Annotated in this window: 106 protein-coding genes, 1 tRNA gene, 3 pseudogenes, 1 riboswitch and 1 other annotated feature (2 of these 112 cut by a window edge); of the genes and pseudogenes, 53 read left to right on the top strand and 57 right to left on the bottom strand. The window is 71.5% G+C overall.

Translation table 11 applies throughout. The features are described 5' to 3' along the window. A protein-coding gene (locus tag BGP79_RS02805; protein ID WP_233121023.1) for an NAD-dependent epimerase/dehydratase family protein crosses the window boundary here: on the top strand, positions 1-5 show its end. The gene continues 850 nt to the left of window position 1, outside the view; 5 of the gene's 855 nt are visible here — the last part of the coding sequence; its start codon lies off the left edge, out of view; the stop codon is at positions 3-5. A 112-nt stretch (positions 6-117) separates the two neighbouring features. Here the strand turns inward: BGP79_RS02805 and BGP79_RS02800 are convergent, their stop codons facing one another. Continuing rightward, on the bottom strand, positions 118-768 hold the full coding sequence (locus tag BGP79_RS02800) for a bifunctional 2-polyprenyl-6-hydroxyphenol methylase/3-demethylubiquinol 3-O-methyltransferase UbiG (RefSeq protein ID WP_076693093.1): 651 nt from the start codon (positions 766-768) through the stop codon (positions 118-120). Positions 769-1,023: 255 nt separating this feature from the next. Here BGP79_RS02800 and BGP79_RS02795 point away from each other — a divergent pair, with 255 nt between their 5' ends. The 3 genes from BGP79_RS02795 (at position 1,024) to BGP79_RS02785 (ending at position 4,351) form a co-directional block, all read left to right on the top strand. Beyond that, positions 1,024-1,467, top strand: coding sequence for a helix-turn-helix transcriptional regulator (locus BGP79_RS02795; RefSeq protein ID WP_076693092.1), 444 nt, complete (start codon positions 1,024-1,026; stop codon positions 1,465-1,467). 9 nt (positions 1,468-1,476) lie between these two features. Further along, a complete protein-coding gene (locus tag BGP79_RS02790; RefSeq protein ID WP_076693091.1) occupies positions 1,477-1,887 on the top strand; it encodes a VOC family protein in 411 nt (136 codons plus the stop codon). A gap of 76 nt (positions 1,888-1,963) precedes the next feature. After that, entirely contained in the window at positions 1,964-4,351 is a 2,388-nt protein-coding gene (locus BGP79_RS02785; RefSeq protein WP_076693090.1) for an excinuclease ABC subunit UvrA, read from the top strand. Positions 4,352-4,647: 296 nt separating this feature from the next. Here BGP79_RS02785 and BGP79_RS02780 read toward each other — a convergent pair whose 3' ends face one another. The 5 genes from BGP79_RS02780 to BGP79_RS02760 all read right to left on the bottom strand — a co-directional run bounded on the left by BGP79_RS02780 (position 4,648) and on the right by BGP79_RS02760 (position 8,615). Continuing rightward, a complete protein-coding gene (locus BGP79_RS02780; RefSeq protein WP_076693089.1) occupies positions 4,648-5,571 on the bottom strand; it encodes an NAD(P)-dependent oxidoreductase in 924 nt (307 codons plus the stop codon). Between the two features lie 43 nt (positions 5,572-5,614). Beyond that, positions 5,615-6,079 carry a YchJ family protein gene (locus BGP79_RS16855; RefSeq protein ID WP_233121022.1) on the bottom strand — a complete coding sequence of 155 codons (465 nt, stop codon included), beginning with the start codon at positions 6,077-6,079 and terminating at the stop codon, positions 5,615-5,617. 13 nt (positions 6,080-6,092) lie between these two features. Beyond that, a complete protein-coding gene (locus tag BGP79_RS02770) occupies positions 6,093-6,752 on the bottom strand; it encodes a hypothetical protein (protein WP_076693088.1) in 660 nt (219 codons plus the stop codon). A 9-nt stretch (positions 6,753-6,761) separates the two neighbouring features. Then, a complete protein-coding gene (locus tag BGP79_RS02765; protein ID WP_076693087.1) occupies positions 6,762-7,811 on the bottom strand; it encodes an NADP-dependent oxidoreductase in 1,050 nt (349 codons plus the stop codon). A gap of 81 nt (positions 7,812-7,892) precedes the next feature. Next, on the bottom strand, positions 7,893-8,615 hold the full coding sequence (locus BGP79_RS02760) for a FadR/GntR family transcriptional regulator (protein ID WP_076693086.1): 723 nt from the start codon (positions 8,613-8,615) through the stop codon (positions 7,893-7,895). Between the two features lie 216 nt (positions 8,616-8,831). On the opposite strand from BGP79_RS02760, the gene BGP79_RS02755 reads away from it, so the two are divergent. The 6 genes from BGP79_RS02755 to BGP79_RS02730 all read left to right on the top strand — a co-directional run bounded on the left by BGP79_RS02755 (position 8,832) and on the right by BGP79_RS02730 (position 15,087). Then, positions 8,832-10,325: an MFS transporter gene (locus tag BGP79_RS02755; protein WP_076693085.1), complete on the top strand. Its 1,494-nt coding sequence runs from the start codon at positions 8,832-8,834 to the stop codon at positions 10,323-10,325. A 97-nt stretch (positions 10,326-10,422) separates the two neighbouring features. Then, positions 10,423-11,352, top strand: a complete 930-nt coding sequence (locus BGP79_RS02750; protein WP_076693084.1) for a dihydrodipicolinate synthase family protein — start codon at positions 10,423-10,425, stop codon at positions 11,350-11,352. Then, on the top strand, positions 11,349-12,371 hold the full coding sequence (locus tag BGP79_RS02745) for an ROK family protein (protein WP_076693083.1): 1,023 nt from the start codon (positions 11,349-11,351) through the stop codon (positions 12,369-12,371). Before BGP79_RS02750 ends, BGP79_RS02745 begins: the two co-directional genes overlap by 4 nt. Then, complete coding sequence (locus BGP79_RS02740) at positions 12,368-13,099, top strand: N-acetylmannosamine-6-phosphate 2-epimerase (protein ID WP_076693082.1); 732 nt, start codon at positions 12,368-12,370, stop codon at positions 13,097-13,099. The genes BGP79_RS02745 and BGP79_RS02740 overlap by 4 nt, the downstream gene beginning before the upstream one ends. A gap of 57 nt (positions 13,100-13,156) precedes the next feature. Beyond that, positions 13,157-13,939: a glucosamine-6-phosphate deaminase gene (gene nagB / locus BGP79_RS02735; protein ID WP_076693081.1), complete on the top strand. Its 783-nt coding sequence runs from the start codon at positions 13,157-13,159 to the stop codon at positions 13,937-13,939. Then, positions 13,936-15,087, top strand: a complete 1,152-nt coding sequence (locus BGP79_RS02730; RefSeq protein WP_143588270.1) for an N-acetylglucosamine-6-phosphate deacetylase — start codon at positions 13,936-13,938, stop codon at positions 15,085-15,087. The genes nagB and BGP79_RS02730 overlap by 4 nt, the downstream gene beginning before the upstream one ends. Before the next feature lie 10 nt (positions 15,088-15,097). Here BGP79_RS02730 and BGP79_RS02725 read toward each other — a convergent pair whose 3' ends face one another. Continuing rightward, a complete protein-coding gene (locus BGP79_RS02725; RefSeq protein ID WP_076693080.1) occupies positions 15,098-15,907 on the bottom strand; it encodes an SDR family NAD(P)-dependent oxidoreductase in 810 nt (269 codons plus the stop codon). Between the two features lie 137 nt (positions 15,908-16,044). On the opposite strand from BGP79_RS02725, the gene BGP79_RS02720 reads away from it, so the two are divergent. After that, complete coding sequence (locus tag BGP79_RS02720) at positions 16,045-16,530, top strand: GNAT family N-acetyltransferase (RefSeq protein ID WP_076693079.1); 486 nt, start codon at positions 16,045-16,047, stop codon at positions 16,528-16,530. Between the two features lie 23 nt (positions 16,531-16,553). On the opposite strand, the gene moeB is transcribed toward BGP79_RS02720, so the two are convergent. From moeB to thiO, 4 genes are all read right to left on the bottom strand, one after another. Beyond that, on the bottom strand, positions 16,554-17,738 hold the full coding sequence (moeB, locus tag BGP79_RS02715) for a molybdopterin-synthase adenylyltransferase MoeB (protein WP_076693078.1): 1,185 nt from the start codon (positions 17,736-17,738) through the stop codon (positions 16,554-16,556). Next, positions 17,735-18,589 carry a thiazole synthase gene (locus BGP79_RS02710; protein ID WP_076693077.1) on the bottom strand — a complete coding sequence of 285 codons (855 nt, stop codon included), beginning with the start codon at positions 18,587-18,589 and terminating at the stop codon, positions 17,735-17,737. Before BGP79_RS02710 ends, moeB begins: the two co-directional genes overlap by 4 nt. Position 18,590: 1 nt before the next feature. Then, positions 18,591-18,881, bottom strand: a complete 291-nt coding sequence (gene thiS / locus BGP79_RS02705) for a sulfur carrier protein ThiS (protein ID WP_083701490.1) — start codon at positions 18,879-18,881, stop codon at positions 18,591-18,593. 55 nt (positions 18,882-18,936) lie between these two features. Next, positions 18,937-20,130 (bottom strand): glycine oxidase ThiO, encoded by a 1,194-nt coding sequence (gene thiO / locus BGP79_RS02700; protein ID WP_076693312.1) that lies wholly within the window; start codon positions 20,128-20,130, stop codon positions 18,937-18,939. Beyond that, a riboswitch (TPP riboswitch) is annotated at positions 20,119-20,243 on the bottom strand. It overlaps the preceding gene by 12 nt. Positions 20,244-20,257: 14 nt before the next feature. On the opposite strand from thiO, the gene thiE reads away from it, so the two are divergent. Continuing rightward, positions 20,258-20,986, top strand: coding sequence for a thiamine phosphate synthase (gene thiE, locus BGP79_RS02695; RefSeq protein WP_076693076.1), 729 nt, complete (start codon positions 20,258-20,260; stop codon positions 20,984-20,986). 10 nt (positions 20,987-20,996) lie between these two features. Here the strand turns inward: thiE and BGP79_RS02690 are convergent, their stop codons facing one another. Both BGP79_RS02690 and BGP79_RS16680 read right to left on the bottom strand, forming a co-directional pair. Beyond that, entirely contained in the window at positions 20,997-21,401 is a 405-nt protein-coding gene (locus tag BGP79_RS02690; protein ID WP_076693075.1) for a ChaB family protein, read from the bottom strand. Between the two features lie 128 nt (positions 21,402-21,529). Next, positions 21,530-21,718 carry a hypothetical protein gene (locus BGP79_RS16680; RefSeq protein ID WP_198928416.1) on the bottom strand — a complete coding sequence of 63 codons (189 nt, stop codon included), beginning with the start codon at positions 21,716-21,718 and terminating at the stop codon, positions 21,530-21,532. Here BGP79_RS16680 and BGP79_RS02685 point away from each other — a divergent pair. The 7 genes from BGP79_RS02685 to BGP79_RS02655 all read left to right on the top strand — a co-directional run bounded on the left by BGP79_RS02685 (position 21,657) and on the right by BGP79_RS02655 (position 29,894). Further along, complete coding sequence (locus BGP79_RS02685; protein ID WP_369800154.1) at positions 21,657-22,769, top strand: fatty acid desaturase; 1,113 nt, start codon at positions 21,657-21,659, stop codon at positions 22,767-22,769. The genes BGP79_RS16680 and BGP79_RS02685 overlap by 62 nt on opposite strands. Before the next feature lie 91 nt (positions 22,770-22,860). Then, positions 22,861-23,064 carry a cold-shock protein gene (locus BGP79_RS02680; RefSeq protein ID WP_076693073.1) on the top strand — a complete coding sequence of 68 codons (204 nt, stop codon included), beginning with the start codon at positions 22,861-22,863 and terminating at the stop codon, positions 23,062-23,064. A 128-nt stretch (positions 23,065-23,192) separates the two neighbouring features. Further along, a complete protein-coding gene (locus BGP79_RS02675) occupies positions 23,193-25,541 on the top strand; it encodes a transglycosylase domain-containing protein (RefSeq protein WP_143588269.1) in 2,349 nt (782 codons plus the stop codon). Between the two features lie 4 nt (positions 25,542-25,545). Beyond that, positions 25,546-27,243, top strand: coding sequence for a hypothetical protein (locus BGP79_RS16675; RefSeq protein ID WP_076693072.1), 1,698 nt, complete (start codon positions 25,546-25,548; stop codon positions 27,241-27,243). A gap of 114 nt (positions 27,244-27,357) precedes the next feature. Then, a complete protein-coding gene (locus BGP79_RS02665; protein ID WP_076693071.1) occupies positions 27,358-28,974 on the top strand; it encodes a protease pro-enzyme activation domain-containing protein in 1,617 nt (538 codons plus the stop codon). 33 nt (positions 28,975-29,007) lie between these two features. Next, the gene (locus BGP79_RS02660) at positions 29,008-29,409 is read left to right on the top strand and encodes a helix-turn-helix transcriptional regulator (protein ID WP_076693070.1); all 402 of its coding nucleotides are present in this window, start codon (positions 29,008-29,010) and stop codon (positions 29,407-29,409) included. Further along, positions 29,406-29,894 (top strand): SRPBCC domain-containing protein, encoded by a 489-nt coding sequence (locus tag BGP79_RS02655; protein WP_076693069.1) that lies wholly within the window; start codon positions 29,406-29,408, stop codon positions 29,892-29,894. The genes BGP79_RS02660 and BGP79_RS02655 overlap by 4 nt, the downstream gene beginning before the upstream one ends. Positions 29,895-29,931: 37 nt before the next feature. On the opposite strand, the gene BGP79_RS02650 is transcribed toward BGP79_RS02655, so the two are convergent. Then, positions 29,932-30,324, bottom strand: coding sequence for a DUF1304 domain-containing protein (locus BGP79_RS02650; RefSeq protein WP_076693068.1), 393 nt, complete (start codon positions 30,322-30,324; stop codon positions 29,932-29,934). Positions 30,325-30,412: 88 nt separating this feature from the next. On the opposite strand from BGP79_RS02650, the gene BGP79_RS16850 reads away from it, so the two are divergent. Genes BGP79_RS16850 through BGP79_RS02640 form a run of 3 tightly spaced genes read left to right on the top strand, consistent with a single transcriptional unit; the run spans position 30,413 to position 32,384 of the window. After that, positions 30,413-31,039 carry a hypothetical protein gene (locus tag BGP79_RS16850; RefSeq protein ID WP_233121021.1) on the top strand — a complete coding sequence of 209 codons (627 nt, stop codon included), beginning with the start codon at positions 30,413-30,415 and terminating at the stop codon, positions 31,037-31,039. After that, positions 31,036-31,473 (top strand): hypothetical protein, encoded by a 438-nt coding sequence (locus BGP79_RS16845; protein WP_233121020.1) that lies wholly within the window; start codon positions 31,036-31,038, stop codon positions 31,471-31,473. Before BGP79_RS16850 ends, BGP79_RS16845 begins: the two co-directional genes overlap by 4 nt. A gap of 47 nt (positions 31,474-31,520) precedes the next feature. Further along, on the top strand, positions 31,521-32,384 hold the full coding sequence (locus tag BGP79_RS02640) for an aldo/keto reductase family oxidoreductase (protein ID WP_083701488.1): 864 nt from the start codon (positions 31,521-31,523) through the stop codon (positions 32,382-32,384). A 30-nt stretch (positions 32,385-32,414) separates the two neighbouring features. On the opposite strand, the gene BGP79_RS02635 is transcribed toward BGP79_RS02640, so the two are convergent. From BGP79_RS02635 to BGP79_RS02620, 4 genes are all read right to left on the bottom strand, one after another. Then, positions 32,415-33,746, bottom strand: a complete 1,332-nt coding sequence (locus BGP79_RS02635; RefSeq protein ID WP_076693066.1) for an LLM class flavin-dependent oxidoreductase — start codon at positions 33,744-33,746, stop codon at positions 32,415-32,417. A 2-nt stretch (positions 33,747-33,748) separates the two neighbouring features. After that, the gene (locus BGP79_RS02630; RefSeq protein WP_233121019.1) at positions 33,749-35,164 is read right to left on the bottom strand and encodes an O-acetylhomoserine aminocarboxypropyltransferase/cysteine synthase family protein; all 1,416 of its coding nucleotides are present in this window, start codon (positions 35,162-35,164) and stop codon (positions 33,749-33,751) included. Positions 35,165-35,580: 416 nt separating this feature from the next. Then, positions 35,581-37,413 (bottom strand): HNH endonuclease signature motif containing protein, encoded by a 1,833-nt coding sequence (locus BGP79_RS02625; RefSeq protein WP_083701487.1) that lies wholly within the window; start codon positions 37,411-37,413, stop codon positions 35,581-35,583. A 384-nt stretch (positions 37,414-37,797) separates the two neighbouring features. After that, entirely contained in the window at positions 37,798-39,240 is a 1,443-nt protein-coding gene (locus tag BGP79_RS02620) for an anthranilate synthase component I family protein (RefSeq protein WP_076693064.1), read from the bottom strand. Between the two features lie 145 nt (positions 39,241-39,385). Between BGP79_RS02620 and BGP79_RS02615 the strand changes: the two genes are divergently transcribed. Next, positions 39,386-40,342, top strand: a complete 957-nt coding sequence (locus BGP79_RS02615; RefSeq protein ID WP_076693063.1) for an SDR family NAD(P)-dependent oxidoreductase — start codon at positions 39,386-39,388, stop codon at positions 40,340-40,342. Here BGP79_RS02615 and BGP79_RS02610 read toward each other — a convergent pair. Beyond that, the gene (locus tag BGP79_RS02610) at positions 40,327-41,010 is read right to left on the bottom strand and encodes a hypothetical protein (protein WP_076693062.1); all 684 of its coding nucleotides are present in this window, start codon (positions 41,008-41,010) and stop codon (positions 40,327-40,329) included. The two genes, BGP79_RS02615 and BGP79_RS02610, sit on opposite strands and share 16 nt — an antisense overlap. Beyond that, on the bottom strand, positions 40,977-41,165 hold the full coding sequence (locus BGP79_RS16305; RefSeq protein WP_076693061.1) for a hypothetical protein: 189 nt from the start codon (positions 41,163-41,165) through the stop codon (positions 40,977-40,979). The genes BGP79_RS02610 and BGP79_RS16305 overlap by 34 nt, the downstream gene beginning before the upstream one ends. Positions 41,166-41,566: 401 nt before the next feature. Here BGP79_RS16305 and BGP79_RS02600 point away from each other — a divergent pair, with 401 nt between their 5' ends. From BGP79_RS02600 to BGP79_RS02590, 3 genes are all read left to right on the top strand, one after another. After that, positions 41,567-41,860 (top strand): hypothetical protein, encoded by a 294-nt coding sequence (locus BGP79_RS02600; protein ID WP_076693060.1) that lies wholly within the window; start codon positions 41,567-41,569, stop codon positions 41,858-41,860. Between the two features lie 145 nt (positions 41,861-42,005). Further along, on the top strand, positions 42,006-43,481 hold the full coding sequence (locus tag BGP79_RS02595) for an amino acid permease (protein ID WP_076693059.1): 1,476 nt from the start codon (positions 42,006-42,008) through the stop codon (positions 43,479-43,481). A 103-nt stretch (positions 43,482-43,584) separates the two neighbouring features. After that, entirely contained in the window at positions 43,585-44,808 is a 1,224-nt protein-coding gene (locus BGP79_RS02590) for an FAD-dependent oxidoreductase (RefSeq protein ID WP_076693309.1), read from the top strand. A gap of 58 nt (positions 44,809-44,866) precedes the next feature. Here BGP79_RS02590 and BGP79_RS02585 read toward each other — a convergent pair whose 3' ends face one another. The 4 genes from BGP79_RS02585 to BGP79_RS02570 form a co-directional block, all read right to left on the bottom strand. Further along, positions 44,867-45,319: a nucleoside deaminase gene (locus tag BGP79_RS02585; protein WP_076693058.1), complete on the bottom strand. Its 453-nt coding sequence runs from the start codon at positions 45,317-45,319 to the stop codon at positions 44,867-44,869. Between the two features lie 5 nt (positions 45,320-45,324). Then, positions 45,325-46,467 (bottom strand): epoxide hydrolase family protein, encoded by a 1,143-nt coding sequence (locus BGP79_RS02580; RefSeq protein ID WP_076693308.1) that lies wholly within the window; start codon positions 46,465-46,467, stop codon positions 45,325-45,327. A 109-nt stretch (positions 46,468-46,576) separates the two neighbouring features. Continuing rightward, a complete protein-coding gene (locus tag BGP79_RS02575; protein ID WP_076693057.1) occupies positions 46,577-47,518 on the bottom strand; it encodes an SDR family NAD(P)-dependent oxidoreductase in 942 nt (313 codons plus the stop codon). Between the two features lie 91 nt (positions 47,519-47,609). Beyond that, a complete protein-coding gene (locus BGP79_RS02570) occupies positions 47,610-49,424 on the bottom strand; it encodes a glycoside hydrolase family 2 (protein WP_076693056.1) in 1,815 nt (604 codons plus the stop codon). 35 nt (positions 49,425-49,459) lie between these two features. Between BGP79_RS02570 and BGP79_RS02565 the strand changes: the two genes are divergently transcribed. From BGP79_RS02565 to BGP79_RS02555, 3 genes are all read left to right on the top strand, one after another. Next, entirely contained in the window at positions 49,460-49,894 is a 435-nt protein-coding gene (locus BGP79_RS02565; RefSeq protein WP_076693055.1) for a nucleoside triphosphate pyrophosphohydrolase family protein, read from the top strand. Positions 49,895-50,077: 183 nt separating this feature from the next. After that, positions 50,078-50,587 carry a hypothetical protein gene (locus BGP79_RS02560; RefSeq protein ID WP_076693054.1) on the top strand — a complete coding sequence of 170 codons (510 nt, stop codon included), beginning with the start codon at positions 50,078-50,080 and terminating at the stop codon, positions 50,585-50,587. A gap of 164 nt (positions 50,588-50,751) precedes the next feature. Next, positions 50,752-51,291, top strand: a complete 540-nt coding sequence (locus BGP79_RS02555) for a methylated-DNA--[protein]-cysteine S-methyltransferase (protein WP_233121018.1) — start codon at positions 50,752-50,754, stop codon at positions 51,289-51,291. 150 nt (positions 51,292-51,441) lie between these two features. Here BGP79_RS02555 and BGP79_RS02550 read toward each other — a convergent pair whose 3' ends face one another. Then, on the bottom strand, positions 51,442-52,917 hold the full coding sequence (locus BGP79_RS02550) for an amino acid permease (protein ID WP_076693052.1): 1,476 nt from the start codon (positions 52,915-52,917) through the stop codon (positions 51,442-51,444). Positions 52,918-53,047: 130 nt separating this feature from the next. Here BGP79_RS02550 and BGP79_RS16545 point away from each other — a divergent pair, with 130 nt between their 5' ends. Then, positions 53,048-53,188: a hypothetical protein gene (locus BGP79_RS16545; RefSeq protein WP_158067107.1), complete on the top strand. Its 141-nt coding sequence runs from the start codon at positions 53,048-53,050 to the stop codon at positions 53,186-53,188. Between the two features lie 12 nt (positions 53,189-53,200). Here the strand turns inward: BGP79_RS16545 and BGP79_RS02545 are convergent, their stop codons facing one another. Further along, the gene (locus BGP79_RS02545; protein ID WP_083701483.1) at positions 53,201-53,464 is read right to left on the bottom strand and encodes a DUF1905 domain-containing protein; all 264 of its coding nucleotides are present in this window, start codon (positions 53,462-53,464) and stop codon (positions 53,201-53,203) included. 176 nt (positions 53,465-53,640) lie between these two features. Here BGP79_RS02545 and BGP79_RS02540 point away from each other — a divergent pair. Then, positions 53,641-54,398: pseudogene (locus BGP79_RS02540) on the top strand (SDR family NAD(P)-dependent oxidoreductase). Between the two features lie 17 nt (positions 54,399-54,415). Here BGP79_RS02540 and BGP79_RS02535 read toward each other — a convergent pair. Continuing rightward, entirely contained in the window at positions 54,416-56,158 is a 1,743-nt protein-coding gene (locus BGP79_RS02535) for a sodium:proton antiporter (protein WP_076693051.1), read from the bottom strand. Positions 56,159-56,239: 81 nt separating this feature from the next. After that, the gene (locus BGP79_RS02530) at positions 56,240-56,944 is read right to left on the bottom strand and encodes an SDR family NAD(P)-dependent oxidoreductase (protein ID WP_076693050.1); all 705 of its coding nucleotides are present in this window, start codon (positions 56,942-56,944) and stop codon (positions 56,240-56,242) included. Between the two features lie 139 nt (positions 56,945-57,083). Here BGP79_RS02530 and BGP79_RS02525 point away from each other — a divergent pair, with 139 nt between their 5' ends. The 4 genes from BGP79_RS02525 to BGP79_RS02510 all read left to right on the top strand — a co-directional run bounded on the left by BGP79_RS02525 (position 57,084) and on the right by BGP79_RS02510 (position 60,439). After that, a complete protein-coding gene (locus BGP79_RS02525; RefSeq protein ID WP_076693049.1) occupies positions 57,084-58,313 on the top strand; it encodes a multidrug effflux MFS transporter in 1,230 nt (409 codons plus the stop codon). 25 nt (positions 58,314-58,338) lie between these two features. Continuing rightward, entirely contained in the window at positions 58,339-58,737 is a 399-nt protein-coding gene (locus BGP79_RS02520; RefSeq protein ID WP_076693048.1) for a cupin domain-containing protein, read from the top strand. Positions 58,738-58,851: 114 nt separating this feature from the next. Then, a complete protein-coding gene (locus tag BGP79_RS02515) occupies positions 58,852-59,211 on the top strand; it encodes a YciI family protein (RefSeq protein ID WP_076693047.1) in 360 nt (119 codons plus the stop codon). Then, entirely contained in the window at positions 59,201-60,439 is a 1,239-nt protein-coding gene (locus BGP79_RS02510; RefSeq protein ID WP_076693046.1) for an RNA polymerase sigma factor, read from the top strand. The genes BGP79_RS02515 and BGP79_RS02510 overlap by 11 nt, the downstream gene beginning before the upstream one ends. On the opposite strand, the gene BGP79_RS02505 is transcribed toward BGP79_RS02510, so the two are convergent. Then, entirely contained in the window at positions 60,436-61,458 is a 1,023-nt protein-coding gene (locus BGP79_RS02505; protein WP_076693045.1) for a YafY family protein, read from the bottom strand. The two genes, BGP79_RS02510 and BGP79_RS02505, sit on opposite strands and share 4 nt — an antisense overlap. A 115-nt stretch (positions 61,459-61,573) precedes the next feature. Here BGP79_RS02505 and BGP79_RS02500 point away from each other — a divergent pair, with 115 nt between their 5' ends. Further along, positions 61,574-61,996, top strand: coding sequence for a VOC family protein (locus BGP79_RS02500; protein ID WP_076693044.1), 423 nt, complete (start codon positions 61,574-61,576; stop codon positions 61,994-61,996). Positions 61,997-62,117: 121 nt separating this feature from the next. Next, on the top strand, positions 62,118-62,693 hold the full coding sequence (locus tag BGP79_RS02495; protein WP_076693043.1) for a lytic transglycosylase domain-containing protein: 576 nt from the start codon (positions 62,118-62,120) through the stop codon (positions 62,691-62,693). A gap of 66 nt (positions 62,694-62,759) precedes the next feature. On the opposite strand, the gene BGP79_RS02490 is transcribed toward BGP79_RS02495, so the two are convergent. Then, positions 62,760-63,221, bottom strand: a complete 462-nt coding sequence (locus BGP79_RS02490; RefSeq protein ID WP_076693042.1) for an isoprenylcysteine carboxylmethyltransferase family protein — start codon at positions 63,219-63,221, stop codon at positions 62,760-62,762. 57 nt (positions 63,222-63,278) lie between these two features. Here BGP79_RS02490 and BGP79_RS02485 point away from each other — a divergent pair, with 57 nt between their 5' ends. Genes BGP79_RS02485 through BGP79_RS02475 form a run of 3 tightly spaced genes read left to right on the top strand, consistent with a single transcriptional unit; the run spans position 63,279 to position 65,270 of the window. Beyond that, positions 63,279-63,710 carry a VOC family protein gene (locus BGP79_RS02485; RefSeq protein ID WP_076693041.1) on the top strand — a complete coding sequence of 144 codons (432 nt, stop codon included), beginning with the start codon at positions 63,279-63,281 and terminating at the stop codon, positions 63,708-63,710. A 16-nt stretch (positions 63,711-63,726) separates the two neighbouring features. Beyond that, entirely contained in the window at positions 63,727-64,227 is a 501-nt protein-coding gene (locus tag BGP79_RS02480) for a glutathione peroxidase (protein ID WP_076693040.1), read from the top strand. Positions 64,228-64,280: 53 nt separating this feature from the next. Then, positions 64,281-65,270, top strand: a complete 990-nt coding sequence (locus BGP79_RS02475) for a RimK family alpha-L-glutamate ligase (protein WP_076693039.1) — start codon at positions 64,281-64,283, stop codon at positions 65,268-65,270. A gap of 33 nt (positions 65,271-65,303) precedes the next feature. Here the strand turns inward: BGP79_RS02475 and BGP79_RS02470 are convergent, their stop codons facing one another. The 4 genes from BGP79_RS02470 to BGP79_RS02455 all read right to left on the bottom strand — a co-directional run bounded on the left by BGP79_RS02470 (position 65,304) and on the right by BGP79_RS02455 (position 68,563). Continuing rightward, positions 65,304-66,161: a DUF1684 domain-containing protein gene (locus BGP79_RS02470; protein ID WP_076693038.1), complete on the bottom strand. Its 858-nt coding sequence runs from the start codon at positions 66,159-66,161 to the stop codon at positions 65,304-65,306. Between the two features lie 79 nt (positions 66,162-66,240). Beyond that, positions 66,241-66,582, bottom strand: coding sequence for a YciI family protein (locus BGP79_RS02465; RefSeq protein WP_076693037.1), 342 nt, complete (start codon positions 66,580-66,582; stop codon positions 66,241-66,243). An 86-nt stretch (positions 66,583-66,668) separates the two neighbouring features. Next, entirely contained in the window at positions 66,669-67,541 is an 873-nt protein-coding gene (locus BGP79_RS02460; protein ID WP_076693036.1) for an alpha/beta hydrolase, read from the bottom strand. A gap of 137 nt (positions 67,542-67,678) precedes the next feature. After that, complete coding sequence (locus tag BGP79_RS02455) at positions 67,679-68,563, bottom strand: LysR family transcriptional regulator (RefSeq protein WP_076693035.1); 885 nt, start codon at positions 68,561-68,563, stop codon at positions 67,679-67,681. Positions 68,564-68,688: 125 nt separating this feature from the next. Between BGP79_RS02455 and BGP79_RS02450 the strand changes: the two genes are divergently transcribed. From BGP79_RS02450 to BGP79_RS16085, 3 genes are all read left to right on the top strand, one after another. Further along, positions 68,689-69,549, top strand: a complete 861-nt coding sequence (locus tag BGP79_RS02450; RefSeq protein WP_076693034.1) for an aldo/keto reductase — start codon at positions 68,689-68,691, stop codon at positions 69,547-69,549. Positions 69,550-69,587: 38 nt separating this feature from the next. Continuing rightward, positions 69,588-70,523, top strand: a complete 936-nt coding sequence (locus BGP79_RS02445; protein ID WP_255363054.1) for an aldo/keto reductase family oxidoreductase — start codon at positions 69,588-69,590, stop codon at positions 70,521-70,523. Between the two features lie 513 nt (positions 70,524-71,036). Next, the gene (locus BGP79_RS16085; RefSeq protein WP_083701482.1) at positions 71,037-72,146 is read left to right on the top strand and encodes an ImmA/IrrE family metallo-endopeptidase; all 1,110 of its coding nucleotides are present in this window, start codon (positions 71,037-71,039) and stop codon (positions 72,144-72,146) included. Here the strand turns inward: BGP79_RS16085 and BGP79_RS16300 are convergent. From BGP79_RS16300 to BGP79_RS02415, 4 genes are all read right to left on the bottom strand, one after another. After that, entirely contained in the window at positions 72,130-73,068 is a 939-nt protein-coding gene (locus BGP79_RS16300) for a hypothetical protein (protein ID WP_076693032.1), read from the bottom strand. The two genes, BGP79_RS16085 and BGP79_RS16300, sit on opposite strands and share 17 nt — an antisense overlap. A 3-nt stretch (positions 73,069-73,071) precedes the next feature. Beyond that, the gene (locus tag BGP79_RS02430; RefSeq protein WP_076693031.1) at positions 73,072-74,013 is read right to left on the bottom strand and encodes a thymidylate synthase; all 942 of its coding nucleotides are present in this window, start codon (positions 74,011-74,013) and stop codon (positions 73,072-73,074) included. A gap of 462 nt (positions 74,014-74,475) precedes the next feature. Next, positions 74,476-75,731, bottom strand: a protein-coding gene (locus tag BGP79_RS02425; protein ID WP_369800147.1) for an IS3 family transposase whose coding sequence is annotated in 2 segments (ribosomal slippage) — positions 74,476-75,440 and positions 75,440-75,731 — 1,257 coding nt in all. Because the reading frame shifts where the segments join, the coding sequence is not laid out codon by codon here. Next, positions 75,319-75,447 (bottom strand) — a sequence feature (AL1L pseudoknot). Its footprint overlaps the gene before it by 129 nt. 409 nt (positions 75,732-76,140) lie before the next feature. Then, positions 76,141-76,214, bottom strand: a tRNA-Pro gene (locus tag BGP79_RS02415). A 226-nt stretch (positions 76,215-76,440) separates the two neighbouring features. Here BGP79_RS02415 and BGP79_RS02410 point away from each other — a divergent pair. Next, positions 76,441-77,574: a DUF475 domain-containing protein gene (locus tag BGP79_RS02410; protein WP_076693028.1), complete on the top strand. Its 1,134-nt coding sequence runs from the start codon at positions 76,441-76,443 to the stop codon at positions 77,572-77,574. A gap of 82 nt (positions 77,575-77,656) precedes the next feature. On the opposite strand, the gene der is transcribed toward BGP79_RS02410, so the two are convergent. Together der and BGP79_RS02400 are read right to left on the bottom strand one after the other, a co-directional pair. Continuing rightward, complete coding sequence (gene der / locus BGP79_RS02405) at positions 77,657-79,219, bottom strand: ribosome biogenesis GTPase Der (RefSeq protein ID WP_076693027.1); 1,563 nt, start codon at positions 79,217-79,219, stop codon at positions 77,657-77,659. Between the two features lie 190 nt (positions 79,220-79,409). Beyond that, positions 79,410-80,303: a LysR family transcriptional regulator gene (locus BGP79_RS02400; protein WP_076693026.1), complete on the bottom strand. Its 894-nt coding sequence runs from the start codon at positions 80,301-80,303 to the stop codon at positions 79,410-79,412. Positions 80,304-80,375: 72 nt separating this feature from the next. Here BGP79_RS02400 and BGP79_RS02395 point away from each other — a divergent pair, with 72 nt between their 5' ends. Further along, positions 80,376-81,302: an EamA family transporter gene (locus tag BGP79_RS02395; protein WP_076693025.1), complete on the top strand. Its 927-nt coding sequence runs from the start codon at positions 80,376-80,378 to the stop codon at positions 81,300-81,302. Between the two features lie 35 nt (positions 81,303-81,337). On the opposite strand, the gene BGP79_RS02390 is transcribed toward BGP79_RS02395, so the two are convergent. The 5 genes and pseudogenes from BGP79_RS02390 to BGP79_RS16840 form a co-directional block, all read right to left on the bottom strand. Beyond that, positions 81,338-82,549 (bottom strand): NAD(P)/FAD-dependent oxidoreductase, encoded by a 1,212-nt coding sequence (locus BGP79_RS02390; RefSeq protein ID WP_076693024.1) that lies wholly within the window; start codon positions 82,547-82,549, stop codon positions 81,338-81,340. Positions 82,550-83,442: 893 nt separating this feature from the next. After that, positions 83,443-84,075, bottom strand: coding sequence for a 1-acyl-sn-glycerol-3-phosphate acyltransferase (locus BGP79_RS02380; protein ID WP_083701543.1), 633 nt, complete (start codon positions 84,073-84,075; stop codon positions 83,443-83,445). A gap of 64 nt (positions 84,076-84,139) precedes the next feature. Beyond that, the gene (cmk, locus tag BGP79_RS02375; RefSeq protein ID WP_083701480.1) at positions 84,140-84,907 is read right to left on the bottom strand and encodes a (d)CMP kinase; all 768 of its coding nucleotides are present in this window, start codon (positions 84,905-84,907) and stop codon (positions 84,140-84,142) included. After that, entirely contained in the window at positions 84,889-86,016 is a 1,128-nt protein-coding gene (locus BGP79_RS02370) for a prephenate dehydrogenase (protein ID WP_076693021.1), read from the bottom strand. Before BGP79_RS02370 ends, cmk begins: the two co-directional genes overlap by 19 nt. Positions 86,017-86,025: 9 nt before the next feature. Continuing rightward, a pseudogene (locus BGP79_RS16840) lies at positions 86,026-87,231 on the bottom strand (pseudouridine synthase); the annotation flags it as partial. Between the two features lie 1,002 nt (positions 87,232-88,233). Between BGP79_RS16840 and BGP79_RS02360 the strand changes: the two are divergent. Continuing rightward, entirely contained in the window at positions 88,234-90,042 is a 1,809-nt protein-coding gene (locus BGP79_RS02360; RefSeq protein WP_076693020.1) for a thiamine pyrophosphate-requiring protein, read from the top strand. 66 nt (positions 90,043-90,108) lie between these two features. On the opposite strand, the gene BGP79_RS16835 is transcribed toward BGP79_RS02360, so the two are convergent. The 5 genes from BGP79_RS16835 to BGP79_RS02335 form a co-directional block, all read right to left on the bottom strand. Next, positions 90,109-91,269, bottom strand: a complete 1,161-nt coding sequence (locus BGP79_RS16835; RefSeq protein ID WP_233121017.1) for a squalene cyclase — start codon at positions 91,267-91,269, stop codon at positions 90,109-90,111. Positions 91,270-91,475: 206 nt separating this feature from the next. Further along, positions 91,476-92,156: an SMC-Scp complex subunit ScpB gene (locus BGP79_RS02350; protein WP_083701478.1), complete on the bottom strand. Its 681-nt coding sequence runs from the start codon at positions 92,154-92,156 to the stop codon at positions 91,476-91,478. After that, positions 92,149-93,216, bottom strand: coding sequence for a ScpA family protein (locus tag BGP79_RS02345; protein WP_083701477.1), 1,068 nt, complete (start codon positions 93,214-93,216; stop codon positions 92,149-92,151). The genes BGP79_RS02350 and BGP79_RS02345 overlap by 8 nt, the downstream gene beginning before the upstream one ends. Positions 93,217-93,240: 24 nt before the next feature. Beyond that, positions 93,241-94,101, bottom strand: a complete 861-nt coding sequence (locus BGP79_RS02340; RefSeq protein WP_076693018.1) for a ParA family protein — start codon at positions 94,099-94,101, stop codon at positions 93,241-93,243. Between the two features lie 293 nt (positions 94,102-94,394). After that, the gene (locus BGP79_RS02335) at positions 94,395-95,789 is read right to left on the bottom strand and encodes a cation:dicarboxylate symporter family transporter (RefSeq protein ID WP_076693017.1); all 1,395 of its coding nucleotides are present in this window, start codon (positions 95,787-95,789) and stop codon (positions 94,395-94,397) included. Positions 95,790-95,988: 199 nt separating this feature from the next. Here BGP79_RS02335 and BGP79_RS02330 point away from each other — a divergent pair, with 199 nt between their 5' ends. The 3 genes from BGP79_RS02330 to BGP79_RS02320 all read left to right on the top strand — a co-directional run bounded on the left by BGP79_RS02330 (position 95,989) and on the right by BGP79_RS02320 (position 99,099). Continuing rightward, positions 95,989-97,704, top strand: a complete 1,716-nt coding sequence (locus tag BGP79_RS02330) for an ATP-binding protein (protein WP_076693016.1) — start codon at positions 95,989-95,991, stop codon at positions 97,702-97,704. After that, the gene (locus BGP79_RS02325; protein WP_076693015.1) at positions 97,701-98,486 is read left to right on the top strand and encodes a response regulator; all 786 of its coding nucleotides are present in this window, start codon (positions 97,701-97,703) and stop codon (positions 98,484-98,486) included. The genes BGP79_RS02330 and BGP79_RS02325 overlap by 4 nt, the downstream gene beginning before the upstream one ends. A gap of 409 nt (positions 98,487-98,895) precedes the next feature. Then, the gene (locus BGP79_RS02320) at positions 98,896-99,099 is read left to right on the top strand and encodes a hypothetical protein (RefSeq protein WP_076693014.1); all 204 of its coding nucleotides are present in this window, start codon (positions 98,896-98,898) and stop codon (positions 99,097-99,099) included. 61 nt (positions 99,100-99,160) lie between these two features. Here the strand turns inward: BGP79_RS02320 and BGP79_RS02315 are convergent, their stop codons facing one another. Next, entirely contained in the window at positions 99,161-101,092 is a 1,932-nt protein-coding gene (locus BGP79_RS02315; RefSeq protein ID WP_076693013.1) for an acetate--CoA ligase, read from the bottom strand. 200 nt (positions 101,093-101,292) lie between these two features. Between BGP79_RS02315 and BGP79_RS02310 the strand changes: the two genes are divergently transcribed. From BGP79_RS02310 to BGP79_RS02295, 4 genes are read left to right on the top strand one after another with little or no spacing between them, the layout of a single operon-like run. Next, positions 101,293-102,102 carry a GntR family transcriptional regulator gene (locus BGP79_RS02310; protein ID WP_076693012.1) on the top strand — a complete coding sequence of 270 codons (810 nt, stop codon included), beginning with the start codon at positions 101,293-101,295 and terminating at the stop codon, positions 102,100-102,102. A gap of 55 nt (positions 102,103-102,157) precedes the next feature. Beyond that, entirely contained in the window at positions 102,158-103,687 is a 1,530-nt protein-coding gene (locus BGP79_RS02305; protein WP_076693011.1) for an MmgE/PrpD family protein, read from the top strand. 30 nt (positions 103,688-103,717) lie between these two features. Beyond that, positions 103,718-104,668, top strand: coding sequence for a methylisocitrate lyase (gene prpB, locus BGP79_RS02300; protein WP_076693010.1), 951 nt, complete (start codon positions 103,718-103,720; stop codon positions 104,666-104,668). Next, the gene (locus BGP79_RS02295) at positions 104,665-105,804 is read left to right on the top strand and encodes a bifunctional 2-methylcitrate synthase/citrate synthase (RefSeq protein ID WP_076693009.1); all 1,140 of its coding nucleotides are present in this window, start codon (positions 104,665-104,667) and stop codon (positions 105,802-105,804) included. Before prpB ends, BGP79_RS02295 begins: the two co-directional genes overlap by 4 nt. A 125-nt stretch (positions 105,805-105,929) precedes the next feature. Here the strand turns inward: BGP79_RS02295 and BGP79_RS02290 are convergent, their stop codons facing one another. From BGP79_RS02290 to recN, 6 genes and pseudogenes are all read right to left on the bottom strand, one after another. Further along, positions 105,930-106,601 (bottom strand): PadR family transcriptional regulator, encoded by a 672-nt coding sequence (locus tag BGP79_RS02290; RefSeq protein ID WP_076693008.1) that lies wholly within the window; start codon positions 106,599-106,601, stop codon positions 105,930-105,932. 121 nt (positions 106,602-106,722) lie between these two features. Beyond that, positions 106,723-107,253 (bottom strand): 8-oxo-dGTP diphosphatase, encoded by a 531-nt coding sequence (locus tag BGP79_RS02285; protein WP_233121016.1) that lies wholly within the window; start codon positions 107,251-107,253, stop codon positions 106,723-106,725. A gap of 243 nt (positions 107,254-107,496) precedes the next feature. After that, entirely contained in the window at positions 107,497-108,570 is a 1,074-nt protein-coding gene (gene xerD / locus BGP79_RS02280) for a site-specific tyrosine recombinase XerD (protein ID WP_076693007.1), read from the bottom strand. Positions 108,571-108,706: 136 nt separating this feature from the next. Next, a pseudogene (locus BGP79_RS02275) lies at positions 108,707-109,336 on the bottom strand (NUDIX domain-containing protein); the annotation flags it as partial. A 3-nt stretch (positions 109,337-109,339) separates the two neighbouring features. Then, positions 109,340-111,061 carry a CTP synthase gene (locus BGP79_RS02270; RefSeq protein WP_076693005.1) on the bottom strand — a complete coding sequence of 574 codons (1,722 nt, stop codon included), beginning with the start codon at positions 111,059-111,061 and terminating at the stop codon, positions 109,340-109,342. Positions 111,062-111,148: 87 nt separating this feature from the next. Further along, a protein-coding gene (gene recN / locus BGP79_RS02265; protein ID WP_076693004.1) for a DNA repair protein RecN crosses the window boundary here: on the bottom strand, positions 111,149-112,852 show its 3' portion. Its footprint extends 15 nt past the window's final position; only the last 1,704 of its 1,719 coding nucleotides appear in the window; its start codon lies off the right edge, out of view — the gene reads right to left on this strand; it ends in the stop codon at positions 111,149-111,151.

Here is a 112,852-nt window from a genome sequence, read left to right as displayed (position 1 = left end):
CGTGACAGCGTCGAGTTAGTGAGTTTCTCCCGAAACCGGGAGGAAGATTTCCCCTGCTTCGGGAGAAGCCGGCTAACTCGCGATCGGCACGTACCCGAGCAGGCGGTACCGACGGCGTCAGGCCGGGCGGAGGGCGATGACGACGGCCTGAGCGGTCCGCTCGTGGGAGGCGGCGGCGCGCTCCAGTAGGGCGACCTTCTCCATCCCCACGGTGCGCAACTCCGCGGCTACCCGGTCCGCGGAGCGGTTGTGCCGACGGAGCGTCACGTCATGCCCGCGGTCCCGGTAGGCCGGCGAGACGTCGGTGACACCCTTCCCGGACTGGAAGGCGAGAAGGATGTGGCCACCCGGACGCAGGACCCGACGTAGTTCCGTCAGCACGCCGGGCAGCTCGCCGTCGGGCGTGTGGATGGTCGAGTACCAGGACAGGACGCCGTCCGGAAGCGGAAGGTCGGTCAGGGCAGCGACCCGGGACGGGAACTGCCCGTGATCCCGCTGGGCTCGCTGGATCATGCCGGGCGAGAGGTCGACTCCCTGGACGCGACACCCGAGGCCGGCCAGCAGCGGCATCATCCGGCCGGCGCCGCAACCGGCGTCGAGCACGTCCCGCGGCTCGGCCAGCAGCGAGACGAAGTGCTCGATCATCGCCAGGTCGACGGGCAGCTCGGGCTCCGTCGAGGTGAAGGCGTCCGCGTAGGCATCCGCCACGGTGTCGTAAGCGCGGCGTACAGCGTCGTCGGCGGCGTCGTCATCGTCGGTCCGTTCCATCCGCCGATCGTCGCAGACGGGGGGCCGATTGCAGCCACCGTTGGCCGAGTCCGTCACCTCCGCCCTCGGGAGGGGGTCAAAGACCGGGGCCTCCGGGCGGACGTGACGGACTCACGCCGGCCGCCGGGTGGACGTGACGGACTCACGACACGCATCTGGACGGGACCGGTTGCCCTTCTCGCGCGCACGCCGAGGAACCCGCGGTCGACAGCGCCCTCCTTGAATGCCGCGACGCCGCGTGGCACGATGCCGCCGATGACCGCTCCCGCCACCACCGAGCAGCGCCGGGCCGACCTGGTGCGGCTGCGGCGTGTCCGGGACCGGATCGACCGCGAGTACGCCCGGCCCCTCGACGTCGAGGCCCTCGCCCGCGGGGTCAACCTCTCCGCCGGCCACCTGAGTCGCCAGTTCAAGCTCACCTTCGGGGAATCGCCCTACGCGTACCTGATGACGCGGCGCATCGAGCGGGCGATGGCGCTGCTGCGACGCGGGGATCTGAGCGTCACCGAGGTGTGCTTCACCGTCGGCTGCCAGTCGCTCGGCACCTTCAGCACCCGATTCGCCGAGCTCGTCGGCATGCCGCCCAGCGTCTACCGAGCGCAGCAGTCGCACCCGACCACGGGCCTGCCCGCATGCGTCGAGAAACAGGTGACACGACCGATCAGAATTCGAGAAGCGGAGCCCACCGCCCTCTCTTAGGTTGATGCCATGACTGTCACCATTCACTCCAGTTTCCTCCCGCACACCGACCCCGAGGCCTCGCTGGCCTTCTACCGGGACGTCCTGGGCTTCGAGGTCCGACTCGACGTCGGGCAGGGCGAGATGCGGTGGCTCACCGTCGGCCCCGCCGACCAGCCGGACACGGCTATCGTCCTCACACCCCCCACGGTGCAACCCGGCCTCACCGACGAGGAGAAGCAGACGATCCTCGACATGATCGCCAAGGGCACCTACGCCGGCATCAACCTCGCGGCCACCGACCTCGACGGAACCTTCGCGCGACTCGAGTCGTCGGGCGCCGACATCGTCCAGGAGCCCACCGACCAGCCGTGGGGCGTGCGCGACTGCGCGCTGCGGGACCCGGCCGGCAACATGATCCGCATCCAGCAGACCAGCTGACACTGCCACAGACGCCGCGATCCGGCGATACTGGTGCCGACCCGACACCCCGGCGTTTCCTGATCGAGGAGAGACGATGACCAGCGCCACGACGACGAGCACGGACGCCGGCGAGCACGCGGCCGACAGCCACGAGGTGATCCGCGTCCGCGGCGCACGCGAGAACAACCTCCAGGACGTCAGCCTCGACCTGCCCAAGCGCCGGCTCACCGTCTTCACCGGCGTCTCCGGCTCGGGGAAGAGCTCGCTGGTGTTCGCGACCATCGCCGCCGAGTCGCAACGCCTCATCAACGAGACCTACAGCGCGTTCGTGCAGGGCTTCATGCCCACGCTCGCCCGTCCCGAAGTGGATCAGCTGGACGGCCTGACCACGGCGATCATCGTCGACCAGGAGCGGATGGGCGCCAACCCGCGCTCGACGGTCGGCACCGCGACCGACGCCAACGCCCTGCTGCGGATCCTCTTCAGCCGACTCGGGACCCCGCACGTGGGCCCGCCCACCGCCTTCTCCTTCAACGTCCCGACCCGGCGCGCCGGCGGCGTGATGAGCACCGAGAAGGCGGGCCGGGTGGAGAAGAAGGTGGTCAAGGACGCCGTGTACCTCGGCGGTATGTGCCCGGCCTGCGAGGGCATGGGCCAGGTCTCCGCCTTCGACCTGACGGCGCTGTACGACCCGGAGAAGTCGCTCGCCGACGGTGCCCTGACCGTACCCGGCTACAGCATGGACGGCTGGTACGGACGGCTCTTCGAGGGCATGGGCCTGCCGATGGACAAGCCGGTCGGCTCCTTCACGAAGAAGCAGCTCGACACGATGCTCTACGCCGAGCCGACCAAGATCAAGGTCGAGGGCGTGAACCTGACCTTCGAGGGCGTCATCCCCCGGGTCCAGAAGTCGATGCTGTCCAAGGACGTCGAGGCGATGCAGCCGCACGTGCGCCGCTTCGTCGAGCGGGCCATCACCTTCGGCACCTGCACCAGCTGCGACGGCACCCGTCTCACGCCCGAGGCGCGCTCCTCGACGATCGCGGGCAAGAGCATCGCCGATGTGTGTTCCCTGCAGATCAGCGACCTCGCGGCCTGGGTGCGGTCGCTGGACGAGCCGTCCGTGGCGCCGCTGCTGGCGGGGTTGCAGCACCTGCTCGACAGCTTCGTCGAGATCGGCCTGGGCTATCTCAGCCTCGACCGGCCCGCGGGGACGCTGAGCGGCGGGGAGGCGCAGCGGACCAAGATGATCCGCCACCTCGGCAGTTCGCTCACCGACGTCACCTACGTCTTCGACGAGCCGACCATCGGGCTGCACCCGCACGACATCGAGCGGATGAACGCGCTGCTGCGTCAACTGCGCGACAAGGGCAACACCGTGCTCGTCGTCGAGCACAAGCCGGAGACGATCGCGATCGCCGACCACGTCGTCGACCTCGGCCCCGGCGCCGGGTCAGGCGGTGGCACGGTGTGCTTCGAGGGCGACGTCGAGGGGCTGCGGGCAAGTGACACGGTCACCGGCAGGCACCTGGACGACCGGGCGCGGCTCACGGAGAATCCCCGCTCGTCCACCGGCGCCATCGAGATCCGCGGGGCCGCCACCCACAACCTCAAGGACGTCGACGTCGACGTGCCGCTCGGCGTCCTGTGCGTGGTCACCGGCGTCGCCGGCTCGGGCAAGAGTTCGCTGATCCACGGGGCGCTGGCGGACCGGGACGACGTCGTGGTCGTCGATCAGGGCGCCATCAAGGGCTCGCGGCGGAGCAATCCCGCGACCTACACGGGGCTGCTCGAGCCGATTCGCAAGGCCTTCGCGAAGGCCAACGACGTCAAGCCGGCCCTGTTCAGCGCGAACTCCGAGGGCGCGTGCCCGTCCTGCAAGGGCGCGGGCGTGATCTTCACCGAGCTCGGCGTGATGGACACCGTCGAGACCCCGTGCGAGGAGTGCGAGGGCCGCCGCTTCCAGGAGGCCGTGCTGGAGTACACGCTCGGCGGGGCGAACATCGTCGAGGTTCTCGACATGGCGGTGGACGAGGCGCTGGCCTTCTTCAGCGAGGGGGATGCCAGGGTCCCGGCCGCCGAGAAGATCCTGGCCCGGCTCTCCGACGTCGGGCTCGGCTACGTCAAGCTCGGCCAGGCGCTGTCCACCCTCTCCGGTGGCGAACGGCAGCGCATCAAGCTGGCCGTCCAGATGGGCGAGAAGGGCGACGTCTACGTCCTCGACGAGCCGACGACCGGCCTGCACCTCGCCGACGTCGAGAACCTGCTCGCGCTGCTGGACCGGCTGGTGGACGCCGGCAAGTCCGTGATCGTGATCGAGCACCACCAGGCCGTCATGGCGCACGCCGACTGGATCATCGACCTCGGCCCGGGCGCCGGGCACGAGGGCGGCACGGTCGTCTTCGAGGGCACCCCGGCCGACCTGGTGGCGCAGAAGAAGACGCTGACCGGCAAGCACCTCGCGGCGTACGTCGGGTCATAGCCAATGCAGCGAGGCCGGTCGAGATCAGCGGCGGTCGATCAGGACGCCGAGCCGCACGCGCGCTCGGACGCAGCCGAGTTAGCGGTTCCCGCCCGAAAACGGGGCTCAAAGAGCACCACCTTCGGGCGGGAACCGCTGACTCACTGTGGAAGTCGGGCGGGAACCGCTGACTCACCGCGGGGGTCGGGCGGGAACCGCTGACTCACCGCGGAGGTCGGGTGGGAACCGCTGACTCACCGCAAGGGTCGAGCGGAAACCGCTGACTCACCGTGACCGAACGCGGGCTGAACCCGTCCTCAGTGCTCGTCGGCCGGCCCCGTCGAGCCCTCCGGAACGTCGAATGCGGTGCTGACGGCGTTGATGTCCTCGCCACCGCGGCCGGCCTCGGCGGCGTCGTCGAACGCGGCGAGGACCGCGGCCAGCAGGTCCCCGCGCACCGCGGACGCCTCCGTCTGGGCGAGCACGAGATCCTTGCGCAGGCCGTCCAGCGCGAACTGGGGGCTGCGCTCGTCGGCCAGCATCGCCGACCCCTTGACGTGGGCGTACGGGCTGTCCGTCGGGGTGCCGTCGATCGCCGTCAGGAACAGATCGGGATCCAGGTCGAACGCCTGGGTGATCGCGAGCGACTGCGCGGTCGCCGCGGTCAGCGTCCCCAGCCACACGTTGACGGCGAGCTTGAGGGCGCTGGCGTCCCCGTGCCGCTCCCCGACCGGGACGGTGCGGGAGCCGACGACGTCGAAGACGGGCGCGAGCCGGTCGATCGGCTCGCGGGCCCCGGCCGCCAGGACGGTGAGCTTGCCCTGCTCGGCGGGCCCGAGGGTGCCGAGCACCGGGGCGTCCACGAGGGCGACGCCGGCGTCCTGCGCGGCCCGCGCGATCCGGTGGGCGCCGTCGACGCCGGTGGTGCTGGACTGCATCCACACCGCCCCGTCCGGCAGCGCGGGCAGGAACGCCTCGGCGGTCTCGAGCACGGCGTCCGCGTCGAAGAGCATGGTCAGCACGACGTCGGCGTCACGGACGGCGTCCGCGGGATCGGTGGCGATCCGGGCGCCGTCGTCGGCGAGCGCCTCGGCCCGCTCGGCGGTCCGGTTCCACGCCGTGACGGCGAACCCGGCGCCGAGCAGGCGGCGGGCCATCGCGCTGCCCATCGTGCCGGTGCCGAGCACCGCGATCCGGCTGCGTCCCGGGGCGATCGTGGTGGTCTCGGTGTTCTGGCTCATGCGCGTCCTCCTGCAGTGATCGAAAAATGACCGGGGACGGCCCTCAGCTGAGGATTTCGCCGTCCACGTAGAACCAGTGGCCGTTCTCGCGTCGGAAGCGGGAGCGTTCGTGCAGCACGGCGGCGCCGTGCGGGCTGCGGTAGGCGGCGCGGTACTCGACGACACCGACGTCGTCCCCTGCCGCGCCCCGGTCCCGGTCGACGATCTGGAGGCGGCGCCAGGCGGTGCCGTCGTCCAGCTCGATGGCCAGGGGCCGGGTGCTGGGATGCCAGGACCGCCGCAGGTAGTCGTCCAGGCCGAGGGCGTAGGCGCTGTACCGGGATCGCATCAGGGCCTCCGCCGTGGGGGCGGTCGCCCCCTCGTGCAGCGGCCCGCAGCACTGCGGGTAACCGGCGCCGGAGCCGCACGGGCAGGCCCGGACGGGCGGTCCGGAATCGTCGGATTCCCCGTCGTCGGGTGCTGCCCCGGCGGGTACCGGACCGATCACGCCGTCCGGTCCCGCCGTCACGCCGGGTCCGCCCTCACGCGAGGGCGGCGAGCAGGACCGGCTCGTCGTGGCCCGGCCAGGAACCGAGCAGGCGGGCCTGCCCGGCGGTGACCTCGGCGTCGGCGATCTCGTCGAGCACGTGCTGGACCGTCACCGTCAGGATGCCGGCGTCGATCACTGTGGTCTCCCCGGCGATCTCGGCCGACTCCACGTCCAGCGTCTGGGCGGCGTCGTCGGTCTCCGCGACGGAGTGCCCGGGCAGGCTGCCCTCGCTGCGTACCGTCATGGACGGCTGCATCGGCGTGTCCTGGCCGTCCTTGACCTGGTCGGCCTGGCCGGTGCCGTGCAGGATGGCCGTGGCCAGGGCCCGCACGTAGACCACGTCGCCCGTGGCGTCGTAGACGTACCGGGTGCCGAGCACCGAGTGCTCCATCGTGGCGATCAGGCTGGCCGGTCCGCTCTCGTCGAGCGGCTCCGCCCGGTAGGTCAGGGGCACCTGCACGACGGAGCCGTCGGGCGTACGGACCAGCAGCGTCTCGATGCCGACCTCACCGTCCGGGTCGTCGAACCGGTAGGCGCCGACCTTGGTGAGCTCCGGCACCTCGTCCCCGTCGTACCAGGCCTGCAGTGGCAGCCACTGGGCCACCAGCTCGAGCTTGTCCGGCTTCAGTTCCGCGTCGTAGATCAGTGCCATAGGCCGATGCTAACGGGTGCGGATGACCATCTTGCCGACGTTCTCCCCGCGCATCATCGCGAGGAAGCCGTCGACGGCGTGGTCGATGCCGTCGATCACGGTCTCGTCGGTGACCACGACGCCGTCCTGCAGCCACGGGCCCATCGCCTCGCGGTACTCGGCCGCCTGGTCGACGTGGAAGCCGACCGTGAAGCCGCGCAGGGTCAGGCCCTGCTTGACCAGGTTGGCCATGTTGTCCGGGCCCGGCGTCGTCTCGGTGGCGTTGTACTGGGCGATCGCCCCGCACAGGGCGACGCGGCCGTCACGGTTCAGGACGTCGAGGGCCGCCTCGAGGTGATCGCCTCCGACATTGTCGAAGTAGACGTCGATGCCGTCCGGCGCATGGGTGGGCAGCTGCTCGCGGACGGGCGCGTCCTTGTAGTTGAAGGCGGCGTCGAAGCCGTACCGCTCGGTGAGGAGGCGGACCTTCTCCGCGGACCCGGCCGAGCCGATGACGCGCTTCGCTCCGAGCTGGCGGGCGATCTGCCCGACGGCGGAGCCGACGGCCCCGGCCGCGCCGGAGACGAGGACGGTGTCGCCGGGACGGATCCCCGCAATGGTGGTCAGGCCGACCCAGGCGGTCAGCCCGGTCATCCCGAGGATGCCGAGGAAGGTGGACTCGGAGACGCCGGGCACGGGGTCCACGGCGGTGAAACCGGCGGCGTCCCCCTGCGCCACGTCGCGCCAGCCCTGCTGGTGCAGCACCGTGGTTCCCACGGGCAGCGCGTCCGCGGTGGAGGCGACCACCTCGCCGACGGCACCGCCGGTCATGGCCTCGTCGACGGCGAACGGCGGCACGTAGCTCTTGACGTCGTTCATCCGGCCCCGCATGTAGGGGTCGACGGAGACGAAGGTGTTCGCGACGCGCACCTGTCCGGGTGCCAGGTCCGGCAGGTCCACGCGCACGGTGCGGAAGTTCTCCGCCGTGGGCCAGCCGGTGGGCCGGGAGGCGAGGTGGATCTGAGTGCTGACGGAGGGCACGGCGGGCGCGCCGGCGCCGGCCTCGGTGGGGATGCTCATGAGGGCGGCAACACACGACGCCGCACGCCTGTTCCGTGCGTCCGGTCACACGACGACGCGCGGGATCTCGGTCGGGCCCGGTCAGTCCGCGCCGGCGGACCGGCGCATCCGCTCCCGGATCGGCTCGTAGTGCCGGCGGATCGCTGCTTCGAGGGCTTCCGCGGAGCCGGACTCGATCGCGTCGATGATGGCGTGGTGGGCCTGCGCGGTCTCCTCCAGGTGGGTGGGCGGGCCGATGGTCTCGGCCACCAACGAGTGCACCTGCCAGAAGACGTCGAGCAGCTGCCCGACCAGCGCGTTGCCGCTCGTGGAGACCAGCAGCTGGTGGAATTGACGATCCTCGACGGGGAACTCGCGGCCCTGCGCGGCCAGGTCCACCATGGTGGTGGCGAGGGCGCGCATCGCGGCGAGCGCCTCCGTGTCCAGACGCTCGACGATGAGCGGCGCCCAGTCGATCTCGAGCAGCTCCCGCAGGTCGATGAGGTCTGCCAGGAAGTGCTTGTCCCGGTGGGAGGTGAGCATGCCACGGAAGGCCAGGGACTCGGCCAGCCCGGTCAGGGAGAGCGTGCCGACGAAGGTGCCGTACCCGTGCCGGACCTCGACGATGTCCAGGGCCGAGAGCGTCTTCATGGCCTCGCGGATGCGTGAGCGGCTGACGGCGAGCTGGTCGCTGAGCTCATGCTCGGTGGGCATCGGATCGCCCGGCGAGAGCCGGTTGAGCAGGATGTACTGCTTGATTCGATCCACCACGCTGAGCGGTTCGCGGCCGGTCCTGTCCTCGGCCGCCGGCCACTGCGTCGCCATCCGCGTCCCCCTCTTCTCCGGCCAGGTCTGTCGCTCCGGCCAACCCAGTTCCGCCATCATTGCCTTTCAGCCTATCGACGCGGGGCGCCACGGTTCGCCGGGCCTCGCCGCCTCGCGGTACCGCCGGACGGTGTTGCCACGGTCGGTCTGCTCGGCTAGTCTACCGGACATCGGATGTCTGACGTCCTATATCCCCCTTTTTCCTCAGGAGACCTCATGAGTTCAACGGCGACCTCCGGAGCCTGGTACCGCGCCATCTCCCCCCGTCAGTGGAAGGCGTTCGTCGCCGCTTGGCTGGGTTATCTGCTGGACGGATTCGATTTCGTCATCATCACCCTCGTCCTGACGGAGGTGATCAAGGAGTTCCAGCTCTCCACCGTTCAGGGCGCGACCCTGGTCTCCGCCGCCTTCATCTCGCGCTGGTTCGGCGGTCTCGCCCTCGGCGCCTTCGCAGACCGCTTCGGCCGCAAGAACGCCATGGTGTTCAGCATCGTGCTGTTCTCCATCGGCTCGGTGCTGTGTGCGATCGCCCCCGCCTACTGGGTGCTCTTCGGCGCCCGTCTGCTGATCGGCCTCGGGATGGCCGGCGAGTACAGCTCCAGCTCGACCTACGTGATCGAGTCCTGGCCCGAGCACCTGCGCAACAAGGCGTCCGGCTTCCTGATCAGCGGGTTCTCCGTCGGCACGGTGCTCTCCGCCCAGGTGTACCGGCTGGTGGTGCCGGAGTTCGGCTGGCGGGCCCTCTTCGCCGTCGGCCTGATCCCCATCGCCGTCGCGCTCTGGCTGCGCCGCTCGCTGCCCGAGTCCGAGGACTGGACCGCCGCCCAGCAGCGGGTCGAGGCCTCCGGTGCCCGGACGCCGAACATGTTCAGCACCCTCTACCGCGGCCCGCGCGCGGCGCTGAACATCATCCTGACCGTGGTCGCGTTCGCCGCCCTGCTGCTGATCTTCTCCATCACCGGCACGCCCACCCTCGTCGTCGTCCTCGGCGCCCTGGCCTGCGCCGCCGTCTTCGTGTGGTTCATGGTGCAGTTCGAGGGGCCGCGCTGGCCCACCGGCGTGACCCTGATGGTCGTGGTCTTCACCGCATTCCTCTACTCCTGGCCCATCCAGGCCCTGCTGCCCACCTACCTGAAGACGGACCTCGGGCTGGATCCGGGCCACGTGGCCGACATGCTGTTCTTCGCCGGCTTCGGTGCGGCCGTCGGCTGTATCGTCGCCGGATTCACGGGCGACCGATTCGGCACCCGCCGCGCCTACTGGACCAGCCTGATCGTCTCCCAGGTCCTCGTGTTCCCCGTCTTCCTCATCGGGGGCAGCCAGCTCTGGCTGCTCGGCGTCCTGCTCTTCGCCCAGCAGGTGTTCGGCCAGGGCATCGCGGGCCTGCTGCCCAAGTGGATCGGCGGGTACTTCTCCGTGGACAAGCGGGCGGCCGGCCTCGGCTTCACCTACAACGTCGGTGCGCTCGGCGGCGCCGTCGCCCCCGTCCTCGGCGCCGGGCTCGCCAGCACGATGCCGCTCGGCACCGCGCTCGCCGTCCTCTCGTTCGGCCTGACCGCCGTCGTCATCGTCCTGCTCGCCGTCAACGCGCCCCTGCGCGCCCAGCAGGCCATCCGGCCGGCGCACGTGTGGCCCTCGGACAGCCAGGACGTGGTGCCCAAGGTCGTCCAGACCACCGATGGCGGCACCCTGACCCGGGCCGACCAGTAGCGTCGGAGTCGGCGCCTCCCTCTCCCATCACCATCCGCACCACCATCCGCACCACCAGCCGCACCACCAGCCGCACCACCAGCAAGGAGCATGCCTCGTGTCCACCACCCCCTTCCGTCTCTCCGGCGTCGTCCCGCCCCTCGTCACCCCGCTGACCGAGGACCGCACCCTGGACGTGCCCTCGTTCGAGCGGCTGATCGAGCGGATGCTGGCGGCGGGAGTCGACGGGGTGTTCCCGCTGGGCTCCACGAGCGAGGTGGCGTTCTGCACGGACACGATGCGGGCGCAGATCCTCGCCGAGGCGGTGCGGATCGTCGACGGCCGGGTGCCCGTGATCGCCGGGGTGATCGACATGCAGACCCCGCGGGTCCTCGAACACGTCGCCGCCGCGGTCGACGCGGGCGCGGACGCCGTCGTGGCGACGGCCCCGTTCTACGCGGTCACCGCGCCCGCCCAGGTCCGGCGCCACTTCGAGATCCTCGGCGAGCGCAGCGAGGTGCCCGTGTTCGCGTACGACATCCCGGTGTGCGTGCACACGAAGCTGGACCCTCGGATGCTCGTCGAGCTTGGCACGTCCGGGGCGATCGCCGGGGTCAAGGACTCCTCCGGCGACGACGTCTCGTTCCGGCGCCTCACGCTGCTCAACCGTGACGCCGGGTCCCCGCTGGCGGTGTTCACCGGTCACGAGTTCGTCGTCGACGGCGCCTATCTCGCCGGCGCCGACGGGGTGGTGCCCGGGCTCGGCAACGTCGACCCGGCCGGTTACGTGCGGCTGCACCGGGCCGCGTCCACGGGCGACTGGGAGGCGGCCCGCACCGAGCAGGACCGCCTCGCCCGGCTGATGGAGATCTGCCTGGTGGCACAGGACACCGCCGGCTGGGGCGCGGGCGTGGGCGCGTTCAAGACGGCCCTCGCCCATCTCGGCGTGATCGGCACCCGTCAGCTGCCCGAGCCGTTCGACGCCTTCAGCGACGCCGACGCGGCCCGGGTCGGGGCGATCCTCGACGAGGTGGGCCCGCGGGCATGACGGCGCCGGACACGGACGGCCCTGCGCCCGTCGGGCCGGTCATCGGGCTCGACGTCGGCGGCACGAAGATCTCGGCCGGCCTGGTCACGGCCGACGGCGACGTCCGGCACGAGGCCTCCGTGACCACCCCGGCCACCGCCGGCCCCGACGCGATCCTGACCGCGATGGTCACGCTCGTCCGCCCGATCGCGGCCGCCGCCGAGGCCGAGGGCTGTCCCGCCCTCGGCCTCGGCGTCGGGGCGGCCGGGGTGATCGACCCCGCCACCGGCGCCGTGACCGCCGCGACCGACCACCTGCGGAGTTGGGCCGGCACCCCGGTGGCCGACCGACTGACCACCGCGACCGGCCTCCCGGTACGGGTTGTCAACGACGTCCACGCCCACGCCCTCGGGGAGGCTCGGCGGGGAGCGGGCACCGGGCAAGCCACCGTACTGCTGGTCGCCGCCGGCACCGGGCTCGGAGGCGCGATCGTCGTCGACGGCCGCGTCCTCACCGGGTCGCGTGGGATCGCGGGCCACCTCGGCCACGTGCCCTCGCCTGAGGCCGCCGGCCTGCCCTGCTCGTGCGGCCGCACCGGCCACCTCGAGGCCGTCGCCTCCGGTGCCGGGCTGCTGGAGCGCTACCGCTCCACGATGCCGGTCAGGCAGATGGACGACGGATCGGTAGGACCGAGTGCTGCGTCCGGCGCCGACGTCTCCCGTCTCGCCGCCGCCGGGGATCCCGCTGCGCTCTCGTGCGTCGACGGCTCCGCCGCTGCACTCGGCCGGGCGATCGGCGGCTGGATCAACACGCTCGACCCCGACGTCGTCATCGTCACCGGGGGCCTCGCGCAGGCCGGTCCCCGCTGGTGGACCCGGCTGCGCGCCGCCGCCGACACCGAGACCATTCCCGCGGCGACCGGCTGCCCCGTCGTCCCCGCCGCCCTGGGAGCCCGAGCCGCCCTGATCGGCGCCGCGAGCCTGCTGACCAGCGACCACGCCGACCACGCCGACCACTCGATCGTGAGGACCAGAGCATGACCACCCCGACCGCCGCCGTCGTCGACGCCCTCCGCGGGCGTCTGATCGTCTCCTGCCAGGCCTACCCGGGAGAGCCGATGCGTCACCCGGAGACGATGGCCCAGATCGCGCAGGCCGCTGTGGCCGGCGGCGCCGCCGGCATCCGTGCCCAGGGGCTCGCCGACATCGCCCTCATCGCCGACCGGCTCCCGGGCGTGCCCCTGATCGGCCTCCGGAAGGTCGGCGCCGAGGGCGTCTTCATCACCCCGACCCTGCGGCACGCCCGGGCCGTCCGCGACGCCGGCGCGGGCATCGTCGCGATCGACGGCACCCGGCGGCCCCGACCGGACGGGCTGAGCCTGGCCGCGACCGTCGACGCCCTGCACACGGACGACGAAGGAGCCCCCGGCACGGGCACGGACAGCGGTACCGGAACCACGCCGACGCTCGTGATGGCCGACTGCGGCAGCCTCGACGACGCGCTTGCGGCCCGCGACGCCGGAGCCGACCTGATCGGCACCACCCTTGCCGGGTACACCGGCGAGCGGCCGCGGACCGACGGGCCGGACCTGGACCTGATCGCCGCCATCGCCGACCGGATCGACGACGTCCCCCTCATCGCCGAGGGCCGCATCCACACGCCCGCCCACGCCGCGGCGGCCCGGGACGCGGGCGCCCTGGCGGTCGTCGTCGGCACCGCCATCACCCACCCGACCACCATCACCGGCTGGTTCGCGTCCGCGCTCTGACCCCATCCGCCGAGCGCGGACCACTACGATCAGTCACGACCCGACCCGAGGCAGGCCATGGACGTCATCATCACCAGCGAGCACGAGAACCCCGGCAGCATCGCCGCGGACGCGATCGCGCGTCTCGTCGACCGGCAGCCGGATGCCGTCCTCGGGCTGGCCACCGGGTCCAGCCCGCTGAGCATCTACGCGGACCTCGCCGACCGGGTCGCCGCCGGCACCCTCAGCCTGGCCCGCGTGCGGGGCTTCATGCTCGACGAGTACGTCGGCCTGCCCGCCGACCACCCCGAGCGATACCGCAACGTCATCGACCGCGACCTCGTCTCCCGCACCGATCTGGATCCTGCGCTCGTGCAGGGTCCGGACGGGCTGGCCGCGGACATTCCCGCCGCCTGCGCCGCCTACGAGGACGCCATCCACGACGCCGGCGGGGTCGACCTGCAGATCCTCGGCATCGGTGCCGACGGGCACATCGGCTTCAACGAACCCGGCTCCTCCCTCGGCTCGCGCACCCGGATCAAGACCCTGACCCGGCAGACCCGCGAGGACAACGCCCGGTTCTTCGACGGCGACATCGACGCCGTGCCCGCCCACTGCCTCACGCAGGGCATCGCCACCATCATGGAAGCGCGCCGGATCGTGCTCGTCGCCGTCGGGCAGGGCAAGGCCGAGGCGGTCCACCACCTCGTCGAGGGCTCGATCTCGGCCCTGTGGCCCGCGACCGTCCTGCAGATGCACCCGGCCGTGACCGTGATCCTCGATGCCGCCTCCGCCTCCCGCCTGCAACTGGCCGAGTACTACCGCCAGACCCGTGCCGGCCGTCCCGCCTGGCAGCAGTGACCGGTACCCCGCTCGTCCTCACCGCCGCCCGCGTCGTCACCGGCGCGGGCGTGCTCGCGCCCGGCTGGGTGCGGATCGAGGGTGCCGCCGGGCGCGGGTCCATCACCGGCGTGGGCGAGGGACCGGCACGGGGCGGCGCCCTCGAGCGCGTGCTCGCGCTCGGCGACGTGACGGTGGCCCCCGGCTTCGTCGACCTGCACCAGCACGGTGGCGGGGGCGCCGCCTACACCGACGGACCGGACGCGGCGCGCACGGTCGTTGCGGCCCACCGCCGGCACGGCACGACGTCGATGCTGGCGAGCCTGGTCACGGACGGGCCGGACCGGCTCGAGGCGCAGGTGCGGGCGCTGGCGCCGCTGGTCGAGTCCGGCGACCTGCTCGGGGTGCACCTGGAGGGCCCGTGGCTCTCCCCCGCGCACCGGGGCGCTCACGATCCAGGGCTGCTGACCGCCCCGAACGCCACGGACGTGCACCGGCTGGTCACCGCCGTTCCCGGCGCCGTGCGGATGGTCACCCTCGCGCCCGAGCTGGACGGCGGCGTCGAGGCTGTCGCGGCGCTGACCGCGGCGGGCGTCGTGGCCGCCGTCGGGCACACCGACGCCTCGCTGGACCGAGGCCACGCGGCGGTGGACGCCGGCGCCCGGGTCGGCACCCACCTGTTCAACGCCGAGCGGCCGCTGCACCACCGCGAGCCCGGCGTCATTCTGGCACTGCTGCAACGGCCCGAGGTGGTCGTGGAACTGATCGCCGACGGCGTGCACGTGCACCCCGCCATGATCGCCCATGCGGCGTCCTCCGCGGCGGGCGGCTTCGCCCTCGTGACCGACGCGATGGCCGCAGCGGGCGCACCGGACGGGCCGTACCGGCTGGGGCCGCTGGACGTCGAGGTGGCCGGCGGCGTCGCCCGGGTGGCCGGGACGGACACCATCGCGGGCAGCACGCTGACCCTGGACCGGGCCGTCGCCTTCGCCGTGCGGGAGGCCGGGATCGAGCTCGAGGTCGCCCTGCGCGCGGCGTCGACCGCCCCGGCGGATGTCCTCGGCCGCCCCGACCTCGGCCGTCTGGCACCCGGTGCCCGCGCCGATCTGGTGGTACTCGACGCCGACCTCGCCGTCACCCGCGTGCTGCGCGGCGGGGCGTGGGTCTGAGCAGCGCCCGTCAGGGCAGGATGGCGTCCACGTACCCGCCGTCCACCCGCACCGCGCCGCCGGTCGTCGCGGAGGCGTACGGGGACGCGAGGTAGACCACGAGGTTGGCGATCTCCTCAGGCTCGATCAGGCGCTGCAGCAACGACTGCGGCCGGTGCTCGCGCATGAAGGTCCGCTGCGCCTCGTCCCAGGGCGCCTCGTCGCCCACGAGGGACCGCACGAAGTCCTCGACGCCGCCCGTGTGCGTCGGGCCGGCGATCACGGAGTTGACCGTCACCCCGGTGCCGGCGGCCTCCTTGGCGAAGCCGCGGGAGACGGCCAGCAGCGCCGTCTTGGTCGTGCCGTAGTGGATCATCTCCGCGGGCGTGACGACGGCGGAGTCGCTGGCGATGTTCTGCACCCGGCCCCAGCCGCGCGCCGTCATACCCGGCAGGTAGGCCCGGATCAACCGGACCGCCGTGAGCACGTTGACCTCGAAGTAGCGCCGCCACTGATCATCGGTGATCTCCAGCGCCGGCTGAGCGCCGAAGATGCCCAGGTTGTTGATCAGGATGTCGACATCGGGCAGCTTGTCGATCAGCGCGGACGCCTGCTCCTCGTCGGCCAGGTCCGCGGCGATGCCGATCAGCTCGGGCGCGTCCGTGCCCTCCTGCTGCAGGTCCGTGGTCAACGCGGCGATCGCGCGGTCCACCGAGCCCTCGCTGCGGCCGTTGATCGCGACCGTGGCGCCCGCGGCGGCGAGGCCGCGGGCGATGGCGTAGCCGATGCCCTGGGTGGAGCCGGTGACGAGTGCCGTACGCCCGGTCAGGTCGATGTTCATGGAATGCCTCCTGCTGGTCGTCTCTTCGCGCGGCTTCTCGAGGCAACCGTCGCGCGCGCCGCGGTGTTCCCCGGCGCGCTTTCACCGGCCCGCTGTCACCGGCGCTCCTGCGAGCGTCATCGGGCAGGATGGCGATCATGAACACCCCGGTGATCCGCCGTGCCACCGCCGACGACGCCGACGGCATCGCCGTCGTGCACGTCCGGGCCTGGCAGCAGACCTACGCCCCGCTGGTGCCGCCGGGGGCGCTGGACGCCCTCGAGCCGGCGGACCGGGCGCCGCACTGGCACACGATCATCACCGGTGAGCAGTCCGACGTGCTGGTGGCGACCGTCGACGACGTCGTCATCGGCTGGGCCACCGCCAGCGCGGGCCGCGGCGAGCACCTGCCCCGGGACCGGGAGCTCGAGGGTCTCTACGTCCTGGCCGAGCACCACGGCACCGGTACCGGTCAGGCCCTGCTGGACGCGGCGATCGGTGACGCGCCGGCCTTCCTGTGGGTGGCCGACGGCAACCCGCGCGCGGAAACCTTCTACCGACGCAACGGATTCGTCCGGGACGGCCGCACCATGAAGCACCGCCTCGCGGGCCACCCCGTGCCCGCGGTCCGGATGGTCCGCTGAGGGTCGGGAACGCTCGAGCCGGCTCAGTACACCGGCTTCTCCGGTTCGACGTCCCGCACCCAGGCCAGGATGCCGCCGTCGAGGTGACGGACGTCGGCGTGACCGGCCGCGATCAGGTGGCGGGCGACGACGGCGGACCGGGTGCCGGCCTTGCAGTGCAGCACGACGGGCCGGCCCGGGTCCACGGTCTCCCGGCCGGAGAGCAGCTCGTCCATCGGTACGAGCCGGGCGCCCTCGATGGCGACGATCGCCGCTTCCGGCGCCTCCCGCACGTCGATGACGTCGACCTCGACCCGGCCGGCGTCCCGGTCCGCGAGCAGCGCGGCCAGGTCCGTGGCGGTGATCGTGGGCACGTCCGGGTCGGTCGCCAACGGCTCGGCGGCCGTGTCATCCGCGTCGGACTCCAGCCCGGTGACCGGCCGACGGCCCGGATCGGGCGCGACCCGCAGTTCCCGCCACGCGGCGGTCAGCGCGTCGAACACGAGGATCCGCCCCAGCAGGGTGACGCCGGTGCCGGTGATCAGCTTGATCGCCTCGGTCGCCATCATGGAACCGACCGCCGCGCACAGCGCCCCGAACACCCCGGCCGTCGCGCAGTCGGGCACCGAGCCCGGCGCGGGCGGCTCGGGGAACAGGTCGCGGTAGGTGGGCCCGTGCCGGCCCCAGAAGACGCTCACCTGGCCGTCGAACCGCAGGATCGATCCCCAGACGACGGGCCGGCCGGTCAGTTCCGCCGCGTCGCTGACCAGGTAGCGGGTGGCGAAGTTGTCGGTGCCGTCGATCACCAGGTCGTACCGTCCCAGCAGGTCGAGCGCGGTGGCGGCGGTGAGCCGCTCGGCGTGCCGGACCACGGTCACGAGCGGGTTGAGGGCGGTGACCGCGTCCGCCGCGGAGTCCACCTTGAGCCGGCCGACGTCCTCGACCCGGTGGATCACCTGCCGCTGCAGGTTGGAGGTGTCGACGACGTCGTCGTCGATCACGCCGATCGTGCCGACGCCGGCGGCGGCCAGGTACAGCAGCACGGGTGACCCGAGCCCGCCGGCACCGACGACGAGCACCCGGGCGTTCTTCAGCCGTCGCTGCCCGTCGAGCCCGACGTCGGGCAGGATCACCTGCCGCGAGTAGCGGGCGGTCTCCTCCCGGGTCAACAGCTCCGCGGGTTCGACGAGGGGCGGCAGCGGTGGGACAGCGGACGCAGCAGCACTCACAGGTCCGCCCGCCCGTCCATCGGTGAGGAGGCGACCGCACCGTGATGGCGCCGGGGGATCCGTCCGGCGCCGGCGGCGAGCCGCCCGGACTCGACCGCCAGGCGCATGGCGGCGGCCATCCGCACCGGGTCCTCCGCCCGGGTCACGGCGGTGGCGAGCAGCACCGCGTCGCAGCCGAGCTCCATCGCGAGCGCCGCGTCCGACGCCGTGCCGATCCCGGCGTCCAGGACGACCGGCACCCCGGCCCGGGACACGATCAGCTCGATGTTGTGCGGGTTCAGGACGCCGAGGCCCGTGCCGATCGGGGCGCCGAGCGGCATCACGGCCGCCGCACCCAGGTCCTCGAGCCGTCTCGCGGTGGCCGGATCGTCGTTGGTGTAGGCGAAAACCTGGAAGCCCGAGGCGACCAGTCGTTCGGTCGCCTCCAGGGTCTCGACCACGTCGGGCAGCAGCGTCGTCTCGTCGGCGATCACCTCGAGCTTGACCCACGAGGTCTCGAGCGCTTCCCGCGCGAGTTCGGCGGTCAGCACGGCCTCGGTCGCGGTCATGCAGCCGGCCGTGTTCGGCAGCACCCGCATGCCCATGCCGGCGAGCAGGTCGAACAACCCCGCACCCTGGCCGACCGTGTGGCGGCGCAGGGCCACGGTGGTCAGCTCGGTACCGGAGGCTCGCAGCGCGGCGTCCAGTCCGTGCAGGCTGGGCGCGCCGCCGGTCCCCATGATCAACCGGGACCCCAGCGTCACCCCGTCGATCACCAGGGGCGCGTCGGTGGTCGGCTGGGTGTCGTGCTCGGTGTTCTGCTCGGTGTCGTGCTCGGTGTTCTGCTCGGTGTCGTGCTCGGTGGCCGTCATCTCAACCACCCTGCACCGCCGTCAGGATCTCGACGCGCGAGCCGGCGGCGGGAACCACGGTCGCCCACGAACTGCGGGGAACCACGGCGCCGTCGACTGCGACGGCGACCCCCAGCGGGCGGCCGTCCTGCGCGGTGCCGGACGCGGACACGGCGCGGCCGGTGCGCTCGGCGACGAGGTCGCGGCAGGTCCTCGAGCGGTGCGGCGCCCGCTCCCCGTTCACGGTGATGGTGGGGTCGGCGCCGAGGACGGTGTCCGCAGCGGCCGGGACGCCCGGCAGGTCGGTGGTCATGGTGTCTCCTGGGGTGGGGCTCGGTCAGGACGGGGGTGAACATGAGGGCGTCGGGTCAGGGCGCCGTGGCTCGAGGGATCAGGGCGAATCGGTCGGGGTCGCAGGGCTCGGCCACCGGCAGCGGGTCGCCCACCAGCAGTCCCCGCACGGCGGCCCCGGCGAGCGGGGTGAGGAGCACGCCGTGCCGGAAGAAACCAGTGGCGAGGACGAGTCCGGCGACGGCGGCACCGTCGGCGTCGCGCATCCGGCCGAGCAGCGGCATGTTGTCCGGGGTGCCGGGGCGTGCCCGGGCCACGGCGTCGGTGATGGTGGCCTCGGCCAGCGCCGGCAGCAGGGTGATCCCGTCGCGCAGCAGGGTGTGGACCCCGCCGGCCTGCAGCCCGGACCCGCCGTCCTCACGGGCGGTGGCGCCGAGCACGAGTGTGCCGTCGAACCGGGGAACCACGTAGACGGGCACGCCCCGCACGATCGCGCGGACCGTGTGGGTCAGGGCGGGGAATCCGGCCGGCGGCCGCAGCCGCAGGACGTCCCCGTGCACCGGACGCAGCGGCAGCGGGGCCGGCAGTCCGGGCAGATCGGCAGCGACACCCGTCGCCACGATCGTCTCGTCGGCCTCGACGGTCGAGCCGTCCGCCAGGCGCGCCCCGGCCACGCGACCACCAGAGGACCCGGATGTCCCGGACCCCGCGGGCGTGCTCAGCAGGGCCTCGGCCCGCTGCGCGATCACCCGCACGCCGAGCGCCTCGAGGGCGGCCAACAGCGCCCGGCTGAGCACCCGCGGGTCGACCTGGTGATCGTGCGGCAGCAGGTACGCGGCCGTCAGGTGGGGGCCGAGCAGCGGCTCGCGCCGCCGGGCCTCACGCGTGGTCAGCTGCTCGACGTCCAGTCCCAGCCGGAGCTGAACCCTGTACAGGGCGGCCAGGGCGTCCCGGTCGGCGGCGTCGAACCCGCACACCAGGGTGGGCGTCGTCGCGTAGCCGGCGTCCCGGCCGCTGACCGCGGCGACGTCGTCGACGAAGCCGCGGTACCGGCGGGCGGAGTCCAGCGTCAGCGGCAGGAGCGCTTCCTCCTGGTGGGCCAGTTCGGCGACGGGGGCGATCATCCCGGCGGCCGCGTGGGTGGCGCCGGACGCGGGTGCGGGGTCGACCACCGTGACCGGGTGACCCGCGCGGGCCAGGGTGAAGGCGATCCCCAGGCCGACGACCCCGGCACCGAGGACGAGGACATCGCCCGACTGGTTGCCTGACAAGGCGCTCCCTTCGGCGGCATGATCCGCATCAGGTTCGGACGGTCGGTGTCGAACACCCTCTCAGCCACCCGTCAGACGAGCGTGCTCGCGTCGTGGCTCCCGTGATCTGGCCCCTACTGTAGTCACCATGTCCGTCCCCCCGACACCACCGGCCACGGCCGGAACCGACCCCGGCCGTGCGGCTCCTGCTCTGGCCACGGCCCGGCTCTACCTGTGCGTCGACGCCCGCCGCGAGCAGGGCGACCTGCGCGACCTCGTCCGCGCCGCCTACGCCGGAGGCGTCGACATCGTCCAGCTGCGGGACAAGGACATCGAGGGCGCGGACGAGCTCGGGGCCCTCGCCGTCCTCCGGGAGGAGGCGGAGCGCGCGGGCCGGGCGTTCGCCGTCAACGACCGCGCCGACATCGCCCGGCTGGCCTCGGCCGACGTCCTGCACCTCGGCCAGCGGGATCTGACCCCGGCCCAGGCGCGCACGCTGCTGCCGGCCGGATGCCGGATCGGGCTGTCCACGCACGACCCGGACCAGCTGGCCGCCGCCCGGCAGAACCCGGACGTCGACTACTACTGCGTCGGCCCGGTCTGGGCCACCCCCACGAAGCCCGGCCGCGCCGCGGTCGGCCTGGACCTGGTGCGGCTCGCAGCGGCGGCGGACGCCGCGAGCGGTACCGCGACGGGCACTGCCGACGGCGGCACGCCGTGGTTCGCGATCGGCGGCATCGACCACCACACGATCGGCGAGGTCGTGGCCGCGGGAGCCCGCCGGGTCGTCGTCGTGCGCGCGATCACCGAGGCCTCCGATCCGCAGGACGCCGCACGGCGTCTGGTCGAGGCGCTGCCACCCCTGCCCTCGACCTGAACCGGCCGGGTCAGGACTCCTTCTCCCGCGCCTTCGCGGTCGCGCGGTCGTTGGCCTTCTGGATGGCGGCGACCAGCTCGTCCTTCGTCATGGAGGAACGGCCGCGCACGTCCAACCGCCTCGCGACGTCCAACAGGTGCGTCTTCGTGGCGTTGGCGTCCACCCCGCCGGCGGTCTTCCCGGGCGAGCCGACCGTGCCCTCGGCCTTCTCGTCCGACGGCCCGGACTCCGCCTTCTCCTCCCAGCGGTCCCCGACCTTCTCGTACTGATGCTTGAGGGCCGCGAACGCCGTCCGGTGCGCCCGCTCGCCTTCGCCGTACGACTCGACCGCGGAGTCGTGCGCGGCGGACCACACCTCCTGCGCGTGCTTCGGCGACCGCGCAACGGTCGAGGGCATCTCCTCACGAGCGGGCACGGCAGCCTCCTGGGCGGACGGTCATGGTGCGCTCATCCTCGTGGGCGGCAGGACCGTGCGCAACCACGGGCGACGCCGACGGAAGAGGGAACGGAGGAGAACTGCAGGTCGGAAGTGTGAGGAATCCCTCAGCCTGCTGTTGTTTCCGGCCCCTGACGGGTACTGTTGAGGAGAAGCGACAAGCGATCTGCTTGTTGCTCCAGTGCAGTCACGGCGGTTCCATCCGTCAGCAGGCTGTTGACGAGCGGAACTTCCATCTCCTCAGTGACCTTCCCCGCCGAACGGCGGAAGGGTGCCACGTCCTCGACGACCGGCACCGCTGAACGTCCTTCACCTCTCCCGCAGCACTACACGACGGTGGCTGCCACCATTCGTGCCCAGGGTCTCCTGGAGCGTGCGCGCGGATTCTACCTCGCCGTCGGCATCGTCCTCGCGGTGGCGCTGGCCGGGGCCGTCACGGGCTCGATACTCCTGGGTGAGAGCTGGTTCCAGCTGCTCATCGCGGCGGCTCTCGGCGTCATCTTCACGCAGATCGCCTTCGTCGCTCACGAGGCGTCCCACCGCCAGATCCTCAGCTCCGGCCCAGCGAACGACCGTCTCGGTCGACTGCTGGCCACCGCGGGCGTCGGGATGAGCTACGCGTGGTGGATGAACAAGCACAACCGGCACCACGCCAATCCGAACAAGATCGGCAAGGACCCGGACATCGAGGTGGACACCATCTCGTTCATCCCCGAGGACGCGGCGAAGCGACGCGGGCTGCTGGCGCGGCTGACGCAGCGTCAGGGGTACTTCTTCTTCCCGCTGCTGACGCTGGAGGGTTTCAACCTCCACTACCGCTCCTTCGCCGCTCTCGCCTCGCGCGGCGAGGTGAAGGGCCGCTGGATCGAGATCGGGTCCATCGTCGCCCGGTTCGCGCTGTACCTCGGCGTGCTGTTCGCGTTCCTGCCGCTCGGGATGGCCTTCGCCTTCCTCGGTGTGCAGATGGCCGTGTTCGGCGTCTACATGGGGGCGTCGTTCGCCCCCAACCACAAGGGCATGCCGGTGGTGCCCCGCGACGTGAAGCTGGACTTCTTCAGCAAGCAGGTCCGCACCTCCCGCAACATCGAGGGCGGCTGGTGGGCGTCGACGCTGATGGGCGGGCTCAACCACCAGGTCGAGCACCACCTGTTCCCCAACATGCCGCGCCCCCACCTGGCACGAGCGCGACGCATCGTCCGCGAGTACTGCCAGACCCACCAGGTCCCCTACACGGAGACCTCCCTGTTCCGGTCCTACGGCATCGTCATTTCCTACCTGAACACGGTGGGACTGGCGGCCAGGGATCCGTTCGAGTGCCCGGTGATCGCCCAACTGCGGCGGTCCTGAGTTCCCGAATACCGAAAGATGTCCTTGCCTCCGGCGAGGGCAGGCCGCCCAACTCGGCGGCCAGCAACAAAGAAAAAAAGGAAAAAGCATCATGGCTACAGGCACCGTCAAGTGGTTCAACTCCGAAAAGGGCTTCGGCTTCATCGCTCCCGATGACGGCTCCGCCGACGTGTTCGCGCACTTCAGCGCGATCGCGGGCGACGGCTACCGCAACCTCGAGGAGAACCAGAAGGTCGAGTTCGAGACGACGCGCGGCGCGAAGGGCATGCAGGCCGAGAACATCCGCGCCCTCTGAGCCTCACTTCGCTCTGATCGAGCCGCCCCTGGATCATCCGGGGGCGGCTCGTTCTGTTCGTGGCCGCATGACGACGCCGGTCACGGTGTCGTCGGCTCCGCCGCCGCATGCGAAAATGGGGACGTCCTATGAAGCAGAAGCACTTCCGCGCCACTCGGCGCGACACGAATCCCGCGGGTCTGGACCTGAACGCCGTCGAGGCGTCGCTGGTCGAGGCCCCCGACGAGCGACGGCGCACGCGGCTGCGCGGCTATCTCGGGGCGGCCCTGGCGATCGGCCTCGGCGTCGGCGCCCTGACGGCACCGCTCGGCGTCGCCGCCGCGGTCACCGGGGACGACGTCGTCGGCTACTGGGACTCGCTGCCCTCGGAACTCCCCCTGGAGAAGTCGCTGCCGCAGCACACCGTCCTGCTGGACTCGGACGGCAAGGAGTTCGCGCGCCTCTACAGCGAGAACCGGATCGACGTGAAGCGCGAGGACATCTCCGCGACCTTCGTCGACGCGCTCGTGGCCACCGAGGACGCCCGCTTCTACGACCACCACGGCGCCGACCCGATGGGCATCGTCCGCGCCGCCCTGCACAACAGCGGCTCCACCTCCCGGCAGGGCGCCTCGACCATCACGCAGCAGCTGGTGCAGAACATCCTGATCAACTCGGCGCGGGACGAGACCGAGCAGCGGGTGGCCCAGGGCGACACGCCGAACGACAAGATCCGCGAGATCAAGTACGCGGTCAACCTCGAGAAGCAGCTCTCGAAGGACGAGATCCTCACCCGCTACGCCAACACCGTCTACTTCGGCAACGGCGCGTACGGCGTGGAGGCGGCCGCCCGCACCTACTTCAGCACCAGCGCGAAGAACCTGACCGTCCCACAGGCGGCGACCCTGGTGGGGCTGCTGCGCGGTCCCACGGTCTACGACCCCTTCACCCACCCGGACGCCTCCCAGGCGCGCCGCAACGTCGTGCTCGGTCGCATGCACGCCGTCAACCGGCTGGGCACCGATCAGCTCGCCACGGCCACCGCCGCGCCGCTGGCGATCCACCGCGGGTCGCTGACCAACGGCTGCGGCCGGTCGACGTTCCCGTTCTACTGCTCGCTGGTCCGGGACGAGATCCTCACGGACCCGGCCTTCGGCGCGACGGCGGAGGAACGCGAGGACCGGCTCTCCCGCGGCGGCATGACCATCACCACGGCGCTGGACCACAAGGCCATGACCTCGGCGAACACCGCCGTGCACCGCGCGATGAACGACACCAACCGCGGGGCGCTCGGACTCGCCGTCGTCACCCCCGGCACCGGGAAGGTCACCGCCGTCGCCCAGAACCGCGGCTGGGGCAGCGGACCGGGCAAGACGGAGATCACGTACGCCACCAGCACGTTCCAGCCGGGGTCGACGATGAAGCCGATCACCCTGGCCACCGCGCTGGAGCAGGGCATCCCGGCCACCACGAAATTCCACGCGTCGGCCTACTACACACCGGAGAGCCTCGCGGCACCCGAGGGCGGCTACTCGAACTACGGGTTGCAGGACTTCGGGGTGATCGACGCGCGCGGGGCCATCAAGGTCTCCTCGAACACCTACTTCATCCAGCTGATCGAGAAGACCGGGGTGCTCCCGGTCGCCGACATGGCGGCGCGACTCGGCATCACCTCGATCCCGCGCACGGGCCCGCGCGCCCTGACCGGCAACGAGGCGTACCTGACGCTCGGCGCGTACGAGATCTCCCCGCTGCAGATGGCGAACGCCTACGCGACCTTCGTCTCGGGCGGCACCGAGTGCCGCACCCACACCATCGTCTCGGCGGCGCGCTCGGACACCGGCACGAAGCTGGCCGTGCCCGACGCCGACTGCCACCAGGCCATCGCCCCCGCCGTCGCGAACACCGTCGGCGACGCCCTCAAGCAGACCTTCACGCCGGGCGGAACGATCGGCCCCACCGGCGGGCTGCCCGGACGCGAGGCCGGCGCCAAGACGGGCACGACGAACGACTACCAGGCGAACTGGGTCGTCGGCGTGACCCCTCAGGCCTCGACCGCCGTGTGGCTCGGTGACCCGCGCGGCGGTGCCGCCCATCCCCTGACCGAGCTGGACGCGTACGGCCGGAAGTTCTACGACCTCACGGGCGCCGAGGTCGCCGCGCCCGTGTGGAAGGAGACCATGACGGGGCTGCTCCAGGGCGTCAAGGGCGTGCCCATGCCGAAGGCGAACGACGCCGCCACGTCCTCCTCGACCTCCCGGTACGTGCCGGACGTGCGTGGCCTGTCGGTCGACGCGGCGATGACCCAGCTGCGCGCGAACGACCTGGAGCCGGTGCTCGAGAAGCGGACCGCACCGGCGCAGTCGCCCATCGGCCCCGGCGTCGTCATCGGCCAGACCCCCGTCGCGGGAGCCGTGACCGGCCACCGCCAGGAGGTCCGGCTGACCCTCTCGGCCGGCAGCGACACCAGCATCCGGCCCCCCGAGAAGGAGCAGTGACCTCGTGCTGATCTCCCAGCGGGTGCGCAACGACCCGCGCCGCACCGTCATCGTCGCCGTCGCCGTGCTCGTGGTGATCGGCGTGATCGGCTCCGCCCTGGTGGGGCTGGCCGGCTTCCTGGTCTCCCCTCCCGCCGCACCACCCGTCGCCGCCGCGGCACCGACGGCCACCCCGACGGTGCGGTCCGCCGCCTGGACGCCGACGCCGGCCGACGACGTGCTCACCGCGACCCTCTCCTCCCCGCCCACCGGCTGGAGCCGCAGCGGCGACGTCGGCCACGGCGCCGGCGCACCCGCGCCGTACTCGTGCCCCGCCGAGGGCACGTCCCCGGCCACCTCCGTCAGCGCCGCCTTCACGGTGGACAACGCCCCGGTGACCGTGACGGCGCAGGCCTTCACCGCCGGGCAGGGCGCCAAGGTCCAGGACACCCTCGCTGCCGCCGCCGGTAGCTGCGCAGGCGGCGCCGACCAGCAGGAACTGGGCGACGAGGGGCCCGGCGAGAGCCCCCGGCGGGCGACCGCCACCCGCGGCGGAGTGGACAGCGCCGTCGTCTCCTGGCGTCGCGGCGACGTGCTGATCTTCCTCTCCGGCACCCCCGGCCAGGACCTGAGCCGGTACGCCCGCGACCTCGACGGGGCGCTCGAGTCGCGCCTGGGCGCCGTGTGCGCGGCCCAGGACTCGACCGCCGCGGACGCGGTCCGGTCGCCGTACCGGTCCGGGTACCTCCCCTACACCGTCACCAGCACGGTCAGGATCCCGGCCCCCTCCACGCCCAGCCCGAGCACCGGGAACGCCACGCTGCCGGCGCCGAGCCTGATCGACCGCGTCGCGTCGCCCGCCGCCCCGCGCGACTACCCGGTGTGGCCGCCGATGCCCGCCCCCGTGAGCGAACCGGTGCTGCCCGAGGCGCCGTCCGCGTCCCCGCCGACCGCGAAGGACGTGCGGGTGCCCGCGGCCGACGAGACCGGGCCCGGCTGCGGCTGGTCCTTCACGGGGATGAAGGCCCCCGCCACGGACGCCGCCTCGATCGCGGCCGCCCGGACCCGCGCCGAGGACGCCGGGCGCGGCCAGCTGCAGAACGACGCCCGGACGTGGCAGACGGAGGTCAGCCGGTACTGGAAGGACTACGGGTCCTACGAGAAGGCCGTCCCGGCGTACCTGGCCTACCGGGACAAGGTGGACGCGGTCAACGCCGCGTGGTCCGTGATCGACGGGCAGTGGGCGCAGTACCGGTCCGATCTGGCCACCTACCAGGGCGCGATCGCCGCCCGTCAGGACTTCCTGGCCCGCCAGGCGCAGGCGCAGGACGACTACGACGCCGCCGTGCAACGGTGCGAGGCTCCCGAGCCCTCGCCGTCACCGTCCCCGTCGTCGAAGCCGTCGCCCTCGCCGTCGGCGAAGCCGTCCGAGAAGCCGTCGCCGTCGCCCTCCCCGTCGAAGGAGGCGCCGTCGCCGTCACCGTCCCCGTCGCCGACCAAGAAGGCCCCGCCGGCGAAGAAGTCCGACACGACGTCCGGCAGCACGAAGGGCGCCGTCCTCCTCGGCGGATCCCGGGTGCAGGTGATCACGACGGTCCTCACGGCGCCGACCGCCCGCGAGGGGTGCCCCGCGGACCGGCCGAGCATCCTCGATCAGGATCCGCCCTCGATCCCGGCGGCGCCGACGCCTCCGGCCGACCCCCGCCCCGCCTCTGCTCGCTGACCTACCGGCTCGCTGAGAAGCCGGCGCGGGACTGCTCCTCGTCGGACGTCCCCCACCGTTGCCACCCCCCGCCGGGGCGACGACGATGGGAGGACCCGATGATCGGAGCAGACCATGTCCCATGCCGACGACTCCCGGACCACTCCCGGCACGCCCGCCACGCCCACCGACCCGCCGCGCGGTGTCCCGCTCCCGGGCTCCGAGCGGCCCGCGGCGCCCGGTGTCACCGCCGGGCGGCCGGTCGATCCGCAGGAGCGGGCCGAGGTCACGGTCGTGCTGCGCCGCCGCGCTCCCCTGTCCGACGGTGACCTGGCCGACGGGCGTGTACTCACCCGCGACGAGCTGGCCGCCCGGCACGGCGCCGCCCCCGAGGACGTCGACCTGGCCACCCGGGTGCTGACGGAGGCCGGCCTGACCGTCGTCGGCACCGACGCGGCGTCCCGCCGGTTGCGTGTGGCCGGGACCGTCGGGGCGCTCAGCGCCGTCTTCGGCACCGCCCTCGAGGCGGTCAGCAGCACCGCCCCGGACGGCGGCGAGATCCAGCACCGGCACCGCACGGGCGGCCTGACCGTGCCGGCCGAGCTCGACGGCGTCGTCACCGCGGTGCTCGGGCTCGACGACCGGCCGCAGGCCAGGGCGCACTTCCAGGCGGTCGCGGCCGCCGCCGCCGCGGGGACCGCCTACACGCCCGTCGACCTCGGCCGCATCTACCGGTTCCCCGCGGGCGCCGACGGCACGGGCACGGACGTCGCCATCCTCGAACTCGGCGGCGGGTACCAGCAGGCCGACATCGACACCTACTTCCGTGGCCTCGGGTTGCCCACGCCGACCGTGCAGGCCGTCTCCGTCGACGGCGCGACCAACGCGCCGGAGGGCACGCCGAACGGTGCCGACGGCGAGGTGCTGCTGGACATCGAGGTGGTCGGCGGGCTCGCCCCCGGCGCCCGGATCCTCGTCCACTTCGCGCGCAACACCGACGCAGGGTTCCTCGACGCCCTCACCACCGCGGCCCACGCCGACCCCGCGCCGGCGGCCATCAGCATCAGCTGGGGACAGAACGAGGACGACTGGACCGCCCAGGCCCGCACCGCGTTCGACGACGCGCTGGCCGACGCCACCGCGCTCGGCGTCACCGTCACCGCGGCGGCCGGGGACAACGGCAGCGCCGACGCGGCCACCGACGGCCGGGACCACGCCGACTTCCCGGCCTCCAGCCCGCACGCCCTGGCGTGCGGGGGCACCCGGCTCGAGGCGGACCCGCAGACCGGGGCCATCACCACCGAGACGGTGTGGAACGAGGGCACCAACTCGGCCACCGGCGGCGGCTTCAGCGACGCCTTCCCGGTGCCGTCGTGGCAGCAGTCCGCGATCAGCGGGACGCAGCCGGCCACCGGGCGCGGCGTGCCGGACGTCAGCGCGGTGGCCGACCCGCAGACCGGGTACCGGGTGCGGGTGGACGGTCAGGATCTGGTGATCGGCGGGACCAGCGCGGTCGCGCCGCTGTGGGCGGCACTCGTCGCCCGGCTGCGCCAGCTCGGCGGCGCGCCGCTCGGGCTGCTGCAACCGCGCCTGTACGCGGCGACGGTGGCGGCCACCTTCCACGACATCACGAGCGGGAACAACGGCAGCTTCTCCGCCGGCCCGGGCTGGGACCCCTGCACGGGGCTCGGCACCCCCGACGGTCAGGCCCTCGCCGACGCCCTCGGTTCCGGGGCGCCGACCGACTCTTGACCGCGGCCGCACCCGCGCCTAACCTACAACCTGATGGTTGTATCAACGAGCACCGACGCCGACGTGGACGGGCTGTTCCACGCTCTGGCCGATGTCACCCGCCGCGACATCGTCCGCCGCTCCCACCGCGGCGAGTTGTCCGTGTCGCGGCTGGCGCAGCTGTACCCGATGAGTTTCGCCGCGGTGCAGAAACACGTGGCCGTGCTCGAACGGGCCGGCCTGGTCGTCAAGGAACGCCACGGACGGGAGCAGCTCGTGCGATCCGATCCCGACGCCGTCGCCCGGGCGCACCGGGCGCTCGACGACCTGGCCACGACCTGGCAGGACCGGATCGACCGCATGACCGACCTGCTCGCCGACACGGAGTCCCCGGACGCCACCTCACCCCGCACCGCCTCATCCCGCACCGCACGACCGGAAGGACAGGAACGATGAGCGTCACCAGCGTCGAGAAGGACCTCGACACCCTCACCCTCACCCTGATCGCCGACTTCGACGCCCCCGTGGAGCGGGTGTGGCAGCTGTGGGCGGACCCGCGTCAGCTCGAGCGCTGGTGGGGGCCGCCGGAGTACCCGGCCACGTTCGAGCAGCACGATCTCCGCTCGGGCGGCACCGTCACCTACTACATGACCGGGCCGGACGGGCAGCGGTTCCACGGCTATTGGGCGGTCACCTCCGTGACGGCGCCGACCTCGCTCACCTTCACGGACGGCTTCGCCGACGAGAACGGGCAGCCGAACGACGACCTGCCGACCTCCGAGAGCCACGTCGAGCTGACCGAGCGCGACGGCGGCACCCGGATGACCCTGACCTCGCGGTTCGCGGACCGCCAGCAGATGGACCAGCTGATCGAGATGGGCATGGACGAGGGCCTGCGCGGGGCCGTCGGCCAGATGGACGACCTGCTCGTCGCCGTCTGAGCTCGACGGCGCCTGAGCTGACCGCGGGTCCCGCCGGTCAGCCGGTCGCGAGACCGAGCACGACGGCGATCACGGCCAGCAGCGGCACAGTGCCCTGCTTGATGGCAGCCGCGCGATGCTGCGGCGAGGAGAGCAGTAGCACCAGCGCGGCCGCGGTCATCGACCCGACGCCCGTGAGCACCAGCGTGGTGCCCACGGGCGTCGATGCGACCGCGGTGACCAGGACGCCGAGCAGGGTCACGACGGCCAGGAACAGGTTGTAGAAGCCCTGGTTGAAGGCCAGTTGCCGCGTCGTGGCCGCCTCCTCGGCCGAGGTGATGCCGAAGGTGGCCCGGGCGCGCTCCCCCGTCCAGGCGAGCGACTCGAGCACGAAGATGTAGACGTGGAGCAGCGCCGCGATCGCCGCGAGCACCAGACCGATGACGAGCATGCCGACCTCCGGAGTCCTGGACCGTCGTTCGACGTCATTCTCCCCTCATCCCCTTGATCCCCCGGCGCGCCGGTGAGGAGACTGGCGCATGAGCGATTCCCAGCCCCGCGGCGCCCACCTGGTCGGCAGCATCACCCTGCCCGACGCGGAGTCGACGTTCCGGGCCGCCGTCGAGCACCTCGGGGACCGCCTGCGCCGCATCCCCGACGGCGAGGTCGGCGACCGCTTCCACTGGATCGCGTTCCAGCCGGACCGGCTCGGATCCGCCGCGGGCCTCGAACGGGTCGGTGACGCGCCGGTGCGCGTCAAGCACCTGGACGTCCGGCCGTTGCGCATCGCCCCCGGCGTCGACCCCGCCACCCTGCGACTGCCGCCGCTCGGCTACGCCGAGGCCGCGCTGGACTCGTGGGAGGTTTTCCACCGCCTGCAGGACGAGGACGTGATCCCCGCGGGCACCCGTTTCCAGGTGTCGCTGCCGACGCCGGCCGCCGTCGTCGGCGCCTTCGTCGTCCCCGAGGATCGCGCGGCGTTCGAGCCGGTCTACGAGTCCGCGCTGACCGCCGAGCTGGAGCAGATCCTTGCCGCCATCCCGCACGAGAGTCTCGCGATCCAGTGGGACACCGCGGTCGAGTTCGGGCTGATCGAGAGCGGCGGGTACGAGGACCGGTACGGGGGCGCTTTCCGCTCGTGGTTCGGAGACGTGTGGCCGGCGTGATCGAGCGGGCCGTCCGGCAGGCGTCCCTGGTGCCGGCCGACGTCGAGCTCGGCTACCACCTCTGCTACGGCGACGCCGGGGAGAAGCACTTCATCGAACCCACCGACACGGCCAACCTGGCCCGCTTCGCGACCGAGCTGCTGGCGCGGGCACCCCGGCCGATCACGTGGCTCCACCTGCCCGTGCCGATCGACCGCGACGACGCCGCTTACACCGCTCCCCTGCAGCAGCTGCACCTGCCGGAGAACACCGAGCTGTACCTGGGGCTGGTCCACCGCGAGGACGGGGTCGAGGGGGCGACCCGCCGGATCGAGGCCGCGCGCCGGTGCGTTCCCGTGTTCGGCGTCGCCACCGAGTGCGGCATGGGCCGCGCACCGGAGGACGCCGTCGGTCCCCTGCTGGCCACCCACCGCGACGTCACCGCCGCCTGGTGAGAGCCGACGACCCGATGACTGAGGATTCGACGACGACTGGAGCACCGATGACCGACACCCTTCCCGGCGGAGCGTTCACGCTCGGCGACCTGACCGTGTCCCGGATGGGGTACGGGGCGATGCAGCTGGCCGGGCCCGGCGTGTTCGGGCCGCCCGCGGACCGCGAGAGCGCCGTCGCCGTGCTGCGCACGGTGGTCGAGCTCGGCATCCGCCACATCGACACGAGTGACTACTACGGGCCGCACGTGACGAACGAGATCATCCGGGAGGCGCTGCACCCGTACCCCGCCGACCTGCACCTCGTCACCAAGGTCGGCGCGCGGCGGGACGCGAAGGGCGGCTGGCCGTCCGCGCTGGCGCCCGACGAGCTGCGACAGGCCGTGCACGAGAACCTCGACCGCCTCGGCCTGGAGGCGATGGACGTGGTGAACCTGCGGGTCGGTGGCGTGAGCGCGCCGAGCGAGGGTTCCCTGGCCGAATCGTTCACGGTGCTCGCGGAGCTGCAGCAGCAGGGACTGATCCGCCACCTCGGGGTCAGCAACGTCACCGCGGAACAGGTCGCGGAGGCGCGGGGCATCGCGCCGGTGGTCTGCGTGCAGAACTTCTACAATCTCGCCCACCGGGACGACGATGCCCTCATCGACCAGCTAGCCGGAGACGGCATCGCCTACACGCCGTTCTTCCCGCTCGGTGGGTTCTCGCCGCTACAGTCCGGCACGCTCGACGGCGTGGCCGAGCGGCTCGGGGCGCCGGCGATGTCCGTGGCGCTGGCCTGGCTGCTGCAGCGCTCGCCCAACGTGCTGCTGATCCCAGGGACATCCTCCGTCGAGCACCTGCGGGCCAACGTCGCCGCCGTCGACCTCCAGCTGTCCGAGGAGGATCTGATCGAGCTGGAGGGCATCGGCGGCTGACGGCGGCTCCTGCTCCTCCTCGGCGGTTCCTCAGAAGTCGCGCAGGTTGCCCGCCACCCCGCCGTCCCCGTACTCGCGGCGCAGGATGCCCCGGCGGCGCAGCACGGGCACCAGCTCGTCGAGCATGCGGTGCACGGTGACGGGGTGCAGGTCGCCGGAGAGGATCAGCCCGTCGTTGCCGGCGTCGTCGCCGAGTTCCTCGATCAGGTCGGCGACCTCCTCGGCGGTGCCGACGAACTCCGTCCCCCGGCGCCCGGTGCCGTCCGTGACCCGGCACAACCGGGCGTGCTGGGCGAGGATCCGGCGCAGCGGGGCGTCCGGCTCCTCGGCGTACCGGCCGCGCAGGCCCGCGACGGTGCCGCGGGAGACGTGCTCGCCGAAGACGACGTCGTCCAGGGGCCGGTCCAGGTCGAGCACCGTCAGGTCCGTCTCGGCGTCGGAGGACCAGCCGAGCGCGATGGCCTTCAGCTGCTCCTCCCCCGGGTGGGCCGAGGCCGCGACGACCCGGTCGGCCTCCTCGGCGCTGGCGACGATCCGCGGCTTCATGACGAACAGGGTCCGGAGGGCGTCCTCGCGTCCGTGGGCGGCGGACGCGGTCCGCACGCGCTCCCGGTAGGCCCGGATCGAGTCGACGTCGAGGCTGGTCAGGGCCAGCTGGACGTCGGAGTGCCGGCCGGCGAAGTCGAGGCCGCGCGGAGAGCCGCCGGGCGAGACGATCAGCGGGTCCGCACCGTCGAAGGGCACGGCGTTCAGCGGGCCGTCGAAGGAGAAATGACTCCCCCGGTGCCGGACCGCGTCGATCTGGGAGGCGTCGGCGTAGCGGCCGGTCGCGGGGTCGGCGACGAGGGCCCCGTCGCTCCAGCTGTGCCACAGCTCGCGGATGCCGGTCACCCAGTCGTCGGCCCGGTCGTACGCGGCGTCGTGGCTCAGGCGCTCCTGGCCGAGGTGGGTGGCGCTGCCGACGTCGGTGACGACGTTGATGCCGACGCGGTGGTCGCTGAGGTGGTGCAGGCTCGCGAACTGGCGGGCGGCGACGTAGGGCAAGTACGAGCCGACGTTGACGGTGGGCACGATGCCGAGGTGTCGGGTGGCGTCGAGCAGGTAGGGGGTCAGGACCACCGGGTCGTGTTTGGGGGCGCCGTAGGCGGTACGGACGCGCAGGTCGAGGGTCGCGGGATTTCCGGCAGAGAGGGCGTCCTCGATGATGAGCAGGTCCAGGCCGGCCTGCTCGAGCTGCCGGACCGACTGCTGGTACAGGTCGGGGCGTCGCCAGTCGTAGCCCCAGTCCCAGTCGGGGCGACCCCAGCCCTGAGGGCCGAAGCCGCGGGAGAGGAACCAGCCGAGGTGCTGCTGCTTCGCCACGGTCAGCTCGCCTCGGCGATCACAGGACGGCGGAGTGCGCCGCTCTGCCCCGCGCCGTGGCACACCGCCTCATCGCGGACCGCCACATCGAGCGCAGCGCCGTCGCGCACCGCCGCGAGGCCTCGCGCCAGGTCCTCGATCAGGTCGTCGAGGTGCTCGATGCCGATGGAGACGCGCAGCAGTCCAGGCCAGATGCCGCTCTCGGCGAGCTCGTCGGCGGTCCGCAGGACGTGGGTGGTGGTCGCGGGGTGCAGGATCAGGGAGCGGACGTCGCCGAGGTGGGTCATCCGGGTGAAGACCGCGACGGCGTCGTGGAACCGGCGGGCGGCCGCCTCTCCCCCGGCGAGGGTGAAGGCGAAGACGGAGCCGTAGCCGTGCTCGAGGTAGCGCCGGGCAGTGACGTGGTGGGGGCTGTCCGGCAGGCCGGCGTAGTCGACCTGGAGGACCTCGGGCCGGGCGCGGAGCCAGCGGGCGATGGCGAGGGCGTTCTCGGACTGGCGCTGCACGCGCAGCGAGAGGGTCTCGAGGCCCTGCTCGATCAGGAAGGCGTGCAGCGGGGAGGGCACGGAGCCGAAACGGGGAATGACGAGGTCGCGCAGGTAGCCGATCAGGGCGCGGTAGGGGCCGTGCCGCTCGACCTGGGTGCGCCCGTCGGCTCCGCGGACCGTGCTCAGGTGCGGGAAGGCGCCGTTCCCCCAGTCGAAGGCGTCGCCGGCGACGATGAAGCCGCCGAGGACGGCGCCGTGCCCGGCGAGGAATTTGCTGGCGGAGTGCACGACAATATCGGCGCCATGCTCGAGTGGCCGGACCAGGTACGGGGTGGCGAGGGTGTTGTCGACGATGAGGGGGGCGCCGTGGGCGTGGGCGACGGCGGCGACCGCGGCGATGTCGAGGACGTCGTTCTTGGGGTTGGGAATGCTCTCGGCGAAGAAGGCCCGGGTGGCCGGGGTGACGGCGGCGGCCCAGGAGGCGGGGTCGGCGGGCTCGGCCACGAAGGTGACGCCGACACCGAAGCGGGCGAGCTGTTCGACCAGGAGGCCGCGGGTGCCCTCGTAGATGCTGGAGGAGCAGACGAGGTGGTCGCCGGCGGTGAGGATGCCGAGCAGGGTGCTGGCGACGGCGGCCTGACCGCTGGCGACGAGGATGGCCTCGGTGCCGCTCTCGAGGGCGGCGAGGCGGCGTTCGACGGCGGAGCAGGTGGGGTTGCCGTGCCGGGTGTAGGTGAAGCCGTCGTCCTCGCCGGCGAAGCGGGCGTGGGCGTGGTCGAAGTCGTCGAACACGAAGCCTGCGGTGAGGTAGATCGGGGTGGCGCGGGCGGCGTGGAGGTCGGCGGCTTCCTGGCCGGCGTGCAGTTGCCGGGTGCTGAACCCGGGACGAGGGGCGGGATGCGGGGGTTCGCCGATGGTGGGGACGGACACGAGACTCTCCTGGAACCGGTGCGGGACGGACGGCCCCGGCTGGGCGGCTTTCCGGGGACACTACGGCCCCGGTGCCGCCCCCGTCGCGGGTCGACGACGTGACACGTCACGTCGGGTCACGCCGTGTCACGTCCGGTCATGTGCCGTCACACGGGGCTCTTCGGGCGGCGTGGGCGCGGCGGTCGGGCGGTCGCGCGATCACGTGGTCGGGAAGGCCACGTCGGGCCCGTCTGGGGCCGGTGAGGTGAGGCAGGCCAGTCGAAGGCGGTGGGGTGAGGCGTATGGAGTGGGGCCGGGGGCGAGAGGCGGAACTGGACAGGTCGCCGACCGGTCCGTCGGTAGCAAGCAAACGCGCGGTGCCGGCGTGTTCTGCTCGCACCTGGCCGCGCGGCACGAAAGCCCGGCCGGCCAGCGGCTCAGAACGGCGGAGGCTCGGGGTCGGTGACGTAGACCCGGCCGGCGGGGGACGTCCACGCCAGCCGACTCGCTGACGGTCCCCCGCTCCCCGCCGGGTCGAAGCTCCCGATCCCCGCCAGTTCGATCAATCCGGTTTCCGTCGGGTTGACCGTCTCGCTCGCGTCGCAGTCGCCGTCGCCGGCGCCACCTGCCCCGGTCGACCCTCCCCTGCCGTCCGCGCGCACCGATTCCCGTACGACCGACCAGCCCGAGTGGTGCTTGAGCACGTGGTGCTTGCGGCACAGGTGAGCGAGATTCTCGGCCACGGTCGTGCCACCGTCCGCCCACGCCGTCACGTGGTCGACGTCGCAGGCCACCGCCGATCGACGGCACCCCGGGAACCGGCAGGTTCCGTCGCGGACGGTAAGGGCTCGCCGCAGCGCCGTCGGCACCCGGTACTGCACCCCGGTGGTGAGCATGACCGGTACGACGCGCGCCGGTTCGAGTCCGTCAGGTGGCGAATCATCCAGGTCGACGCGCCGCACGCCTTCAGCAGCGGGCGGACCGTCGGTGTCGTCGGACAGCGCCATGGACCATCCGCTGGGATCGGCGATCACCCCGAGCATGCAGGACGGGCTTCGCCGAGCGAGGTCCCGGGCATCGCCCGCCGGTACCGGGCCGAAGGAATCGAGCCATCCCGGCTCATCGCCACCCAGCAGCGTGGAGGCCGGCACGGTCAACAGGACACGCGGGGCCGGGACCTCGAGCTGTCGTTGAATGCCGCCCCGACCCCCGTCAGCTACCGACAGGCCGGCCAACAGGTCCGCCAGCACATCGGTTCGCATCTGGGTGACGGTTCGTCGGTCATCATCACCGTCTCGGGTCACAACCGCCCCGTCGCTCACGGCCGAGGCGTCGCCCGTTCCAGGCCGCAGCAAAGGATCGACGGCGTTCTGCTGAGCGGCCAGCTGCCTGGCCAGGGCTGAGAGTCGGGCGTCGATCTTCCAGGCGAGCACCGCCGGCAGCAGGGCGGTCAACCGCGCCATCCCGTCGCCGTCCGGCGTGACCCGCACATAGCGGTCGGCGAGGGCGGCCGCGTGACGCTGGGCGAAGGTCTGCGGGTGACACCGCTCCCGCACGCGGCGGGCTCGCGCCCGCAGCTGGCGGACGGTCTGGCCATCTCGCGCTGCCTCGAGCAGGGTCGTTTCGGTGACCTCGATGGCGTGGGCGAGCCGGTCCTGCGTCTCGGGGTCCGAGCAATCCGGCAACGCATCCGCGTACTCGGCGGTCTCGTCGGCGATCGTCGCGGCCGCCCGCGCGGTGATGCTCCCGGCCTCCAGGGCGGCCAACGTCGTCGGCAGCAGCGCGGTGAGGCGTTCGGCGCAGCGGAGCTGGGCGTGCGCCGCGTCCTCACTGATCCGCAGAGCACAGGCGATCTCGGCGACGCCCGACCTCTCTCCGACAGCCAGGCGCTCCCGTCTCGTCAGACCACCGCCACTCGCGGGATCCTCGAGCGTCGACGGGTGCGTCTCGATCCACCGTTCGTGATTCTCCTCAGCCACCCGCCGGGCCAGAAGGACGGCCCGATGGCGTGCCGCGGACAACCAGCCCTCGAGCCGACGGACGTCCTCCAGCCCGCTGACGGCCATATCGAGGGTCGTCTTCGCTGTGCCGTGCTCTACAAGGACGGTCACCAGACGATCGAGGAGATCCATCGGAGCGACGACATCAGACGCAACGGGTATGGCGGAATCGCCGGGAACTCGACCAGACCGCAGCACCGACGGCACGACGCCCTCAAGCCCCGGTAGCGTTGCCGGGACCGACCGCTCGCGAGTCGAGGTGTCCTCCATGACCTCACTCAACCAGCCACCACCGACAGAACCCGCACTGGCACGGACCCGGGGTCCCGCGCATCCGGGTCGTCACGGAGACCGTCCGAAGCTCCGCCGAGCCGCGGTGAAGCGATCGGCACGACGCCCTCCAGCCCCGGCATCGTTGCCGGGACCGACCGCTCGCGAGTCGAGGTGTCCTCCATGACCTCACTCAACCAGCCACCACCGACAGAACCCGGGCCGGCACCGACCCCGCGCTCCTGCACCTGCGTGCCGTCACGGAGACCGCCCGCGACGAGCCGACCGACGGCGAAGCGATCGACGCAACGCCCTCCAGCCCCGGCAGCGCTGCCGGGAATGACCGCACCGCCCGAGCCGCATACGGCACGACGCGAAGAATCGTCAGCCCTCGGCGACTCGCAGTCCTCGCTCGTCACTACCGGTGTCAGAGCCCTCGCCGACAGCGCAGCCGTCGGGCACGCTCCTACCGCCGCCCGACAAGTTCCCGGCCACCGACGACACCCCCAGCGCCGCCAGCAGCGCTCGCGCCTTCAGCTCCATCTCCGCCAGCTCCCGCGCCGGGTCCGAGAGGGCCGTGATGCCTCCGCCGACCCCGATCGTCGCCGTCTCCCCCTCGATCACCATGCTCCGGATGGTCATGGCGAGGTCCGCCCGCCCGTCGGCGCCGAGGTGACCGAACGCCCCGGCGTACCGACCCCGCGGGCGCTGCTCCAGGGATGACAACAGTTCCATCGCCGCCTGCTTCGGCGCCCCCGTCATCGAACCCGCCGGGAAGCAGGACCGGATGGCGTCCACGGCCGCAAGACCCGGCAGCAGCCGGCCCTGCACCGTCGAGACCAGCTGATGGACCTGCGCGTAGCTCTCCACCGCCCACAGCGACGGCACCGCGACCGAGCCGACCGCGCAGACCCGTTGCAGATCGTTGCGCATGAGGTCGACGATCATGACGTTCTCGGCCCGCTCCTTCTCGTCCGCCGCGAGCTCGGCCGCCAGCCGCCGGTCCTCCTCGGGGTCGGACCCGCGCGGCCGCGTGCCCTTGATCGGCCGGGTCGTGATCAGCCCGGCCGGGGTGACCTCGAGGAACCGCTCCGGCGACGCGCTGACCAGGCTGATCCCGCCGATCCGCAGGAACCCGCCGTGGTGGGTGGGGCTGCGGCGGCGCAGCGCCAGGTACGCCCCGACCGGGTCGAGCGCCCCCCGCACCCGGTACTCGGTCGTCAGGCACAGCACGTAGGCCAGCCCGTCGGCGATCGCCTCCTGCGCGGCGCGGATGTTCGCGAGATACGTCTCGTCGTTGTCCGCACGGCTGACGTCGACGACGGCGGGCGCGGGCGGAGCGGCGACGTCACGGCCCAGCCGGTCGAGCACCAGACGGGCGAACGGCTCGGGATCGACGTCGTCGCCGGTGAGCAGTTCGAGCCGGCCGTCAGGATGGACGGCGACCGCGCGGTCGGTGCGCAGGAAGGACGCCGACGCGGGCCGGGAGGTCGGTGCGGGCGCAGACGACGGCGTCGAGCGGGCGCCCGGGTGGGGCCGCACCGTCTCGTGCCGCAGCTCGTAGTCGAGCCAGCCGACGAGCCCGAGCCGGAAGGAACTCTCGTCGGAGCCGAACGAGTCGGGCGAGGAGCCAGCCGAGGAACGGAGCGCCGCGTCGAGGTCCTCCAGCACGTGGCCGGCGCGGAGCGGGACGGGCGTGCCGGAGCCGAGATAACTCGGGGTGTCGGTGCCGCCGTCGAGCCAGTAGACGTCCTCGTGATGGCCGGCGAACACCCGGGTGAACACGGTCTCCGCATCGGCAGAGCCCAGCAGGCGCGTGGTGCGCACGGGCGTCCTCCGCCGTCGAGCGAGCAAGTTGTCGGTCGCGAGTCTACCGAGCCGGCCGATCCCGCCGGCGGCACTGTCGGTGGCCGGACGTACGCTACGAGCAGCAGCGGATCGCGCAGAACGGATGCGCGGAGAGGAGCACACCATGCCGAGGATCACCACACCGTTCGGCTTCGACTCGACCGCCGACGACGTCGTCGCCGGACGTGACCTGACCGGCCTGCGCGCCGTCGTCACCGGAGGCGCCTCCGGCATCGGACGGGAGACCGCCCGCAGTCTCGCCCGCGCCGGCGCGGACGTCACCATCGCCGTCCGGGACGTCGACGCCGGGCAGGAGGCCGCCGACGAGATCGAGGCGGACACCGGCAGGGCCGTCCGGGTCGCGCCGCTCGACCTCACCGATCTGAGCAGCATCGCCGGCTTCGTCGACGCCTGGGACGGGCCGCTGAACCTGCTGATCAACAACGCCGGCGTCATGGCCGTGCCGGAGCTGCGGCGGACGGCGTACGGCTGGGAGCTGCAGTTCGCCACCAACCACCTGGGGCACTTCGCCCTCGCCCTCCGGCTGCACGACGCGCTCGCGGCCGCGGGCGGTGGCGCGCGGATCGTCTCCGTCTCCTCGAGCGGTCACCGGGGCTCCCCCGTGGTGTTCGAGGACGTGGACTACGAGCACCGGCCCTACGACCCCTGGAGCGCCTACGGCCAGGCCAAGACCGCCAACGTGCTGTTCGCGGTGGAGGCCACGCGGCGCTGGAGCGAGGACGGCATCGTCGCCAACGCACTGATGCCGGGCGGCATCATGACCAACCTGCAGCGGTTCGTGCCGGAGGAGATCAAGGAAGGCTGGAAGGACAGCCCGGCCATGAAGACCCCGCAGCAGGGCGCGGCCACGACGATGGTCGCGGCGATCGCGCCCGAGTTCGCCGGCGTGGGCGGGAAGTACCTGGAGAACGGCAGCGAGGCTCCCGTCGTCGCGGACGACGCCGACGTCGCGGCGGAGACGGCCGGCGTGCGGCAGTGGGCGCTCGACCCGGCCGCCGCGGAACGGCTCTGGGAGCTGTCGCTGCGGAAGCTGCGCGACGCCGGCTACGAGGTGGACTGACCCGCGGGCGCGCGCAGCCGCCACCAGCCGCGGGAGTGCCGCGGGCAGCGGTCGGGTTCGTGCGCATGGACGGCGGAGCGCCCCCGCGTCACGATGCGCGTGGCCCAGCGCAGCCGCCGCCAGCCGAGCACGAGGAGCACGAGCGCGAGACCGCCGACGACGTCGCCCTGCGGATGCGGGTAGTCGTCCGGCGGTTCGACGTACCCGCCGGCGTCCAGACCCGCCGCCCGCTCGAAGTGGTTGCGGCCGAGGGGGAAGAAGGCGTCGTCGACCGTGTAGAGGATCGGCATCAGGGCCGGCCCGCCGAGGGAGGTCAGGACCGCCGCCTGCGAGACGTGCATGGACTCGTGCCCGGCCAGCGCCTCCAGCTCCGCCCGGTCCCGGGCGATGTTGGGGCCGAACCGGAGGTAGACGTCCTCCTGGCTGATGCCGAATCCGTTCCGCTCGGACGCCCGGCCGCCGTCCTGCACCACGTCCCAGGCGACGAAGGTCTCTCCGACGACGGAACCGCCCGCGCTGGTGACGGGTGGACGCCAGAACAGGATCGGCTGGGTGGACTGGCACTCGTCCATGCCCGCCACCCGGCCACCGGCCAGGGCGAGACCGCTCGGGCCCGCCAGCACCACCCGCCGGGTCACGTCCCAGGTCGGGTCGATGTCCAGGCGCACCGGGGTTCGGGCACGGCCGCGCCGTTGGCGTAGATGTGCGCGTCGCACGGCACCAGCGGGAACACGATGACCTGGACCCGCACGAGGGCACCGACCAGCAGCAGCAGGGCGACACCTGGGATCGCGACGGCGGCGAGCCGCCCGTTCCGGCACACCGCCGGCATCCGGCGGCACGCCGAGCGCGACGACGTCGCACACCGGGCAGGAGCCAGATGACGCCGAGCAGCCCGAGGGCGAGGAGCAGGAACAGCCCCCGGGCCCCTCGCGGATCCGTCCCGACGCCGGACGCGGCACGCGGTCACGCCCGTTCGTGGGGCGGACGAGGTCGGGCGCACCCGGCGGACGCGATCGGAACGGCCAGCATGAGCACAGGGTAGACCGGAGGTCTGCGCGCACCTCCGGCGTGCGCGGCGGACCCCGCCTCGGGCCCACGGCGGGATGACCGCACGACCGCACCCGGAGATCGCCGGACGTTCATCTGCGCGTCACCCGTCCTGTCGGAGGGCTCCCGTAGCGTGACGCTTCACCACCCGATGACCGACCGCGAGGAGCACCGATGGAAGCACTGGACCCGAGCGCGCCCTGCGCGATCTGCGGCGTTCCGACGGAGCGCGCCGTCGTCGTCTCCGCCCTGCTCGACCCCGACGACGGCAGCGGCCTGCAGGAGGCGAGCACGCAGGTCTTCGACGTCTGCGCCGCCCACTGGGCCGAACAGGTCGTCGCCCACCGGCAGGCACTGGATCTGCTCGGCACCGTGGACCGCTTCGCCGAGTCCGGCCCCGTGCCGCGGGCGGTGGCCGCGGCGCTGGCGGCGTCGATCAGCCTGCACGCGGAGCCGGGCGCCGCCTGATCCCTGGCCCTGCCGGAACGGACCTCGATTTGGCCGCTCCCGGCGCCCCTCGATAGCGTGTGGGCCGCCTCACCGCCCCGGTGATGCCCCGTCTTCTGCGCGTCGTCGTACCGCGGAACGACGTCGAACATCAGAGAGAAGACCCTTGGTCGACACCACCGACGCCGCTCGATCCGCCCGCACCGACCGGGGCCACGAGCCCCACCTGGCCCGCCAGCTGTCCAACCGGCACATCCAGCTCATCGCGATCGGCGGCGCCATCGGCACCGGCCTGTTCATGGGCTCGGGCAAGACCATCTCCGTCGCCGGGCCGAGCGTCATCTTCGTCTACATGATCATCGGCTTCATGCTGTTCTTCGTCATGAGGGCGATGGGCGAGCTGCTGCTCTCGAACACGCGGTACAAGTCGTTCAGCGATTTCGCGGGCGACCTGCTCGGGCCGTGGGCCGGCTTCTTCACCGGCTGGACCTACTGGTTCTGCTGGGTGGTCACTGGCATCGCGGACGTCATCGCGATCGCCGGTTACGCCCGCGAACTGATCCCCGGTATCCCGCTGTGGATCCCCGGCGTGGCCACCATCGCCATCCTGCTGCTGCTGAACCTGCCGACCGTCAAGGCCTTCGGCGAGACCGAGTTCTGGTTCGCGCTGATCAAGATCGTCGCCATCGTCGCGCTGATCGTCACCGGGCTGGTGCTCATCTTCACGGGCTTCCAGTCCGACGCCGGCCCCGCCTCGTTCACGAACCTGTGGAGCCACGGCGGCTTCTTCCCGCACGAGTTCATGGGCTTCGTGGCCGGCTTCCAGATCGCCGTGTTCGCGTTCGTCGGGATCGAGCTGGTCGGCACGACGGCGGCCGAGGCCAAGGACCCCGAGAAGACGCTTCCCCGGGCCATCAACGCCATCCCGATCCGAGTCCTGCTGTTCTACGTCGGCGCCCTGGTGATCCTCATGTCGGTGACCCCGTGGACCGAGTTCCGCGCCGGCCACAGCCCCTTCATCGCCACCTTCGCGCTGGCCGGCCTCGGCATCGCCGCGACCGTGGTCAACCTCGTGGTGCTGACCTCGGCCATGTCCTCGGCCAACTCCGGCATCTACTCGACGTCGCGCATGGTGTTCGGGCTCGCGCAGGAGGGCGACGCCCCCGCGGCGTTCGGCACGCTCTCCCGCCGCCAGGTGCCCCGCAACGCCCTGTTCCTGACGAGCGTGCTGCTGCTCAGCGGCATCGTGCTGCTCTACGCCGGCAAGGACATCGGCGCCGCGTTCGATCTGGTCACCACCGTCTCGGCGGTGTGCTTCATGTTCGTCTGGTCGGTCATCCTGGCGTCCTACCTCGTGTTCCGTCGCCGTCGAGCCCAGCTGCACGAGCAGTCCGCGTTCCGGATGCCGGGCGGCCGCGTGATGGTCTGGGTGGTGTTCGCGTTCTTCGCCTTCGTGCTGTGGGCCCTGACGACGCAGCCGGACACCCTGACGGCGCTGGCGATCACGCCGCTCTGGTTCGTCGTGCTTGCCGTTGCGTGGCTGCTGCTGCGCCGCCGCCCGACGCACCAGGCGCGTTTCGCGCAGTACCGGGCGGACCGGGACGCGGACGAGGCCCGCGAGCATGAGCCGGTTCGCCGGTAGAACGCGCGTCACCGCGAGCGGCCGCCGGAATATCCGACGGCCGCTCGCTGCTTCCTCGAGCGTGACCCACCTCGACCCCGCGACTGCCGAATCCGACGACCGGATGCTCGACGTCGTCGTCATCGGTGCCGGGCAGGCCGGGTTGAGCGCGGCGCACCACCTGCTCCGCAGCGGGCTGCGGGCGTGGGACGACGTCGTCGTCCTCGATGCCAACGAAGGGCCCGGTGGCGCCTGGCGTCACCGCTGGGACTCGCTCACCCTCGGCGACGTCCACGGCATCCACGACCTGCCCGGGCTCCCGCTCGGCACCCCGGATCCCGCGGAGCCGGCCAGCCGGGTGGTCGCCCGGTACTACGGCGCCTACGAGAGCACCTTCGACCTGCCGGTCCTGCGCCCGGTGGCCGTCGCCTCCGTCGAGCAGCGCTTCGAGGAGCACGACGGTTTCGTCGTCACCGCCCGTGACGGCCGCAGCTGGCGCACCCGTGCGGTCGTCAACGCCACCGGCACCTGGGACAGCCCCTGGGTACCCCACTACCCCGGCATCGAGACCTTCCGCGGCCGGCAGCTGCACACCCACGACTTCACCGCCGCCACCGACTTCCGCGGCCGCCGCGTGCTCGTCGTCGGCGGCGGCACCTCCGCCGCGCAGTTCGTGCTGGACCTGGACCGCGCCGGCGTCGAGACGGTGTGGACCGCCCGGACCGCGCCGCGCTGGACCAGCCGTTCCTTCGACCAGGAGTGGGGCCGGGCCGTCGAGGCCTCCGTCTCCGCCCGCACCACCCGCGGCTTGTCGCCGCACTCCGTCGTCGCCGCGACGGGGCTCCCGTTGACGGGGATGTATGCGCGAGCCATCCGGTCCGGCCTTCTGGTCAGCCGCGGTCCCCTGCTGCGGCTCACCCCGGCCGGTGCGGTGCTGGCCGGCCCCGGACCGGACGGGCGCGGCGTGCCCGCGCAGGGCGAGGCGGATCGGTTGCTCGACGACGCGGCGCATGCCCGGGTGCGGGTGCTGCCCGGGCACGCGGCGGAGAACGGCGACGCGGACGCGTGGGAGGTGCCGGTCGACGTCGTGCTGTGGGCCACCGGCTTCCGCGCCTCGCTCGGCCACCTGAGCCGGCTGCACCTGCGCGAACCCGGCGGCGGCATCATGATGGGCACCGACGCCGTCACCGTGGCAAAGCAGCCCGGCCTGTTCCTGGTCGGCTACGGCGCCTCCGCATCGACGCTGGGCGCCACCCGCGCGGGACGCCGGGCCGCCCAGGCCGCGGTGCGATACGCGAACGCGGCGAAGACGGAGACCGAGGATTCAGTGGAGCCCGCGTCAGCCTGAGCTGTTCTCGACCGGGGCTCGAGGGTGGAACCGACGTACTCGGACGAACCCAGTCGGGTCAGACGACCTCGCCGATGTCCTCCGCCCACACCGCGGGGTACTCGGTCGCGAACCGCCGCATCAGCTCCTGGCACTGCGGGTCGTCGAGCACGACGACGTCGACGCCGCGCGAGCGCATCCAGTCCAGTTCGCCCGGGAACGTCGTCGCCTCCCCCACCACGACGCGGCGGATGCCGAACTGGACGATCGCGCCCGAGCACATGGCGCACGGAGCCAGCGTCGTGTGGAGCACGGCGTCCGCGTAGGAGCGGATCCGACCGGCGGCACGCAGGCAGTCGATCTCGCCGTGGGCGGTCGGGTCGCCCTGCTGCACCCGCTGGTTGTGGCCGGTGGCCACCAGCTCGCCGCCGAGCACGAGCGCGCCGCCGATGGGAACACCGCCCTCGGCCAGCGAGGCGGCGGCCGCTTCACGGGCGCGGGCGAAGTGGTCGAGGGAATAGTCGAAGGCCATGGTCGCTACGGTAACCCGGCGGCAGGCAGCGTCCGGAGGAACGCCGTGATGTCCTCGGCGAGCAGGTCCGGTTCCTCGTGCGGGGCGAAGTGGCCGCCGCGGGGCATCACGGTGTATCGCGAGAGGGCGTAGAGGCGTTCGACCCACTCCCGGGGCGGGTGGCCGAGGTCGTGCGGGAAGAGGGCGACCGCCGTCGGCACCTCGACCCGCCGCACGCGGGTGGTGAAGCCGTGGTTGAACTCCCAATACGGCCGGAACGACGGGGCGATGCTGTTGGTGAACCAGTAGAGCGAGGCGACGGTGAGCATCTCGTCGTCGGTGAACCGGGTCGCGACGTCGCCGTCGCTCCACGCCCGGTACTTCTCGAGCAGCCAGGCGAGCAGCCCGGCCGGCGAGTCGGACAGGCCGGCGGCAAGGGTGAGCGGGCGCGACTCCTGCTCGTGCTGGTAGCCGCCCTCGTCGTCGTTCCAGGTCGCGACCTCGTCGAGGTACGCTCGCTCGGCGTTCGTCAGGGTGGACGGGTCCAGGTCGACGGGACCGGCGACGGCGAGCAGGTGCAGCCCGGCGACGGCCTCCGGGTACGCCTCCGCGAGGCGGGAGGCGATGCCGGCGCCGAGGTCTCCCCCGTGGGCGGCGTACCGGGCCGCACCGACGTGTTCGGTCATCAGCCGGTGCACCAGGTCGTGGGTCTGTTCGGCGTGGCGGGGTCGTTGCGGGGAGAACGGGAAGCCCGGCAGGGCGGGGACGACGACGGTGCGGGCGTCCGCGGGATCGCCGCCATGCGCCGACGGTGTTGCGAGCCGCTGCGCGACGTCGACCATCTCCAGAGCGGTGCTCGGCCAGCCGTTGAGCAGCACGATGGGCAACGGGTCCGCGTCGGTGGATGGCTCGGCGTCGAAACGCAGCCAGGCCAGCGGGGTGCCGTCCAGGTCCGCCTCGTGCCAGGGCAGGGCGGCGATCCGCCGCTGCTGCGCCTCCCAGTCGAAGCCGTCGGCCCAGTGGGCGACGAGGCGGCGCAGTTCCTGCTGGTTCACGCCTGCGTCCCAGGCTTGGCCCGCCTCCGGCTCGGGCCAGGCGGCCGACCACCGGGTCGCGCGGAGCCGGCTCCGCAGGTCGGCCAGGTCGTCGGCAAAGACGTCGATCGTCATGGACGGCCACTCTGCCACGCCGGCGTGTGAGTCCACTGCCCGCCAGGACGCATCCCACGGCTCGCCGGTCATGCGCTCGTGGCCGGTCGGCGCGCGATCGCCGACCGAGTCACGCCCGGTCGAGCAGCTCGCGCGTCGCCTCCCACAGGTGAGCTTCCCGTGCGCGGTCGACGGCGAACGACTTGACCTCCCGTTCCTCGTCCTTGACCACGAAGGCGCCGCCGCGCAGATGGGCCCACCGCGCGTCGAGCGCGAGGGATGCCAGGCCGGGACCGGAGACCTTCGGCGTGGAGACGCCCGGCACGCGCGCGAGGGCGCGGCCGATCCGCTGCACCGCCGGGGGCTGCTCGCGGGACAGGGTGGTACCCGGCATGAAGCCCGGCTCGTAGACCACGACGCCGATGCCCTGCGGCGCCCGTCGCTGCAGCTCGTGCGCGTAGTAGAGGATCGCCAGCTTCGCGTTGGAGTAGGCGACGCCCGACGTCTGCGCCGACGGCTTCTGGTCGGCGGGGGCCGGCATCGCCAGCTCGATCGGGTCACGCCACCGGGCCGGCGGCACGCCGAGCAGTTTGCGCGGCAGGTTCTGGTGGTACGTGTTGGAGCCGAGCAGGACGATGCGTCCCGGCGTGGCCATCGACCCGATCAGGTCGCCGATCAGCTGGGCGTGGGCGAGGTGGTTGACGGCGAAGGTCAGCTCGTAACCGTCGGCGGAGGCGGCCCGGGTGTCGGCGGCCGTCATGCCGGCGTTGGCGATGATCGCCCGCAGGGGCCGGACCGCGCCCTCGTCGACGAGGCGCTTCGCCTCGTCCGACGCGGCGCGGACGTCCGCGAGCCGGGACAGGTCGGTGTCGATGACGTGCACGGTGGCACCGGTCGCGCGGGCCTGCGCCGCGACCCGGGACATCCTTTCCCCCAGCCGGCCGACGAGGATCAGGTCGGGCCGCGTATCCGCGGGGCGCTCCGCCATCGCGAGCGTGGTGGCGGCGCCGAGGCTGCCGCTGGGCCCGGTGATCAGCACGGTGCCCGGGTCGGTGTTCGTCGAGGTGGTCATGGCTCCCATCCTCGGCCGCCGCGCCGGGCACAGGAAGGCGTCCGGTTGTCCTGGGACCGGCAGGGCCAGGACGGTGATCCGGGTCGAGGAATCAGCGGTCCTCCCCGGCGATGATCGCCCGGATCAGCCCGATGTCCGCCTTCGGCCGGCGGTGCTCGTCGAGCAGACCGTTGGTCTCCTGCAGGGTGTCCGTCAGCTGGGTCCAGCAGAAGCCGGCGAGGCCGGTCGAGTCGTGCACGGCGCCCACCAGCTCGCGCAACCGGGCAAGGAACGCTTCCTCGTCGGTCACCGCGCCGTAGCCCTCCCAGTCACCGGCCGAGGTGTGGAAGCCGATGCCGCCGAACTCCGAGAGCACGACGGGCAGGCCCTCGGCGGCCGTCGGGTCCAGCACCAGCCGTCGACCGCCCGGACGCGCGTGGGCGACCGTGTCGGTGACCGCGTCACGGCTCCCGTATCGGGCACGCAGCACGGCGCCGTCGTGCGTGTAGTCGTGGACGCCGACGACGTCGCCCGCCACCCACTCCCAGCCGTCATTGCCGATCACCGGCCGGGACGGGTCGAGCGCCTTGAGCAGCCCGGTGATTCCCCGCACGGCGTGCTGCTGGGCCACGTCGACGGCCACGTCCGGCACGCCCCAGCTCTCGTTGAAGGCGACCCACGCGATGATCGACGGGTGCCCGGCGTCGCGGGCGACGGCCTGCAGCCACTCGTGCGTCGTCCGCTCCAGCGCCCGCGGCGAGAACCGGTAGGCGGCCGGAGCGTCGGCCCACACGAGCAGGCCCAGTCGGTCGCACCAGTGCAGGAAGCGGGGATCGGCGACCGTCTGGTGCATCCGGATGCCGGTGAATCCGAGCGCCTTGACCAGCTCCACCTCCCGCCGCAGCGCGTCGTCGTCCGGGGCGGCCAGGTGGGACTGCGGCCAGAACGCCTGCTCGAGCACCAGCCGCAGCGGCGCCGGATGCCCGTTGAGCATGAACCGGCCGTCCTCGACCGCCACCGTGCGCAGGCCGACGGAGGAGCGGGCCCGGTCGATCTCCTGCTCGCCGTGCCAGAGGGTCAGCTCGACGTCGATCAGCGTCGGACGGTCCGGGCTCCACAGCAGCCGGTCCGGCTCGGTGTCCAGCCGGGCGTCGCGCAGCACGAACGGCAGGTGCAGCGTCTCGTCGGTGACGGCGTGCCGGGCGCGGGCCAGGACGGTGCCGTCGAGCGTGAAGACGGTCTCGAGCTCGAGGTCGTCCCGCGAGCGTGCCCCGGTGACCGTGACGTCGAGGGTCACCTCGCCGGGCCGCGCGCCCGGCGTCCAGCGCAGCGCGTCGAGGTGGCGGGCGGCCACGGTCTCGGCCCACACCTGGCGCCAGATGCCCGTGGTGCGGCGATACCAGATGACGTGCGGGCTCGGCTCCCAGTCCTGCTTGCCGCGCGGCTGGTCGAGGGCGTGCGGGTCGTCGACCGCGCGGACGACGAGCAGCTGCGTGTCGCCGGGCACGAGCGCGTGCGTGATGTCGAGGGCGAAGCCGACGTGACCGCCGTCGTGCGCGCCCACGTGCACCCCGTTCACCCACACGTCGGCGTGGTGGTCGACGGCCCCGAGGTGCAGGATCACCCGGTGCCCGGCCGGCGGCGCCGAGATCGCGGCGGCGCGGCGATACCAGACGACCGCGTGCCCGTCCTCGCCGATGCCGGAGAGCTCGGACTCGGGCGGGTACGGCACGCGGATGGTGCGGTCGAAGCGGACGTCGTGCACGGCCGAGAACCGCCACCAGCCGGCGTCCAGGCCCGCGTCCTCGTCGTCGGCGCGGAACCCCCAGTCGCCGTCCAGGTCCAGCCATGCATCGCGGGTGAGCAGGGGGCGAGGGTGCAGCCGGCCGGACACCGCCGGACCGAGGGGCGACTCGGTGTTACTCATGGCCCGATCCTCGCAGGTCCCACTAGCGTGGCGACATGACCGCCTCCCCCACGCCGTCGACCACGCCGATCGGCACACCGTCGATCGGCACCCTCGTCGGTGAGTTCCATGACGCCTTCGGCCTGTCCCGCCGGGCGACACCGGACGCGGACGTCCCCACCGACCTCGCGACCCTGCGGATGGCGCTGCTCGACGAGGAGTGCGAGGAACTGCGGGCCGCGGTGGCGGCGAACGACATCATCGGGATCGCCGACGCCCTCGCCGACATCACCTATGTCGTCCACGGCACCGCGCACACCTACGGCATCGACCTCGACGCCGTCCTGCGCGAGGTCCACCTGTCGAACATGAGCAAGCTCGACGCGGACGGCACGCCGCTGCTGCGGGAGGACGGCAAGGTGCTCAAATCGGCCGCCTACACCCGGCCCGACGTCGCCAGAGTGCTCGCCAACCAGCTGCCACTGTTCTGAGGGCGGCTCAACCCCGGCTCGTCCTCCCGCGGATCAAGCAGCGCCTCGTGCCGACGCAGCAGGTGGCCGCTCCACCCACCGCCCACGATGCGACGGGACCCCTCGCCATGGCGGCCGTCGGCCGCTAGGCTGCGCTCACCGGCGAGCTCGGCATGGGGCGACCGGACGTCGAAGGGGGACGCGATGGCGACCGCACCGACCACCAGCGACACCCGGCCGCACGCCACCGGGCGTACCGGATCGCGCGCCGCCGGCTTCGCGATCGGCATCGTCTGGGCCTGGGCGTTCGGCGCACTGGTGACCCTGCCGCTGGCCCTCCCTCCGGGGGGCGCCTCGCCCTTCGACACCAGTCCTGATTCCGGCGCGTTCGGCGAGTGGCTGCTGCGCACCGGTCAGGGCCGGAGCGACACCCAGCTCTGGGTGTTCGCCCTCGCCGCGGTGCTGGCCGTGGCGATGGCCGCGCTGATCCGGTACCGGCCGGCTGTCCTTCCCGGGGTGGCCATCGGTCTGGTCGTCTTCCTCGCCGTCGGCTGGTTGATCGGGCCCTGGTTCGGAACAGGACTGAGCCACGCTCTCGTCAACCCCGTCGGCTACGCGAGCACGATCGTCCGTGACCCCGCCGTCGTCGGCGTCTTCGCCCTGCTCATCGGCCTCGCGGTGATGCGGCGCCGGCCCGGACGCGATCGCCGCTGAGTCCGGCCCCTCGGTCCAACCGCTCGGTCCAACCGCTCGGTCCAGCCGCTCAGCTCTGCCGGAGCCTGAAGAACCGCGCGATCTCGTCGCGAGTACACGGGCACCTCACGAACCGCTCACCCCGCGCGTCTACCGGGAGAATGAGAACGGAGAGGAGCCCGACCGTGAGCACCACGAGCACCGTGCGCGAGACCACCCGCCGTCACGCCTTCGTGCCGACCAGCCTGGGCGATCTGCTGGTCGTCGCCGAGGACGACGCCGTCGTCGGCGACTTCTTCCCGGGCCACTGGTACCCGCCCGCCGCCGCGGACACCGGGGAGCGCGTCGAGGAGGACGACGACGAGCTGATCAGCGCGACGGCCGCCCAGGTGCGCGAGTACCTCGCCGGGCAGCGGGTCACCTTCGATGTGCCGCTGCGGACGAGCGGTGACGCCTTCTCCGAGCAGGTCTGGGCGCGGCTGCGGCAGATCCCCTACGGCACCACCACCACCTACGGGGCGATCGCGACCGAGCTCGGCAACCGGGCGCTCGCGCAGCGGGTCGGCCAGGCCGTGGGGCACAACCCGCTGAGCATCGTCGTCCCCTGTCACCGGGTGGTCGGGTCCGACGGCTCGCTCACCGGGTTCGCCGGCGGGCTGGAGCGCAAGCGCGCACTCCTGGCGCTGGAGGAACCCGCCGACGTCCAGGCGTCCCGGCTGTTCTGATGCAGCCGCCGAGCGTTCGTCCGCCGCGCAGCGGAGCGTTGGCTACACCGAGTGGGACGGATGTGACAGGAGTGGCCATCTCGACGTCACGACCGCCACTCCCGTCACACTCGCCGTAGCGGACGCACCGGCGGAGCAGTAAGAAGCCGGTCAGGGAAGGACGCCGGCCTCCGCCTCGGGGGCGTCCTCGAGCCCAGCAGCCGAGCGCCGCTCGAGCTTGCGCGCGACCAGCGGCCAGAACACCGCCAGCGCGGCGACCGCCACCAGGCTGGTCCACACCTGCGTCTGCCCGGACTCCCCCGAGATCAGCATGACGACGACGATGCCGACGACGGCGACGATCACCAGGATGCCGAGCCACGGGTGCAGCCACATCTTCAGCTTCAGGTCGGCCTGCTGCTGCGTCGTCATCCGGGACCGCAGCCGCATCTGCGTGATGGCGATGAACACGTACACGAACAGGGCCACCAGGCCGGCCGAGTTCATGATGAAGTCGAAGATGCCGGACTCGGGCGCCACGAAGTTGACCAGCACCGCCGCGTAACCGCCGAGCGTCGAGACGAGCACGGCCACGGTGGGCACGCCGGTGCGGGACCTGCGGGCCACGACGGCCGGGGCGAGGCCCTTCTCCGCCAGCGCCGAGAACATGCGGGCGGCGGAGTACAGGCCCGAGTTGAGCACCGAGCACACCGCGGTGAGGATGACGGCGCTCATCACCAGGTCGGCACCGGGCAGGCCGAAGGCGCCGAAGACGAAGGCGAAGGGGGCCTTGGTCTTGGGGTCGGGCAGCTGGTTCCACGGGACGACCATGACGATGACCAGCACCGCGCCGACGAAGAAGAACAGGATGCGCCAGATGACGGTGACGGTCGCCTGGCGGATGCCCTTCGCCGGGTCCTCGGACTCGGCCGCGGCCATCACGGCGATCTCGGTGCCGAAGTAGGAGAAGATGACGATCGCCACGCCGCCGAAGACGGCCCACCAGCCGTTCGGCGCGAAGCCGCCGGCGTTCCACAGGTGGGGCACCGAGAAGGACGCGTTGGGCCAGAGGCCGAGGACGAAGAGGGCACCGACGGCGAGGAACACGAGGATGGCGGCGACCTTGATGCTGGCCAGCCAGAACTCGACCTCCCCGAAGGAGCGGACGGAGACGAGGTTGGTGGCGGTGAAGACGAGCAGGAGGATCACCGAGAACACCCAGTCCGGCACCGACGGGAACCAGCCGGCCAGGATGGAGCCGCCGACGACGGCCTCGAAGGCGATGACGCCCACCCAGAAGTACCAGTAGAGCCAGCCGACGAAGTAGCCGGCCCAGTCGCCGAGGCCCTCGCGGGCGTACTCCATGAACGAGCCGACCGTCGGGCGCGCGGCGGCCATCTCCCCGAGCATGCGCATCGCGAGGAAGACGAGCAGGCCACCGATCAGGTACGAGAGCACCGCGGCCGGCCCGACGGACCGGATGACGTTGCCCGATCCCACGAACAGGCTGGAGCCGATGATCCCGCCCAGGGTGATCATCATGACGTGACGGGGACGCAGCTTCTTCGGCGCTCGGACCACGGGCACACCGGCCGAGGTGGCGGGCGACACGGGGTCCCCGTCGTGGGCGTGACGGTCGACGGACATGCCGGACTCATTTCGACGGGGGCTCACGGGCCACCGCCCTGTTCGCCATACGTACACAGACAGCGAGTCAGTCTAGGAGGCCGCTGTTCACACGAACGAAACGGCTGGTGAGCGCGCCGTCACAGGCGGTGTGCGAGCCCGGTGGGGCGGGGCGGCCCTGTGCGGGATCGCCGCCGTGCTCTCGCTGCTGGTGACCGCTCGGCGTCGCGCCGGCGCGGACCCGGCGCCCCCGACCACCGTCGAGCCCGGTGTCGTGGACGTCTGCCGCTGACGGACGAGCGCCTCAGCGATCGGGATCGACCACCAGGTCGACCCCCACCTCGTCGCCCGCCCCGCGATCCGTCCGCTTCCGGGTCTCGGCGTTCAAGGAGACGAGATATCGGCCGCCCATCACGCCGATCGTGGTCGCGTACCGGTAGTCGCCGTCGATCGTCACGATCACGGGCACCCGCTTGCCGCGCTCGAAGCCGAGCACGATCTCCTCGGGCACCACGATGCCCACGTTGTTGCCGCCGGTCGATTCGAGGACGGTGCGGAAGACGGTCATCGGTGCTCCTGGGTCGTGGGCGACGGGTGGGGGGTCGTCCGGCTGACGGGTCGTCGCCGAGACCAACCGGCGGGCCGAGCCGGGGGAAGGCAGGCCACGGGGACGCCGGGAGCCCGGGTATAGCCTGCCGATGAGGGCCGGGACCACGGCCGTTTCCCGCGATGGAGGTCAGAGACATGAGCACGTTCGACGGACGCGTGGCCCTGGTGACGGGCGCCGGATCGGGCATCGGCGCCGCGATCGCCGCCGACCTGGCGGCGAAGGGGGCGAAGGTCGTGGTGACGGACATCGACCCGGGGGCGGCCCAGCGCATGGTCGACGGCATCACGGGTGCCGGCGGGGAGGCGGCGGCGTTCCAGCAGGACGCGTCGAGGCCCGAGGAGTCCGAGGCGGCCGTGCGGTTCGCCGTCGACACGTTTGGCGCGCTGCACCACGCGGTCAACAACGCCGGCATCGGCCCAAAGCAGGCCCCGGTCGGCGAGATCGATCTGGCGGACTGGGAGCGGGTGATCGGGCTGAACCTGAGCGGCGTGCTTACGGGATGCGCTACGAGATCGCCCAGTTCCTCGCCCAGGACGACCCGGCGATCACCTCGATCGTGAACATGTCCTCGATCCACGGCGACACGGCGGCGCCCGGGTCGGCCGCCTACACCGCCGCCAAGCACGGCGTCGTCGGGCTGACCAAGAACGCGGCGGTCGAGTACGGACGCGCGGGGATCCGCGTCAACGCGGCCGCCCCGGGCTACATCGACACGCCGCTGCTGAAGAACATCGACGACGCGCAGCGGCAGGGCCTGATCGCGCGGCATCCGATGGGCCGGCTCGGCCGACCCGAGGAGGTCGCCAAGCTGGTCAGCTTCCTGCTCAGCGACGACGCGTCGTTCGTGACGGGCGGCTACTACCTGGTCGACGGCGGCTACAACGCCCCCTGAGCGGGACGCCCTGCGCCTCAGCCGTCCGAGGGGCCACCGGCCCGCAGCTCGGTGCTGATCTGGTCCGCGTCCAGCTGGTCGAGCGCGGCGCTGAGCGTGGCTGAACTGACCGTGCCCGCCGCGCGGGCGTCGAGCAGCACCGCCCGCTGCGCCTCGATGATGCGCAGCCGCAGTTCCGTCGTCTGCCGGGCCGCCGGGCGTCCACCGGGACCCGCCTCCTCCTCGTCCTCGTCGACGGCGCGCTGCTTCTCGGCGGCGACCTTGCGCATCAGCGCCCGGGCGCGTTCGACGACCTTCTCGTCGTAGACCGAGCCGTCGGGGCGCCGTAGCCCGGGATCCTCGAGCACCTGGACGGCGGCCCGACCCATCGCGGTCGCCACCGTGCGCTGCTCGTCGGGATCGACGCCGCCGTCGCCCTCCAGCCCGATCGCACGCACGACGATGCCAAGTGTCCCTCCCTGCACGAGCAGGGAGCCCGCGGCGGCGACGAACGCGATGAGTACGAGCAGCGACCGCTGTGGCGTGTCCTCCGGCAGGGTCTGGGCCGCGGCCAGCGTGATCGCGCCGCGCATGCCCGCCCACACGAGCAGGGCTCCCTCACGCCGACCGAGCGGGGTGCGCGCCAGGTAGTCGATGTCGGCGAGCCGGTGCCCCATCCGCTGCGTCCACGTCGCCACCCGCCGCTGCACGCGGGGGTCCTCCCGGTCGAAGCCCGAGGCGTCGAATCGCTGCTGGGCTCGGGCCAGCCGCTCCCGCGTCTCCACCGGGTCCGCGGCCTGCTTGCGCACGAGCCAGAGCAGCGGTACCACGTAGAGGCTGCGGATCACCAGCGCCAGGGCGACGGCCAGCGCACCCGTGCCGAGCGCGAGCCAGAGGGACTCGTCCTCGGCGATCACCTCCTCGACCAGGCCGAACAGCTCCAGGCCCATGCCGAGGAAGATGCCGCCCTCGAGCACCAGGTCGACGGTCGCCCAGTTGGAACGCTCGGCGATCCGGTCGGCGGCCTTGAGGTAGCGGGCCGACCCCTGGCCGGTGATCAGGCCGGCCGTGACGGCGGCCACCAGTCCCGAGGCCCCGAGGTGCTCCGCGGGGACGGAGGCGACGAAGGGGGCGATGAACGAGATGGCGGTGCTGGCCGCCGCGTCGCGGGTGGCCGCCCGGACGCGCAGGTTGAGCAGCCCCACGACGACGCCGATGGCGACCGCCACGAGCACCGCGTACACGAAGTCCCCAGCGACGCCCCAGAGGGACACCGCGCCGCCCGTCGCCGCGATCGCCGAGCGCAGCAGCACGAGGGCGGACGCGTCGTTGAGCAGGCTCTCCCCCTCGAGCACCGTGACCACCCGCCGCGGGGCGTTCAGGCGTTTGACGATCCCGGTGGCGACGGCGTCCGTGGGGCTGACGACGGCCCCGAGCGCGATGCCGAACGCGAGGTCGACGCCGAGCAGCGCGTGGAACACGAAGCCCAGGGCCACCGAGGTCACCACGACCAGGAGCACGGAGAGGCTGCTGATCGAGCCGAAGTCGCGGCGGAAGTCCATCGTCGGCATCGAGACCGCGGACGAGTAGAGCAGCGGGGGCAGCACGCCGGCGAGGATCCACTCGGGCTCGATGACGATGGCCGGGACGAACGGCAGGAAGCTGACCGCGACGCCGATGGCCACGAGCAGCAGTGGAGCGGCGACCCCGGTGCGCCGCGCCCAGCCCTGCACCGCGACGATCACCACCACCGCGGCGGCCAGCAGGAGCGCGGCGGTCATGGTGGTCTCCCCTCGTCGGCGGGTCGGTGCTGGTCACAGCCTACGGAGGAGCACCGACGGATCCGAGCCGACCGGTGGCGGTCAGGACTCGAGGGCGACCCCGGTGATGCGTTCGAGGGTCTCGAGCAGCCGTGCCCGGAACCGCTCGTCACCGACGGCCCGGTGCGGTTGCTGGGTGCGGCGGTGGTGCCAGTAGCCGCCGGTAGCAGGGTCGACGTCGGACGCGGTCGCGAGCCAGGTCTGCGTCAGGTGCCCCTCGGTGAGGTCGTCCGGCGCGCCCGCCCCGCCCATCCGGGTGGGCACCCAGCCGGGGTCGACCGCGTGCGTCGCCGTCTCCGGCCATCGGTCTGCGAGCGCCGCGCTCAGGGCGGTGACCCAGAGCTTGCTGTCCGAGTACGAGCCGTCACCGGACTCGAGGCCGGCCAGGTCCGTCGACCCACTGCGGTGCATGCCGCTGCTGAGGTGGATCAGCCGGCCGGGCCGGTCCATCAGGGCGGTGAGCAGGTACGGTGCGATGACGTTGACCGGCACGGCGGACGGGCGCTGCATCACGCCGGCGTTGTGAATGACGGCGTCGAACCGGCCGAACTCGTTCGCCGCCCGCGCGGCCGCGTTCGTCTGCTCCCGGTCGGCCAGGTCGCCGGTCACGGTGCCGGCCCAGTCGCCCGGAGGCAGGCGGTCCGCGTCGCGGGCGTGCACGACGACATCGTGCCCGTGGTCGGCGAGGTCGGTGGCGGTGTCCAGGCCGAGGCCGGTGGCCGCCCCGGTGACGAATATCCGGGCCATGAGGTGTTCCTTCCGTGATGTCTCCTGCGCTCCACTGTGGCGCAGATCCGCGGCCGGAGCACCGGTTCAGGCATGCCCTGTCAGTACACCGCTGATCAGAGACTCCCACGCGTGCCCGGGAACGCGGAGACTGGAGGGCATGCCCGAGACCCCCGGCCACGACCCCTCCCGCCGCCTGCTGCCCGCGCTGCTGCTCCTGCTCACGGTGTTCGGTCCCATCTCCATGGACCTCTACCTGCCGGCGCTGCCCGCGCTGACCGCCGACCTCGAGGCCGCCACCTCGGTCGCCCAGGTGACCATCACCGCGTGCCTGCTCGGCCTCGCCGGTGGCCAGCTGATCGCCGGGCCGGCGTCGGACCGGTTCGGCCGCCGTGGCATCCTGCTCACCGGGATCGTCGCCTACATCGTGACGTCGGCCCTGTGTGCGGTCAGCCCCACGGTCGAGGTGCTGATCGTCGCCCGGTTCGTCCAGGGCCTCGCCGGCGGGGCCGGTCTCGTGATCGCGCAGGCGGCCGGCCGCGACGTCTACGCCGGCACCGCGCTGATCCGGTTCTATGGCCGGCTCACCGTCGCCGGTGGGCTCGCGGCGATCATCGGGCCGCTGCTGGGCGGTGTGCTCACCACCGTCGCCGACTGGCGCGGACTGTTCGTCTTCCTCGCGGTGATCGGGGTGGGCATCCTGGTCATCGCCCTGCTGGTGTTCCGTGAGACCCTCCCGACCGAGCACCGCCTCGCGGGCGGCCTCCGCCACACCCTGGCCGGCTTCCGGACCCTGCTCGCCGATCGGGTGTTCGTCGGCGCGGTACTCAGCCTCGGCTTCCTCAACGCCGCGGTGTTCGCCTACCTGGCCGGGGCGACGTTCGTGCTGCAGCACATCTACGGGCTCTCCCCGCAGGCCTATGCGGCCGCGTTCGGGCTCAACTCCGCGGGCTTCATGACGTTCGGGTTCCTGTCCGGGCGCACGTCCGAACGGTGGGGGCCGATGCGCACGCTCACCGTCGGCATCGGAATCACCGCACTCGGCGCCGCCGGCCTGCTGACCGCGGGTCTGACTCCGGTACCGCTCGTCGTCGTCATCGTCTCCCTGTTCGCCCTGGCCAGCGGGGTCGCAGGCAGCACCCCGCCGGCGACGACGCTGGCCCTGGCCGCCTACCCGCGCATGGCCGGGACGGCCTCCTCTCTGCTCGGCGTCGTCCGCTTCGGCTTCGGCGCGGTCGCCGCGCCCTTCGTGGGCATCGCCGGGTCCACCAGCATCCTGCCGCTCGGCGTCGTCACGGTCCTCGCCGTGATCCTGGCCGCCGTCTCGTGTTCGCTGCTCGCCTGGCACCGGCGTCCCGGTACGGCCGCGGCGCCGGCCACCGCATCCTGACCCCCACCCCCCCGAGGAGAACGCCATGAACATCGAACCGACCACCCCCACCGTGAAGAACCCGCCCGAGCAGTTCGCCGGCGACGTGTGGCTCGACGTGGTCGCCGCCCCGCACGAGGACGATCAGCGGATGACGGTGGCGCTCGTCCGCTTCGCCCCGGGTGCCCGCACCGCGTGGCACTCCCACGCCCGCGGGCAGTACCTGCGCGTCACGCAGGGCGTCGCGCGCTTCGGCGACCGGGACGGCAACGTCATCGAGGTCCACGCCGGCCAGACGCTCTACATCCCGCCCGGGCAGGACCACTGGCACGCCGCCGGCGGGGACGGCTTCATGGAGCACCTCGCGATGCTCGAGTCCGGCGACGATCCCGCCACCACCACGGTGTGGAAGGAGCACGTGAGCGACGAGGACCTGGAGGGTTAGGAATGACCCGCTGAGAATTCGTTCCCGCGCGCTGTCCGATCCGGGCAGAGTGGTTCGTCGTAGGGGTAGAGGGGCGCCCACCGGGGCGTCCTCACCACCGGGAAGGATCGTGCCATGCAGTATCTGATCTCCGTGATCGACGACGGGCAGGCTGCGGACGCCGGCCGCACCGACTCCGCCACCGCGGCCGAGATGAAGGCCGTGGACGCCTTCAACGAGCGGCTGCAGGCCGAGGGCCACTTCGTGTTCGCCGGAGGCCTCGCCGCGCCCGACACGGCGACCGTGATCGACAACCGCGGGGACACGCCGGTGATCACCGACGGCCCGTTCGCCGAGTCCAAGGAGTACCTGGCCGGGTTCTGGGTGTGGGAGGCCGCGGACCTCGACGTGGCGCTGACGCTGGCCACCGACGCGTCCGCGGCGTGCAATCGGAAGATCGAGGTCCGCGCGCTGGCCGAACCCGGTGACGACTGACGTCGGCGAGGCGATCAGCCGGGCCCACCACGAGGAGTGGGCGCGGGTGGTCGCGTCCCTGACCCGCCGGTTCGGTGACCTCGGGATCGCCGAGGACGCCACCGCCGACGCGTTCGTCGCCGCCCTGGAGCGGTGGCCGTCCGACGGCGTCCCGGCCAGTCCGGGCGCCTGGTTGACGCTCACGGCCAGTCGGAAGGCGATCGACCGGATCCGGCGCGAGAAGAAGCGCGACGAGAAACACCGGGAGGCCCGGATGCTGGACGAAGGGCCGTCGGCACCGCTCGGCGCCGTCGACGACGACCGGTTGCGCCTGCTCTTCACGTGCGCCCACCCGGCCCTGTCGGTGGAGGCGCGGGTGGCGCTGACGCTGCGGATGGTCGCCGGGCTGACCGTCCCCGAGATCGCTCACGCCTTCCTGGTGCAGGAGTCGGCCATGGGCCGGCGGATCACCCGGGCGAAGGCCAAGATCGCGGCGGCCCGCATCCCCTGGCGCGTGCCCGCGGCCGAGGACCTGCCCGACCGGGTCGCCGGGGTCCTCGCGGTGCTGTACCTCGTGTTCAACGAGGGCTATCTGGCCTCCGGCCCGGACACGCTGCCCGTGCGCCGCGAGCTGACCGCCGAGGCGATCCGGCTCACCCGCCTGGTGCGCGCGCTGCTGCCCGACGACGCCGAGACGGCCGGCCTGCTCGCGCTGATGCTGCTCACCGAAGCACGGCGGGACGCGCGCGTCACCGACGACGGCGAGCTGGTCACCCTGCCGGAGCAGGACCGCGCGCGGTGGGACGCGCGGCTGATCGAGGAGGGTCACCGGCTGGTGCGCACGTGCCTGGCGTCGGCCGCCGCGACCGGCACGGCCCCGGGCCGTTACCAGCTGCTCGCGGCCGTCAACGCCGTCCACATGTCGGCGGCCACCTTCGATGCCACGGACTGGGGGCAGATCGTCGCTCTCTACGACCAGCTGATCCGCCTCGACCCCTCGCCCGTCGTCGCGCTCAACCGGGCCGTCGCCGTCGCCGAGCTGGACGGCCCGGAGGTCGGCCTGGCGCTCGCGGACCGGCTCGGGGCCGCTCTGGCCGGCTACCACCCGTTCCACGCGACGCGCGCCGACCTGCTCCGCCGGCTCGGTCGCCACGCGGAGGCGGGAGCGGCCTACAGCCACGCGATCGCATTGACCGGCAACCCGGCGGAGAAGGCGGTCCTCGAGCGCCGCCGCGCCGCACTGGGCTAGGCCCGGCCGGCGGTTGCCGCCCGGCGGGCGAGGTCGCGGAACGCCTCGACCAGGTCGGGCGGTTCGACGACCTCGACGTCGGCGTCCAGCTGGGCGAACGACGCCGCCAGCCCCGGCCAGGACCATGCGCCCATCCGCACCCGGCAGGTCTGCGCGTCGAGCGCCTCGACCGCGCCGTCGGGCAGGTACGGGGCCGCCTCGGTGGCCGGCAGCCGGGCGATCACGGTGCCCCGGCACGGCCACGCCGACCCGGCCGCGGGATCGGCCTGCCCCCGGAAGCGCGCCTCGACGAACGCCACCACGTCGCCCCCGGGCACCTCGCGGGGCCTGAACCGCGGGCCGGTGGGGGTGCGCAGGCCGGTCATCCGGTCGACGCGGAAGGTGCGCCAGTCCCCCCGGTCGACGTCCCACGCCAGGAGGTACCACCGGCCGCCGCGGTGCAGGACGTGGTGCGGCTCGACCCGGCGCGGGGGCCGCGTCGCGGGGACAGCAGATTCGTCACCGGTCTCGCCGGAGGCAGTCCCGTCGTCGACAGTGCGGTAGTCGAAGCGCAGCTGCTCGTGGGCGTGCGCCGCATCGGTCACCGCGAGCAGGACGGACGTGTCGGTGTGCTGACCGGGTCGGGCGTCCGCGTGCGGCATACCGAGCACCTGGACCGCGTCGATGCGCCGGCGCAGCCGCGCGGGCATCACCTGCCGCACGGTGGTCAGCGCCCGCCAGGCGGCGTCGGCGTCAGCGGCTCCGCTGGTCGCCGCGATGTGCAGGGCCAGGGCGATGGCGACGGCCTGGTCGTCGTCGAACAACAGGGGCGGCAGCTCGGCCCCGGCCTCCAGCCGGTACCCGCCGTCGGGTCCCATCGTCGCGCGCACCGGGTAGCCGAGATCCCGCAACCGGTCGACGTCGCGGCGCACGGTCCGCTCGCTGACCTCCAGCCGCTCGGCCAGCAGCCGGCCCGGCCAGTCCCGGCGAGCCTGCAGCAGGGAGAGCAACGACAGCAGCCGTCCGGAAGTTCCGCTCATTCCTCGATTCTCGTCCCAGTCCCGGCCAGAATCTGACCGCCACTGCGAGGATCGTGGATCTCGACGCGGCGGCCGACCCGGACGCCACCGTGCAGGACCGACGAAGGAGACCGCCATGACCGTCACCACCACCACCCACCTGAACTTCCGCGGCCAGGCCCGCGAGGCGCTCGAGACCTACGCCTCGATCTTCGGGGGCCAGGTCCAGGCCTTCACCTACGGCGACGCCCACAACGACGCCGACGGCGCGGTCGCGGACCAGCTGATGTGGGGCGGCTTCGACTCCCCCAACGGGCTGCGCCTGATGGCGTTCGACGTGCCGCCGGGCCGCCCGTTCGAGCGGGGCACCGACGCCGTCTTCGTCTCGGTGCGCGGGGACGACCCGGAGGAGATCACCCGCTGCTTCGAGGTGCTCGCCGACGGCGGTCACGTCCGCACCCCGCTCGGCCCGGCGCCGTGGGGCTCACCGCTGTACGGGATGCTCGACGACCGGTTCGGCATCACCTGGGTGATGGACGTCCAGGCGGCCCAGGGCTGACGCGGGCGGTTCGGGGCGGTTCCGGGGGCGGCGGGAACACTGCCACCCCCCGAACCGTTCGTCAGGTGAGAGCCGTTCGCATGTCCGGCCGCCGGAGCCCGCCCACGCCGAGAGGAGCACCATGAGCGAGTCGCCGACCCGCACCCGGGTCGCGTCGCCGCGCGTCATCGTGCTCGTCGTGCTCGCGGTCTCGGCGCTGGTGATCGGGTTGACGGTGGCGCTCGGTTCGGACCGGCGCTCGTCGTTCGCCGACGGCGTCGGCCGACTCGACGCCGCCGCCATCCCGAACGGCTGGGCGCCGCTGATCGAGGCCGCGGCCGCCGACACGGGCATCCCGGCGCCGGTGCTCGCGGCGCAGATCGAGGTCGAGTCGAACTGGCGCCCGGACGCCCGATCCCCGGTGGGCGCGCAGGGCCTGGCCCAGTTCATGCCCGAGACCTGGGCGACCTGGGGCCGCGGCGGCGACCCGTTCGATCCGCGGCACGCCATCGACGCGCAGGGCCGTTTCCTGGCCGACCTGCACCAGCGCGCCAGGGCCTCGGACATCGACGGCGACCCGCTGGAACTGGCGCTCGCCGGCTACAACGCCGGGTTCGGAGCGGTCCAGCGGTACGACGGCATCCCGCCCTTCCCTGAGACGCAACGCTACGTCGCGGCGATCCGGAGCCGGGTCGCCAATTACGAGCTCCCGGCGTGACCGGCCGAGCGTGACCGGCTGAGCGTGACCGGCTGAGCGTGACCGGCCGGGCTGACCGGTGGAGCCCTACAGCCAGCGCCGCACTCGGGCCCGGTAGGCGTCGTACTCGGCGCCGAACTTCGCGCTGAGATAGCGCTCCTCGGGGGCGATCGCGCCCCACCACAGCGCGGCGATCCCCACCGGCGTGGCCACCAGGCCCCAGAACGAGGGCCCGAGCAGCGCCAGCGCCGCGACGAGGGCGATCAGGCCGAGGTAGAGGGGGTTCCGACTGACCCGGAACGGGCCCCGGCCGAGGATCGTGCGGGTCGCACCGCCGGGCAGCAGTGCGGTCTCGAAGCGAGCCATCAGCCACAGCGCCCACCCGTTCCACAGCGCGAAGACGACGATCAGGACGCCGGCCACCGCACGGGACAGAGCGGCGGGCAGCGTGACGGGGTCGCCGACCGTGGCGGAGAGGACCAGTCCCGCCGCCAGCGGCACCCCGAGCGCCACCGGGGGCCAGATCCGATACGCCGGCGCATCGACCATGGTTCATGCTAGGACCGGCCGGACCGGTCTGGCGTGTCCCGGGCTAGGGTGGGGCTCATGGCCCTCATCGACAGCAGCGGTTTCGCCCACGTCCGCCTCACCGTCACGGACATCGCGCGCTCCAAGAAGTTCTACGACCTCGTGTTCGGCTGGCCGATCGCCGTCGACAAGTCCGACGACGTCAACAAGCCCGGCGTGATCGACTCGGCCGAGGACTACTTCGGCGGCACGGTCTACCAGACGCCGGAGGGCACTTTGTTCGGCCTGCGACCGGTCGGCCGCGACGACTTCGACCCGAACCGCACGGGACTGGACCACGTCAGCTTCGCCGTGAAGAACCGGGAGGACCTCGACGCCGCCGTCCGCGCCCTCGACGGCGCCGGGGTCCAGCACGGCGAGGTGATCGAACTGGCCGACGCCGGCATCGCGATCCTCTCGTTCCAGGACCCCGACGACGTCAACGTCGAACTCACCGCGCCACTCTCCTGATCGGCGCCGAGACCCCATGGATCTGACCTCGATCGACATCACGACGCTGCGGGGCCGGCCCAGTACGTACGGCGACCTCACCGGCGGGAAGGTCACGCTCGTCGTGAACGTCGCCTCGTACTGCGGGTTCACCCCGCAGTACGAGCAGCTGGAGGAACTGCAGCAGCGCTACGGCGACGCCGGGTTCACCGTGCTCGGCTTCCCGAGCAACCAGTTCCTCCAGGAGATGGGCAGTGCGGACTCGATCGCCGAGTACTGCTCCACCACCTGGGGCGTCACGTTCCCGATGACGGAGAAGGTCAGGGTCAACGGCGAGCACGCCCATCCCCTCTACAAGGAGATCACCCGGGCGCCCGACGAGAACGGCAAGGCCGGCCGCGTGAGCTGGAACTTCGAGAAGTTCCTCATTCACCCGGACGGGCGGATCAAGCGGTTCCGGTCCAGCACCCTGCCCGACGCCCCGGAGATCGTGGCCACCATCGAGGAGTGGACCGCCGGGCACACGCCGTCGGAGTGACGCCCGGCGTCGTCCCCGGTGGCGCGCCGGGCCGACCGGCCTAGGCTCGAGACATGACGACACCGATCGTGAACGTGATCCACGAGAACGACGCGTGGATGCCGCCGTTCCGCGCCGCCTTCGAGGCCGAGGGCGTGCCGCTGGAGGAGATCGACCTCGGCGGTGGGTCCTTCAGCGCCATCGACCTCGACGCCGAGCCGGCGCCGGGCATCTACTGGTCCCGGATGAGTGCCTCGGCCCACACGCGCGGTCACGTCCACGCCAAGGAGCACACGCGAGCGCTGTTGCGCTGGCTGGAGTCCTGGGGTCGGCGTGTCGTCAACGGCAGCGACGTCCTTGAACTCGAGGTCAGCAAGGTGGCGCAGCACGGGCTGCTCCGCAGCCACGGTTTCGACGTCCCGCGCACGACGGCGGTGTTCGGCCGGGGCGGTCTGGTCGAGGCGGCCCGCGCGTTCGAGCCGCCGTTCATCACCAAGCACAACCAGGGCGGCAAGGGCCTGGGCGTGCGCCGGTTCGACTCTCATGCCGACTTCGACGCCTACGTCGCGGGCGAGGACTTCGAGGAGCCGGTCGACGGGATCACCCTGGTGCAGGAGTATCTGACCGCCCGGGAGCCGTTCATCACGCGCGCCGAGTTCGTCGGCGGCCGGTTCGTCTACGCCGTCCGGGTGGACACCTCGGCGGGCAGCTTCGAGCTGTGCCCGGCGGACGCCTGCGCGGTGCCGGGTGCTGAGATCGAACCATTCGCCCTGCGTCCCGAGATCGACGCCGAGCACCCGCTGGTCCGGCGCTACGAGGCGCTGCTGGCCGAGGCCGGGATCGAGATCGCCGGCATCGAGTTCATCGAGACCGTCGACGGCCGCACCGTCACCTACGACGTCAACACGAACACCAACTACAACCCGGACGTCGAGGCGGTCTCGCCCGTGTCCGGGCCGCGCAGCATCGCCCGCTTCCTGGGCGGGCTGGCCGCGGAGGAAGCGGGCGACGCGGGCAACACGGGCGACACCGCCGCGACCGCCGGCGCGTTCTCGCGCGCCTGACGGTCGCCGGCGCTCAGCGCCCGGCCGTGGCGATCAGGGCTTCTTCTCCCCCGCCTCGACGGCCACCGGCAGCCGGTTCTCCGCGGGCGGCAGCGGGCAGGTCGCGAACGTCGTGTAGGCGCAGGGCAGGTTCGTGGCGCGGTTGAAGTCGAGCACCACGGCGCCGTCGGCGTCCGGCGCGGCGATCGCGAGGCTGCGGTTGGCGGCGTAGGTCGTGACGCCGCTGGTGGCGTCCGTGAAGAGGGCGAACAGGCTGCCGGGCTCGTGCCCGTCGAACACCGTGAGCGTGTGCTGCCCGCCGTCGACGTCGAACACCACCTCGCCGGGCGCGTCGTACACGTGCTCCAGGCCCTCGACCACGGCGCCGACCGTGGTCGGGCGCGGGCTGGCGAAGGCCCGGTAGGTCCCGGTGACGGCCCACCGGGGATCCGGCGCGAAGGTCGGGGTGCCGCGGTACTCGACCCGCGTCGCGTGGGCCGGGTCGCGGGGGCGGACGATGTCGTTGCCGCCGCGCCGGGCCACCTCGATGGCGACGTCCCCGGCGTGCAGGGTGACACCGCCGCGCTCGGGGATGACGCCGAGGGCCACCGTGCCGGTCAGGTCCTCGGCGTCGTCGCCGTCCGCTTCATCGAGGCCGACACGGCGCAGGCTCTCGCCCTCGGCGAGGTCGACGACGGGCCCGTTCTCCCCCGTCGACCAGCGGCCGGGAATGCCGGGGACCTCCGTGGGCGTCTTGTCCAGCCAGTAGAGGCCGGTGATGGCGAGGAAGCCGTGCCCGTCGGCGCGTCGTGCCTCGTGTCCCTCGTGCCAGCGCTGCCAGTCGGCCGCGAAGCCGTCCTGGGTGGTCGCGTCAGCCGTCGCAGTAGCGCGTGCCGCAGATGAGGTCGTCATGCTGCGACGCTACGGACGGTCGCGGGGGCCCGTCCACCGTCCCAGCCACGCGGCGTCATCTGCGCGGTGTTCTGGACGGTCAGCTCTCCGGGTCGATTATGAACGCGCGGACCTCCTGCGCGCACCGGCAGGCGGTGGCGATCTTCGCCGCCCACGCGAGCGCCTCCTCGCGGGTCGGCACGTCGAGCACCGTGTAGCCGCCCTCGATCCGAGCCGTCTCCGGGTAGGTGCCCTCGGTGACCGTGCCGTCCCCGTCGACCTTCACGGGCGGGACGCTCTCGTCGATGCCCCCGCCGAACACCCACACGCCGGCGGCCCTGGCCTCGCGCACCACCGCGTGCGACGCGTCCGCCACCGCCGGCAGCTCCTCCTCGGGAAAGGTCATGGCTCCGCTGGGGAACGAGATCAAATACTTGGTCATCGCGTCGGCTCCTTCTGCGCGCCTGTTGGACAGGAGCCATCCTCGTGGACGCCGGTCTACGCGTACAGGGCGGCCGATGTCGCGACTTAGACGTGGCGGTCGAGCCACCCGATGACGTCGGCGGTGATCTCGTCGCGGTTGGTCTCGTTGAAGATCTCGTGCCGCGCGCCCGGGTAGACGGTGACGCTGACGTCCTGCACGCCCGCGTCGCGGTACCGCTGCGCGGCCAGCTCGATCAGTGCGCCGTCGCCGGAGAGCGGGTCCTTCTGCCCCGAGGCGAACAGCACGGGCAGGTCCGCCCGGAGCTTCGCGAGTTCCTGCGGGTCGGCGAGCCGGGCGCCGCGGGCGAGGATCTGCGGCATGGCGTCCTCGCTCATGGCGAAGCCGCACAGCGGGTCGGCGACGTAGGCGTCCACCTCGGCCTCGTCGCGGGAGAGCCACTCGAAACCGGTGCGCGGCTCGAAGCCGGCGTTGAACGCCTCCAGCCCCGCCGGAGCGCCGGGCGGCGCGGACGCGATGGACTGCCCGAGCACGTCGACGGCCGTGGTGCCGGAGAGGACGACGCCGTCGTACAGGTCCGGGTGGTCCAGGAGCACGTCCTGGGCCGCCATCGACCCCATCGAGTGGGCGACGAGGAACAGCGGCAGGTCCGGGTTCTCGGCGCGCAGCTGCTCGCCGAAGGCGGCGATGTCGGCCGCGAGGCCGCGGAAGCCCGCCTCCCCGAAGTCACCCCGGTTCTCGGGGGCAGCCGAGTTGCCGTGACCGCGGTGATCGCTGGCGGCGACCTGGTACCCGGCGTCGGTCAGCGCCCGGGCGAGGCGGTCGTAGCGCGGGCCGTGCTCGGCCATCCCGTGGGCGATCTGCACGACGCCGCGCGTCTGGACGGGTGCCGGCCACCGGTAGGTGGCGAGGATCGTGCCGTCGCTCGGCGAGACGAGGGAGGACTGGGTGGGCGTCATGGAGTCCCTTCGTTGGCGCCGCGGGCGCGGCGGGTGCAGCGGTGTGGTGGTATGCGGGTCGTGGAGCGTGAGTGCAGTGTGGCACGACGCCTCTGGCGAGAGCGTCGGGCTCGGGCAGCGACTCAGACCCCGACGTTTCAGGCGGCCGCGAGCGACTCGCTGCGCAGCAGGTCCAGCAGCCGCCGCGTCGAGGCGTCACTGTCGCTGCGGGTGATCGCCGTGACCGTCCAGCGGGGTGCGTCCGCCGGCATCGCCCGCGAGATCAGCCCGGCGGCCTGCGGCTTGCCGGCCACGTGCTGCGGCACGATCGCGACGCCGAGCCGGCGGTGCACGAGGTCCAGCAGCGTGTGCACGTCGTTGACCGTGCAGCGGATGCGGCGCCGGACGCCGTGGGCGCCACAGGCGTCGTCGTTCAGGGAGCGGATCGCCCAGGAGTCGTGGAAGTCGATGTAGTCCTGGTCGGTCAGCTCGGACCACGTGACCGCGTCGCCGCCGGCGAGGTCGTGGCCCGGATGGACGAGCAGCACGAGGGGCTGCTGGCCGAGCTCGGTGCGGTCGAGGGTGCCGAGGTGCTCCCCCGTGGCGACGAAGGCGATGTCGAGGGAGTCGTCCCGCACCCGTGCCGTCAGCTCGTGGGAGCCGGCCTGCACATAGTGCAGCTCGACCAGCGGGTGGCGGTGGTGGATGCGTTCGAGCATCGCGTTGATGTCCACGACGCCGAGGCACTGCTCGGTGCCGATGCGCAGGGTGCCGGTGGGCTGGTCCGAGGTGCGTTCGACGGCGTCGCGCGCGGCGGCCGTCTGGGCGAGGATCGTGCGGGCGTGCGCCAGCAGGGCGTGGCCGGCGTCGGTCGGCTCGACACGACGGGTGGTGCGGTGGAAAAGGCTGACGCCGAGTTCCTCCTCGAGGCTGCGGATCGACGCCGAGAGGCCGGACTGGGAGACGCCGCAGATCGCGGCGGCGCGCGTGAACTGCTGCTCGTCGGCGAGGGTGACGAGGTACTCCATCTGTCGCAGTTCCATGGACCGCTCCCTGATTCATGACTCGAACTGATGCACAGCATGATGATGAGTTGTTGGACTTCTAGCCTCGCGGTTCGTAGCGTAGGAGGCAAATGCACCAGCTCTCTCAACCTGGAGGTTTTCCTGTGCAGCAGCGTCAGATCGGAACCCACACCGTCTCGGCCATCGGCCTGGGCGGCATGCCCATGTCCATCGAGGGCCGCCCCGAGCAGGAGCGCTCCGTCACGACCATCCACGCCGCGCTCGACGCCGGCGTCACCCTCATCGACACCGCGGACGCCTACCACCGTGACGGCAACGAGGTCGGCCACAACGAGCAGCTGATCGCCGACGCGCTGCGCAGCTACAGCGGCAGCACCGACGACGTGCTGGTTGCCACCAAGGGCGGCCACCTGCGCCCCGGTGACGGCTCGTGGACCCAGAACGGCCGGCCCGAGTACCTCAAGGAGGCGGCGAAGGCCTCGGCCAAGCGGCTCGGCGTCGACGCCATCGGGCTGTATCAGTTCCACCGCCCGGACCCGGACGTCGCCTACGCCGACTCGATCGGTGCGCTCGTCGAGCTGCTCGACGAGGGCGTCATCCAGATGGCCGGCATCTCCAACGCCACGGTCGCCCAGATCGACGAGGCGAACAAGGTGCTCGGCGGCCGGCTGGTCTCCGTGCAGAACCAGTTCTCCCCCGCGTTCCGCACCAGCCTCGAGGAGCTGCAGCACTGCGCCTCGATCGGTGTCGCGTTCCTGCCGTGGTCGCCGCTCGGCGGGATCGGCAAGGCCGGGGACCTCGGCAGCAAGCACGACGCCTTCGGCCAGGTGGCCGAGGCACACGGCGTCAGCCCGCAGCAGGTCGCCCTGGCATGGGAGCTCGCGCTCGCGCCGATCGTTGTCCCGATCCCGGGTGCGTCGCGGCCCGAGAGCATCACCGACTCCGTCAAGGCGGCCGACCTCACGCTCACGGCCGAGGAGCTGGACGCGCTCAACGCCGCGTGACCCCTCCCTCCCCTACTGCTTCCTGACAGGAGTCAACCGTGAAGAGTGTTCCCCTGGGCCCCGGCGGCCAGACCGCCCCGAACGTGGTGCTCGGCCTGATGCGCATCTCGGAGAAGAGCGACGACGAGATCCGCACGCTGGTGAAGACCGCGCGTGACGCCGGCATCGACTTCTTCGACCACGCCGACGTCTATGGCGCCCACGTGCACGACTGCGAGGAGCGGTTCGCCAAGGCGATGCAGCTGACGCCGTCGCAGCGCGCGGACATCACCCTGCAGACCAAGGTCGGCATCGTGCCGGAGGGGCCGTACTTCGACTTCTCCCACGACCACATCATCGAGGGCGTCGAGGGCTCGCTGAAGGCTCTGAACACCGACTACATCGACATCCTGCTGCTGCACCGGCCGGACGCGCTCGTGGAGCCGGAGGAAGTGGCGCAGGCATTCGACGAGCTGGAGGCCGCGGGCAAGGTGCGCTCGTTCGGCGTCTCCAACCACACGCCGCGGCAGATCGACCTGCTCAAGACGGCGGTGAAGCAGGAGCTGGTGGCCAACCAGCTGCAGCTGTCTATCACGCACGCGCCGATCATCGCCCAGGGCGTGGCGGCGAACATGGTGGGTGAGGACCAGTCGCTGACCCTGGACGCGGGCGGCATCCTCGACTACTGCCGGATCCACAAGATCACCGTGCAGGCATGGTCGCCGTTCCAGGCTGGCTTCTTCAACGGACCGTTCCTCGGCAACAGCGAGTACGCCGAGCTGAACACGGTGATCGACAAGCTGGCGGCGAAGTACGACGTGCCGACGACGGGCATCGCGACGGCGTGGATCACGCGCCACCCGGCGCAGATGCAGGTGGTCCTGGGCACGACGACGCCGGAGCGGGTGTCGGGCGCCGCACAGGGGTCGGCCGTGCCGCTGACCAAGGCGGAGTGGTACGACCTGTTCCGCGCGGCGGGCTACCGGGTTCCGTAGCTCCCTGCTTCAACGGCGAGAGCCCGGATCCACGTTGCGTGGGTCCGGGCTCTTGGTATGTGACAGGCTACGACACGTGGATCCCACGACGATAGACTGAACCGACCTGGAAAAGGCTTGCACTACCATGGGGTCGTCGGGATGAAAGTCTCGGGCGCACCGTTCCGGTCGGGCGGCGAGAGCGCGAACCCCAAAAGGTATCAGAAAACAGATGCAGATCAGCTTCGAGAACCAAGCGTTGCGTCAGTCAATCTTAGAGCCAGATCCGTTCGAGTGGCCCTCCGTACGAACGCTCGAGGACATTCAATCGCTGATAGCTGACTTGAGGACCGCCGCTTCACTTCTTGAGGTTCCACTAGGAGTACCAGATATGAACAAGATCAATCCCGCTTCGTTCGGTCTGGCGGCCGGCAGCACGGCCATACTCGATTGCCGTGTCGATCATGTCCCTCTGCGCACGGCAATCGATGGATCCATCGCGTGGACCAGAGTGGACCGAATTAAGGTCATGGGATGGAGGCAAGTAAATTGATGACTACTCCAAACAGAATTGACGACGATCCACGCTGGGCATCGGCCCCAGGAGACACCATTCGTCGGATCCTAGACTCGCGCGGGCAGCGCTCAGAGCAACTAGCGGATGGACTCGGCATACGCCTAGTGGAAGCTCAGCAACTGATCGACGGACAAACTGAAATCACGGGCGATCTTGCAGTCGCATTGGCAAGGTTCGTGGGGTCCACGCCAAACTTTTGGCTTGTTCGCGATTCCTCGTACCGTGAATCACTTGCTTGGCTTGATGCAGATTCACTTGTCCAACGATCGCCAATTGCCGATATGGTCGGTAAAGGTTGGCTCGAAGCAACCAGCGGGTGGAAAAGCCAAGCGCGTGCACTATTGAGTTTTTACGACGTCAGGGACGCGGCCGAATGGACTGCTAAGTGGGCGCCACGCCTATCAGAGACACACTTTCGCTCATCGAAGGCATTCAAGTCGGAAGACTTGTCAGTCGCCGCTTGGTTGAGGCAAGTCGAACGCGGAGCCTCGCAAATATCCGTCAGCCGGTGGGACCCTAGCCGTCTCCGCAGCCTACTGCCGGAATTGCGCCACTTGAGCAAACTTAGTGATATTTCGAAGTCTCTGTCTGTCGCCCAGTCCTTAATCGCATCTTCCGGCGTGGCCCTCCAGCTATTTCCGGCCCCAGCAGGAAACAGACTCAGTGGTGCAGCTTTCGTTTTAGAGAGCGGACAGAGGGTCATAGGTCTGACTGGTAGACACCTTGCGGAAGATCATTTGTGGTTTACTTTATTCCACGAGATAGCACACCTGCTGTTGCACAGCAACGAGGACTCGTTCTTGGACATCTTGGATCCAGGAGAGGGCGAGTCGAATGTCGAAGATGAGGCGAACACGTTTGCCCGTAATGCACTGATTCCGACCGGCCTGACAAGATTCCGCGAAACAAGACCGACGATGCGGCGAGTTTTAGCTTTTGCCGCAGCAGAGGGCGTCGCCCCAGGCGTGGTCGTTGGTCAACTTCACCATGAAGGAATATTGCAATATAATCAATTGCGACGGCTAATTAGGAGATACCATTGGGACGATTCTACGCTGAAAACCTGATGTAGTTTTCGGGGTCTTTCTGCCAGTTACAAATTGCGTCTTCCATAACATCAGGAGCTACGTTAATGGCTGTGCATATTCTGCTGAGTTCCGCTTGGAGTTCGGTCGGAGTTCCAGCGTCAGGGTTCCCGCGAAGTAGCAAGGCAGCTCCTGACCGCGGACCGGTCGCTCCCGTCAAGTATGTGTGTGGCGGCTTGACATCCACCAATTTGAGTCTTCCAATCATTGTAGTGTAATCGAATTTCGCAATACGGCCGAAGCGCACTACTGAGCGAAGCGAGCGGTATATTGCTTGGAAGGTCTCCTCGGGGCTCTGCTCTTTTAAGACGGCAAACCTCTCATTGTGACCGTCTGCCGCCGAAAGGACCCACTCAACGTAACTGGTTACAGCCGCTCCGGTCCCTCGGTCGCCCATGGCGTCCAGGCTCTCGTATTTTCGATGATTGCCAAATCCGTGCTGCCCCGGGGCGCGTCCAAACTCATTTTTATTTTTGTCGAGCCAAAGTCTAAATGCAAACGGCTCTTCAGATATACGGTCCCACGTCCACCAATCGGAACGATCAGATCCTAGAGCTCCATATGTATCTCGGACATACCGCCATCCAGCGCGCCGGTGTCGACCGAAATGAACATACAGGTATACCAACCAAACAGCTTCGTCGTAATTTCCGGAACGCCGATGAAGGATCGATGCTTTCAGCGGGTGAAATCCGTCGGAGGTCGGATCAACTGCACTAGGATCAAGCTGCATATTGTCAAGTCGATCAGTGTATTTCACCCGCTGCTCGCTGTCGATTATCTGCTCTATGAGAGTCTCTCGAGCGCCGGAGGACGAGATCCCAGGCAAAGTTTTGTTCTTCGATTCGTAAGCTGCGATACTCGACCCAATTCGCTGCGCATCAGCAATGTAGTTCTTCCTCATCTGTCAACTTTCCAATCGAAACTGCTTGTCGGACAAGTAGATCTCATAGATTGAACCGGCTAGGCGAGTTCGAATACGTTCGAGACTTGCGCGGTCATTTTCCTTAAAAGCTCTCCAACCAGTCAGTACGTCGGCGAGTTGCATCCAGTACGACGCCAGTTCACTGTGATACTCAATTGGCTCGGCCAATCGGAGTGCTTGCTCAATCTTGACTAGACGCGCAACCGAGATCATCGGATCGCCGAATGGCATGGGAGGCATCGCTTTATTGTCCATCACCCCCTCTTCAAGGAATGCTGACGCTTGCTGTTGGTTCGAGTCGTAAATGTGCAAGCTACCGACCAGATGCGTGTATGTACCGATTTCACAGTTCACGGCGCGTGCAACGATTTCCTGCAAGAAGGTGAAAACAAATATATCGTGAGGCATTCCATATATCACGTCATTTGATCTCATATGGACTATCAAATCCACGCGTTCGTTTCGAACAAAGAATTGTAGCGAGCATGTGCAGGGAACGTCTCTAGGATCGCCATCTAAGTCGTTTCGATCGAACAATTGCACAACTGCCTGACGAGTTGTCGGCTTGCGTTTGAGCTGCCGGATGACCCGTGGAACTTGATCGCCAGCGCCGAAAAGTCGCGGGCCGTAACCACCGCTATAGTTTCCGACTTTGCTTCCATAATCCGCGATGTAATAAAGTATGTGCTTCGGATCGCTTGTTCCAGCTAGATACCACGTCAGTTCACCGAGTGCACTGAACAGCCGGCCACGATTGGAACTGAGGCTGAGCCGTGCACGAGGATTCGTGAGCTCCAGGGAGGCGCCGCGAATCTCAGTGCTAGAGCCACGGGTCGACGTCAGCTGGTCCCCTTCTCGCTGTAACAGAGTGAGGCACTCCCGAAGCAAGTCATCCAGACTCGCGGCTTTGAGCGCGTGTGGCATGGTTCCCCCTTTTAGACTTCTCCCGCTAAAGTCCGAGCGTGATGCAACCGACGAGAAGACTTCACCTGCAGACCACAGAGCTCCGAGTGGACTTCAAGTCCGTAGCCCTAAGCATGTGACGCTCGCGCTCGATGCAGCCACGCCCAGAGTGCTCCTATGGCACGTCAGAGGCGCTCGAAACCCACGATCAAGTCTGCCACAGGGCTAGGGTGTCGCCGGGCCTCTCACCCAGCGCGCCGCCAGCCGACTGTGCCAGCCCGTCAGCGATTGATCACGGGCTCAGACGCGCCACGCTGTTTGCCGAATAGTGTACCGACGAATGGTACGGAAGAACGTCTAAACGCCTGTCCTACCCACAAGCGACAATTTACACTCTGGTAGCGTCTGCAGGTCTGGTCAATGATGACGACGCCCAACTCGTTGTGTCCCAGCCGCGGACGACCACTCTGAATCGCCCCGGGTTCAGTGGAGGGCGGGTTCCCCCAGCGCCGGGTGGTGCTGGGGGTTGTTCTGACGGTAGTAGTCGTTCTCCGCCTCGATGGGCGTGCGGTACCCGATCGAGGAGTGCAGCCGGTTCTCGTTGAACCAGTGCACCCAGGACAGCGTGGCGAACTCCAGCTGGTCGGCGGTGCGGAACGGGCCGTCGATTCTCACGCACTCGGTCTTGTAGAGCCCGATCGTCGATTCGGCCAGGGCGTTGTCGTACGAGTCGCCGACGGTCCCGATCGAGGCGACCTCGGCGAGCCGCTCGGCGTAGCGCAGCGGAGTGTACTGGGACCCGGCATCGGAGTGTTGAATCAGCCCGGTGACGTCCTGACCGGCCCGGTCCCGCACCCAGAGCGCCATCTCCAGGGCGTCCAGGGGCAGGTCGGTGGGCATCCGGTCCATGGTGCGCCAGCCCACGATCCGGCGGGAGTGCACGTCGGTGACGAACGCGGTGAACGCCATTCCCGACCACGTCGCCACGTAGGTGAAGTCCACCACCCACAGCCGGTTCGGCCGGTCCGCGGTGAACACGCGTTGCACATGATCCTCAGGCCGTGGCGATGATGTGTCCGGGCGGGTGGTGATGAACTGCTTTCCCCGGCGGGCACCGCGCAGCCCGTGCTGGCGCATCAGCCGTTCAACGGTGCAGCGGGCCACGGTGATCCCCTCCCGGGCCAGTAGCCGCCAGATCTTCCGGGCGCCGCTGACCCCACGCCCCAGGCTGCGGTCCCAGAAGACTCGTTCGATCTGCACGACCAGCTCCGCGTCGGCGATCGCTCGTGCGGAAGTGGGACGGGTCTTGAAGGCGTAGTACCCGGACGGGGCGATCGGCACGCCGTGCTCGGTGAGCACCCGGCAGATCGGCTCGACCCCGAACCGGGCCCGGTGCTCGTCGATGAACTGGACTACCACGGCAGTCGCGGGTCGAGCTCCCGCGCGAAGAACGAGGAGGCCGCCAACAAGATCTCGTTCGCCCGTTTGAGCTCACGCACCTCGGCCTCCAGCGACTTGATCCGGGCCGCGTCGTTCGTGCTGGTGCCCGGGCGTTCGCCCGCGTCGATCGCGGCCTGCTTGGACCAGCCCCGCAGCGTGTCCGGGTTCACCCCGGTACGCTGCCCGACCCGGATCACCGCGGCGTTCAGCGACAGCTCCGGGTCCTCCCTACGAGCCTCAACCACGAGCCGCATGGCCCGTTCCCGCAACTCCTGCGGATACTTCCTCGGTGCCGGCATGATCATCATCCTCTCGGGGAATCAGACCCTCCACCAGACCCGGGGCGATTCATTACGCGATAAAACCACACCATCCGGTTAAACGCTTCCTGCCACACCGGCCCCATGTCTGACGCCGACACCCCGACCGAGTCCGCGAGGACGTTACTGGCGCCACCGGCACCGTCACCGTGCGCGTCGCCGGCAAGCTCCTCCACATCGGCATCGACCGAACCCAAGTCCTGCTATTCGTTCAGGACCTGCACGTCCGCGTCGTCAACGCCGCCACCGGCGAACTCCTCCGCGAGCTGACCGTCGACCCCACCCGGGGCCACCAACCCACCGGCAACCGCCCGGACCCGGAAATGACAAAGGCCCGCACCCACAAACGTGGGTCCGGGCCTTGCCGATGTCCTCCGACATCACAACGTCGGGATGACAGGATTCGAACCTGCGACCCCTTGACCCCCAGTCAAGTGCGCTACCAAGCTGCGCCACATCCCGTAGCTCCAACGAGTCACCAGTACCCGCCGAAGCAACCGCTCCAGACTACCCCACCCGCAGCACCGCGCCGAACCGGTCGGGCCGTGTCGGGGCGCGCTGTGACGCCGTAGAACACCGTGTCGAGACCCTTCTCACAAGCGGTTCCGTCCCGCCCCTCGCGCCTGTTCGAATGGGTGGGAGCCCCAGCTCGCCGACGCCCCTCCGACGCCGACGAAAGGACGCCGCCGTGCCCTTCCCGCACAGCACCGTCACCCCCGCTCACGCGCCCACGCCGGGCTCCGACTCGAGCCCGAGCGCCCACCGACCTGCCACGAGCCCCCGCCGACTCAACCTGCCCTTCCTGCTGATCGTCATCGGCTTCGCCGCCGCCTGGCTGGCCATCTCCCCCACCGCCGCCTTCGCGTTCCTGGCGCTGGCCACCATGGAGATCGCCATGGTCGCCGACTCCTCGGTCCCCATGGCCGGCATCGCCTCCCGCTTGCGCTCCCCCGCCCGCAAACTCTTCCTCTCGGTCGGGCTGATCGCCGTCGTGCTCGGCATGCGCCTGCTGCTGCCACCCACCGCGGTCGCCGTCAGCGAACACGAGAGCCTGGCCACGAGCGCCCGGGAGGTGGTCACCCAGCCGGACCTGTTCACCGCCCACCTCGCCGCCGCCCGACCCGGACTGGCCGCGTTCGGCGCCGCCTTCATCTGGCTGGTGTTCGCCGAGTACCTCTTCAACGTGGACCGCGTCAAGCGCCGCCCCTGGCTGTCCTGGCCCGAGGCCGTCCTCGCCCGCATCCGCCACTCCCGCGTCGCCTCCTACCTGACGGCGCTGCTGCTGACCGGCGGCATGGTGCTCCTCGCGCCAGCGGGGCTTACCACCTCGGCCGCGCTCGGCGGTCTGATCGGCATTTTCGTCTACGGGCTGAGCAATGCGGTCTCCGCCTCCGCCCAGCGCAACCCGCACGGCCCCGTCAGCCTGCACGTGCACGCCCTCACCGTCGTCTTCGAGCGGGCCATCACCGTGTTCATGCTGTTCGAGATCGTCGACGGCACCTACACGCTGACCCCGTCCGGCCGGAGCTACCTGCTCGAACAGGTGGCGGTGGCCGGTGGCGCCGTCCTGGTCGGCGCCGTCTTCCTCTCCCGGCTGACCGCGCACGTGGACGCCACCAACGGGCTGAAACGGCTGCGCCACCTCAAGGCCGGCGCCGCCTACCTGCTCGGCGCCCTCTCCCTCATGCTCGCCCTCAGCCTGGCCGTCCCGATCCCGGGCATGCTGGCCGGCTGGGTGGGCACCGGCATCATCGGGGCGGCATTCCTGACGTCGCTCCCATGGAAGCGGGTACCCCGGGCGATCCGGGCACGGATCGGTTGAAGCCACCGCATGAGCACGGACGCAGACGCAGAACGCCGCCGTCGGGAATCATTCCCGGCGGCGGCGTTCGCAAGCGATCAGGTCAGCGCTTCCCGCCGCGCGCCCGCTTCTCCCGGACCCGCATGGTGACCTCGATGGGCGTGCCCTCGAAGCCGAACGTCTCGCGCAGGCGGCGGGTGATGAACCGGCGGTATCCGGGGTCGAGGAAGCCGGTGGTGAAGAGCACGAACCTCGGCGGCCGGGACGAGGCCTGCGTGCCGAACAGGATGCGGGGCTGCTTGCCGCCGCGGATCGGGTGCGGGTGCGCCGCGACAAGCTCGCCGAGGAAGGCGTTGAGCTTGCCGGTGGGGATGCGCTTGTCCCAGGACTCGAGGGCGACGTCGAGCGCCGGCACCAGGCGGTCCTTGTGCCAGCCGGTCTTCGCCGACAGGTTGACGCGCGGCGCCCAGTCCACGTGCGCGAGGTCCTGCTCGATCTCCCGCTCCAGGTAGCGGCGCCGCTCGTCCTCGAGCAGATCCCACTTGTTGAAGGCCAGCACCAGCGCCCGGCCGGACTCGATCACCAGCTGCAGGATGCGTACGTCCTGCTCGGAGACCACCTCGTCGACGGCGATCAGCACGACGGCCACCTCCGCCTTCTCCAGCGCGGACTGCGTGCGCAGGGACGCATAGAAGTCCGCGCCACGCTGCATGTGCACGCGGCGGCGGATGCCCGCGGTGTCCACGAAGCGCCAGATCCGCCCGCCGAGCTCGATGAACTCGTCCACCGGATCGCGGGTGGTGCCGGCCATCGGGTCGACGACGACGCGCTCGGACCCGGCCAGCTTGTTCAGCATCGATGACTTGCCGACGTTCGGACGGCCCAGCAGCGCCACGCGGCGGGGACCGCCGGTGCGGGCGATGCCGGCGACGCCGGAGAACTCGGGGAGGATCTTCAGGGCCTCGTCCAGCATGTCGGCGACGCCGCGGCCATGCATGGCCGAGACCGGGTGCGGCTCCCCCATGCCGAGGGACCACAGGCTCGCCGCCTCCGCCTCCTGGGCGAAGTCGTCGATCTTGTTGGCGGCCAGCAGCACGGGCTTGCCCTTGCGGCGCAGCATCTTGACGATCGCCTCGTCGGTGGCGGTCGCGCCCACCATCGCGTCGACGACCAGGACGACGGCGTCGGCCGAATCCACCGCCACCTCGGCCTGGTCCGCGACCCGCTCGTGGATGCCCCGCGCGTCGTACTCCCACCCGCCGGTGTCCACGATGGTGAGGTTCTTGCCGTTCCACTGGGTGCCGTAGGCGACGCGGTCGCGGGTGACGCCGGGGACGTCCTCGACGACGGCCTCACGGCGGCCGAGGATGCGGTTGACCAGGGAGGACTTGCCGACGTTCGGGCGGCCGATGATCGCGAGCACGGGGTCGAGCCGGCCCTCGAGCTCCTCCTCGATGTCGGCGAGCTCGGACTCGAGCAGGATCCGGTCGTCCTCGTCGAGTTCGTAGTCGGCCAGACCGGCGCGCAGGGCGGCGGCCCGCTGCTCGGCCTCGACGTCGGTCATCGCGGCGACCCGCTCGGCGACGTCGTCCTCCCGGGTGGGAACGTACTCGTCGCCGGCGTCCGGCTGGCCGGTACCGGCGTTCTTGGAGACGCTCTCGCTCATGACGGGGAAATCCTTGCGGTGGAAGACAGGTGGAGGGAACGGTCGGGGCGCGCAGGCGTCATCGCCGCCGTTCACCAGTCTTCCAGTCTACGGGCTTGTACCACAGGGGCTGGTCGCGGCGGGACGGGATGCGGTGTGAGACCGCGCACGGCGGCCGGCGCGCCGTCAGTTCGACGCCCTGCCGACACCGTCAGTACGACGCCGTCCGGGCGGCGTCGGCGATGGCCTCGAGCGTGGTCCTGACGGCGCGCCGCTGAGCACGGTCGGGCCGCATCAGGGCGGAGAGGTGACGGCGGGCCGCCACCTCGACGATCGGCGTGAGCGTCAGACCGCTGTTCGACGTCGTGAAGCGTGGCAACACGGCGAGATGATCGCTCCCCGCCACCAGGGCTTCGACGAGCCGATTGTCCCGGATGCGCTGAGCGACGTGCAGCGGTCTGCCCAGCTGCGCGGCGATGGCGGTGAGCACGGTATCGAGCGGGTATCCCTCGGGCACCCCGATCCAGCTGGCGTCCGCGACGTCGTCGGCGGTGAGAACCTCCTGGCCGGCGAGAGGATGCGTCGAGGCCATGGCGATGTCGAGGGGTTCCACCGCCAGCTCGCGAACCACGAGGCCGGAGGCCCCTGGGGGTTCACTGCCACCGAGATGGTGGGCGATGACGATGTCGTGGTCGACGGTCAGGCCGGCGAACTCATGTTCGGCCAGATCGACGTCGACGATGCGCAGCTCGATGCCGGCGCGCGCCGTGGTTTGCAGGACGCTCGGGAACAGCAGCGTGGCAGCACTTGGGAAGGCCGCGACCGACACCGCGCCACCCGGGTGGTTCCGGTAGTCGTCCCAGCGGGCCTGGACCGCCGCCAGGACCGTCTCCACCTCGACGCCGCCGGCGGCCAGGACGCGCCCGGCTTCGGTCAGCCGCACCCCGCGTCCGTCCGGTTCGACCAGGCGCATCCCCGCATCCCGTTGCGCGGTGCGGAGCTGCTGGGAGACCGCGGAGACCGTGCGATAGGTCGCGGCGGCCACCGCCGTGATGCTGCCGCGATCGGCGAGTTCGCGCAGGAGCTGGAGATGCCGGACGTCCATGTAGCCAGCCTACAGAGTGGGTGTCCAACGTTTCAGTTGTTCTTATCTCACTTGTCCGGCAAGAATCGAAGCATGCCGCCCCGCCATGCCGCCCTCGCCATCCTCGTCGCCGTGCTCTGGGGGCTCAACTTCGTCGCGATCGACCTCTCGCTCCAGACCTATCCCCCGTTCCTGCTCGCCGCCGTCCGGTTCGCCCTGCTGGCGATCCCGACCGTCCTCCTGGTCCCACGCCCGGACGTGCCGTGGCGGTGGCTCATCGGGTACGGCATCGGCTTCGGCATCCTCCAGTTCGGCTTCCTCTACTGGGGCATGGCCGCCGGCATGCCGGCCGGCATCGCGTCGCTCGTGCTGCAGGCGTCCGCCCCGTTCACCGTGCTCCTCAGCGCCCTCGTCTTCAAGGAACAGGTGACCGCGATCCGCGTGGTCGGCATCGGGCTGGCGATCGCCGGGCTCTGCGTGGTGGGGTGGCAGCGCTCGGAGCACGCCGCGCTCCTTCCCTTCCTGCTGACGCTGGCGGGCGCGCTCGGGTGGGCGATCGGGAACATCTGCAACCGCCAGGCGCACACCACGGAACCGTTCCGCCTGGTGCTCTGGATGACCGTGGTCCCCCCGATCCCGATGTTCGGGGTCAGCCTGCTGGTCGAGGGTTCGGATCGCATCGGCCAGTCGCTGAGCACCGCGCTGACACCCGCGGGTCTCCTCCCTGACCTCGGTCTGCTGTACACCGTCGTCGTGGCCACCGTCGTCGGCTCCGGCATCTGGAGCTGGCTCATGTCCCGGCACCCCGCGGGCATGGTCGCACCGTTCTCCCTTCTGGTGCCGGTCTTCGGGATGCCCGCGGCCTGGCTCGTCTTCGGGGAGTCGATCCGCCCGGGCGAGCTCGTCGGTGCCGTGCTCGTCGTCGTCGGGGTCCTCCTCGGCGCCCTCGTCCGCCGGCGACTCACGACGACCGCGCGGCCCGGCGTCCGGAGCGCGGCCGCGGAGTCATCGGTGCTCTGACCGCGCCGACCTCGGGCTGAGGTCGGTCCGGTCGGTCAGGCCTTGCCGCGGAGGATGCGGTGCCAGTAGACCCACGGCAGCGCCCACCGGTCCAGCAGGAAGGTGCTGCGGCGCTCCCTGCGGAGCTCGATCAGCTTCGCGGACGGCATCGGCGTGCCGTCGGGGCCGAACTCGGCGAAGACCATGGTGCGGCGGCTGACCGTGAACGGGCTGACCGTGTAGCCGGTGGTGCGCTGGGTCGGCGCCCTGCCCGCGAGCACGGCGCGGAGGTTCTTCACGACGACCGGCGTCTGCTTGCGCAGTCCCCCGCCGGACGTGGAGCCGGGCACCGCCGCGATGTCGCCGAGCGCCCAGACGTTCGGGTGGCGGCGGTGCTGCAGGGTGCCCGGGTCGACGTCGACGAAGCCGCCGGCGGCCGCGGACGAGAGGCCGGAGTGCTCGACCCACGCGGGCGCGGCGTGCGGCGGCGTCAGGTGCAGCAGGTCGTAGGCGAGCTCGGACGTCGCGCCGTCCGTGGCCAGCGTCGCCGTGCTGGTCTCTCTGTCGAGTGCCCGCACCGTCGTCGTCGTGCGCAGTTCGATGCCGTACTCGGCGATCTTGCGCATCAGCTCGTCGTCGACCACCGGGACGCCGAACACGGTGGGCGTCGGGACGGTGAGGACGACGCGGATGTCGTCCAGCACGCCGCGACTGCGCCAGAGGTCGCACGCCATGTAGAGGATCTTCTGGGCGGCGCCGGCGCACGGGCAGGTGTCGTCCGGCATCGTGAACAGCGCGGTGCCCGAGCGCATCCCGTCGACCAGCCGCCACGTCTTCGGCGCCAGGTCGAACAGGTAGTTGGTGGACGCGTTCTCGGCGAGCAGCGCCTCCGCGGAGCCCGGGATGGCGTCCCAGTCCGGCCGGGAGCCGGCGGCGAGCATGAGGTGGTCGTAGCCGATGGTCGCGCCGCTGGTCAGCGTCACGCTGGAGGCGTCCGGGTCGACGCGCTCGACGGCGTCGCGCACCCACGTGGACCCCGACGGCATGGTCTGCTCCTGCGGCCGGCGCGCGGCGTCGATCGAGGCGAGACCTGCGCCCACGTAGGAGAGCAGCGGCCGGTACTGGTGCTCGGTGCGGGGTTCGACGATGACGACGTCGTCGACGCCCTTCCGGTTCAGCTGTGCGGCCAGCGAGATGCCGCCGTTGCCGCCGCCGACGATGAGCACCTGGGCATGGGTCGGGACGGTGTCGGTCGCATGCTGGGCCATGTCTCCGGACACTACACCGGCTGTCTCGGTTGTCTCGCTTTCCGAGAGGTTATCCGGGCTCCTCGTTCGGGCTGGGTGGGTGCTCCTCGTTCGGGCTGGGTGGGTGCTCCTCGTTCGGGCTGGGCACGGGGGACTGGATCTCCCGGCGCTCGCAGAGCTCGCTTGGTCGACACGTCCCCCTTCCGCCCGGCCCCACGCCCACCGGTTCAGGAGACGGCGCAACGCGGGTGGAGAGCGGAGGCTCAGGCCTCGCGATTCCCGCCGGCTCCAGGTGGCTCTCGGTCATTGCCGTGCAGCGGCTTGCGAGCGCGTTCCGCGCGACGCGACGCCACGTACTCGTCGACGGATCTCGAGTAGTCATGATTCGCGGCACCGCCCCAGGCGGCGCCCAAGCCGACGCCCAACCCCAGGATCCACGCCGTCGCCCACGGAGCGAAGAAGCCCGCCATGACGAGCACGGCGATCCAGAGGAGGACTGCGATGCCCAGCACTCGCCGTTTGCTCAACTGATTTTCCTACTGGACGCTCGCCTGCCATCGCCAGATGACAGCGAGCCGACGAGACGGATCATCCGGTTCTCCACGACGCGGCGTCAAGAACGTACCGCCCGTCGCCGGTGGGACCCCTGTTGCCGATCGGGACGGAAAAGCACCGCACCAACGTGAGGAACGGTCCCATCTGGTGTGCCGAGACCTCGACGGTCAGCCGTCAGATGGCAACCGCGTTGGGGGCACGCCAATCCGGCTGGTTCGCTCACGGCCGTCACGGCGATCGCCGACGGGACCGCTGTTGCCGATCGGGACCGAATAGCGTGCGCCAACGGCAGCAACGGTCCCCATTGGTGTGCAGACCGCTCGCCGGCCTTGATGCTGGGCGCGCTGACGGAGCTGGTGTCAGTCGAGGGGCAGTGTCATCCCGCTTGCGGCGACGGCCTCGGCCACGTGAGTCGCCAGGGCGGCGCGGATCGTCTCCGTCGCGGCCTCCATGCGCGCGCGCCCGGTGAGTCCCCGCTCGGCGACGATGGCGACCGGCGTTCCGAAGTCCACCGTGAAGCGGCGGCGCAACCGCGGGATGTGGCTCGTCCGTTCCCCCGTCTGCCGGGTGCCGAGGACGGCGACCGGGACGACCGGGGCCCCGGTGGCCAGCGCCAGCCACGCGACTCCGCCGCTGATGGCGGCCACGTCTCCACCGCCGCGGGTGCCCTCGGGCAGGATGCCGACGCAACGACCCGCCTCGAGCACGGCCTTCGCCGTCTGCAGCGCCCGCCGGTCTCCCGCCCGGTTCACCGGCAACTGCCCCGAGTAGTGCAGCACCCGGCCGAGGAACCCGGTGAACATCTCCTTCTTGACGAGCACGTTCATGTACCGGGGCGCGGCGCCGACGAGCACCGGCCCGTCGAGCGCGGACATGTGGTTGGCCGCGAAGATGATCGGACCGTCGGCGGGCACCGTGGAGGCGCCGACGACGTCGGTCGCGTACAGCGCGTGGTCCAGGAACCGTCCCACCGGCCGGCTCCACCGGTTCATCCAGAGCGGCGGAGCGGTGTGCTCCCCCGGCCGTTCCGCGCGGGTGGCGTTCACCGGGATCCGCTCACGTCGCTGCGCCGGCCTTCGACGCGCGGATCACGTCGATGACGGCGTCGACGGTCTGCTCGAAATCCAGCTCCGTGGAGTCGACCGTGGTGACGCCGTCGGCCGCGGTCATGAAGTCGACCACGGTGGAGTCCTTCGCGTCCCGCTGCACGACCTGCTCGTGCAGCTCGTCCTTCGACTGGGTGCCGCCGAGCTGGTGACCACGCCGGCCCATCCGGGCCTCCGGCGAGGCGGTGAGCAGGATGCGGGCGGTGGCGTCGGGCGCGACGACGGTGGTGATGTCCCGGCCCTCGGCGACGACGCGTCGTCCGGTCTGCTCGATGATCCGGCGCTGCCGCTCGACCAGCACGGCCCGGGCGGCGGTGTTGGTGGCGACGGCGCTGACGGCGCCGGAGATGCGCGGGTCGCGGATGGCGGCGGTGATGTCCTGCCCGTCGACCTCGACGGTCTCGTGCTCCGGGTCCAGCCCCATCGTCAGGGGCAGTTCGACGGCGGCCTCGACGACGTCGGACGCCAGCTTCTCGTCGGCGGCGGCGGTCGCGGCGGTCAGGTCGATGCCGGAGTCCAGGCAGTACCAGGTCAGTGCCCGGTACATGGCGCCGGTGTCGAGGAACTGCAGGCCGAGCCGTTGGGCGACCGCCCGGCTGACGCTCGTCTTGCCCGATCCCGAGGGACCGTCGATCGCGACGACGAGCTCGCCGTCGAACGCGTCCGTCTCCGTACCGTTCCGATCATCAGCGCTGGCGCTCACGCGACCACCTTCCATCCTCGGCCGGTCAGGTCCTCGACCAGCGACTGCTTCTTCGACGGCAGCACGGCGATCTCCACCATGCCCACCGGCAGGCCCGCGGAGTGCCCGAGCCGCATGTCCTCCAGGTTCACGTCCAGCTGCCCGATCTCCGTCAGCAGCAGGGCGATCTGGCCCGGCTTGTCGTCCACGAGCACCGTCAGCCACGCGAACTGCTGCGCGGGGCCGCCGTGCTTGCCGGGGATCCGCGCCTGGCCGGCGTTGCCCTCGGAGATCAGCTGCGCCATGTCCAGGCGCGCGCCCGGTGCGGTGGGCGCGCGCAGGGTGTGCAGCAGCCGCTCGATGTCGGCGCGCATCCCCTCGAGCGGTTCCACCAGGTGCCCGGCGTTGGCGCCGAGGATCTGCACCCACAGGCCGGGGTCGCTCGCGGCGATCCGGGTGACGTCGCGCAGGCCCTGACCCGCCAGCGACAGCGACGCCGCCGGGGTGTCCTGCAGCCGGCTCGCCAGCAGCGAGGACACCACCTGCGGCAGGTGCGAGACGAGGGCGACCGCCTCGTCGTGCGTGGCCGGGTCCATCGTCGTGACGATGCCGCCGAGATCCATGGCGAGCGAGGTGACCGTGCGGTACGCGTGCGGATCGATGTCGTCGTGCGGGCAGATCACCCACGGCGCCGACGTGAACAGCTCCGCCCGGGCAGACACGGCGCCGGAGCGCTCACGCCCGGCCATCGGGTGCGAGCCGAGGTAACGGCGCACGTCGACGGTCTCGTCGTCCGAGGCCGCGGCTCGCACTTCGTCGAGCACCGCGCTCTTGACGCTGGCGACGTCGGTGACGACGGCGTGCGGGTAGGTCCGCAGGGCCGCGACGACGAGGCTGCCGCAGACGTCCGGCGGGGCGCCGACGACCACCAGCTCGGGCGCCAGGTCCGCCGGCGCGTCCGCCAGCGGCACGCCGGCGGCGATGTCCGTGGCGACCGCCTCGGCGGACGGCGAGGCGTCCGAGAGGTAGACGTCGATGCCGCGCGAACGCAGGCCGAGGCCGATGCTCGCCCCGAGCAGGCCGGTGCCGACGATCAGCACCGGGCCGTGCAGGTGGGCGGACTTCTTCAGCAGCGTCGGGTTCATCCGTCGCGCCTACAGACCGACGGACGCGAGCAGGACGCCGGCCTCCTGCCGGCCGAGCGCCCGGATGGAGCCCTGCTTCTGGTCCCCCAGCGCGATGGGGCCGAGCTTGACCCGCACGAGGCGCAGCACCGGGAAGCCGACGGCGTCGAACAGGCGACGCACGATGCGGTTGCGGCCCGAGTGCAGCACGACCTCGATCAGCACGTGGCCGGGCGTCGAGTCGATCAGACGGAACGAGTCGACCGACGCGTGCCCGTCCTCGAGCTCGAGGCCCGCCTTCATCTGGGCGCCGACACCCTTGGGCAGCGGACCGCGGACCTGCACGAGGTAGGTCTTGGGCACCTCGTACGACGGGTGGGTCAGCCGGTTGGCCAGCTCGCCGTCGTTGGTCAGCAGCAGCAGCCCCTCGGTGGAGACGTCCAGCCGGCCGACGTGGAAGAGCCGCTCGGGGGTGTCCTTGAGGAAGTTCGAGATGGCGGGGCGGCCCTCGGGATCGTCCATGGTCGAGACGACGCCGGCGGGCTTGTTGAAGACGAGGTAACGCAGGGTCTCGTCGACCTGGATGCGGATGCCGTCGACGTGGATGGTCGAGCGCTGCGGGTCGACGCGGATGCCGAGCTCGCGCACGATCTGGCCGTCCACCTCGACGCGGCCGGCCTCGATCATCTCCTCGCACACGCGGCGGGAGGCGACACCGGCGTGCGCCATGATCTTCTGCAGCCGCTCCCCGTCCTTGCTGTGCAGGCGCTCGGGGCGGGCCAGCGGGCCGGACGGCGGCGGGGTGGCGCTACCGCGATGCTTGGGGGCGTGCACCTTCGGCGCCTTCGCGGGCTTGACGTCCTGACCGAAGCGCTCGTTGGCGAAGGGCTTGGCGGTCCTGCCGTCACCGGGCTTGATGCGTCCGGCGCCGGGCTTGCCGGCACCGAACTTCGCGGCGCTGCCGGGCCGGGCGGGGCGGCCGCCGGTCGTACGCCGGTCGCCGCTGGGACGACCGCCGCTGCGCCGGTCGTCGCCGAAGCCGCGGGCCTCGTCGTCGCGGCCGTACCGGTCACCGCTGCTGCGCTGTCCGCCGGACCGGGGAGCACCGGAACGCGCTCCGGCCGAACGCGGAGCGCCGGGTCGTCCGCCTGCACCACGGTCCGCACCGCTGCGGCCGGCGTCGCCGAACCGAGGGGCACCGTCGCGGCGGTCGCCGGAACGAGGAGCGCGGTCGCGGTCGCCACCGGAGCGGCCATAACCCTCGTTGGAACGGCCCGCGCCGGAACCGGAACGGCCGTAACCGTCACCGGAGCGGCCCGCACCGTTGTCGGAACGACCGTAACCGGAACGGGGCGCGCTGTCGCGGTCGCCGCCCGAACGGCCGTACCCGCCGCCGCCGGAGCGACCCGCACCGGAGCCGGAACGGCCGTAGCCATCGCCGGAGCGACCCGCGCCGTTGTCGGAGCGGCCGTAACCGGAACGGGGCGCGCTGTCGCGGTCGCCGCCCGAGCGACCGTAGCCCTCACTGGAGGAGCGGCCGTAGCCGTCGCCGCCGGAGCGACCTGCACCGGAGGAACGCGGGGCGGATGAACGGGGGTTCGACGAACGCGAAGCGGAGTTCCGGCCGGAGCCGGATGCCGAGTCGCCTCGACGGCGGTTGGCCTCCCGGCCCGCGCCGGAAGCTGGCGGCTGCGTCATGGTGTTGCCTCACAGACAGAATGGTGTGGAGTGTCCGGCTCGTCGGCCGGAAGGAGATGCGCCCGGACCTGGCCGGGGCGAACGCGGTCGCGAACGACCACCCTCCACTGTATCGCGAGGCCACCGACGATGAGCGATGACGAACTGACGGGTACATCACCCTCGGCGAGCGCCGTCGATGCCGCTCATCCCGCCGAGTGGACGGATAACGCACCCAAACGGTCCCGATGACGACATCAACCGCCCACTCGACGGATGGAGTACGCCGAGTGGACGGATAACGCACCCCTACCGACCGAATGACGACGTCAACCGCCCACTCGACGAAGGGAGCTCGCCGAGTGGACGGATAACGCACCCCTACCGGCCGAATGACGACGTCAACCGTCCACTCGACGAGGGAGGACCCGCACCACGGCCCCGTCGATCACCCGATCGCCGTCGACCGTGACCAGACCGCCGTCCCCTTGGCCGCACCGACGGGACTGACTAGGGTCGAATCAGCGACATCCGTAAGCATGCTGAGCACCAGGAGGAACCGTGGCGACCGTCAGCGATTTCATCATCGACCGGCTGATCGAGTGGGACCTGCACCAGTGGTACGGCTATCCGGGCGACGGCATCGGCGGATTCGACGGTGCGCTGGACAAGGCGCAGAAGGACGGCAAGGACTTCCGGTACATTCGCCCCACCCACGAGGAGATCGCGGCCTTCATGGCCTGCGCGCACGCGAAGTTCACCGGTGAGGTGGGCGTCTGCATCGCGACCTCCGGGCCGGGTGCCATCCACCTGCTCAACGGGCTCTATGACGCGCGGATGGACCACCAGCCCGTCGTCGCCATCGTCGGCCAGCAGGCGCGCGTGTCGATCGGCAGCGACTACCAGCAGCAGATCGACCTGGAGCGGATCTTCCAGGACGTCGCCGGCTTCGTCGAGACCGTGACCACCCCGATGCAGGCGCAGCTGGTGATCGACCGCGCCATCCGCATCGCTGCCGCCGAGCGGTGCCCCACCGTCGTCATCCTCCCCGCCGACGTGCAGCGCCTGACCATGGAGGAGCCCAGGCTCGAGCACTTCGTCTCCCGTACCGGCGTCGGGCACCCCTCGACCGCCGTCGTCCCGCCGAGCGAGGAACTCGAGCGCGCCGCCGCCGTGCTGAACGCGGGGTCCAAGGTGGCGATGCTCGTGGGTGCGGGTGCCCACGGCGCGACCGACGAGGTGATCGCCGTCGCCGAGACCCTCGGCGCCGGGATCGTGACGACGCTGCTCGGCAAGGACGTGGTCCCCGGGGACGTCCCGTTCCACACGCAGCAGTCGGGCCTGCTCGGGTCGAAGCCGAGCTACGACACGCTGATGGACTGCGACACGCTCTTCCTCGTGGGCGCCAACTTCCCCTACGGCGAGTTCCTGCCGAAGACCGGCCAGGCGCGCGGCGTGCAGATCGACCTCGCTCCCGCGAACCTGAGCCTGCGGTACCCGATGGAGGTCAACCTGCTCGGCGACGCGAAGGCGACGCTCACGGCGCTCCAGGAGCACCTGCAGCGCGCCACCGACCGCAGCTGGCAGGAGGGCGTCGTCGCGTCGATGACGACGTGGAACGAGACGCTCGCCGCGTCCGCGGACACCGAGGCGGAGCCCGTCAATCCCCGCTACGTGTTCCACACCCTGAACGAGCGGCTGCCGCAGAACAGCATCGTCACCGCCGACGCCGGCAGTACCGCCGACTGGTACGGGCAGCACATCAAGCTCGGCCGCGGCATGGACGGCAGCCTCTCCGGCAGCCTCGCGTCGATGCTCGCCTCGATGCCGTACGCCCTGGCCGCCAAGTTCGCCCACCCGGACCGCCCGGTCGTCTGCACCATCGGCGACGGCGCCTTCCAGATGCTCGGGATGAACGAGCTGATCACCCTCAAGCGGCACTGGAAGGAATGGGCCGACCCCCGCTTCGTCGTCCTGGTGCTCCACAACGACGACCTCGCCCAGGTCTCCTGGGAGATGCGGGAGGCCGGTGACCCGCGGTACGACACGAGCCAGCTCGTCGAGGACATGAACTACGCGGCCTACGCCGAGCTGCTCGGCTTCCGCGGCATCCGGGTGGAGACGAAGGACGACGTCGCCGGCGCGTGGGACGCTGCCTTCGCGGCCGATCAGCCCGTCCTCATCGACGTGGTCACCGATGCGAACATCCCGCCGCTGCCCCCACACATCAGCTTCACCGAGGCCAAGGGCTTCCTCACGGCGCTGCTCAAGGGCGACCCGGCGGAAGGCGCGGTGGTCGTCGACTCGGGTCGCCAGGTCGCCGCTCAGCTGTTCGCCAAGGCGAAGTCGGCACTGACGCCGGGGAAGTGACGCCCGGTCGCGTTCACTGGACGATCTCTGCGGGTCCGGCGACGTCGAACGACAGAGATCGCCTCGTCAATGGGCGCGCGACGCTGTTTCCGGGACCGGTCCGGCCGCGTCCCACCAGTCGAGCACTCGGGTCGCGACGAGGGTGAACCACGGGGACGGCTCACCGACGGGCACGTCGATCTCGAACCACACCTCGCCCGGGTGGCGGCGCTCCTGCCGCCACCGCCCGTCCGGCTGCCGGGCGTCGCGGATGACGGCGATCGCGTCGGCCATCCGCTCGTCGGGTGCGGTGCCGTCGAGCACCGATGCCTCACGGAAGTAGTCGGCGGCGTTGAGCGCCGAGTAGACCCAGCGGAAGGGGTAGGCGAGGCAGTCCGCCCACGGGCCGACCAGCTCGCCCGTCGATTCCCGATACAGCAACCGGCGGCGGAGCAGGTACTCCTCGCCGGCGTGCCGGGCGTCCCGGGTGTCGTTCCGGCCGGTCAGCTGCTCCCACGCCAGGAGTCCCTTGAGACTGTTGAGCGTCGAGTGGAAGGAGGCCCGCGTGGAGCCCTCGACCCACTCGCAGTTCCAGCCGCCCTCGGGCTGCTGATGCTCGACGAACCAACGCGCCAGGTCGCTCATGTCCTCGCCGAGCCAGGCGCCATTGGCCAGGGTGAAGCCGTTGATGCAGCAGTCGACCTCGCCGCCCCAGTAGGGCAGGTCGTCGTACTCCCAGTGGGAGTTGGCGGCGAGCTTGTCGGCGGTGCCATCCAGGGCGGCCGCATCGAGGCCCCACTCCCGCAGGGTCACCAGGCTCCACGTCGTCGCGGTGTAGGGCTGGCCGGACCACGCGCTGTCCTGTTCCGGCTCCGCGTCGGACGCGGCGGCTGCCTCGGCGTCGTCGGCGGACGGGCCGTCGTCGGTCGTGTCACCGGCCGGCGTCCCGGCACTGGTCGCGGCGTCTCCGACCGCCGTTGCCTCGGTGGCCTGCTGCTCGGCTTGCTGTTCGGCCTCCCGCGCCTGCATCTGCTCGATGAAAGCCTTCGGGAAGAACGCTCCGCCGGCCCACTGCCCGTCGTCGTCCTGCTTCGCGAGCAGCGCGGCGCCGAACCCCTCGGTGGCGACCCGGGCTCGCGTCGCCTGCCACACCGCGGGCGGGGCTCCCGCGAGGTCCCGTTCGACCTGCCAGCGCAAGGCGGGGTCGGTGTCGAGCAGCCAGTCCAGCACAGCCGGGTCCGTCGCCATGGCGACACGGTACTGCGGCGACCCGCACACGGACAGCGGTTCCGGCTCGGCGAGACGGCATCGCGGACCGTGACCGTCCGCATGGTGCACAAGGCGCGGCGTCGGGCTGTGCGGAGCGATCCCGCGCCACGCCCCCCAAGAAACATGCCGGAGTGGGGTTCGACGCGATGGGGAACCGGAGAACTGACGGAAGCGAGGGTGGGCCGTCAGTACCCGGCGTCGTCGTAGTCGTCGAGTGCGTCCAGGCCCGGCAGGTGCGGGGCGATCTGCGGCAGCTCGTCGATGCTGCCGAGGCCCATCCGCTCGAGGAAGTACGACGTCGTCCGGTACAGCAGCGCGCCGGACTCGGGATCGTTGCCGGCGTCCTCGATCATGCCGCGGGCCGTGAGGGTGCGGACGACGGAGTCGACGTTGACGCCGCGGATCGCGGAGACCCGAGCGCGCGAGACGGGCTGCCGGTAGGCGATGACGGCGAGCGTCTCCAGGGCCGCCTGGGTGAGCCGCGCGGTCTGCCCCTCGAGCACGAAGCGGGAGACGACGGGCGCGAACTCGCTGCGGGAGAAGAAGCGCCAGCCCCCGGCCACGTTCCGCAGTTCGAAGCCACGCGGTGGCAGGTCGCTCGTGCCGTCCGGCCCGTAGCCGTCGTACTCGGCGCGCAGTTGCGCGAGCAGGGCGCGGACGCGGTCGACGGGCAGGGCCAGTGCGGTCGCCAGGTCGAGGTCGCCGACCGGCTCGTCGACGACCATGAGAACGGCCTCCAGCGCAGCCTTCGCGCCGCCGGGCAGGGCGTCGACGTCGACGTCCGCCGCGTCGGGGCCGGCGGAAGCGGGCGCGGGGTCGTCGCGCTCGGAAGGGTCATGCTCGTCGACGCTCGTGTCCTCAGTCATCGTCCTGCCCCTCCGCAGATTCGGTGTCATCGTGCCCCGTGCCGTCGCCCTCCGCCGGATCGTCCGGCGCCGCGTCCCGTTCCCGCCGCCGGCGCACCGCGTCCGCGACGTCGGCGTCCGTCATCGCGGTCGCGTCCGACCCGTCGGCGGCCGGCTCCACCGCGTCGTCGGCGTCGTACTCCTCGGTCAGCGCCTCGGCGGACCAGTCGCTGTCCGGGGAACGCCAGTGCACGGTCAGCTCGCCCAGCGGGCTGACCTGGTCGAAGCCGACCACCTGGTCCCGGTACATCTCCAGCAGCGCGAGGAACCGCGCGACGACGACGAGGGTGGTGTCCGCGTCGGCGACCAGCGTCCGGAACGACGCGGCCCCGTGCTCCTGCAACCGGACGGCGAGGATCTCCGCCTGCTCCCGCACGCTGACCGCCGGAGCGTGCAGGTGCGCCAGGCCCACCTCGACCGGCACGGCCGGCTTCGGGGTCAGCGCCTTCGCGGCGAGGGCGGCGAAGTCCTCCGGCGTGGTGCGGAGGATCAGCTCGGGGAGCAGCGCCGCGAACTGCGGTTCGAGGGCCACGAGTCGGGGGTGGCGGACGGACTCGGCGGACAGCCGGTCCCCGATCAGCCGCGCGACCTCCTTGAACGCCCGGTACTGCAGCAGCCGGGCGAAGAGCAGGTCCCGCGCCTCCAGCAGCGCGATGTCCTCCTCGTTCTCCACCTCGCCGGCGGGCAGCAGCCGCGCGGCCTTGAGGTCGAGCAGGGTCGCGGCGACGACGAGGAACTCGCTCGCCTCGTCCAGCGCCCAGTCCTGCCCGGAGGCCTGCAGCCGGCGGATGTACTGGACGAACTCGTCGGTGACGACGGAGAGCGCCACCTCGGTGATGTCCAGCTCGTGCTTGGAGATCAGGTTCAGCAGCAGGTCGAACGGGCCGGTGAAGTTCTCGAGCCGGACGGTGAACCGGTCGGAACCGGCCTCGGTCGGCGCAACATCGGCGGCGGTGTCGGCGACTCCGTCCTCGACTCCGTCCTCGACTCCGGTCGAGGCGGCGACCGTCTGCTCAGTCACGGGTGGCGTTCAGCGGGACGTGGCTCAGGGAGCCCCGCCGCGGCTGATCAGCTCCTTGGCCAGGTTGCGGTACGAGGCCGCCGCCTGGTGGTTGCCGGCGTAGGCGGTGATCGGCTCGGCGGCCACGGTGGCGTCGGCGAACTTGATGGTCCGCTTGATCACCGTGTGGAAGACCTTGTCGCCGAACGCGTCGACCAGTCGGGCGAGCACCTCGCGGGAGTGCAGGGTGCGCGCGTCGAACATGGTCGGCAGCACGCCGTCGATCTGCAGGCCCGGGTTGAGCCGGTCCTGCACCTTCTCGATGGTCTCCACCAGCAGGGCGACCGCGCGCAGCGCGAAGAACTCGGCGGTGAGCGGGATGATGACGCCGTGCGCGGCGGTGAGCGCGTTGACGGTGAGCAGGCCGAGCGAGGGCTGGCAGTCGATGAGGACGACGTCGTAGTCGTCGGTGACCTTGCGGAGCGCGCCGTGCAGCAGCTGCTCGCGGGCCACCTCGTTGACGAGCTGGATCTCGGCGGCGGAGAGGTCGATGTTCGCCGGCAGCAGGTCGACGCCCTCGGTGTCGGTCTTGACGATGACGTCGTGGATGTCGACCTTGCGATCGGTCAGCACGTTGTAGACCGTCAGATCCACCTCGTACGGGTTGACGCCCATGCCGGCCGAGAGCGCACCCTGCGGGTCGAAGTCCACGAGCAGGACGCGACGGCCGAGCTCGGCGAGCGAGGCGCCGAGGTTGATGGTCGAGGTGGTCTTGCCGACCCCGCCCTTCTGGTTCACCATCGCGATGATCCGGGCGGGCCCGTGGGAGGACAGTTCGGGCGGTTCGGGGAACTCGATCGCCGGTCGCCCGGCGACGTCGAGCAGGGTGTCCTGCTTGCTCGTCACTGATCCATCACTCTTCTCGAAAGTCGACGTCCACGTTCCTCCGCGTCGTGACGGCGCACGTGTCCGGACGGTTCGAGGGGTGAATCGCCGGGCACGACGCGCGGGCACGGTCCCGTGGTCAGGTTCCACCCCAGCGTACCGGTAGGTCGACGGCCGCACGGGGCCGCAGGTTCAGGTGGAGGTTGAAGGCTGGGCCACCGCCGCGGCTCCGCGCCCGGGACGGCGCCCGGATACGGCGACGGTCCCCGCCCCGGAGATACCGGGACGAGGACCGTCGTCCTGCGTGGTGTCGGTCAGCGAGCGGAACTGCTCGTTCCGGCCAGCCGATCCGTCGCCGAGCCGTCGACCGCCGGCTCCGCCGTCACGGAGGCGGGCGTCTCGTGCAGGTCCGACGCACCGTGAGCGAGCATCGTCGACTCGTCGAACCTGTCCTGGCCGGCGAGCACGCGGTCCACCCGGTCCAGGTCGATCTCGCCGACCCACTTGCCGATCAGCAGGGTGGCGACGGCGTTGCCGGTGAAGTTGGTCAGCGCGCGGGCCTCGGACATGAACTTGTCGATGCCGACGATGACGCCCATGCCGCCGAGCAGGTCGGCACGGTGGGCCTGCAGGCCGGCCGCGAGGGTGGCCAGGCCGGCGCCGGTGACGCCGGCGGCGCCCTTCGAGGCGATGATCATGAAGACGAGCAGACCGATCTGCTCCCCCAGGTTCATCTGGATGCCCATGGCGTTGGCCACGAACAGGGACGCCATCGTCAGGTAGATCGCGGTGCCGTCCAGGTTGAAGGAGTACCCGGTCGGGACGGTCACGCCGACCACCGGCTTGGAGACGCCCGCGTGCTCCATCTTCGCGATCAGGCGCGGCAGGGCGGTCTCGGAGGACGAGGTGGAGAAGATCAGCAGGTACTCACGGCCGAGGTACTTCATCAGCTTGAGGATGCTGACGCCGGTCACGACCTTCAGCAGGGTGCCCAGGATGCCGAGGATGAACACGGCGCAGGTGACGTAGAAGGCGGCCATCAGCAGGAACATCGCGCCGACCGCGGCCCATCCCGTGCTGCCGACGACGGCGGCGATGGCGCCGAACGCGCCGATCGGGGCGAGCCACATGATCATGGTGAGGATACGGAACACGACGCCCTGGACCAGGGTCAGGCCCTTGATCAACGGCTGCGCCGACGGGCCCATCTGCTGCAGCGCGAAGCCGACCAGCAGGGCCACGAACAGCACCGGCAGCACCGGCACGGAGCCCGGGATGATCTCGAGCAGGAACTTGACCGTCGGGTCCATGTTCGCGGCGGAGGAGGGGTTGTACGGGGTGAGCTTCAGCCCGGTGCCCGGGTGCACGAAATTGCCGACGACGAGGCCGATCGCGAGGGCGAACGTCGACATGACGAGGAAGTAGACGAGCGCGAGGCCGCCGACCTTGCCGACCGTCGCCGCCTTCGCGATCGAGCCGATGCCGAGGACGATGGTGCAGAAGATGACCGGGCCGATCATCATCTTGATCAGGTTGACGAACCCGTCACCGAGCGGCTTGAGGCTCTTGGCGAAGTCCGGCGCGATGAGCCCGACGGCGACGCCGAGCACCACCGCGGAGATCACGGCGATGTACAGCCAGTGGGTGCGGTCCTTCTTGCGGGCGGGGGTGCCCGGCTTGACGGCGTTCGCCGTCGTGTTCTCCGACATGATGTCTCCTTCGACGTCTGTCTCGTGCTGGTACTACTGGAAGGTGAGGGGGATGGGCTGGGCCGGCGTCCGAGACGCGCGTCACAGGATCCTCTTGCCCTCACTGTCGCACCGCTGTGATCCCCGTCACCGGTTGTGGTCATACTGGTCGCGACGGCCCGCGTCCGCCCGTCAGCGTCGTCCCGTCCGGAGGTGAACCGTGCACCCGTGGAGCATCGCGCGGCGCCTGTTCGTCGGCCAGGTGCTGTTCATCGTGTGCGCGACGATCGTCGTCTCCTGGGTCGTCGTCACCCACAGCCGTGACACGCTCGCCACGCAGGCCGCGGCCCGGATGAGCACGACGGCGGTGACCCTGGCGGACAGCCCCTTCGTGGCCGACGGTCTGGACGGCGGCGCCGGTGCGGATCGCCTGCGCGCCTACACCCGCGACGTCACCGCGCACGCCGGGCTGGACTTCATCACGGTGATGCGGCCGGACCGGACCCGCGTCACCCACCCGAACCCGGCGGAGATCGGCAGGCCCTACATCGGGACGGTCGAGCCGGCCCTGCGCGGCAACGTGTTCACCGAGACGTACACGGGCACGCTCGGCCCCTCGGTGCGGGCGATCGCGCCGATCCGGGACGCCTCCGGGCGGGTGATCGGCATGGTCGCCGTCGGGCAGACCACGGCATCCGTCGAGACGACCGCCCTCGCTCAGCTGCCCGCCATCGTCGCGATTGCGGCCCTGTTCGCCGCCGCCGGCGCGATCGTCTCGATCGGGCTCAACCGGTATCTGCGGCGCGTCACCTTCGGGCAGGGGCCCGAGCAGCTGGCCCGCATGGTGGTGGTGTTCGACGCGGCGCTGCACTCGGTGGACGACGGCCTCGTGCTCACCGACGACGCCCAGCGGGTGCTCCTGTACAACGACGTCGCGGCCGAGTTGCTGGGGCTTCCCCCGACCGGCGACGACACGCGGCCGGTGCCCCTCGCCGAGGTGGCCCTGCCCGCCTCCATCGCCGAGCTCGTGCGCACGGGCCGATCCTGCGAGGACGAGGTGCACGTGGCGGGCTCCCACATCCTCGTCGTGACGCAGCGGGAGGCGGTCAGCAGCGCCCGCACCGGACCGTTCCGCGGCTTCGGCATCCGTGCGGGACGGCGGATCGGCCGGATGATGACCGTCCGCGACCACACCGAGCTCACGGCCATCGCCGGGGAGCTGCAGACCACGCGCACGCTCAGCGACGCCCTGCGCGCTCAGACCCACGAGCACGCCAACCAGCTGCACACCGTGCTGACCCTGCTCGAGCTCAGCCGGGCCCGTGAGGCGGCCGACCTGATCGCCGGCGAGCTCGCCGGGACCGCCGCCGGCGCGGGCTCGGCCGACCCGGCGGTCGCCGCCGTCGTGCCCGAGCCCCGCACGGGCGCCCTGCTCGCGGCCAAGGCGGCGCAGGGGCGCGAGCGCGGCGTCGCCGTCACGGTCGAGGCCGACGCCGGGTTCACCCCGTCCGACCGGGAGGCCACCGCGCTGCTGACCGTGCTCGGCAATCTCATCGACAACGCGCTCGACGCCGCCGCGGGGGCGGGACCCGCGGGCCGCTGGGTGCATGTCGCACTCAGCGGCGGTGACGGGCAGATCGAGGTCTCCGTCGCGGACGGGGCCGCGGCGCTGACCACCGGCGACGTGGACCGCATCTTCACCCGCGGGTGGAGCACGAAGCCGCCCTCGCCAGGCCAGCCGGTGGCCGCGGGGCGCGGGGTGGGGCTCGCCCTCGTCCGGCAGGCGGTCGCGTCGCTGGGCGGCGACGTCGACGTCGACGTGCGGGACGGCACCGTCTTCACCGTCGCGATCCCGCACCGTCCGGCCGACGGGCACTCCTCTGCCAACCGCGCCGACTCCCCCGCTACCGGCAGCAGCGCGGTGCGGCTTCCATGACCGGCCAGCAGGACCTGCGCGTCTTCGTCGTCGAGGACGATCCACTCACCGCGTCCCTGCACGGTGAGTACGTGCGGCGGGTTCCCGGCTTCAGCGTCGTGGGTACCGCGCACACGAGGCGTGACGCGGTGGCGGCGCTGCTCCCGGACGGCCCGCGGGCCGACCCGGCCCGGCAACCGACCGCCGACCTCGTGCTGATGGACATGAACCTGCCCGACGGGCACGGCCTGGCCATCTGCCGGATGCTGCGGGCCGCCGGCGCCGGCATCGACGTCCTCGCCATCACCGCCGCGACCGAACTGCCGGTGGTGCGGGAGGCGATCGCCCTCGGCGTCGTGCAGTACCTGATCAAGCCGTTCGGGTTCGCCGCGTTCGAGGAGAAGCTGCGCGCGTACGCGGCGTTCCGGTTGGCCCTGACTGCGGGCGCCGTCGACGGCGGCACGACCCAGGACGCCGTCGACGCCGCTCTGACCCGGCTGCGCGGTGCGGACGGAAGCCTCACGGGACCACCGTCGTCGTCATCATCGTCGGCCGGCACCGCGCCGAGCGGACCGTCCTCGCTGCCGAAGGGACTCTCGGAGGCCACATTGACCCAGGTCGCGGAGTTGCTCGCCGCCAGCCCAGAACCGCTCTCGGCCGCGGAGGTGCACGCCGGCACCGGGATCTCCCGGGTCACCGCGCGGCGCTACCTGGAGTACCTGGCCACGGTCGGCCGGGTGGAGAGGGAACCGCGGTACGGCACCCCGGGCCGCCCCGAGATGGGTTACCGCTGGCACCCGTGAGGCCGGCGCGTCGAGCGGTGGTAAGTCGGGCGGCACCGCCCTCCCCTGGCGCTGAGTCAGCCGGTTCCGCCCGAAGGCCGTGCTCAAAGAGCCGCGCCTTCGGGCAGAACCCGCTGACTCACGCTCCGACCTGCGCGCCGCCGCCGAGTCCGCCGGCTCCGCCCTCCGGTCGCACCGAGTCCGCCGGCTCCGCCCTCCAGTCGCACCGAGTCAGCCGGTTCCACCCGTGAGCCCCGGTCTTTGACCACCGTCTGAGGGCGGAGCCGACGGACTCACGCCGGAGCGCCGTGCGCACAGCGACCGCAGCCGTCCAGCGAACCACGCACCCGATGGGTTCGGTCGGAGGGACGGGGTAGCGTCGCACGGGAGGCTCGATACCGGGCTCCACCCCCTGACGAAGGAGATCACGATGAGCGACCTTCCCGGCGACGTGCCCATGGAAGACCCCACCGCGGACGAGCTCGACCCGCAGGACGGCCGCGACTCGCAGGCCGTCGACGGCGGTTCCGACGATCCGCAGCTGGTCGAGGATCCGCTGCGCGACGAGTTGGCCCTCATGGACGAGGGCTTCGAGCCGGTCGATCCGGACCGGCCGGCCGAACGCGACGTCTGAGCAGCACAACCGGTCCAGCGATCGCGCCGCTGAGGCCCCGGTCGGCGCCCCACCCCTGCGGTCAGGGTCGGTCGGGCGTCGCCGCGGTGCGCGGCCGGAGCACGGGCCGGAGCGCATCGATGACCGCGGGGTCCTCGATGGTCGACGGCACGGCGTAGTCCTCGCCGTCGGCCATCTGCCGCATGGTCTTGCGCAGGATCTTGCCGGACCGCGTCTTGGGCAGGGCATCGACGATCACGGCGGTGCGGAAGTCGGCCACCGGTCCGATCTCCTGACGGACCAGCGCCACGAGCTGGCGTTGCAGCTCGTCCGGCTCGATGTCGACCCCCGACTTGAGCACCACGTAGGCGTTCGCCTTCTGCCCCTTGAGGGGATCCGCGACGCCGATGACCGCGCACTCGGCGACGCCCGGGTGCGATCCGACCACCTGTTCGATGGCACCGGTCGAGAGCCGGTGACCGGCCACATTGATGACGTCGTCGGTGCGGCCCATGACGAACACGTAGCCGTCCTCGTCCCGGTAGCCGGAGTCGCCGGTCGCGTAGAAGCCGGGGAACGCCGTCAGGTAGGAGGAGACGTACCGCTCGTCACTGCCCCACAGGGTCGTCAGCGTCCCGGGCGGCAGCGGCAACCTGATCGCGATGTTGCCCTCCTCGCCGACCGCCGTGGGTGCGCCGGCGCCGTCGACGATCTCGAGGTCGAATCCGGGCGACGGCATGGTCGGCGAACCGGGCTTGATCGGCAAGGCCTCGAGCCCGCGCGGGTTCGCGCAGATCGCCCATCCCGTCTCCGTCTGCCACCAGTGATCGACCACGGGCACCCCCAGGTGCTCCGCCGCCCACCGGTAGGTGTCGGTGTCGAGCCGCTCCCCCGCGGCGAACAGCGTGCGCAGCGACGACACGTCGTGCTCGGCCAGCAACGACGCCTCCGGGTCGGCCTTGCGGATCGCCCGCAGCGCAGTGGGCGCGGTGAACAGGACGTCGACGTCGTGGTCGTCCACCACCCGCCAGAACGCTCCGGCGTCCGGGGTGCCGACCGGCTTGCCCTCGTAGAGCACGGTGGTCGCGCCGGCCAGCAGCGGTCCGTAGACGATGTAGGAGTGCCCGACCACCCAGCCGACGTCGGAGGCGGTCCACATCACCTGGCCGGGCCCGACGTCGTAGATGTTGGCCATCGACCAGGTCAGCGCCACGCACGAGCCGCCGGTGTCCCGCACCACTCCCTTCGGTGTGCCGGTGGTGCCGGAGGTGTAGAGGATGTACAGCGGATCGGTGGAGGCGACCGGGACCGGCTCGACCGCCGCAGCGTCGGCCATCTCCTCCGCCCAGGACAGCCACGGCACGTCGTCGTGCGCCCGGTCGAACTCCGTGCGGTCGTGGGCGAAGCCGTCGCGTTCGGCGACGATCACCGCTCGGACCCGATGTCCGCTCGACCGCAGGGCCTCGTCGACGGCCGGCAGGTACTCGACCCGCCGGTTCGGCTCGAGGCCGCCGCTCGCGGTGACGACGACGGTCGGGGCCGCATCGCTCATCCGGCTGGCGAGTTCGCGCGGTGCGAAGCCCCCGAAGACGACCGAGTGCACCGCGCCGATCCGGGCGCACGCGAGCATCGCGATGACGGCCTGCGGGATCATCGGCAGGTACAGGATCACCCGGTGCCCCTGCTCCACCCCCTGCGCCCGCAGCACGCCGGCGAACCGGCTCACCTCGTCCAGCAGGCGCCCGTACGTGAAGGTCTCGGTGGTACCCAGCATCGCCGAGTCGTACACGAGCGCGGCCCGGTCCCCGTGTCCCGCGGCGACGTGGCGGTCCAGGGCGTTGGCGCACGCGTTCAGCCGTCCGTCGGGGAACCACCGATACAGCGGTGCCTGCGCGTCGTCGAGCGCCCGCGTCGGAGGGGTGGACCAGTCGACCCCCTCGGCCGCTCGCAACCAGAAGGTCTCCGGCTCGGTCAGACTGCTCTCGTACGCGCGCTGGTACGCCCCTGCATTCACCGCGTGCCCCTTTGCTCGACGGGTGTGACGCAGCTCATGGTAGACGCCGAAACAGGTCCAGCACCAGAGCTGTGTATACATAGACCGGTGTTTTCGCCGATCTCATGGCCTCAGGACGCAAGTGTGTATACACTGACCGTGCCGGAGCGGCGCCGTTGCCGCGGCCGGTATCACGACGAGTTCGTCCGAGGAGGGGTGCGATGGCGCAGCGAGCCAGCGACCTGGCCTATTCGCGGCTGCGCGCCGAGATCGTGGACTGGCGGATGCCGCCGGGCACCACCCTCGCCGAGACGGAGCTGTCCGCGCGGCTCGGCGTCTCCCGCACCCCGGTCCGGGAGGCGCTCGGCCGGCTGGTCGCCGACGGGCTCGCCGCGCCGCAGGGCGGTCGTGGCGTGACCGTCACCGCCGTCTCCCCCGACGACGCCCGGGACCTGTTCGACGTCCGCGTCGCCCTCGACGGGCGGGCCGCCGCGTTGGCCGCTCACCGTGCCGATCCGGCGATCTTCGCCGATCTGGCCCTGCATCTGCGTGACGCCGCCGAGATCCTCCTGGACACCGACAACGACAAGTACGCCGGCACCGACACCGACCGGGCCGACGGATCCGCGGCCGCCGCGGACCTCGCACGGGATGACCGCGCCGACGACTACTACGCCCTCGTCGCCCAGCTCGACGAGGCCATCGACGACGCCGTCGCGAATCCGCACCTGCTCGAGGCGCAGCGCCGCCTGCGTACCCAGTTGACCCGGATCCGCCGCCTGTCCCGCGACAATCCGCGCCGGCTCGCCACCTCCGCGCTCGAGCACGCCGCCATCGCCGATGCGATCGCCGCCGGCGACGCCGACCTCGCCCTCGCCGCCACCCGCGTCCACCTGGCCAACGCCCTCGCCGGCATCACGACCGCCATCGCCACCGACACCGACACGCCGACGCTCGAGGCCGTGGCCCGTCCTGGGACGGCCCGCCGGCCGAGCGAGACGCGTCGCCGGGCCGCCAGCTCGGTCTCCTGACCGTCCCCACGTCCACGACTCCCCCACACGCCCCACCCGAGAGGATCACCACCCGATGCAGACCCACCACGTGCGCGTCCACCGCAGCGACGAGAACCTGCCGCGCGAGCAGCAGCTCGCCCACCTGATCGCCGAGGTCGCCGCGGACCCGGTCGCCGTCGACGACGAGGTCACCGCCATGGTGATCAACCGGGTGATCGACAACGCCTCCGTCGCCATCGCCTCGCTCAACCGCGGGCCCATCGTCGCCGCCCGCGCCCAGGCCCTGACGCACCCGGCCTCCCGCGGCGGCAACGGCGCCACGATCTTCGGCCTCGACGCCGCCGCCGAGCACCGCACTTCGCCCGAGTGGGCCGCCTGGGCCAACGGCGTTGCCGTGCGCGAGCTCGATTACCACGACACCTTCCTCGCCGCCGAGTACTCCCACCCCGGCGACAACATCCCGCCGATCCTCGCCGTCGCCCAGCACACCGGCCGCAGCGGTGCCGACCTCGTGCGCGGCATCGCCACCGGCTACGAGATCCAGGTCGATCTCGTCCGGGCCATCTGCCTGCACGCGCACAAGATCGACCACGTCGCCCACCTCGGCCCGTCCGCGGCCGCCGGCATCGGCACCCTCCTCGGGCTGGACGTCGAGACGATCTTCCAGGCCGTCGGCCAGGCCCTGCACACGACGACGGCCACCCGGCAGTCCCGCAAGGGCGAGATCTCGACCTGGAAGGCCCACGCCCCGGCCTTCGCCGGCAAGATGGCCGTCGAGGCGGTCGACCGGGCGATGCGCGGCCAGACCTCCCCCGTGCCGATCTACGAGGGCGAGGACGGCGTCATCGCCTGGCTGCTGGACGGCCCGCAGGGCGCCTACGACGTGCCGCTGCCCGGCACCGGCGAGGCCAAGCGGTCCATCCTGGACACCTACACCAAGGAGCACTCGGCCGAGTACCAGGCGCAGGCCTGGATCGACCTGGCCCGCAAGCTGCACCGCGAGCACCCCGAGCTGGCCGACCCGGCGAACGTCGCGTCCGTGCTGATCAAGACCAGCCACCACACGCACTACGTGATCGGCTCCGGCGCCAACGACCCGCAGAAGTACGACCCGACGGCCTCACGCGAGACCCTCGACCACTCGATCCCGTACATCTTCACGGTCGCCCTGCAGGACGGCGCGTGGCACCACGTCGACTCCTACGCCCCCGAGCGCGCCGGCCGCCCGGACACCGTCGAGCTGTGGCGCAAGGTCACCACGACCGAGGATCCCGAGTGGACCCGCCGCTACCACTCCCTCGACATCGCCGAGAAGGCCTTCGGCGGCTCGGTCGAGATCACGCTCGCCGACGGCCGCGTCATCACCGACGAGATCGCCGTCGCCGACGCCCACCCCCTCGGCGCCCGGCCCTTCGGCCGCGACCAGTACGTGCAGAAGTTCCGCACCCTGGCCGCCGGCCTGGTCGACGACGCCGAGATGGACCGCTTCCTCGACGCCGCCGCGCGCCTGCCCGAGCTGGGAGCCGGTGAACTGGATGCCCTGAACATCCAGGCCGCCGACGGGGTCATCGACCTCGCCGCCGCTCCCCACGGGCTGTTCTGAACCCGTCCCTGCTGAGAGAGGACACCTCCGATGCTGTACTCCACGACGACACCGCAGGCCAAGCGGGAGACGCTGCGCAGCCTGCTGGTTCCCGGCGCCGCCCGCCAGTTCCCCGGCGCCTTCAACCCGCTCTCGGCGCGGCTGATCGAGCAGAAGGGCTTCGACGGGGTCTACATCTCCGGCGCGGTCCTGGCCAACGACCTGGGCCTGCCCGACATCGGGCTGACCACCCTGACCGAGGTCGCCACCCGCGCCGGGCAGATCGTCCGGATGACCGACCTGCCGGCCCTGGTCGACGCGGACACGGGCTTCGGTGAACCGATGAACGTGGCCCGCACCGTCCAGGAGCTCGAGAACGCCGGGCTCGCCGGCTGCCACATCGAGGACCAGATCAACCCCAAGCGCTGCGGTCACCTGGACGGGAAGGCCGTCGTCGACACCGAGACGGCGCTGAAGCGGATCAAGGCGGGGGCCGACGGTCGCCGCGACCCGAACTTCCTGATCATGGCCCGCACCGACATCCGGGCGACGGACACCGGCCCCGCCGGGCTGGACGCCGCGGTCGAGCGGGCGAAGGCCCTCGTCGACGCCGGCGCGGACGCCATCTTCCCCGAGGCCATGGCCACGGTCGAGGAGTTCGCCGCGATCTGCGCGGCCGTGGACGTGCCGGTGCTCGCCAACATGACCGAGTTCGGCAAGTCCGACCTGTTCACCCGGAAGCAGCTGGCCGACGCCGGCGTCGCCATGGTGATCTACCCGGTGACGCTGCTGCGGATCGCACTCGGCGCGGCCGAGCGGGCGCTGGACACCCTGGCCGCCGACGGCACCCAGGCCGCCGCGGTCCCGGACATGGCCACCCGGGCCCGGCTGTACGATCTCGTTGACTACGAGGCCTACAACCGGTTCGACACGGGGGTCTTCAACTTCCAGACCCCGGGGACGCCCGCCTCCGGACCCACGACCACAGGAGCGTCCGCATGACCGAGACCGAGATCAAGAAGGGGCTCGCGGGCGTCGTCGTCGACACCACCGCCGTCTCCAAGGTCAACCCCGAGACCAACTCGCTGCTCTACCGCGGCTACCCCGTGCAGGAACTGGCGGCCTCGTGCAGCTTCGAGCAGGTCGCCCTGCTGCTGTGGAACGGGGAGCTGCCGTCCGACACCGAGCTGGCGGAGTTCACCGCGTTCGAGCGCTCCCACCGGGCCCTCTCGCCCGAGCTGAAGCAGATCATCGACGCCCTGCCGGACACCTGCCACCCGATGGACGTGTGCCGCACCGCCGCGTCGGTCCTCGGCGCACAGGACCCGACGGCGGAGGACTCCTCGAAGGAGGCGAATCTCGCCAAGGCCAAGGCGCTGCTGGCGGCGATGCCCGCCGTCGTCGCCTACGACCAGCGACGTCGCCGCGGCCAGGAGCTCGTCGAGCCCCGCGAGGATTTCGGCTACTCCGCCAACTTCCTCTGGATGACGTTCGGCGAGGAGGCCGCGCCGCCGGTCGTCGAGGCGTTCAACGTCTCGATGATCCTGTACGCCGAGCACTCCTTCAACGCCTCGACCTTCACGGCCCGCGTCATCACCTCGACCCTGGCGGACCTGCACTCGGCCGTCGTCGGGGCGATCGGCGCCCTCAAGGGCCCGCTGCACGGCGGCGCCAACGAGGCGGTCATGCACACCTTCGACGAGATCGGCATCCGCCAGGAGGAGACCGCCGAGGAGGCCGAGACCCGGGCGAAGGCGTGGATGGACGACGCGCTGGCGCAGAAGAAGAAGGTCATGGGCTTCGGGCACCGGGTCTACAAGAACGGCGACTCGCGTGTGCCGACCATGAAGGCCGCGCTGGACGCGATGATCGAGCACTACGACCGGCCCGAGCTGCTCGGCCTGTACAACGGGCTCGAGAAGTCGATGGGCGAGGCGAAGAACATCAAGCCGAACCTCGACTACCCGGCCGGCCCCGCGTACCACCTGATGGGCTTCGACACCCCGACGTTCACGCCGCTGTTCGTCGCCTCCCGGATCTCCGGGTGGACGGCGCACATCATGGAGCAGCTCGAGGCGAATGCCCTGATCCGCCCGCTGAGCGAGTACAACGGCCCGGACGAGCGTCACGTGAGCTGACGCTCGACGTCCTCATGACGACGGCCGGTGGTCACCCCTGACGGGTGGCCACCGGCCGTCGGCGTTCGTGGAGCCGGAGGACTGCGCCCTGTCGCGCTGCCGCCTGGGTCGCACTGCCCTGGCGGTCACTGCTCCTCGGCGAGGATGCGGTAGATCGCCCGGCGGGCCGCATCGACCTCCTTGATCGCGGCCTGCTGCTGCTCGGTGGTGGCACCGCGCAGCTGCTTGGCCGCCTTGGTCAGCTCGGCGATGCTGCTGAACAGCTCGATCAGCTCGGCCCCGGGCCAGGGACCGTGCGAGGGCGCGGTGTCCCACACCGCGTCGATCGTCTCCCGGTTCTCCTCGACGTAGGCGCGCCCCTCGTCGGTGAGCGCATAGTCGACGCTGCGGCCCTGCCCCTCGCCGACGATGAGTCCCTCGTCGACCAGCTGCGACAGGATCGGGTAGATCGAGCCGGCACTGGGCGTCCAGGCGTCCTCGGTGCGGGCGGCGATCGCCTTCATCACGCCATACCCGTTGGACGAGTTCTCGGCCAGGACGGCGAGCACGGCGAGGCGAATGTCGCCCCGCCCGGCCCGGCGTCGTTCGCCGCCGCCGAAGGGCCCGCCTCCGGGCCAGCCACGCGGCCCGAAGCCGCCCATCGCCTCGAACCAGGAGGCGGGGTCGCCTCCGGCCCACGGCGGACGCCCGTGACCGCGGTGTCCACGGCGGAACGGTCCGCCGCCGAACGGGCCCCGTCCGAACGGGCCCTCGCCCGGGGCGTCGCCCGCGCCGGGAAATCCATCATGGTGTCGCATCGTGCGACCTCCTTCGTTCACGCGTCGGGAGGACGGTCCGCCCGACATCGCCGACGTTCGTCGGCGATGCGTTAACGATATATCGCGATACAACGCGATACAAGAGTCGGGAAGAGTTCGTTCACGGAGCCAGCGGGACGCTCCACGCCGCACGCACGGTGGTGTTGTCGTCGGCCAGGACGACGACGGTGTGCAGCCGCTCCCCCGCCAGCATCCGCGGCACCCAGTGCTCGGCGTCGGCCCACATCCGCTCGACCGGCAGCGCGCGGTGCGGAAACCATGCCGGCGCGATCTCCGTCGACTCGGTCAGGTCGCCGGTCCAGCGGTGCGTGGTGAAGAGGGCGGTCGCCATCGACCAGGCCGGCCGGGCGGGGAAGTGGAAGTCGACGACGCCGGCGAGGGCGACGTCCTCGAGCGTGGTGACCAGGCCCGACTCCTCGGCCAGCTCCCGGCAGGCCGCCTCGGCGTCGCTCTCCCCCGGCTCGACGTGGCCGCCCAGCCCGACCATGCGACCCGTCCCGAAGCCGGTCTTCTTCAGGCCGAGCAGCACCTCCGGCACGCCGTCGACCGCGCGGAGCGGGAAGCACAGGGCGATCGGCGTCAGCGATTCGCGGGTCGGCAGGTCCGGAACACGCACGGGCGGGAGAGTCACGCCCCCAGCGTAGGACGACGGACCGGACGGTCGGCCGGTGGAGCGGCGACGAGCCCGGTTCCAGCAGCATCCGGTCCCCCGACACGCCGTCGTCGATCGGGATACAGCGCCCTGTCCCGAATGGAACCGGCGTGTCCCGGGACAGGGTGCGGTGGCAGCGAGGCGGACGGCAAGGGTCAGCCCGCGACCCGGAGATAGCCCGGTTCCGGCGCGAGCAGCAGCGAAGGCGCCGGGACGACGTGCCTACCCGAGGGCGCGCGGGTGGGCCGCGGCGTAGACCTCGCGCAGGGTGTCGGCGGTGACCAGGGTGTACACCTGCGTCGTCGTGACGGACGCGTGGCCGAGCAGTTCCTGCACCACCCGCACGTCGGCGCCACCTTCGAGGAGGTGCGTCGCGAACGAGTGGCGCAGCGTGTGCGGGGAGACCTCGCGGGTGATCTGAGCCTTCTCGGCGGCGGCCTTGAGGATGCTCCACGCGCTCTGCCGGCTCAGCCGTCCGCCCCGGGCGTTGAGGAACAGACCGGCGTCGCCCTTGCCCTTGGCGGCCAGTGCGGGCCTGCCCCGCACGAGATAGGCGTCCACCGAACGGACGGCGTACGAGCCCAGCGGCACCACCCGCTCCTTGGACCCCTTCCCGAACAGGCGCACGACGTCGGTCATCTCGCCGGCCTCGGCATCGGCGGAGCTGCGGGGGGGACCCGAGGGGATCGTGTCGAGGGAAGAGGCGAGGAACACGTCGTCGACGTCGAGGCCTACCGCCTCGCTGATGCGAGCACCGGTGGCGTAGAGGAACTCGAGGAGGGCCCGGTCGCGCAGCCCGGTGGCGGTGTCGGAGCCGGCGGCCTGCAGGATCCGGTCCACCTCGTCGACGCTGATCGCCTTCGGCAGCCGCTTGCCGGGCATGGGCGGGTGCACCTCGGCGGCCGGGTCGGTCGGAGTCACGCCCTCCAGCGCCCAGTACTTGTGCAGGCCCCGGACCGCGACGACGGTGCGCGCAGCCGAGCGCACGCTCAACGCCGTACCCCCGTCCGCGCCGTCACCGAGCGCCTGCGCGAAGGCGGTGACGTCGGCACGGGCGACGTCGTCCGGGCGGGTCACGGAGCGGGACGCGAGGAACGCGAGATAGCGACGGAGGTCCCGCCGGTACGCGGCCAGCGTGTTGCCCGCCAGCCCGCGCTCGACGCTCACGTGCACGAGATACTCCCCCGCCGCGCGGCCCACCGGGCTCGCCCGGAACGGATCGTCCGCCGGGGAGACGGCCGCAGGAGCGGCCGGGGGTGGAACCGCCGAAGCGACAGACGAGTCGGCCGAGGACACGGGACCTGCCACGGGCTCAGCCGCGGTCGGGCGGGGTCGTCCCCTGCTGGGCGGATGCCTGCTGGTCCGTGTCCTGCGGGACCGACCCCTGCTGAGCCGACCCCTGAGGCGCGATGTCGTGCCGGGCGTTCTCGGGCTTCGTCGGATCCTCGGGGAACGGAGCGTCGGCCGGGCGCAGGTGCTCGAAACCCGTGGCCTGGGCCGCGGCCGTGGCCAGGATGGCGACGACGGCCGACGGGCTGTGCAGCCGGCCCTCGAGGACGGCCGTCACCGCGTCCTGCACGTCGAACCAGGCGACCTCGATCTCGGCTTCCTCGTCCTCACGCTGGTGCCGGTCGGCCTCGGGCACGGGCCGCAGCCCGCGTGCGAGGTAGACCCGCTGCACCTCGGACGAGGAGCCCGGCGAGTTGTGGAAGTCGACGAGCACGTTCCACCGCTCGGCGATCAGGTCCGCCTCCTCGGCGAGCTCGCGCGCCGCGGCGGTCTGGACGTCCTCGCCCTTCACGTCGAGCAGGCCGGCGGGGATCTCCCACAGGTTCATCCGCACCGGGTGCCGGTACTGGTTGATCAGCAGGATCTGGCCGTCGTCGTTCAGCGCGACGATCGAGACCGCGCCGGTGTGGTCGACGTACTCCCGGGTGATCGGGTCGCCGTCCTCCGTCAGCGTGAAGACCTCGTTGCGCACATCCCAGATCTTGCCGTCGAAGACGACCTCGGAGCTGCGGGTGAAGCGTGCGCGGTGGGTGTCCTTCAGCGGTGTGGCCACGCCTCAGTTCACCTCGACCAGGCGGCCGTCACGCTGGCGCTGCAGGGCGGCCTGCACGAGACCGGCGAACAGCGGGTGCGGACGGGTCGGCCGCGAGGAGAGCTCGGGGTGCGCCTGGGTGCCCACGTAGTAGGGGTGCACGTCCCGGGGCAACTCGACGTACTCGACCAGCTCCCGGTCCGGGGACAGGCCCGAGAACACCAGGCCGGCCGCCTCGATCTGCGGACGGAACTCGTTGTTGACCTCGTACCGGTGGCGGTGCCGCTCGGAGGCGCTCGTGGCGCCGTAGACCTCGGAGACGATCGACCCCTCGGCCAGGTCCGCCGGGTAGAGGCCGAGCCGCATGGTGCCGCCCATGTCGCCCTGACCGGCCACGATGCTCTTCTGCTCGGCCATGGTGGCGATCACCGGGTGCGTCGAGTCGGACTCGAACTCACTGGAGGAGGCGTCCTCCCAGCCGACGACGTTCCGGGCGTACTCGATGACCATGCACTGCAGGCCCAGGCACAGGCCCAGCGCCGGCACCTGGTTCTCGCGCGCCCAGCGCAGCGCGCCGAGCTTGCCCTCGAGGCCGCGGATGCCGAAGCCGCCGGGCACGCAGATCGCGTCCACGCCGTCGAGTGCCTTGCGGGCTCCCTCCGGCGTCGCGCACTCGTCCGAGCGGACCCAGCGCAGCGACACCTTCGCGTCGGTCGCGAAACCGCCGGCACGCAGCGCCTCGGTCACGGAGAGGTACGCGTCGGGCAGGTCGATGTACTTGCCGACGAGCGCGACCTCGACCTCGTGCTTGGGGTGGTGCACGGCCTCGAGCAGTCGGTCCCAGTCGGACCAGTCGACGTCCTTGAAGGACAGGCCGAGGTGCCGCACGATGTACGCGTCCAGGCCCTGGGCATGCAGGGTCTTGGGGATGTCGTAGATGCTCGGCGCGTCGGGGCAGGCGATGACGGCCTCGGGGTCGACGTCGCAGGCGCGGCCGATCTTGATCTGCATCGCGTCCGGGACGGGCCGATCCGCGCGCAGCACGATCGCGTCGGGCTGGATGCCGATGCTGCGCAGGGCGGCGACGGAGTGCTGCGTCGGCTTGGTCTTCATCTCCTGCGACGGGCCGATGTAGGGCACGAGAGAGACGTGGAGGAAGAACACGTTGGCGCGGCCGACGTCCTGGCGGACCTGGCGGGCGGCCTCGAGGAAGGGCTGCGACTCGATGTCGCCGACGGTGCCGCCGATCTCGGTGATGATGATGTCCGGTGCGTTCGGGGTGCTCGCGGCGAAGCGCATCCGGTTCTTGATCTCGTCGGTGATGTGCGGGATCACCTGGACCGTGTCGCCGAGGTACTCGCCGCGCCGCTCCTTGGCGATGACGGACGAGTACACCTGGCCGGTGGTCACGTTCGAGGAGGCGTTGAGGTTCTCGTCGAGGAACCGCTCGTAGTGCCCGAGGTCCAGGTCGGTCTCGGCGCCGTCGTCGGTGACGAACACCTCACCGTGCTGGAACGGGTTCATGGTTCCGGGGTCGACGTTCAGGTACGGGTCGAGCTTCTGCATCGTGACCGAGAGGCCCCGCTTGCGCAGGACGTGACCGAGGCTGGAAGCCGTCAGGCCCTTGCCGAGGGAGGACGCCACACCCCCCGTCACGAAGATGTGACGCGTCATCGTGGACGAGCCTTTGATGGGGGATCCGCTGTGTGTATTCGTTCGCTGCACCACGGGGTTCGAGCCTATCAGTAGCGACGGCCCACGCCAGCCCCGCGACCCGCCGACACGGCGGACGACGGCGTGTCGCGAGCACCCCGTGACGTGTCGCCGGAGGCGTCAGGCGCGGGCGGCCTCGAGCAGCTCCCGGGCGTGCGCCCGGGCGGTCTCGGACTGCTCCTGCCCGGCGAGCATGCGGGCCAGTTCGACGACGCGGTCCTCCGGGTCGAGGACGGAGACGTCGCTCGTGGTGACGCCGGCGGCCTGATCGGAGGTCTTGAGCACCCGGATGTGCCGGTCGGCGAACGCGGCCACCTGCGGCAGGTGGGTGACGACGATGACCTGCACGTGCTGGGCCAGCCGGGCGAGCCGGCGCCCGATCTCGACGGCGGCCTTGCCGCCGACCCCGGCGTCCACCTCGTCGAACACGAACGTCGGCACCGGGTCGACCTGGGCGAGCACCACCTCGAGGGCGAGCATGACGCGGGACAGCTCGCCTCCCGACGCCCCCTTGCCGAGCGGTCGCGGCGCGGACCCGGCGTGCGGCTGCAGCAGCATGGCGATCTCGTCGGCGCCGTGCGGACCGGGCTCCCCGCCGCCCTCGACCCGGACGACGAGCGTCGCGTCCTTCATCGCCAGGGCGGTGAGTTCGGTACTGACGGCGGTCGCGAGCCGCTCCGCGGCCTCGGTCCGCAGCGCGGTGACCCGACCGGCCTGGGCCGTCATCGCGGTCTCCGCCTCGGCGACCTCCGCCTGCAGCGCCTCGATCCGGCTGCCGTCGTCCGTCAGCTCGTCGAGGCGGGCACGCGAGGTCGCCGCCCAGGCGAGCACCTCGTCGATGGTCGACCCGTAGCGGCGGGTGAGCGTGGTCAGCGCGGACCGCCGGTCCTCCACCTCGGCGAGCCGGGCGGGCCCGCTCTCGTCCAGGCGGGCGGAGTAGCCGGCGAGGTCGGAGGCGATGTCGGCCGCGAGGTAACCGATCTCGGCGACCCGCTTCGCGGCGGCGGCGATCTCCTCGTCGGCGTCCGACTCGGCGTCCAGCGCCCGGCGGGCGGCGTCGACCAGCCGGGCGACGTCCGGGGCGTCGTCGGCGCCGTCGGAGACCAGCGCCTGGTGCGCGGTCAGCGCGGCGACGCGCAGCTGCTCGATGTTGCCGAGCTTCAGGGACTCCGCGCGCAGGGCGTCGTCCTCGCCGGGCTGCGGGTCGGTGGTGTCGATCTCCTCGAGCGCGATCTGCAGGCTCTCCGCCTCGCGCAACCGCTCGCGCTGGTTCTCGGTCAGGTCCCGCAGGGTCGCGGCGGCCTCTCCGTGGCGTTGCCAGGTGCGGCGGTACTCCCCCAGCGCCGCGGCGAGCTCGGGCCCGGCGAAGGCGTCCAGCGCGGTGCGCTGCGCGGCCGGGGACGCGAGCCGCAGCTGGTCGGACTGCCCGTGCACGGCGACGAGGTGATGGCCCATCCCTGCGAGGACGCCGATGGGCACGGTCCGGCCGCCGGCGTGGGCACGGCTGCGGCCCTCGGCACTGACGGTCCGGGCGATGAGCAGTTCGAGGCCGTCGCCGGCCTCCTCGAGCGCGGCGCCGGCGTCCTCCGCGGCGGAGCTGACGGCCGTGGTGGCCGCCGACCCCGGGACGAGGCGGACGGTGGACTCGACGACCGCGGACGCCGCGCCGGCGCGCACCGCACCCGGGTCGGCGCGGGAGCCGAGCAGCAGCCCGAGGGCGGTGACCACCATGGTCTTGCCGGCACCCGTCTCGCCGGTGACGACGGTCAGGCCGGGACCGAGGGCCAGCGTCGCCTCGGTGATGACCCCGAGATCGCTGATCCG

The organism is Tersicoccus sp. Bi-70, from assembly GCF_001968825.1.
Taxonomy (GTDB): domain Bacteria; phylum Actinomycetota; class Actinomycetes; order Actinomycetales; family Micrococcaceae; genus Tersicoccus.
This window is presented reverse-complemented; position numbering and strand designations above follow the sequence as displayed.

Excerpts from the sequence above, each read along its gene's own strand:
- prpB (WP_076693010.1), top strand. The coding sequence starts at position 103,718 with ATGCTGTACTCCACGACGACACCGCAGGCCAAGCGGGAGACGCTGCGC.
- BGP79_RS02575 (WP_076693057.1), bottom strand. The coding sequence starts at position 47,518 with ATGACCACCTCGACGAACACCGACCCGGGCACCGTGCTGATCACCGGG.
- BGP79_RS16085 (WP_083701482.1), top strand. The coding sequence starts at position 71,037 with ATGGAGGCAAGTAAATTGATGACTACTCCAAACAGAATTGACGACGAT.
- BGP79_RS02500 (WP_076693044.1), top strand. The coding sequence starts at position 61,574 with ATGACCGTCACCACCACCACCCACCTGAACTTCCGCGGCCAGGCCCGC.
- BGP79_RS02770 (WP_076693088.1), bottom strand. The coding sequence starts at position 6,752 with ATGGCACTGATCTACGACGCGGAACTGAAGCCGGACAAGCTCGAGCTG.
- BGP79_RS02560 (WP_076693054.1), top strand. The coding sequence starts at position 50,078 with ATGGCGACCGCACCGACCACCAGCGACACCCGGCCGCACGCCACCGGG.
- BGP79_RS02720 (WP_076693079.1), top strand. The coding sequence starts at position 16,045 with ATGAACACCCCGGTGATCCGCCGTGCCACCGCCGACGACGCCGACGGC.
- BGP79_RS02785 (WP_076693090.1), top strand. The coding sequence starts at position 1,964 with ATGACCAGCGCCACGACGACGAGCACGGACGCCGGCGAGCACGCGGCC.
- BGP79_RS02615 (WP_076693063.1), top strand. The coding sequence starts at position 39,386 with ATGCCGAGGATCACCACACCGTTCGGCTTCGACTCGACCGCCGACGAC.
- thiS (WP_083701490.1), bottom strand. The coding sequence starts at position 18,881 with ATGACCACCGACCTGCCGGGCGTCCCGGCCGCTGCGGACACCGTCCTC.
- BGP79_RS02800 (WP_076693093.1), bottom strand. The coding sequence starts at position 768 with ATGGAACGGACCGACGATGACGACGCCGCCGACGACGCTGTACGCCGC.
- BGP79_RS02475 (WP_076693039.1), top strand. The coding sequence starts at position 64,281 with ATGACGACACCGATCGTGAACGTGATCCACGAGAACGACGCGTGGATG.
- BGP79_RS16300 (WP_076693032.1), bottom strand. The coding sequence starts at position 73,068 with ATGAGGAAGAACTACATTGCTGATGCGCAGCGAATTGGGTCGAGTATC.
- BGP79_RS02755 (WP_076693085.1), top strand. The coding sequence starts at position 8,832 with ATGAGTTCAACGGCGACCTCCGGAGCCTGGTACCGCGCCATCTCCCCC.
- BGP79_RS02460 (WP_076693036.1), bottom strand. The coding sequence starts at position 67,541 with ATGACGCCCACCCAGTCCTCCCTCGTCTCGCCGAGCGACGGCACGATC.
- BGP79_RS02470 (WP_076693038.1), bottom strand. The coding sequence starts at position 66,161 with ATGACGACCTCATCTGCGGCACGCGCTACTGCGACGGCTGACGCGACC.
- BGP79_RS02370 (WP_076693021.1), bottom strand. The coding sequence starts at position 86,016 with ATGAACCCGACGCTGCTGAAGAAGTCCGCCCACCTGCACGGCCCGGTG.
- BGP79_RS02725 (WP_076693080.1), bottom strand. The coding sequence starts at position 15,907 with ATGAACATCGACCTGACCGGGCGTACGGCACTCGTCACCGGCTCCACC.
- BGP79_RS02795 (WP_076693092.1), top strand. The coding sequence starts at position 1,024 with ATGACCGCTCCCGCCACCACCGAGCAGCGCCGGGCCGACCTGGTGCGG.
- BGP79_RS02570 (WP_076693056.1), bottom strand. The coding sequence starts at position 49,424 with ATGAGTAACACCGAGTCGCCCCTCGGTCCGGCGGTGTCCGGCCGGCTG.
- BGP79_RS02780 (WP_076693089.1), bottom strand. The coding sequence starts at position 5,571 with ATGAGCCAGAACACCGAGACCACCACGATCGCCCCGGGACGCAGCCGG.
- BGP79_RS02520 (WP_076693048.1), top strand. The coding sequence starts at position 58,339 with ATGAACATCGAACCGACCACCCCCACCGTGAAGAACCCGCCCGAGCAG.
- BGP79_RS02600 (WP_076693060.1), top strand. The coding sequence starts at position 41,567 with ATGGAAGCACTGGACCCGAGCGCGCCCTGCGCGATCTGCGGCGTTCCG.
- BGP79_RS02590 (WP_076693309.1), top strand. The coding sequence starts at position 43,585 with ATGCTCGACGTCGTCGTCATCGGTGCCGGGCAGGCCGGGTTGAGCGCG.
- BGP79_RS02505 (WP_076693045.1), bottom strand. The coding sequence starts at position 61,458 with ATGAGCGGAACTTCCGGACGGCTGCTGTCGTTGCTCTCCCTGCTGCAG.
- BGP79_RS02310 (WP_076693012.1), top strand. The coding sequence starts at position 101,293 with ATGGCGCAGCGAGCCAGCGACCTGGCCTATTCGCGGCTGCGCGCCGAG.
- BGP79_RS02390 (WP_076693024.1), bottom strand. The coding sequence starts at position 82,549 with ATGGCCCAGCATGCGACCGACACCGTCCCGACCCATGCCCAGGTGCTC.
- BGP79_RS02335 (WP_076693017.1), bottom strand. The coding sequence starts at position 95,789 with ATGTCGGAGAACACGACGGCGAACGCCGTCAAGCCGGGCACCCCCGCC.
- BGP79_RS02465 (WP_076693037.1), bottom strand. The coding sequence starts at position 66,582 with ATGACCAAGTATTTGATCTCGTTCCCCAGCGGAGCCATGACCTTTCCC.
- BGP79_RS02625 (WP_083701487.1), bottom strand. The coding sequence starts at position 37,413 with ATGGAGGACACCTCGACTCGCGAGCGGTCGGTCCCGGCAACGCTACCG.
- BGP79_RS02305 (WP_076693011.1), top strand. The coding sequence starts at position 102,158 with ATGCAGACCCACCACGTGCGCGTCCACCGCAGCGACGAGAACCTGCCG.
- BGP79_RS02710 (WP_076693077.1), bottom strand. The coding sequence starts at position 18,589 with ATGACGGCCACCGAGCACGACACCGAGCAGAACACCGAGCACGACACC.
- BGP79_RS02550 (WP_076693052.1), bottom strand. The coding sequence starts at position 52,917 with ATGTCCGTCGACCGTCACGCCCACGACGGGGACCCCGTGTCGCCCGCC.
- BGP79_RS02580 (WP_076693308.1), bottom strand. The coding sequence starts at position 46,467 with ATGACGATCGACGTCTTTGCCGACGACCTGGCCGACCTGCGGAGCCGG.
- BGP79_RS02490 (WP_076693042.1), bottom strand. The coding sequence starts at position 63,221 with ATGGTCGATGCGCCGGCGTATCGGATCTGGCCCCCGGTGGCGCTCGGG.
- BGP79_RS02395 (WP_076693025.1), top strand. The coding sequence starts at position 80,376 with ATGCCGCCCCGCCATGCCGCCCTCGCCATCCTCGTCGCCGTGCTCTGG.
- BGP79_RS02515 (WP_076693047.1), top strand. The coding sequence starts at position 58,852 with ATGCAGTATCTGATCTCCGTGATCGACGACGGGCAGGCTGCGGACGCC.
- BGP79_RS16850 (WP_233121021.1), top strand. The coding sequence starts at position 30,413 with ATGAGCGATTCCCAGCCCCGCGGCGCCCACCTGGTCGGCAGCATCACC.
- BGP79_RS02400 (WP_076693026.1), bottom strand. The coding sequence starts at position 80,303 with ATGGACGTCCGGCATCTCCAGCTCCTGCGCGAACTCGCCGATCGCGGC.
- der (WP_076693027.1), bottom strand. The coding sequence starts at position 79,219 with ATGAGCGAGAGCGTCTCCAAGAACGCCGGTACCGGCCAGCCGGACGCC.
- BGP79_RS02320 (WP_076693014.1), top strand. The coding sequence starts at position 98,896 with ATGAGCGACCTTCCCGGCGACGTGCCCATGGAAGACCCCACCGCGGAC.
- BGP79_RS02485 (WP_076693041.1), top strand. The coding sequence starts at position 63,279 with ATGGCCCTCATCGACAGCAGCGGTTTCGCCCACGTCCGCCTCACCGTC.
- BGP79_RS02790 (WP_076693091.1), top strand. The coding sequence starts at position 1,477 with ATGACTGTCACCATTCACTCCAGTTTCCTCCCGCACACCGACCCCGAG.
- BGP79_RS02740 (WP_076693082.1), top strand. The coding sequence starts at position 12,368 with ATGACCACCCCGACCGCCGCCGTCGTCGACGCCCTCCGCGGGCGTCTG.
- cmk (WP_083701480.1), bottom strand. The coding sequence starts at position 84,907 with ATGGAAGGTGGTCGCGTGAGCGCCAGCGCTGATGATCGGAACGGTACG.
- BGP79_RS02350 (WP_083701478.1), bottom strand. The coding sequence starts at position 92,156 with ATGACTGAGGACACGAGCGTCGACGAGCATGACCCTTCCGAGCGCGAC.
- BGP79_RS02290 (WP_076693008.1), bottom strand. The coding sequence starts at position 106,601 with ATGCGACACCATGATGGATTTCCCGGCGCGGGCGACGCCCCGGGCGAG.
- BGP79_RS02430 (WP_076693031.1), bottom strand. The coding sequence starts at position 74,013 with ATGCCACACGCGCTCAAAGCCGCGAGTCTGGATGACTTGCTTCGGGAG.
- BGP79_RS02495 (WP_076693043.1), top strand. The coding sequence starts at position 62,118 with ATGAGCGAGTCGCCGACCCGCACCCGGGTCGCGTCGCCGCGCGTCATC.
- BGP79_RS02530 (WP_076693050.1), bottom strand. The coding sequence starts at position 56,944 with ATGGCCCGGATATTCGTCACCGGGGCGGCCACCGGCCTCGGCCTGGAC.
- BGP79_RS02455 (WP_076693035.1), bottom strand. The coding sequence starts at position 68,563 with ATGGAACTGCGACAGATGGAGTACCTCGTCACCCTCGCCGACGAGCAG.
- BGP79_RS02745 (WP_076693083.1), top strand. The coding sequence starts at position 11,349 with ATGACGGCGCCGGACACGGACGGCCCTGCGCCCGTCGGGCCGGTCATC.
- nagB (WP_076693081.1), top strand. The coding sequence starts at position 13,157 with ATGGACGTCATCATCACCAGCGAGCACGAGAACCCCGGCAGCATCGCC.
- BGP79_RS02545 (WP_083701483.1), bottom strand. The coding sequence starts at position 53,464 with ATGACCGTCTTCCGCACCGTCCTCGAATCGACCGGCGGCAACAACGTG.
- BGP79_RS02765 (WP_076693087.1), bottom strand. The coding sequence starts at position 7,811 with ATGAGCATCCCCACCGAGGCCGGCGCCGGCGCGCCCGCCGTGCCCTCC.
- BGP79_RS02325 (WP_076693015.1), top strand. The coding sequence starts at position 97,701 with ATGACCGGCCAGCAGGACCTGCGCGTCTTCGTCGTCGAGGACGATCCA.
- BGP79_RS02480 (WP_076693040.1), top strand. The coding sequence starts at position 63,727 with ATGGATCTGACCTCGATCGACATCACGACGCTGCGGGGCCGGCCCAGT.
- thiE (WP_076693076.1), top strand. The coding sequence starts at position 20,258 with ATGTCCGTCCCCCCGACACCACCGGCCACGGCCGGAACCGACCCCGGC.
- BGP79_RS02680 (WP_076693073.1), top strand. The coding sequence starts at position 22,861 with ATGGCTACAGGCACCGTCAAGTGGTTCAACTCCGAAAAGGGCTTCGGC.
- BGP79_RS02565 (WP_076693055.1), top strand. The coding sequence starts at position 49,460 with ATGACCGCCTCCCCCACGCCGTCGACCACGCCGATCGGCACACCGTCG.
- BGP79_RS02295 (WP_076693009.1), top strand. The coding sequence starts at position 104,665 with ATGACCGAGACCGAGATCAAGAAGGGGCTCGCGGGCGTCGTCGTCGAC.
- BGP79_RS02760 (WP_076693086.1), bottom strand. The coding sequence starts at position 8,615 with ATGGCGACGCAGTGGCCGGCGGCCGAGGACAGGACCGGCCGCGAACCG.
- BGP79_RS02675 (WP_143588269.1), top strand. The coding sequence starts at position 23,193 with ATGAAGCAGAAGCACTTCCGCGCCACTCGGCGCGACACGAATCCCGCG.
- BGP79_RS02650 (WP_076693068.1), bottom strand. The coding sequence starts at position 30,324 with ATGCTCGTCATCGGTCTGGTGCTCGCGGCGATCGCGGCGCTGCTCCAC.
- BGP79_RS02665 (WP_076693071.1), top strand. The coding sequence starts at position 27,358 with ATGTCCCATGCCGACGACTCCCGGACCACTCCCGGCACGCCCGCCACG.
- BGP79_RS02525 (WP_076693049.1), top strand. The coding sequence starts at position 57,084 with ATGCCCGAGACCCCCGGCCACGACCCCTCCCGCCGCCTGCTGCCCGCG.
- BGP79_RS02660 (WP_076693070.1), top strand. The coding sequence starts at position 29,008 with ATGGTTGTATCAACGAGCACCGACGCCGACGTGGACGGGCTGTTCCAC.
- BGP79_RS02655 (WP_076693069.1), top strand. The coding sequence starts at position 29,406 with ATGAGCGTCACCAGCGTCGAGAAGGACCTCGACACCCTCACCCTCACC.
- BGP79_RS02640 (WP_083701488.1), top strand. The coding sequence starts at position 31,521 with ATGACCGACACCCTTCCCGGCGGAGCGTTCACGCTCGGCGACCTGACC.
- BGP79_RS02585 (WP_076693058.1), bottom strand. The coding sequence starts at position 45,319 with ATGGCCTTCGACTATTCCCTCGACCACTTCGCCCGCGCCCGTGAAGCG.
- BGP79_RS02535 (WP_076693051.1), bottom strand. The coding sequence starts at position 56,158 with ATGACCGCCGCGCTCCTGCTGGCCGCCGCGGTGGTGGTGATCGTCGCG.
- BGP79_RS02380 (WP_083701543.1), bottom strand. The coding sequence starts at position 84,075 with ATGAACCGGTGGAGCCGGCCGGTGGGACGGTTCCTGGACCACGCGCTG.
- BGP79_RS16835 (WP_233121017.1), bottom strand. The coding sequence starts at position 91,269 with ATGGCGACGGACCCGGCTGTGCTGGACTGGCTGCTCGACACCGACCCC.